The sequence below is a fragment of the Pseudomonas sp. Cab53 genome (assembly GCF_018325965.1).
GTDB lineage: Bacteria > Pseudomonadota > Gammaproteobacteria > Pseudomonadales > Pseudomonadaceae > Aquipseudomonas > Aquipseudomonas chlororaphis_E.
This window is the reverse complement of record NZ_AP021902.1, coordinates 892,844-1,008,186: the sequence shown is the minus strand read 5'-3', so window position 1 is coordinate 1,008,186 and position 115,343 is coordinate 892,844. Positions and strand designations below refer to the sequence as shown.

Annotated in this window: 88 protein-coding genes, 3 tRNA genes and 3 pseudogenes (2 of these 94 running past the window's edge); 31 read left to right on the top strand and 63 right to left on the bottom strand. The window is 62.1% G+C overall.

Features of this window, described 5'->3' with window-relative positions:
* From KI241_RS04235 to pmbA, 3 genes are all read right to left on the bottom strand, one after another.
* On the bottom strand, nt 1-469 hold the 5' end (the start) of the coding sequence (locus KI241_RS04235; RefSeq protein ID WP_042729889.1) for a class II fumarate hydratase. The gene continues 908 nt to the left of window position 1, outside the view; the window shows 469 of its 1,377 coding nt (coding positions 1-469); the start codon lies at nt 467-469; its stop codon lies beyond the left edge, outside the window.
* The gene (locus KI241_RS04230; protein ID WP_042729890.1) at nt 462-857 is read right to left on the bottom strand and encodes a hypothetical protein; all 396 of its coding nucleotides are present in this window, start codon (nt 855-857) and stop codon (nt 462-464) included. Before KI241_RS04230 ends, KI241_RS04235 begins: the two co-directional genes overlap by 8 nt.
* A gap of 129 nt (nt 858-986) precedes the next feature.
* Nucleotides 987-2,333 (bottom strand): metalloprotease PmbA, encoded by a 1,347-nt coding sequence (pmbA, locus tag KI241_RS04225; RefSeq protein ID WP_042729891.1) that lies wholly within the window; start codon nt 2,331-2,333, stop codon nt 987-989.
* A gap of 106 nt (nt 2,334-2,439) precedes the next feature.
* On the opposite strand from pmbA, the gene yjgA reads away from it, so the two are divergent.
* Nucleotides 2,440-2,964: a ribosome biogenesis factor YjgA gene (gene yjgA, locus KI241_RS04220; protein WP_042729892.1), complete on the top strand. Its 525-nt coding sequence runs from the start codon at nt 2,440-2,442 to the stop codon at nt 2,962-2,964.
* 167 nt (nt 2,965-3,131) lie between these two features.
* Here yjgA and tldD read toward each other — a convergent pair whose 3' ends face one another.
* From tldD to mreB, 8 genes are all read right to left on the bottom strand, one after another.
* Nucleotides 3,132-4,574 carry a metalloprotease TldD gene (gene tldD / locus KI241_RS04215; RefSeq protein ID WP_042730606.1) on the bottom strand — a complete coding sequence of 481 codons (1,443 nt, stop codon included), beginning with the start codon at nt 4,572-4,574 and terminating at the stop codon, nt 3,132-3,134.
* Between the two features lie 5 nt (nt 4,575-4,579).
* Nucleotides 4,580-5,443 carry a carbon-nitrogen hydrolase family protein gene (locus KI241_RS04210; RefSeq protein ID WP_042730607.1) on the bottom strand — a complete coding sequence of 288 codons (864 nt, stop codon included), beginning with the start codon at nt 5,441-5,443 and terminating at the stop codon, nt 4,580-4,582.
* Between the two features lie 140 nt (nt 5,444-5,583).
* Nucleotides 5,584-9,387, bottom strand: coding sequence for a YhdP family protein (locus tag KI241_RS04205; RefSeq protein WP_042730608.1), 3,804 nt, complete (start codon nt 9,385-9,387; stop codon nt 5,584-5,586).
* A 60-nt stretch (nt 9,388-9,447) separates the two neighbouring features.
* Nucleotides 9,448-10,905 (bottom strand): ribonuclease G, encoded by a 1,458-nt coding sequence (gene rng, locus KI241_RS04200; protein ID WP_042730609.1) that lies wholly within the window; start codon nt 10,903-10,905, stop codon nt 9,448-9,450.
* 45 nt (nt 10,906-10,950) lie between these two features.
* The gene (locus tag KI241_RS04195) at nt 10,951-11,550 is read right to left on the bottom strand and encodes a Maf family protein (RefSeq protein ID WP_042730610.1); all 600 of its coding nucleotides are present in this window, start codon (nt 11,548-11,550) and stop codon (nt 10,951-10,953) included.
* Nucleotides 11,551-11,670: 120 nt separating this feature from the next.
* On the bottom strand, nt 11,671-12,156 hold the full coding sequence (gene mreD / locus KI241_RS04190) for a rod shape-determining protein MreD (protein ID WP_042730611.1): 486 nt from the start codon (nt 12,154-12,156) through the stop codon (nt 11,671-11,673).
* Complete coding sequence (mreC, locus tag KI241_RS04185) at nt 12,153-13,298, bottom strand: rod shape-determining protein MreC (RefSeq protein WP_080922094.1); 1,146 nt, start codon at nt 13,296-13,298, stop codon at nt 12,153-12,155. The genes mreD and mreC overlap by 4 nt, the downstream gene beginning before the upstream one ends.
* Before the next feature lie 139 nt (nt 13,299-13,437).
* Nucleotides 13,438-14,475, bottom strand: coding sequence for a rod shape-determining protein MreB (gene mreB, locus KI241_RS04180; RefSeq protein ID WP_002555108.1), 1,038 nt, complete (start codon nt 14,473-14,475; stop codon nt 13,438-13,440).
* 237 nt (nt 14,476-14,712) lie between these two features.
* Between mreB and gatC the strand changes: the two genes are divergently transcribed.
* The 6 genes from gatC to KI241_RS04150 all read left to right on the top strand — a co-directional run bounded on the left by gatC (nt 14,713) and on the right by KI241_RS04150 (nt 20,113).
* Nucleotides 14,713-15,000 (top strand): Asp-tRNA(Asn)/Glu-tRNA(Gln) amidotransferase subunit GatC, encoded by a 288-nt coding sequence (gene gatC / locus KI241_RS04175; RefSeq protein ID WP_042730612.1) that lies wholly within the window; start codon nt 14,713-14,715, stop codon nt 14,998-15,000.
* A 16-nt stretch (nt 15,001-15,016) separates the two neighbouring features.
* Nucleotides 15,017-16,468, top strand: coding sequence for an Asp-tRNA(Asn)/Glu-tRNA(Gln) amidotransferase subunit GatA (gene gatA, locus KI241_RS04170; protein ID WP_042730613.1), 1,452 nt, complete (start codon nt 15,017-15,019; stop codon nt 16,466-16,468).
* 56 nt (nt 16,469-16,524) lie between these two features.
* On the top strand, nt 16,525-18,063 hold the full coding sequence (gene gatB / locus KI241_RS04165; protein WP_259697618.1) for an Asp-tRNA(Asn)/Glu-tRNA(Gln) amidotransferase subunit GatB: 1,539 nt from the start codon (nt 16,525-16,527) through the stop codon (nt 18,061-18,063).
* 184 nt (nt 18,064-18,247) lie between these two features.
* Nucleotides 18,248-18,625, top strand: coding sequence for a septal ring lytic transglycosylase RlpA family protein (locus KI241_RS04160; protein ID WP_042731712.1), 378 nt, complete (start codon nt 18,248-18,250; stop codon nt 18,623-18,625).
* A 49-nt stretch (nt 18,626-18,674) separates the two neighbouring features.
* Nucleotides 18,675-19,736: a calcium/sodium antiporter gene (locus KI241_RS04155; RefSeq protein ID WP_042731713.1), complete on the top strand. Its 1,062-nt coding sequence runs from the start codon at nt 18,675-18,677 to the stop codon at nt 19,734-19,736.
* On the top strand, nt 19,733-20,113 hold the full coding sequence (locus KI241_RS04150; RefSeq protein WP_042731714.1) for a carboxymuconolactone decarboxylase family protein: 381 nt from the start codon (nt 19,733-19,735) through the stop codon (nt 20,111-20,113). The genes KI241_RS04155 and KI241_RS04150 overlap by 4 nt, the downstream gene beginning before the upstream one ends.
* A gap of 144 nt (nt 20,114-20,257) precedes the next feature.
* On the opposite strand, the gene KI241_RS04145 is transcribed toward KI241_RS04150, so the two are convergent.
* From KI241_RS04145 to kdgD, 5 genes are all read right to left on the bottom strand, one after another.
* Nucleotides 20,258-21,199 (bottom strand): AEC family transporter, encoded by a 942-nt coding sequence (locus KI241_RS04145; RefSeq protein WP_042731715.1) that lies wholly within the window; start codon nt 21,197-21,199, stop codon nt 20,258-20,260.
* 314 nt (nt 21,200-21,513) lie between these two features.
* Nucleotides 21,514-23,067 (bottom strand): galactarate dehydratase, encoded by a 1,554-nt coding sequence (gene garD / locus KI241_RS04140; protein ID WP_042731716.1) that lies wholly within the window; start codon nt 23,065-23,067, stop codon nt 21,514-21,516.
* A 13-nt stretch (nt 23,068-23,080) separates the two neighbouring features.
* A complete protein-coding gene (locus tag KI241_RS04135) occupies nt 23,081-24,445 on the bottom strand; it encodes an MFS transporter (RefSeq protein ID WP_042731717.1) in 1,365 nt (454 codons plus the stop codon).
* Nucleotides 24,446-24,529: 84 nt separating this feature from the next.
* The gene (locus KI241_RS04130) at nt 24,530-25,975 is read right to left on the bottom strand and encodes an aldehyde dehydrogenase family protein (RefSeq protein WP_042731718.1); all 1,446 of its coding nucleotides are present in this window, start codon (nt 25,973-25,975) and stop codon (nt 24,530-24,532) included.
* Between the two features lie 67 nt (nt 25,976-26,042).
* On the bottom strand, nt 26,043-26,954 hold the full coding sequence (gene kdgD, locus KI241_RS04125; protein ID WP_042731719.1) for a 5-dehydro-4-deoxyglucarate dehydratase: 912 nt from the start codon (nt 26,952-26,954) through the stop codon (nt 26,043-26,045).
* 361 nt (nt 26,955-27,315) lie between these two features.
* Between kdgD and KI241_RS04120 the strand changes: the two genes are divergently transcribed.
* A complete protein-coding gene (locus tag KI241_RS04120; protein ID WP_212803416.1) occupies nt 27,316-27,714 on the top strand; it encodes a hypothetical protein in 399 nt (132 codons plus the stop codon).
* 174 nt (nt 27,715-27,888) lie between these two features.
* Here the strand turns inward: KI241_RS04120 and KI241_RS04115 are convergent, their stop codons facing one another.
* From KI241_RS04115 to KI241_RS04100, 4 genes are all read right to left on the bottom strand, one after another.
* Nucleotides 27,889-28,635 (bottom strand): FadR/GntR family transcriptional regulator, encoded by a 747-nt coding sequence (locus KI241_RS04115; RefSeq protein WP_172679703.1) that lies wholly within the window; start codon nt 28,633-28,635, stop codon nt 27,889-27,891.
* A 251-nt stretch (nt 28,636-28,886) separates the two neighbouring features.
* Nucleotides 28,887-30,614, bottom strand: coding sequence for an ABC transporter ATP-binding protein/permease (locus KI241_RS04110; protein ID WP_042732379.1), 1,728 nt, complete (start codon nt 30,612-30,614; stop codon nt 28,887-28,889).
* A gap of 98 nt (nt 30,615-30,712) precedes the next feature.
* Nucleotides 30,713-31,273 carry a response regulator transcription factor gene (locus KI241_RS04105; protein WP_042732380.1) on the bottom strand — a complete coding sequence of 187 codons (561 nt, stop codon included), beginning with the start codon at nt 31,271-31,273 and terminating at the stop codon, nt 30,713-30,715.
* Nucleotides 31,270-32,529, bottom strand: a complete 1,260-nt coding sequence (locus KI241_RS04100; protein ID WP_042732381.1) for an ATP-binding protein — start codon at nt 32,527-32,529, stop codon at nt 31,270-31,272. Before KI241_RS04100 ends, KI241_RS04105 begins: the two co-directional genes overlap by 4 nt.
* Nucleotides 32,530-32,878: 349 nt before the next feature.
* Here KI241_RS04100 and KI241_RS04095 point away from each other — a divergent pair, with 349 nt between their 5' ends.
* Nucleotides 32,879-33,595: an SIMPL domain-containing protein gene (locus tag KI241_RS04095; RefSeq protein ID WP_042732382.1), complete on the top strand. Its 717-nt coding sequence runs from the start codon at nt 32,879-32,881 to the stop codon at nt 33,593-33,595.
* Nucleotides 33,596-33,803: 208 nt separating this feature from the next.
* Here KI241_RS04095 and KI241_RS04090 read toward each other — a convergent pair whose 3' ends face one another.
* A complete protein-coding gene (locus tag KI241_RS04090; RefSeq protein ID WP_047738311.1) occupies nt 33,804-34,193 on the bottom strand; it encodes a DUF6124 family protein in 390 nt (129 codons plus the stop codon).
* A gap of 1,088 nt (nt 34,194-35,281) precedes the next feature.
* On the opposite strand from KI241_RS04090, the gene KI241_RS04085 reads away from it, so the two are divergent.
* The 9 genes from KI241_RS04085 (at nt 35,282) to KI241_RS04045 (ending at nt 47,968) form a co-directional block, all read left to right on the top strand.
* A complete protein-coding gene (locus tag KI241_RS04085) occupies nt 35,282-36,883 on the top strand; it encodes an ABC transporter substrate-binding protein (protein WP_123578236.1) in 1,602 nt (533 codons plus the stop codon).
* Nucleotides 36,884-37,138: 255 nt separating this feature from the next.
* Nucleotides 37,139-38,764, top strand: a complete 1,626-nt coding sequence (locus KI241_RS04080) for an ABC transporter substrate-binding protein (RefSeq protein WP_042732602.1) — start codon at nt 37,139-37,141, stop codon at nt 38,762-38,764.
* A 394-nt stretch (nt 38,765-39,158) separates the two neighbouring features.
* Nucleotides 39,159-40,745 carry an ABC transporter substrate-binding protein gene (locus KI241_RS04075; protein WP_053145583.1) on the top strand — a complete coding sequence of 529 codons (1,587 nt, stop codon included), beginning with the start codon at nt 39,159-39,161 and terminating at the stop codon, nt 40,743-40,745.
* A 173-nt stretch (nt 40,746-40,918) separates the two neighbouring features.
* Nucleotides 40,919-42,334, top strand: coding sequence for an OprD family porin (locus KI241_RS04070; RefSeq protein ID WP_047738316.1), 1,416 nt, complete (start codon nt 40,919-40,921; stop codon nt 42,332-42,334).
* 73 nt (nt 42,335-42,407) lie between these two features.
* A complete protein-coding gene (locus KI241_RS04065; protein WP_042732217.1) occupies nt 42,408-44,003 on the top strand; it encodes an ABC transporter substrate-binding protein in 1,596 nt (531 codons plus the stop codon).
* Nucleotides 44,004-44,076: 73 nt separating this feature from the next.
* A complete protein-coding gene (locus KI241_RS04060) occupies nt 44,077-45,087 on the top strand; it encodes an ABC transporter permease subunit (protein ID WP_030139822.1) in 1,011 nt (336 codons plus the stop codon).
* Nucleotides 45,088-45,097: 10 nt separating this feature from the next.
* Entirely contained in the window at nt 45,098-46,009 is a 912-nt protein-coding gene (locus KI241_RS04055) for an ABC transporter permease subunit (protein WP_042732218.1), read from the top strand.
* Between the two features lie 10 nt (nt 46,010-46,019).
* Nucleotides 46,020-46,988, top strand: a complete 969-nt coding sequence (locus tag KI241_RS04050; protein WP_042732219.1) for an ABC transporter ATP-binding protein — start codon at nt 46,020-46,022, stop codon at nt 46,986-46,988.
* On the top strand, nt 46,988-47,968 hold the full coding sequence (locus KI241_RS04045) for a peptide ABC transporter ATP-binding protein (protein ID WP_212803415.1): 981 nt from the start codon (nt 46,988-46,990) through the stop codon (nt 47,966-47,968). The genes KI241_RS04050 and KI241_RS04045 overlap by 1 nt, the downstream gene beginning before the upstream one ends.
* A gap of 132 nt (nt 47,969-48,100) precedes the next feature.
* Here KI241_RS04045 and KI241_RS04040 read toward each other — a convergent pair whose 3' ends face one another.
* From KI241_RS04040 to KI241_RS04030, 3 genes are all read right to left on the bottom strand, one after another.
* Complete coding sequence (locus tag KI241_RS04040; protein WP_042731847.1) at nt 48,101-48,346, bottom strand: hypothetical protein; 246 nt, start codon at nt 48,344-48,346, stop codon at nt 48,101-48,103.
* Nucleotides 48,347-48,752: 406 nt separating this feature from the next.
* A complete protein-coding gene (locus KI241_RS04035) occupies nt 48,753-49,838 on the bottom strand; it encodes an RHS repeat-associated core domain-containing protein (RefSeq protein WP_237614181.1) in 1,086 nt (361 codons plus the stop codon).
* Between the two features lie 260 nt (nt 49,839-50,098).
* Nucleotides 50,099-51,682 (bottom strand): peptide chain release factor 3, encoded by a 1,584-nt coding sequence (locus KI241_RS04030; RefSeq protein ID WP_042731846.1) that lies wholly within the window; start codon nt 51,680-51,682, stop codon nt 50,099-50,101.
* A 355-nt stretch (nt 51,683-52,037) separates the two neighbouring features.
* Between KI241_RS04030 and KI241_RS04025 the strand changes: the two genes are divergently transcribed.
* Genes KI241_RS04025 through KI241_RS04010 form a run of 4 tightly spaced genes read left to right on the top strand, consistent with a single transcriptional unit; the run spans nt 52,038 to nt 55,464 of the window.
* On the top strand, nt 52,038-52,727 hold the full coding sequence (locus tag KI241_RS04025) for an ABC transporter permease (RefSeq protein ID WP_185057636.1): 690 nt from the start codon (nt 52,038-52,040) through the stop codon (nt 52,725-52,727).
* 23 nt (nt 52,728-52,750) lie between these two features.
* On the top strand, nt 52,751-53,644 hold the full coding sequence (locus tag KI241_RS04020) for a glycine betaine ABC transporter substrate-binding protein (protein ID WP_042731844.1): 894 nt from the start codon (nt 52,751-52,753) through the stop codon (nt 53,642-53,644).
* Nucleotides 53,645-53,656: 12 nt separating this feature from the next.
* Nucleotides 53,657-54,310 carry an ABC transporter permease gene (locus tag KI241_RS04015; protein WP_042731843.1) on the top strand — a complete coding sequence of 218 codons (654 nt, stop codon included), beginning with the start codon at nt 53,657-53,659 and terminating at the stop codon, nt 54,308-54,310.
* A complete protein-coding gene (locus KI241_RS04010; RefSeq protein ID WP_212803414.1) occupies nt 54,307-55,464 on the top strand; it encodes an ABC transporter ATP-binding protein in 1,158 nt (385 codons plus the stop codon). The genes KI241_RS04015 and KI241_RS04010 overlap by 4 nt, the downstream gene beginning before the upstream one ends.
* 3 nt (nt 55,465-55,467) lie before the next feature.
* On the opposite strand, the gene KI241_RS04005 is transcribed toward KI241_RS04010, so the two are convergent.
* Nucleotides 55,468-56,985 carry a hypothetical protein gene (locus tag KI241_RS04005; RefSeq protein WP_212803413.1) on the bottom strand — a complete coding sequence of 506 codons (1,518 nt, stop codon included), beginning with the start codon at nt 56,983-56,985 and terminating at the stop codon, nt 55,468-55,470.
* A gap of 138 nt (nt 56,986-57,123) precedes the next feature.
* Nucleotides 57,124-58,563 carry a DUF2599 domain-containing protein gene (locus tag KI241_RS04000; protein ID WP_212803412.1) on the bottom strand — a complete coding sequence of 480 codons (1,440 nt, stop codon included), beginning with the start codon at nt 58,561-58,563 and terminating at the stop codon, nt 57,124-57,126.
* Nucleotides 58,564-59,290: 727 nt separating this feature from the next.
* Here KI241_RS04000 and KI241_RS03995 point away from each other — a divergent pair.
* On the top strand, nt 59,291-60,454 hold the full coding sequence (locus tag KI241_RS03995) for a type III PLP-dependent enzyme (RefSeq protein WP_042732281.1): 1,164 nt from the start codon (nt 59,291-59,293) through the stop codon (nt 60,452-60,454).
* A 48-nt stretch (nt 60,455-60,502) separates the two neighbouring features.
* Here the strand turns inward: KI241_RS03995 and KI241_RS03990 are convergent, their stop codons facing one another.
* The 4 genes from KI241_RS03990 to KI241_RS03975 all read right to left on the bottom strand — a co-directional run bounded on the left by KI241_RS03990 (nt 60,503) and on the right by KI241_RS03975 (nt 65,371).
* Nucleotides 60,503-61,414, bottom strand: coding sequence for a hypothetical protein (locus KI241_RS03990; RefSeq protein ID WP_212803411.1), 912 nt, complete (start codon nt 61,412-61,414; stop codon nt 60,503-60,505).
* Between the two features lie 21 nt (nt 61,415-61,435).
* Nucleotides 61,436-63,706 carry an alpha-xenorhabdolysin family binary toxin subunit A gene (locus KI241_RS03985; protein ID WP_212803410.1) on the bottom strand — a complete coding sequence of 757 codons (2,271 nt, stop codon included), beginning with the start codon at nt 63,704-63,706 and terminating at the stop codon, nt 61,436-61,438.
* A gap of 216 nt (nt 63,707-63,922) precedes the next feature.
* Nucleotides 63,923-64,633, bottom strand: coding sequence for a tetratricopeptide repeat protein (locus KI241_RS03980; protein WP_042729977.1), 711 nt, complete (start codon nt 64,631-64,633; stop codon nt 63,923-63,925).
* Nucleotides 64,634-64,690: 57 nt separating this feature from the next.
* Complete coding sequence (locus tag KI241_RS03975) at nt 64,691-65,371, bottom strand: Fe2+-dependent dioxygenase (RefSeq protein ID WP_042729968.1); 681 nt, start codon at nt 65,369-65,371, stop codon at nt 64,691-64,693.
* Nucleotides 65,372-65,582: 211 nt separating this feature from the next.
* Between KI241_RS03975 and KI241_RS03970 the strand changes: the two genes are divergently transcribed.
* Both KI241_RS03970 and KI241_RS27950 read left to right on the top strand, forming a co-directional pair.
* Entirely contained in the window at nt 65,583-67,901 is a 2,319-nt protein-coding gene (locus KI241_RS03970) for a TonB-dependent siderophore receptor (RefSeq protein ID WP_212803409.1), read from the top strand.
* Between the two features lie 269 nt (nt 67,902-68,170).
* Nucleotides 68,171-70,695 (top strand): annotated as a pseudogene (locus tag KI241_RS27950) (sulfite reductase flavoprotein subunit alpha).
* A gap of 134 nt (nt 70,696-70,829) precedes the next feature.
* Here the strand turns inward: KI241_RS27950 and KI241_RS03960 are convergent.
* Nucleotides 70,830-72,371: an alkaline phosphatase D family protein gene (locus KI241_RS03960; protein WP_123578247.1), complete on the bottom strand. Its 1,542-nt coding sequence runs from the start codon at nt 72,369-72,371 to the stop codon at nt 70,830-70,832.
* A gap of 84 nt (nt 72,372-72,455) precedes the next feature.
* Between KI241_RS03960 and KI241_RS28035 the strand changes: the two are divergent.
* Nucleotides 72,456-72,545, top strand: a pseudogene (locus KI241_RS28035) (metal ABC transporter ATP-binding protein); the annotation flags it as partial.
* A gap of 26 nt (nt 72,546-72,571) precedes the next feature.
* On the opposite strand, the gene KI241_RS03955 reads toward KI241_RS28035, so the two are convergent.
* From KI241_RS03955 to ptsP, 3 genes are read right to left on the bottom strand one after another with little or no spacing between them, the layout of a single operon-like run.
* Complete coding sequence (locus KI241_RS03955; protein WP_042729971.1) at nt 72,572-74,314, bottom strand: PTS fructose-like transporter subunit IIB; 1,743 nt, start codon at nt 74,312-74,314, stop codon at nt 72,572-72,574.
* Between the two features lie 13 nt (nt 74,315-74,327).
* Nucleotides 74,328-75,269 (bottom strand): 1-phosphofructokinase, encoded by a 942-nt coding sequence (gene pfkB / locus KI241_RS03950; RefSeq protein WP_042729972.1) that lies wholly within the window; start codon nt 75,267-75,269, stop codon nt 74,328-74,330.
* On the bottom strand, nt 75,269-78,133 hold the full coding sequence (ptsP, locus tag KI241_RS03945) for a phosphoenolpyruvate--protein phosphotransferase (RefSeq protein WP_212803408.1): 2,865 nt from the start codon (nt 78,131-78,133) through the stop codon (nt 75,269-75,271). The genes pfkB and ptsP overlap by 1 nt, the downstream gene beginning before the upstream one ends.
* 288 nt (nt 78,134-78,421) lie before the next feature.
* On the opposite strand from ptsP, the gene cra reads away from it, so the two are divergent.
* Both cra and KI241_RS03935 read left to right on the top strand, forming a co-directional pair.
* Nucleotides 78,422-79,417, top strand: a complete 996-nt coding sequence (gene cra / locus KI241_RS03940) for a catabolite repressor/activator (protein WP_042729974.1) — start codon at nt 78,422-78,424, stop codon at nt 79,415-79,417.
* Between the two features lie 3 nt (nt 79,418-79,420).
* Nucleotides 79,421-80,196 (top strand): annotated as a pseudogene (locus tag KI241_RS03935) (TatD family hydrolase).
* Nucleotides 80,197-80,291: 95 nt separating this feature from the next.
* Here KI241_RS03935 and KI241_RS03930 read toward each other — a convergent pair.
* The 5 genes from KI241_RS03930 to KI241_RS03910 all read right to left on the bottom strand — a co-directional run bounded on the left by KI241_RS03930 (nt 80,292) and on the right by KI241_RS03910 (nt 87,937).
* Nucleotides 80,292-81,446, bottom strand: coding sequence for an integrase core domain-containing protein (locus tag KI241_RS03930; RefSeq protein ID WP_244868261.1), 1,155 nt, complete (start codon nt 81,444-81,446; stop codon nt 80,292-80,294).
* Nucleotides 81,447-81,966: 520 nt separating this feature from the next.
* The gene (locus KI241_RS03925) at nt 81,967-83,997 is read right to left on the bottom strand and encodes a methyl-accepting chemotaxis protein (protein ID WP_212803406.1); all 2,031 of its coding nucleotides are present in this window, start codon (nt 83,995-83,997) and stop codon (nt 81,967-81,969) included.
* 274 nt (nt 83,998-84,271) lie between these two features.
* The gene (gene ampE / locus KI241_RS03920) at nt 84,272-85,108 is read right to left on the bottom strand and encodes a regulatory signaling modulator protein AmpE (RefSeq protein WP_123578253.1); all 837 of its coding nucleotides are present in this window, start codon (nt 85,106-85,108) and stop codon (nt 84,272-84,274) included.
* Entirely contained in the window at nt 85,105-85,665 is a 561-nt protein-coding gene (gene ampD, locus KI241_RS03915) for a 1,6-anhydro-N-acetylmuramyl-L-alanine amidase AmpD (RefSeq protein WP_212803405.1), read from the bottom strand. The genes ampE and ampD overlap by 4 nt, the downstream gene beginning before the upstream one ends.
* Nucleotides 85,666-85,729: 64 nt before the next feature.
* Nucleotides 85,730-87,937: a DUF1631 domain-containing protein gene (locus KI241_RS03910; protein WP_212803404.1), complete on the bottom strand. Its 2,208-nt coding sequence runs from the start codon at nt 87,935-87,937 to the stop codon at nt 85,730-85,732.
* 269 nt (nt 87,938-88,206) lie between these two features.
* Between KI241_RS03910 and nadC the strand changes: the two genes are divergently transcribed.
* Complete coding sequence (gene nadC / locus KI241_RS03905) at nt 88,207-89,055, top strand: carboxylating nicotinate-nucleotide diphosphorylase (RefSeq protein ID WP_047738356.1); 849 nt, start codon at nt 88,207-88,209, stop codon at nt 89,053-89,055.
* Nucleotides 89,056-89,123: 68 nt separating this feature from the next.
* Here nadC and KI241_RS03900 read toward each other — a convergent pair whose 3' ends face one another.
* Complete coding sequence (locus KI241_RS03900; protein ID WP_042728710.1) at nt 89,124-89,429, bottom strand: DUF6388 family protein; 306 nt, start codon at nt 89,427-89,429, stop codon at nt 89,124-89,126.
* 299 nt (nt 89,430-89,728) lie between these two features.
* On the opposite strand from KI241_RS03900, the gene KI241_RS03895 reads away from it, so the two are divergent.
* Nucleotides 89,729-90,274, top strand: a complete 546-nt coding sequence (locus KI241_RS03895; protein ID WP_212803403.1) for a hypothetical protein — start codon at nt 89,729-89,731, stop codon at nt 90,272-90,274.
* A gap of 12 nt (nt 90,275-90,286) precedes the next feature.
* Here KI241_RS03895 and KI241_RS03890 read toward each other — a convergent pair.
* The 16 genes from KI241_RS03890 to rlmE form a co-directional block, all read right to left on the bottom strand.
* Nucleotides 90,287-90,359: transfer RNA gene (locus tag KI241_RS03890), tRNA-Thr, on the bottom strand.
* 125 nt (nt 90,360-90,484) lie between these two features.
* On the bottom strand, nt 90,485-92,590 hold the full coding sequence (pnp, locus tag KI241_RS03885) for a polyribonucleotide nucleotidyltransferase (RefSeq protein WP_042728708.1): 2,106 nt from the start codon (nt 92,588-92,590) through the stop codon (nt 90,485-90,487).
* Nucleotides 92,591-92,765: 175 nt separating this feature from the next.
* A complete protein-coding gene (gene rpsO / locus KI241_RS03880; RefSeq protein WP_039592311.1) occupies nt 92,766-93,035 on the bottom strand; it encodes a 30S ribosomal protein S15 in 270 nt (89 codons plus the stop codon).
* 142 nt (nt 93,036-93,177) lie between these two features.
* Nucleotides 93,178-94,095: a tRNA pseudouridine(55) synthase TruB gene (gene truB, locus KI241_RS03875; RefSeq protein WP_024779941.1), complete on the bottom strand. Its 918-nt coding sequence runs from the start codon at nt 94,093-94,095 to the stop codon at nt 93,178-93,180.
* Between the two features lie 3 nt (nt 94,096-94,098).
* Complete coding sequence (rbfA, locus tag KI241_RS03870; protein WP_042728707.1) at nt 94,099-94,494, bottom strand: 30S ribosome-binding factor RbfA; 396 nt, start codon at nt 94,492-94,494, stop codon at nt 94,099-94,101.
* 158 nt (nt 94,495-94,652) lie between these two features.
* Nucleotides 94,653-97,181 carry a translation initiation factor IF-2 gene (infB, locus tag KI241_RS03865; RefSeq protein ID WP_042728706.1) on the bottom strand — a complete coding sequence of 843 codons (2,529 nt, stop codon included), beginning with the start codon at nt 97,179-97,181 and terminating at the stop codon, nt 94,653-94,655.
* A 26-nt stretch (nt 97,182-97,207) separates the two neighbouring features.
* Complete coding sequence (gene nusA, locus KI241_RS03860; RefSeq protein ID WP_042728705.1) at nt 97,208-98,689, bottom strand: transcription termination factor NusA; 1,482 nt, start codon at nt 98,687-98,689, stop codon at nt 97,208-97,210.
* Between the two features lie 59 nt (nt 98,690-98,748).
* Nucleotides 98,749-99,207: a ribosome maturation factor RimP gene (gene rimP / locus KI241_RS03855; RefSeq protein WP_042728716.1), complete on the bottom strand. Its 459-nt coding sequence runs from the start codon at nt 99,205-99,207 to the stop codon at nt 98,749-98,751.
* A gap of 140 nt (nt 99,208-99,347) precedes the next feature.
* Nucleotides 99,348-99,424: transfer RNA gene (locus KI241_RS03850), tRNA-Met, on the bottom strand.
* Nucleotides 99,425-99,521: 97 nt separating this feature from the next.
* Nucleotides 99,522-99,607, bottom strand: a tRNA-Leu gene (locus KI241_RS03845).
* A 21-nt stretch (nt 99,608-99,628) separates the two neighbouring features.
* Nucleotides 99,629-100,012: a preprotein translocase subunit SecG gene (secG, locus tag KI241_RS03840; protein WP_080964337.1), complete on the bottom strand. Its 384-nt coding sequence runs from the start codon at nt 100,010-100,012 to the stop codon at nt 99,629-99,631.
* A gap of 4 nt (nt 100,013-100,016) precedes the next feature.
* Nucleotides 100,017-100,772, bottom strand: coding sequence for a triose-phosphate isomerase (gene tpiA / locus KI241_RS03835; RefSeq protein ID WP_042728703.1), 756 nt, complete (start codon nt 100,770-100,772; stop codon nt 100,017-100,019).
* A gap of 66 nt (nt 100,773-100,838) precedes the next feature.
* Complete coding sequence (gene glmM / locus KI241_RS03830) at nt 100,839-102,176, bottom strand: phosphoglucosamine mutase (RefSeq protein WP_042728702.1); 1,338 nt, start codon at nt 102,174-102,176, stop codon at nt 100,839-100,841.
* Between the two features lie 16 nt (nt 102,177-102,192).
* Complete coding sequence (folP, locus tag KI241_RS03825) at nt 102,193-103,044, bottom strand: dihydropteroate synthase (protein ID WP_053145625.1); 852 nt, start codon at nt 103,042-103,044, stop codon at nt 102,193-102,195.
* An 8-nt stretch (nt 103,045-103,052) separates the two neighbouring features.
* Nucleotides 103,053-104,963, bottom strand: a complete 1,911-nt coding sequence (gene ftsH, locus KI241_RS03820) for an ATP-dependent zinc metalloprotease FtsH (RefSeq protein ID WP_047738366.1) — start codon at nt 104,961-104,963, stop codon at nt 103,053-103,055.
* Between the two features lie 191 nt (nt 104,964-105,154).
* The gene (rlmE, locus tag KI241_RS03815) at nt 105,155-105,805 is read right to left on the bottom strand and encodes a 23S rRNA (uridine(2552)-2'-O)-methyltransferase RlmE (RefSeq protein ID WP_039592319.1); all 651 of its coding nucleotides are present in this window, start codon (nt 105,803-105,805) and stop codon (nt 105,155-105,157) included.
* Nucleotides 105,806-105,912: 107 nt separating this feature from the next.
* Between rlmE and KI241_RS03810 the strand changes: the two genes are divergently transcribed.
* The gene (locus tag KI241_RS03810) at nt 105,913-106,221 is read left to right on the top strand and encodes a YhbY family RNA-binding protein (RefSeq protein WP_003177852.1); all 309 of its coding nucleotides are present in this window, start codon (nt 105,913-105,915) and stop codon (nt 106,219-106,221) included.
* Nucleotides 106,222-106,230: 9 nt separating this feature from the next.
* On the opposite strand, the gene KI241_RS03805 is transcribed toward KI241_RS03810, so the two are convergent.
* From KI241_RS03805 to dnaK, 7 genes are all read right to left on the bottom strand, one after another.
* Nucleotides 106,231-106,635 (bottom strand): hypothetical protein, encoded by a 405-nt coding sequence (locus KI241_RS03805; RefSeq protein ID WP_042728699.1) that lies wholly within the window; start codon nt 106,633-106,635, stop codon nt 106,231-106,233.
* A 28-nt stretch (nt 106,636-106,663) separates the two neighbouring features.
* The gene (greA, locus tag KI241_RS03800; protein ID WP_042728715.1) at nt 106,664-107,140 is read right to left on the bottom strand and encodes a transcription elongation factor GreA; all 477 of its coding nucleotides are present in this window, start codon (nt 107,138-107,140) and stop codon (nt 106,664-106,666) included.
* Between the two features lie 2 nt (nt 107,141-107,142).
* Nucleotides 107,143-110,364: a carbamoyl-phosphate synthase large subunit gene (gene carB, locus KI241_RS03795; protein WP_042728698.1), complete on the bottom strand. Its 3,222-nt coding sequence runs from the start codon at nt 110,362-110,364 to the stop codon at nt 107,143-107,145.
* A gap of 105 nt (nt 110,365-110,469) precedes the next feature.
* Nucleotides 110,470-111,606 carry a glutamine-hydrolyzing carbamoyl-phosphate synthase small subunit gene (gene carA / locus KI241_RS03790; protein ID WP_042728697.1) on the bottom strand — a complete coding sequence of 379 codons (1,137 nt, stop codon included), beginning with the start codon at nt 111,604-111,606 and terminating at the stop codon, nt 110,470-110,472.
* 255 nt (nt 111,607-111,861) lie between these two features.
* Nucleotides 111,862-112,668 (bottom strand): 4-hydroxy-tetrahydrodipicolinate reductase, encoded by an 807-nt coding sequence (dapB, locus tag KI241_RS03785; protein WP_042728696.1) that lies wholly within the window; start codon nt 112,666-112,668, stop codon nt 111,862-111,864.
* Nucleotides 112,669-112,677: 9 nt separating this feature from the next.
* On the bottom strand, nt 112,678-113,802 hold the full coding sequence (gene dnaJ / locus KI241_RS03780) for a molecular chaperone DnaJ (RefSeq protein WP_042728695.1): 1,125 nt from the start codon (nt 113,800-113,802) through the stop codon (nt 112,678-112,680).
* Nucleotides 113,803-114,170: 368 nt separating this feature from the next.
* Nucleotides 114,171-115,343, bottom strand: the 3' portion of a protein-coding gene (gene dnaK, locus KI241_RS03775; RefSeq protein ID WP_256207084.1) for a molecular chaperone DnaK. It continues 780 nt past the right edge of the window; the window shows 1,173 of its 1,953 coding nt (coding positions 781-1,953); its start codon lies off the right edge, out of view; it ends in the stop codon at nt 114,171-114,173.

Here is a 115,343-nt window from a genome sequence, read left to right as displayed (position 1 = left end):
CCGGCAGCAATTGTTCGTGCAGGGCCAGCGCGGCGCTGACATGAATGCTGGTGGGAATGATGTCGTTGCTGCTCTGGCCGCAATTGACGTGGTCGTTGGGGTTGATCGGCTCGCCCAGCAACCGGCTGGCGAGGGTAGCGAGCACTTCGTTGGCGTTCATGTTGGAGCTGGTGCCGGAGCCGGTCTGGAAGATGTCCACCGGGAAATGCGCCATAAAGTCGTCTTCGAGCAAACCCTGGGCGGCCTCCACGATCGCCTTGCCCTGGGCCGCGCTGATCTGCCCCAGCTCGACATTGGCCCGGGCGGCGGCGGCCTTGGCCAGGATCAGCGCGCGAATGAATTGCGCGGGCATACGCTGGCCGCTGATGGGGAAGTTATCCACCGCACGCTGGGTTTGCGCACCGTAGAGGGCCGCCTCCGGGACCTGAAGCTCGCCCATGCTGTCGCGTTCGATACGGGTATTACTCATCGGAAGATCCTTGCACCAGTTCAATAAGAGGGATCGACGGCTCCAGGGCGCAGGTCGCCAGCGCCCAGGCATGCGCCTGCCAACGCTTCAGGCGGCAGCCGCACAGGGATTGTCGTTCGAGGTCACGCAGGGGGCGCCACGCCTGGTCGAGGCAGAGGGTTCGCCAGTGCCAGGGCAACGCGACATCCGAAGCGGTGTCGAGCAGCAGGCGGAATGCGGTTTCGCCAATCATCCACGGCGAAGTGACGGTGCAGCAGGCCAGGTAACGACCTTCGGCCAGGTAGTGCTCGATGAGCCGCGGCTCGTCCGGGTCCATTGCGCAACGGATCTGGCGACTCATCCAGCGCCAGCTTTCGAGGTAGGGTGGCTCGTGCAGTGCAGAACTCATGACCGGGCTCATTCGGAAAATGAGATTCATTATTAAATGATAATCAAACTCAACACAAGAGAAGTCCACGGACATAAAAAAAGCGCGTCCCCCCGTCAGGGAGAACGCGCCTTTTCATTGCGTTGGCGATCAGCTGCCCGCCACCATCATTCGTTCGATCAGCACCGAACCGGTGCGGATATTACTGCGCAGCTCCAAATCATTACCCACGGCGACAATCTGCTTGAACATGTCACGCAGGTTGCCGGCAATGGTCACCTCCTGGACCGGGAACTGGATCTCGCCGTTCTCGACCCAGAAACCCGCCGCGCCGCGCGAGTAATCACCGGTCACCATGTTCAGGCCATGGCCCATCAGTTCGGTCACCAGCAAGCCGCGGCCCATCCGCCGCAGCAACGCCGCCTGGTCTTCCTCGCCATGGGTCACGAACAGGTTGTGCACGCCACCCGCGTTGGCGGTGCTTGGCATGCCGAGCTTGCGGCCCGAATAGGTGCCGAGGATGTAGGACACCAGTTCACCGTTCTCCACGAACGGCTTGGCATAGGTCGCCAGGCCATCGCCGTCGAACGCGGAACTGCCCATGGCCTGCATCAGGTGTGGGCGTTCATCGATGGTCATCCATTCCGGGAACAGTTTCTGGCCCAGGGCGCCCTCGAGGAACGACGACTTGCGGTACAGGTTGCCGCCGGACACCGCCGACAGGAAGCTGCCGAACAGCCCACCGGCCAGCTCGGCGGAAAACAGCACCGGCACTTCGCAGGTGGGGACCGGCCGTGCGCCGAGACGGCTGGCCGCCCGCTGCGCGGCTTTCTGGCCGATGCTCAGCGGGTCCGCCAGCAATGTGCCTTGGCGGTTCACGTCGTACCAGTAATCGCGCTGCATCTGGCCGTTCGCCTCGGCGATCATGACGCAACTGAGGCTGTGGCGCGTCGAAGCATAGCCGCCGATGAAGCCGTGGCTGTTGCCATAGACCCGGCACCCCTGGTGGGTATTGAGCGTCGTGCCGTCGGCATTCTTGATTCGCGCGTCGGCATCGAACGCCGCCGCTTCGCAGCGCAGCGCCTGCTCGATGGCTTGTTCGGGCGTGATGTCCCAGGCGTGGAACAGGTCAAAGTCGCGCGCCTCCTTGCACATCAGCGCGGCGTCGGCCAGCCCCGAGGCTTCGTCTTCGGACGTGTGCTTGGCAATCGCCAGTGCAGCGGCGACGGTTTCGCGAATGGCGTCCGGGCCGCTGGCCGAGGTGCTGGCCGAACCCTTGCGCTGGCCGACGTACAACGTGATGCCAAAACCCTGGTCGCGATTGAACTCGACGGTTTCTACCTCGCGCTGGCGTACCGACGTCGACAAGCCCTGCTCCAGCGACACCGCCACTTCACACGCGCTGGCACCCTGGCGCTTGGCCTCGGCGAGGATCTGCTCGACCTGCTCCTGCAGTGCCGGCAATGCTTGCGGGCCGACGCTCTGAACTGCACTCATTGGTTTTCTCCATCAAATTCGGCTTTCGGTTAGGCCTTCGAGCGACCGGGCCGGACAAGCGGCCCCGACTGGTTATCATGGCGGCGTTTCTTTGCGGACTGCCACCATGGTTGATTCTTACGACGACGCCCTCTACGGGGGCGAAAAAAGCAAATCCCAGGTCAAACGCGAGCTGCATGCTCTGGTTGACCTCGGCGAGCGCCTGACAACACTCAAGCCTGACTTGCTGGCCAAACTGCCCCTGACCGACGCCTTGCGCCGGGCCCTGGCCGATGCGCCCAAGCACACCGCGAACATCGCGCGTAAACGGCACCTGCAATTCATCGGCAAACTGATGCGCGACCAGGACACTGACGCCATCCTGGTGCTGCTCGATCAACTCGATGCTTCCACCCGGCAATACAACGAACGTTTCCACAACCTGGAGCGCTGGCGCGATCGCTTGATCGCAGGCGACGACGGCACCCTGGAAAAATTCGTCATCGACTACCCGGAGGCCGATCGCCAGCAACTGCGCTCCCTGATCCGTCAGGCCCAGCACGAGGTGGCGCAGAACAAGCCGCCGGCCTCGAGCCGTAAAATCTTCAAGTACATCCGTGAGCTGGACGAGACCCAACGCGGTTTGCGCTGATCGCTCACGCCCACTCCCCTTTGGGAGTTGCCTTTGTTGTGGCGAGGGAGCTTGCTCCCGCTCGGTCGGTACGACGCCTCGGGCGTAGCGACCGCATTGGGGCTACTGCGTAGCCCAACGGGAGCAAGCTCCCTCGCCACAATGAGTTACACGAGCCTTGGCGCATTTCACGCACCGGTGCCACCCACGGTGATCGCATCGATCTTCAGCGTCGGCTGGCCAACGCCCACCGGCACCGATTGCCCATCCTTGCCGCACGTCCCCACGCCGCTGTCCAGCGACAGGTCGTTACCGACCATCGACACCTTGCTCATCGCCTCCGGCCCGTTGCCGATCAGGGTCGCGCCCTTGACCGGCGCGGTGATCTTGCCGTCTTCGATCAGGTACGCCTCGCTGGTGGAGAACACGAACTTGCCGCTGGTGATGTCCACCTGGCCACCGCCGAGGTTGGCGCAGTAGATGCCTTTTTTCACCGAAGCGATGATTTCCGCCGGATCGCTCTGGCCGCCCAGCATGTAGGTGTTGGTCATGCGCGGCATCGGCAGGTGCGCGTAGGACTCGCGGCGACCGTTGCCGGTACGGGCGACGCCCATCAGGCGGGCATTGAGCTTGTCTTGCATGTACCCCTTGAGCACGCCGTTTTCGATCAGCGTGGTGCACTCGGTCGGGGTGCCTTCGTCGTCGACGCTCAGGGACCCGCGACGTCCGGCAAGGGTGCCGTCATCGACAATGGTGCAGAGTGTCGAGGCGACCTTTTCGCCCATGCGACCGCTGTAGGCCGAACTGCCTTTGCGGTTGAAGTCGCCTTCCAGGCCGTGGCCCACCGCTTCGTGCAGCAGCACGCCGGACCAACCGGAGCCCAGCACCACCGGCAGGGTTCCCGCCGGGGCCGCAATGGCCTCCAGGTTGACCAGTGCCTGGCGCAGCGCCTCGCGGGCATAGCCCATGGCGCGGTCCTCGTTGAGGAAGTAACGATAGTCGGTGCGCCCGCCACCGCCATGGCCGCCCCGCTCGCGGCGGCCGTTCTGCTCGACGATCACGCTGACGTTGAAACGCACCAGCGGCCGCACGTCCGCCGCCAGGCCGCCGTCGGTGGAGGCCACCAGGATCCGCTCCCAAACCCCGGCCATGCTCACCGACACCTGTTGGATGCGTGGATCGAGGGCGCGGGTGGCAACGTCGATGCGCTTGAGCAACTCGACCTTTTCGGCGCGCGTCATGACTTCCAGCGGGTTGTCCGGTGCGTACAGCTGCGCCACGTCCTGGCTGCTGAAGGCCTGGACCGTGCCGTTCTGCCCTGCCCGGGAAATCGACCGGGCGGCACGGGCCGCAGCGCCCAAGGCCTCGAGGGTGATGGCATTGCTGTAGGCAAAACCGGTCTTTTCCCCGGACTGGGCACGCACGCCCACGCCCTGGTCAAGGTTGAAGCTGCCTTCCTTGACGATGCCGTCTTCCAGCGACCAGGACTCGGAAATCTGGCCCTGGAAATACAGGTCGGCCGCATCGATGCCCGGGCCGGCCAGATCGCCCAGCACGCCTTGCAGGCTTTCGAGGGTCACGCCACCGGGGGCTAGAAGGTGTTCACTGACTGAGGACAACAACCCGCTCATATGTTCTACGCCTTGAATTCGTCGTCTTGGACAGGCCGCTGTCGAGCGCCCTGCGAGAAAAAGCGCCGATGGCTGGCCACCGGCATGCGCGCCCGGATGGACGCCTGTTCGCTGCTGTCGCGCTCGGCCACCAGCACGGCCTCGCCTTGATCCTGTTGCGCCAGCACGCGCCCCCACGGGTCGACAATCGCGGCATGGCCAAAGGTTTCCCGGGGCCCAGGGTGCACGCCGCCCTGGGCGGCCGCCAGCACATAGCACTGGGTCTCGATGGCCCGGGCGCGAATCAGCACCTCCCAATGGGCCTCGCCCGTCACCGCGGTAAACGCCGAGGGCGCCGTGATCAGCTCGGCCCCGGCCGCCCGCAGCTCGCTGTAAAGCTCCGGGAAGCGCAAGTCGTAGCAGACCGTCAATCCCACCCGGCCCACCGGGGTATCGGCGACCACCACCTGGCCGCCATAAGCATAGTCGTCAGACTCACGGTAGCGACCGCGATTGTCCGCCACGTCCACATCGAACAGGTGCAGCTTGTCATAGCGCGCCACGATCTCACCCTGATCGTCGACCAGCAACGAACAGGCGTGGGCCTTGGCCTCGGGCCGGCCCGCCGGCGGCAACGGCAACGTGCCTGCGACAATCCATAACCTGAGGTCGCGGGCGACCTGTTTCAACCAGGGCAGGATCGGCCCCTGACCAATGGCCTCGGCACGGCCGATGTCGGCCACGTCCCGCCGCCCCATGGCCGCGAAATTCTCGGGCAGCACCGCCAGCCTTGCGCCACTGGCAGCTGCCTGCTCCAACAGCACATGGGCCCGCGCCAGATTGGCGAGCACGTCGCTCTGGCTGACCATTTGAATCACGGCGATTGGCATGGTGCTTTCCTCATTGTCTGCATCCTTCCCCCTGTGGGAGCGGGCTTGCTCGCGAAAGCGGTGTGCCTGTCACATCAATGTTGATTGTGCCGGCGCTTTCGCGAGCGAGCCCGCTCCCACAGGGGTTATCGCATCGTCTGTCAGAACGGCTTGTCGAACGTGATCTTCGGCTCTTTCCACGGCCCCTTGACGTCGTATCTTACGCTGGCGAAACGGGCCACGCGGTCACCGATCAACTTGTCGATCAGGAACAGCGCCCCACCCACCGCCGGTGCGCCCACGATCAGCGCGGCGATCGGCAGGTTGTTGGTCACCGGCAGGGTCACCAGCAGCTTGGCATCGACCCGGTCAGCCACCATGTCCAACGTGCCGTTGAGCTCCAGGTTGCTTGACGGTCCTGTCAGGGTAATCGGCTCGCGGGTCACGTAGACGCCATCGCTCGCCACCAGCAGGCCCTTGACCCGATCGTAGCTCAGGCCCTTGCCGAACAGGTCGGAGAAGTCCAGGCGCAGGCGTCGACCGATGGAGTTGAAGTTCAACAGGCCAAAAACCCGCAACGCCTGGGCACTGCCTTCGACTTCGACGAACTGCCCTTTGCTCAGTGACGCATCGAGGCTACCGGAAAAGCGCTTGGTGGCGACCCACGCCGGCGAACCGGGCCAGCGGCCATCCACATCCAGGTGGAACTCCTGGCTGGTCACGCTCGGCGCAAAGCCCCAACCCTTGAGCACATCGGCCAGGTTCTTGCCGCTGATGCGCCCCTTGTACCAACTGTTGGTGGCACCGGGCACGCCTTCCCAGCCGCCGCTGCCATTCAAGACCATGCCCCGCAGGCCCATGTCCAGGTTGTTCAGGGAAATGCCCTTGGCGGTCGGGCGCACTTTCAGCGACCAGGCGCCGATGAGGTCAGGGCCCTGGAACAGCTGGTCGATGGCGATATCCATGGCCGGGACCTTGGTCGGATCGACCGAGGCCAGCGGATCCGGGGCGTTCTCATCCGCCTGGACCGTCGGGTCCACCGGCGGCAAGCGAACATAATCCATCGCGATGCCAATCGGCGCCCCCTTGGCATCCGGGAGCGTGACATTGCCCTTGGCCTGTTGGCTGGCGAGGCGCAAGCCCCAGGCGTCCGGCTTGCGGTCGAGTTGCACCGAGGCCTGGTCCAGGGTGGTGCCCATCGCCGTCAGCTTGCCGACGTTCAGGTCGACGCTGTTGAGCAGTTGCTTGGCGCTGCCGCCCGGGTCTTGTCCAGCGTATCGGGTCACCAGCTCCTGCCAGGGACTGACATCCAGCTCCGACAGCGTCCCGCGCAGGCGCAGGCCCTTGGCGCCCGGCAACACCGCGTCGCCCGTGCCCAGCAGCAATTCACCGCGACCGTCGGCCAGTTTCCCGCTTGGCGCGGCGTAAGCGAAACGGGCCAGGTCGCCATAGGTTGCCCAATAACGCCGCTCCGGCCCTTGCAGGGTCATGCGAAACGACGTATCGCGCCCGACATCGGCCGCCATGCCGAAAGGTGCCGGCAGGTCCACCGCCACGCCCTTGAGGTTGGAATTGACCGACAACTGGCTGTCGGCGCCGTCGAGGACCACCTGCAACTGGTAAGGCACCACGCCGGATACCGGCAACGGTTGGGTGACATCCAGCCAACTGGCAAGCTTCTTGACCTCCACCTGGCCAGACGCCGTGACCCGGGTATTGAGTTCGCCGGCACGGCCCTCGGCAAAGATCTGTGCCGTCACGGGCCGGTCGAACGCCCGGGCACTGATGCCCTTGCCACTCAGGCCCTTGTTGCTGTCGAAGCGGAAATCACCCTTGAGCTGGGTCAGCTCCAGCGCCGGCTCGCTGAGCTTGAGCCGGGCCTTGTCGGTGGCGAAGTCCACCAGGATCTTCGGCTGTTCGCCCTTGACCAGCGGGATGTCGAGTTTCACGCTGCCTTGCAGATCGCCCTCGCCTTCCCACCCGGCGAACGTCTCGGCCGTGCCGATTGGCGCCGTCTGGAGAATCTTCAGTCCGTCCCCCAACCCGCCAGTGAACCCGCCGTCCAGCAACAGGTGGGAGCTCTGCCCACTGGGAACGTGGGGAATGTTCACCGAGACATCCTTGACCTGGGTGTCGAGCAATTGCCCCTGGCTGGCATAGACGCGTACGCCGCTGTCCTCGACGAAGACATCACCGCTGACCTTGCTGACCGACGGCCAGCCCGGCTGGAATGCCAGCTCGGCATCATGCACCTTGAAGAACAGGCTGATGCTGCGCGCCGCGTCCTCGGCACCGTGGTTCAGCGAGCCTTGGTACTGGAAGAACCCCTGGTCCACCGCGCCCTTGACGATGGCGGTACGCAGCCATTCATCCAGTGCCGGGCTGAGGACGGCAGGCAAGTACTTGCCGGTGTAGCGGCCGTCACCGTCCACCAGGCCGACCCGCAGGTCCATGTAGTCTTCCTGGCTGTGGTCGAAGTGCAGGCGGATCAGGAAATCGCCGGCAATCCGGCCCTCCTCGCCCAGTACCTTCAGGTACGGCGCGATCAGGGTGAAGCCTTGCTTGTCCAGCTTCCAGGTCAACCGGGCATTGGCTTGCAGGTATTGCCAGGGCTTGGCGAAGATCGGGTCCAGGTGCAGGGAAAAATCCTTGCTGTCCATGCGCAGCTCGCCGCCGCCCAGGTCGCCGCTGAGGCTGCCCGAGACGTTTCGCGCGGCCGGAGCACCGTGGTAGGCATCAAAGCCGACGGTGTCGAGGTTGGTGGCAAAGCTGATCTTCTGGTCGCCGGTGTTCTGCGGCCGGTAGTCCAGCAGCACGTTACGCAGGCTGCCGGTCACCTTGAGCCGGTCGATGACCGTGGCGACGCCTTCGGGCAATGGCGCCAGGGCATTGAGCAACGGGGTCAGCGGGGTCAGGTCGAGGCGATCGGCCTGCACATGCCAGCGCTCTTCAGCCTGTCCGGTGGCGTTGCTCTGCTGCAATTGCAGGCGCGACTCCCAACGGGTCTCGCCCAGGTTCATCGCCAGGGAATCGAACGTCGCGGTGAACCCTTGGTCGCCGCGCTGGAAATACCCGTTGAGGGCCAGGTTGTGGATCTGCACCGGCTTGCGCTCGGCATAGCCGCCCTGCAGTTGCGGCGCGTTCAGGCGCATGGCCGCGCTCTGCACGGTGCCGGCGCCCCAACTGAGCCAGAATTCGCCGCCGGCCTGGAGCCGGGCGACATTCCATTGCCCGGTCAGGCGCTTGGGCAACCACTTGGACCAGTCACTCTGCGGCAGGCTCAGGTAGGCGTCGGCCGCGCCATTCTTCCAATCGCTGGCGCGGATCCGGGTGCGCAGGTTGATTGCCACGGGTTGGCCGTCGGGCAGGGTCAGGCGTGCGTCGAGCCGCTGGCGCGTCGCGCCCGTGCGCAGGCTCAGGCCGACGTAGGTCAAGGTCAGGGGGGATTGTTCGAGGGGTTGCAGGGTGACCTGGCTGTCGAGCAGCGACAGCTTGGCCACCACCTGCATGCGCTCCAGCAATTGCTGCGGGTCGAGAGGCTGGTCGTCCTGCACCGGCAGGCCTTCCAGGGCCCATTTGCCGTCGGCGCCTTCCTTGAGGCTGATCTTCAGGCCGCTGAGCTCCAGGTGAGCAAGACGCACCTGGCGCGCCATCAGGCTCGCCCACAGGTCTGGCACCGCACGCACTTGATCCAGGTGCAGGGCATTGGGCCCCTCGCCGACCACCACATCGCGCGCGGCCAGGATCGGCGCCAGTGCGCTCCAGCTACCGTCGAGGCTGCCGATGTGCACGGGCAGGCCCAGGGCCTGGCCGGCCCGGTCCTCGACCTCGGCACGGTACTCGGCCACCAGCGGCACCAGCTCGCGCCCCAGGCTGACGTACAACGCCACCAGCACCAGCAGCAATGCACACAGGCCCAGCCCCCAGCGGGTCAGCGCAGCCAAAAAGCGTATCAGACGCTCCATGTCAGTGGCCTCCCCGGCAAAAAATGATCAAAACGGCGGACTCTCCGCTTCCCGAGCCCTTCAGAGCAGCACCACGTCGTATTGTTCCTGGGAATACATGGTTTCGACCTGAAAACGTATCGTGCGTCCGATAAAAGCCTCCAACTCGGCGACATTGCCCGATTCTTCATCGAGCAGGCGATCCACCACTTTCTGGTTCGCCAACACTCTATAGCCGGTGGCCTGGTAGGCGCGCGCCTCCCGGAGGATTTCCCGGAAGATTTCGTAACACACGGTTTCCGGGGTCTTCAGCTTGCCCCGGCCCTGGCAACTGCTGCACGGCTCGCACAGCACCTGCTCAAGGCTTTCACGGGTGCGCTTGCGCGTCATCTGCACCAGGCCCAACTCGGTGATGCCGATGATGTTGGTCTTGGCGTGATCGCGCTCAAGTTGTTTTTCCAGGGTCCGCAGCACCTGGCGCTGATGCTCTTCATCTTCCATGTCGATGAAGTCGATGATGATGATCCCGCCCAGGTTGCGCAGGCGCAGTTGTCGGGCGATGGCGGTGGCGGCCTCCAGGTTGGTCTTGAAGATGGTCTCTTCGAGATTGCGATGGCCGACGAACGCTCCGGTGTTGACGTCGATGGTGCTCATGGCCTCGGCCGGGTCCACCACCAGGTAACCGCCGGACTTGAGCGGGACCTTGCGCTCCAGGGCCTTCTGGATTTCATCCTCGACGCCGTACAGGTCGAAGATTGGCCGCTCGCCGGGGTAATGTTCGAGGCGGTCGGCAATTTCCGGCATCAGCTCGGCGACGAACTGCGTGGTTTTCTGGAAGGTTTCCCGGGAGTCGATGCGGATTTTCTCGATCTTCGGGCTGACCAGGTCGCGCAGGGTACGCAGCGCCAGGCCCAAATCCTCGTAGATCACGCTGGGGGTGGCGATGGTCTTGATCTGCGCGGCGATCTGGTCCCAGAGCCTGCGCAGGTAGCGGATGTCCATGAGGATCTCATCGGCACCGGCCCCCTCGGCGGCGGTGCGCAGGATGAAGCCACCGGCCTCCTTGATGCCTTCCTTTTCCACGCAGTCGCTGACCACCTGCTTGAGGCGTTCGCGCTCGGCTTCGTCTTCGATCTTCAGGGAAATGCCGACGTGGGCCGTGCGTGGCATGTACACCAGGTAGCGCGACGGAATCGACAACTGCGTGGTCAGGCGTGCGCCCTTGGAACCGATGGGGTCCTTGGTGACCTGCACCACCAGGCTCTGGCCTTCGTGGACCAATGCGCTGATGGTCTCCACGGCCGGCCCCTCGCGCATGGAAATTTCCGATGCGTGGATGAATGCCGCGCGGTCCAGGCCGATGTCGACGAATGCCGCCTGCATGCCCGGCAACACCCTTACCACCTTGCCTTTGTAGATATTGCCAACGATGCCGCGCTTTTGCGTGCGTTCGACGTGAACCTCTTGCAACACACCGTTTTCAACCACCGCCACGCGCGATTCCATCGGCGTGATGTTGATCAGGATCTCTTCACTCATGGCAGGGTCTCGTTCAGGCATGTTCACGTTTATGGCCGCATCAAGTCAGACGACGCCCAAGGGGCGCTCCAGGGTTTGCCAACAGGGTATGCCGAAATCACCCAGCAGTTGCGCGGTTTCGCACAGCGGCAAGCCAACCACCGCAGAATAGCTGCCCTCCAGCCCGGCGACGAACACCGCCCCCAAGCCCTGGATGCCGTAGCCGCCCGCCTTGTCCCGGGGCTCACCGCTGGCCCAGTAGGCCGCCGCTTCCGGTTCTGTGATGGGACGAAACCGCACCCGACTGCGGACCACCCGGGACTCGCATCGCTGGTCGTCGAGCACGGCAATGGCGGTCAGCACTTCATGATCGCGTCCGGACAGGCTCATGAGCATCGCCTGGGCATCGGCTTGATCCCGCGGCTTGCCGAGAATCTGTCCGTCCAGCACCACCGCCGTGTCGGCGCCCAACACGCAGCCGTCCGCGCCGCTGCGCCGTCCGGCTTCGGCCTTGCCGCGCGCCAGGCGCTCGACATAGGCGGCCGGGGTTTCGTGATCCAGGGGCGTTTCATCGATGTCCGCGCTGATGGCGGTAAAGGGCACGCCGATCTGTGTGAGCAATTCACGCCGACGTGGCGAGCCTGAGGCGAGGTAAAGCGGTTTCATCAAGACATCTCCCTCTCAAAGCACGGCCATCCGAACACAAACAGCTTTTTGTGGCGAGGGCGCTTGCTCCCTCGCGACAGGGATGTAACTCATCAGAAAAAGTGTAGATATCTGACCGAATCAGTTGATCTTGAAACGCAGGCGCAGGCCACGCAAACCGAAGCTGACCCACGGCCAGAGCAGCGCGCTGACCAGGGCTGGCAACACCAGCGCCAGGGTCGGCTGACGATTGCCGGTCAAGGCGCTGAGCCATAGCTGGACCAACTGCGCCAGGCCGAAGATCACCAGGATCACCAGGCACTGCTGCCACATGGGAAACATCCGCAGGCGCTGTTGCAGGGACAGGACCAGAAAGGTGATCAAGGTCAGGATCAACGCGTTCTGCCCCAGCAGGGTGCCGTAAAGCACATCTTCGGCCAGGCCCAGGCACCAGGCAGTGACCATGCCGACCTTGTGCGGCAAGGCCAGCGCCCAGAAGGCCAGTAGCAGGGCCAGCCACAGCGGTCGCAGGATTTCCATGAACTGCGGCAGTGGCGAAACGCTGAGCAACAGGCCGATGGCAAAGGTCAGCCAGACCATCCAGCCGTTACCGGATTTACTGCTCATTCTTCTCGTGCTCCCCTGGTGGCGGGCGCAGTGGCCGGCGTGGAGGTGGCAGGCTTGGGCGCGGGCCGGGCGTGCTGCGTCGCCGGCGCATGGCTGGTCGAACGGCTGCCGTTAGCGGCAGGCGCCGTGGCCGGGGCCGCTGGGGTCACCGGCGTCGTGGCCGGCGCAGGGGCCGCCGGGGTGGTCGGGGCGGTCGCTGGCTTGGGCACGGTAGCCGGGACAGCCGCCGGCGCCTGGGTGCCTGGCGTGGCCGAGTCCCCGCCCTGCCGGTCCTGGGCTTCCTGGGCCACCGCGGCATCGTTGGCGCGCTCTTCCGGGGTGCGATTGTCGCTGAACACCAGCAGCAGGTAGCGGCTGCGGTTCAGCGCGGCAGTCGGCACCGCGCGGACGATGGCGAACGGCTGGCCGGAATCGTGGATGACTTCCTTGACGGTCGCCACCGGATAACCGGCTGGGAAACGCTGGCCGAGACCGGAGCTGACCAGCAGGTCGCCTTCCTTGATGTCGGCGGTATCAGCCACGTGCCGCAGTTCCAAGCGTTCCGGGTTGCCGGTGCCACTGGCAATCGCGCGCAGACCGTTGCGGTTGACCTGTACCGGAATGCTGTGGGTGGTGTCAGTGAGCAACAGCACCCGGGCCGTATAAGGCATCAGTTCCACCACCTGGCCCATCAGGCCGCGGGCGTCGAGCACCGGCTGGCCGAGGAACACACCGTCGCGTTCGCCCTTGTTGATGAGGATACGGTGGGTAAAGGGGTTGGGGTCCATGCCGATCAGCTCGGCCACTTCGACCTTCTCGTTCACCAGCGCAGAGGAGTTGAGCAACTCGCGCAGCCGCACGTTCTGCTCGGTGAGGGCCGCAAGCTTCTGCATGCGCCCCTGCAACAGCAGGTTCTCGGTCTTGAGTTTTTCGTTTTCGGCGACCAGTTCGGTGCGGCTGCCAAACTGGCTGGCCACACCCTGCCACAAGCGCTGTGGCAGGTCGGTGATCCAGTAGGACTCCATCAACACCAGCGACATCTGGCTGCGCACAGGCTTGAGCAGCGTGAAGCGGGCATCGACCACCATCAGCGCGACCGACAGCACGGCCAGCACCAGCAGGCGTACGCCCAATGAGGGGCCTTTGGCGAAAAGCGGTTTAATAGGCCGCTCCTCCCAGGCAAATGTTTTCTTTATTCATACGGCATCAGACCGGCCTGGATACGAATGGCAGAAGATAAACGCCAACGGGCAGCACTGCAAAGTGCTGCCCGGGCGCGAACAACATGCACCACCGCCAGGCTTATTCGCTGGAGAGCAGGTCCATGGTGTGCTTGTCCATCATTTCCAAAGCACGGCCACCGCCGCGAGCCACGCAGGTCAGCGGGTCTTCGGCAACGATTACCGGCAAGCCGGTTTCCTGGGCCAGCAGTTTGTCGAGGTCACGCAACAGCGCGCCACCACCGGTCAGCACCAGGCCGCGCTCGGCGATGTCCGATGCCAACTCCGGCGGCGACTGCTCCAGGGCGCTTTTCACCGCCTGGACGATCGTCGCCAGGGACTCTTGCAGCGCTTCCAGGACTTCGTTGGAATTCAAGGTGAAGGCACGTGGCACGCCTTCGGCCAGGTTACGGCCGCGAACGTCGACTTCACGCACTTCGCCGCCCGGGTAGGCCGTACCGATTTCCTGCTTGATGCGCTCAGCGGTGGATTCGCCGATCAGGCTGCCGTAGTTGCGACGTACGTAGGTGATGATCGCTTCGTCGAAACGGTCGCCGCCCACACGCACGGACTCGGCGTAGACCACGCCATTGAGGGAGATCAGCGCGATCTCGGTGGTACCGCCACCGATGTCGACGACCATCGAACCGCGGGCTTCTTCCACCGGCAGGCCGGCACCGATGGCAGCGGCCATCGGCTCTTCGATCAGGAACACTTCGCGGGCACCGGCACCCAGGGCCGATTCACGGATGGCCCGACGCTCCACCTGGGTGGACTTGCACGGCACGCAGATCAGCACGCGAGGGCTGGGCTGCAGGAAACTGTTTTCGTGAACTTTGTTGATGAAATATTGCAGCATCTTTTCGCAGACGCTGAAGTCGGCGATCACGCCGTCCTTCATCGGGCGAATGGCAGCTATGTTGCCCGGTGTACGGCCCAGCATGCGCTTGGCTTCCGTACCGACAGCCACGACACTTTTCTGGTTGCCGTGGGTACGGATGGCCACGACCGAGGGTTCATTCAGGACGATACCGCGCTCGCGCACGTAAATAAGGGTGTTGGCAGTGCCCAGGTCAATGGAAAGATCGCTGGAAAACATGCCACGCAGTTTCTTGAACATGGGAAAGGGACCCTAGGCAACGCGTGGGTAAAAAAGTGCGGCAAACTCTAACAACGACAGGGATTTTGGGCAAGGCGCCAATATGTTAAATTGGCCGCTTTTCTGTGCACCAAACCCTACAATCGCGGCCAATGCCCTGTTGTGATACAGGGCACTGGACCGTAGAAATGCGGTAGTGTTCCGACAATCTAACACACGGACCGACTGCGTCCGTTCTGTTTTCCACTGGAGAATCCCATGGCGCTTGAACGCTCCGACGTGGAAAAAATCGCTCATCTGGCCTGCCTGGGCCTCAATGAAGCCGATCTTCCACACATCACTTCTGCCCTGAACAGCATTCTGGGGTTGGTCGACGAGATGCAGGCGGTCAATACCGACGGTATCGAGCCGCTGGCCCACCCACTGGAAGCCAGCCAGCGCCTGCGCGCCGACGTCGTGACCGAATCCGATCATCGCGAGGCCTACCAGTCCATCGCACCAGCGGTCGAAAACGGCCTGTACCTGGTTCCGAAAGTCATCGACTAAAGGGAAAGAGCCTCTCATGCATCACATGACCCTGGCCGAGATCGCCCGCGGACTCGCCGACAAGCAGTTTTCCTCCGAAGAGCTGACCAAAGTCCTGCTGGCGCGCATCGCCCAACTCGACCCGCAGCTCAACAGTTTCATCAGCCTCACCGAAGAACTGGCCCTGAACCAGGCCGCCGCCGCCGACGCCCGGCGCGCCAAAGGCGAGAGCGGCGCGCTGCTGGGCGCACCGATCGCCCACAAGGACCTGTTCTGCACCCAAGGCATCCGCACCAGTTGCGGCTCGAAGATGCTCGACAACTTCAAGGCCCCGTACGATGCCACCGTGGTCGCCAAGCTGGCCGCCGCCGGCGCCGTGACCCTGGGCAAGACCAACATGGACGAGTTCGCCATGGGCTCGGCCAACGAGTCGAGCTACTACGGCGCGGTGAAAAACCCGTGGAACCTGGCACACGTGCCGGGCGGTTCGTCCGGCGGCTCCGCTGCCGCCGTGGCCGCGCGCCTGCTGCCGGCCGCCACGGCCACCGACACCGGTGGTTCGATTCGCCAGCCCGCGGCCTTCACCAACCTCACCGGCCTGAAGCCGACCTATGGCCGGGTGTCGCGCTGGGGCATGATTGCCTACGCGTCGAGCCTCGACCAGGGTGGCCCGCTGGCCCGCACCGCCGAAGACTGCGCGATCCTGCTGCAAGGCATGGCCGGCTTCGACCCGAACGACTCCACCAGCATCGATGAACCGGTGCCGGACTACAGCGCCAACCTCAACGGCTCCCTGCAAGGCCTGCGCATCGGCGTGCCGAAGGAGTACTTCAGCGCCGGCCTCGACCCACGCATTGCCGAGCGGGTCCACGACAGCGTCAAGACGCTGGAAAAACTCGGCGCGGTCGTCAAGCAGATCAGCCTGCCGAACATGCAGCATGCGATTCCTGCCTACTACGTGATCGCGCCAGCGGAAGCCTCGTCGAACCTGTCGCGTTTCGACGGCGTGCGCTTCGGCCATCGCTGCGAGAACCCGGAAAACCTGATGGACCTGTACAAGCGCTCCCGGGGCGAAGGCTTCGGTGTCGAGGTGCAGCGTCGGATCATGGTCGGGGCCTACGCCCTGTCTGCCGGCTACTACGATGCCTACTACCTCAAGGCGCAGAAGATCCGTCGGCTGGTGAAGAACGACTTCATGGCCGCCTTCAACGAGGTCGACGTCATCCTCGGCCCAACCACGCCGAACCCGGCCTGGAAACTCGGCGCCAAAGACAGCGACCCGGTGGCCGCCTACCTGGAAGACGTCTACACCATCACCGCCAACCTCGCCGGTTTGCCGGGCCTGTCCATGCCGGCCGGCTTCGTCGATGGCCTGCCGGTGGGCGTACAGTTGCTCGCGCCGTATTTCCAGGAAGGCCGCCTGTTGAACGTTGCCCACCAGTATCAGTTACACACTGACTGGCACACCCGCACCCCTCAGGGGTTTTGAAACTGCTGCGCTCGGTAATGCTGCGTTGAAAACTGGTTCGAAATGCTCATTGACTACTGTCAACTCCGCTTTCTCACCAGTTTTCGCCTTGCCTTACCTTCGCTCGCGACGTTTCAAAATCCCCTGATAAGACTTCTGAGGAGAAACACATGCAATGGGAAGTCGTGATCGGGCTGGAGATTCATACCCAGCTCACCACCCGGTCGAAAATCTTTTCCGGCAGCGCTACCACTTTCGGTTCCGAGCCCAACACCCAGGCCAGCCTGGTGGACCTGGGCATGCCCGGCGTGCTGCCGGTGCTCAACGCCGAAGCGGTGCGCATGGCGGTAATGTTCGGCCTGGCGATTGACGCCGAGATCGGCCAGCACAACGTGTTCGCCCGCAAGAACTACTTCTATCCGGACCTGCCCAAGGGCTACCAGATCAGCCAGATGGAACTGCCGATCGTGGGCAAGGGCCACCTGGACATCGCCCTGGAAGACGGCACGGTCAAGCGCGTCGGCATCACCCGGGCGCACCTGGAAGAAGACGCCGGCAAGAGCCTGCACGAAGAATTCAACGGCGCCACCGGCATCGACCTGAACCGCGCCGGCACGCCGCTTCTGGAGATCGTTTCCGAACCGGACATGCGCAGCGCCAAGGAAGCCGTGGCCTACGTCAAGGCGATCCACGCGCTGGTACGTTACCTGGGCATCTGCGACGGCAACATGGCCGAAGGTTCGCTGCGCTGCGACTGCAACGTGTCGATCCGTCCCAAGGGCCAGGCCGAGTTCGGCACCCGCTGCGAGATCAAGAACGTCAACTCGTTCCGCTTCATCGAGAAGGCGATCAACAGCGAGATCCAGCGCCAGATCGAACTGATCGAGGACGGCGGCAAGGTCATCCAGCAGACCCGCCTGTACGACCCGAACAAGGACGAAACCCGTCCGATGCGCAGCAAGGAAGAAGCCAACGACTACCGTTACTTCCCCGACCCGGACCTGCTGCCGGTGGTCATCGAGGACACCTTCCTCAATGACGTGCGCGCCACCCTGCCGGAACTGCCACCGCAAAAACGCGAGCGTTTCCAGGCGCAGTTCGGGCTGTCGAGCTACGACGCCAACGTCCTGGCCACCAGCCGCGAACAGGCCGACTACTTCGAGAAAGTCGTGAGTATCGGCGGCGACGCCAAACTGGCGGCCAACTGGGTGATGGTCGAGCTGGGCAGCCTGCTGAACAAGCAGGGCCTGGAGATCGACGAGTCGCCGGTGTCGGCCGAGCAACTGGGCGGCATGCTGTTGCGGATCAAGGACAACACCATTTCCGGCAAGATCGCCAAGATGGTGTTCGAGGCCATGGCCAATGGTGAGGGCAGCGCCGACGAGATCATCGACAAGCGCGGCTTGAAACAGGTCACCGACACCGGGGCGATCAGCGCCGTGCTCGATGAAATGCTCGCAGCCAACGCCGAGCAGGTCGAACAGTACCGCGCGGCAGACGAAGCCAAGCGCGGCAAGATGTTCGGCTTCTTCGTCGGCCAGGCCATGAAAGCCTCCAAGGGCAAGGCCAACCCGCAACAGGTCAACGAATTGCTCAAAAGCAAGCTCGAGGGCTGAGTGCGATGGAGCCAGTCCGCAAGTCTGGCTCATTCCCCTGTGGCGAGGGAGCTTGCTCCCGCTGGGGCGCGCAGCGCCCCCCGGCTTTCTGTTGCCAGAGTCGGGGGGCTGCTGCGCAGCCCAGCGGGAGCAAGCTCCCTCGCCACAATAAATTTACAACCACACTGATGTGGAAAACCTTTCGATGAAGCGTCTCCTCGGCGCCTGCGCCCTGCTGTCCCTGCTGGCCGGTTGCGCCAGCCAGAGCGGGACAGTTGATCCACACGGCTACGACCAGACTGGCGTCGCTTCTTATTACGGTGCCAGGCACCACGGCAAACGCACCGCCAGCGGCGAGCGTTTCGACCAGCACGGCCTGACCGCCGCCCATCGCCAGTTGCCGTTCGGCACACGGGTGAAAATCACCAACCTGGGCAACAATGACAGCGTCGTGGTCCGCATCAACGACCGTGGCCCGTATACTCGGGGGCGCTTGATCGACGTGTCTCGCGAAGCAGCCGAGCAACTGGGCATGTTACGCACCGGCACCGCGCGGGTACGCGTGCAAGCCCTCGACGACTGATAGACGGAGCCCGGCCATTTCCCTACTCGCCGCTTTATCGCTGCTCAGCCTGATCGAACTGTTCGGCGGCCTGCTGTTGCTGATTGTCGGCGCCGAGTTGCTGGTGCGCGCCGCCGTCGGCGTGGCGGCACGCTTGCAGGTGCGCCCGCTGATCATCGGCCTGACCGTTGTTGCCCTGGGCAGCAGCGCGCCACAGATGGCCGTGAGCCTGCAAGCGACCTTGGCGCAAAACGCCGACATCGCCGTGGGCAGCGTGATCGGCAGCAGCATCTTCAACATCCTCGTCACCCTGGGGCTGTCGGCGCTGATCATGCCGTTGCGCGTCTCGCGCCAACTGGTGCGCCTGGACATCCCGTTGATGATCGGCGCCAGCCTGCTGGTGTTCGTGCTGGCCTTGAACGAAGAACTGACCCGCCTGGACGGGACATTGTTGCTGGCGGCCCTGGCGGTGTACCTCGGCCTACTGCTGCGCCAGTCACGGCACTCCATGCGCCCCCACGCGGCGAGCGTCGACGCGGCGCAGGTGTCCTGGCCCAGGAGCCTGACGATGATCGTGCTCGGCTTGGCGATGCTGATCTACGCCGGGCACCTGCTGCTGGGCGCGGCAGTGACGGTGGCGACGGACCTGGGCTTGTCGGAACGCATCATCGGCCTGACCATCGTCGCCGTCGGCACCTCGCTGCCGGAACTCGCCACCTCGCTGATCGCGGCCCTGCGCGGCCAGCGCGACATTGCGGTGGGCAACGTGATCGGCAGCAACCTGTTCAACCTGCTGGGGGTGCTGGGGGTGACCGCCCTCGTCGCGCCCACGCCGCTTTCGGTTTCGCCGAACGCCCTGGACTTCGACCTGCCGGTGATGCTGGGCGTGGCGGTGCTGTGCCTGCCGGTGTTCTATTCCGGGTACCGGGTCACCCGCGCCGAAGGCCTGCTGCTGCTGGGCCTGTACCTGGTCTATGGGCTGCACGTGGTGTCATTCACCACCGGCATGCCCCTGGCCGGCCGACTGGAACGGCTGATGCTGTTCTATGTGCTGCCCACCTTGCTCGCGTTCTTGCTGTTCACTTTCGTGCGCGCCTGGCGCCGCCAACACCACAAGAGGGATTTGCCATGACCGACACTCCGAAGACCGGCCTCGACATGCGTCGCCAGGTCATGGGCGACGCGTTCGTCGACCGCGCCTTGGGCAACGCCACCGACTTCACCCAGCCGTTGCAGGACTTCGTCAACGAACACGCCTGGGGCAGCGTCTGGCGTCGCGAAGGCCTGCCGCTGAAAACCCGCAGCCTGATCACACTCGCCGCCCTCACCGCCCTCAAGTGCCCACAGGAATTGAAAGGCCACGTGCGCGGCGCGCTGAACAATGGCTGCACGGTGGAAGAGATCCGCGAGGCACTGCTGCATTGCGCGGTGTATGCCGGCGTGCCGGCGGCGATCGATGCGTTTCGGGCAGCGCAGGAAGTGATCGAGGCGTATCAGAAGCCGGAGTAAAGCGCGGGATTTTCCGTGAATGGACCGGCCTCTTCGCGGGCAAGCCCGCTCCCACATTCGACCGCATTCCTTCTGAAGAAGCCCGATCACTGTGGGAGCGGGCTTGCCCGCGAAGAGGCTCCAGAGAACACCAGAAGCCCAAGCCTAGATCCACCCACCCCACTGCAACACAAAAATCCCGATGTTGGTGGTGATCGCCGCCATCAAGGTGGTGATGACGATGATCGCCGCCGCCAGTTCATGGTTGCCATCGGCGGCACGGGCCATGACGAAGCTCGCGGCGGCGGTGGGGCTGCCGAAGTAGAGGAACAGGATCCCCAGCTCCGCGCCGCGAAAGCCCCAGACCCAGGCGCCCAGGGTGGTCAGCAGCGGCAGGCCAACCATCTTCACCAGGCTCGAACTCATGGCCATCTTGCCGCTCTTGCGCAGTGCTGCCAGCGACAGCGTGCCACCGATGCAGATCAGCGCCAGGGGCAAGGTCATCTGCGCCAGGTATTTGCCTGATGTCTCGAGCCAGTTCGGCAGGCCGATCTGCCAATAGGCGAACGGCGCGGCGACGATCACGCTGATGATCAGCGGGTTGCTGAACACGCTTTTGCAGATACTCCACGGGTCCGACTTGATCACCGGGCTGTAGACCGCCAGCACGATGGTCGATAGGGTGTTGTAGAACAGGATCACCAGCGCGGCGAGAATCGCCCCCAGGGAAATCCCGTAGTCGCCATACATGCTTGCTGCCAGCGCCAGGCCGATCACCCCGTTGTTGCCGCGAAACGCGCCCTGGGTGTAGATGCCGCGGTCTTCCCGCGGGCACCGCCAGATCGCCCAACCCCAGGCCATGGCGAAACTCACCAGGGTGGCGACGGAAAAGTAGATCAGCAGATCAGGTTGCAACGCGGCGTGCAGGTCGGCATGGAGGATGCCAAGGAACAACAGCGCCGGCATGGTGACGTTGAACACCAGGGACGAGGCGATGTGGATGAAGTTGTCGTTGATCCAGTCGATGCGCTTGAGCACCACCCCCAGAAACAGCATGGCAAACACCGGCGCGGTGATGTTCAGGGTTTCGAGGAAAATTGCCAGCATGCCGGGGACCTTTCGAGGGGGGTGTCGTTAGGTGGCTAATGATAAGCCACTCGCGGCACTGGCGTCTGGAGATTCCTGTGGGAGCGGGCTTGCTCGCGAAGACGCCGGCACATCCAACATCGATGCAAGCTTAACCACCGCCTTCGCGAGCAAGCTCGCTCCCACACTCGATCGTGGATGGTCACAGCGTTTGTGTCCGCCACCAAAACCCTGTGGGAGCGAGCTTGCTCGCGAAAGCGTTAGTTCAGTCGACACCATGTCGCATGTACTGCCGTCTTCGCGGGCAAGCCCGCCCCTACATGATGAACGCCGGCTCAGGTAATCGGCGCAGGGTTGAACAGGGTGATGTCGTTGAACAGTTTGTGCTGTTCTGCCCAGGTCTTTTTCTTGCCGCTGGCCACGTCCAGGTAGTAGTGGAACAGCTCCCAACCCAGCTCCTCGATCGAGGCACGACCGGTGGCGATGCGCCCGGCGTCGATGTCGATCAGGTCCGGCCAGCGCTGGGCCAGCTCGGTGCGGGTCGAGACCTTCACCACCGGCGCCATTGCCAGGCCGTACGGGGTGCCACGGCCGGTGGTGAACACGTGCAGGTTCATCCCCGCCGCCAGTTGCAGCGTACCGCAGACAAAGTCACTGGCCGGTGTGGCGCAGAAGATCAGGCCTTTTTGCTTGAACCGCTCGCCCGGGCCGAGCACGCCGTTGATCGCGCTGCTGCCGGACTTGACGATCGAGCCCAGGGATTTTTCGACAATGTTCGACAACCCGCCCTTCTTGTTGCCCGGCGTGGTGTTGGCGCTGCGGTCCGCCTCGCCCTTGGCCAGGTAACGGTCGTACCAGTCCATTTCCCGCACCAGTTCCTGGGCGACTTCCCGGGTTTGCGCCCGGGAGGTCAGCAGGTAGATCGCATCGCGCACTTCGGTGACTTCGGAAAACATCACCGTCGCCCCGGCGCGCAGCAACAGGTCCGAGGCATAGCCCAGGGCCGGGTTGGCGGTGATGCCGGAAAACGCATCGCTGCCACCGCACTGCATGCCCAGGATCAACTCCGACGCCGGCACGGTTTCGCGACGGCGCTGGTCGAGCTTCTTCAGGCGGGTTTCGGCCAGGTCCATGATCTGCTCGATCATTTCCGTGAAGCCGTGGCTGGCGTCCTGCAAGCGATACAACCACGGCTCGCTGAGGTCCACCGAGCTGTCGTTGTCGTGCATCACCTGCCCGGCCTGCAATTTCTCGCAGCCCAGGCTGATGACCAACGCCTCGCCCCCCAGGTTCGGGTTGCGCGCCAGGTTACGCACGGTGCGGATCGGGATGTACGCGTCGGTGGCGGTGATTGCCACGCCGCAGCCGTAGCTGTGGGTCAGCGCCACCACGTCGTCGACGTTCGGGTACTTGGGCAGCAACTCGTCCTTGATGCGCTTGACCGCGTGGTCCAGCACCCCGGTCACGCACTGCACCGTGGTGGTGATGCCCAGGATGTTGCGCGTGCCCACGGTACCGTCGGCGTTGCGATAGCCTTCGAAGGTATAGCCCTCGAGCGGTGCATCGGCCGCCGGCACGTCGGTGGACAGCGGCAGGCTGTCCAGCGGCGGCGCGGTGGGCATGCGCAGCTGGTCTTCCTTGACCCAGCTGCCACGGGGGATCGGTTGCAGCGCGTAGCCGATGACCTGGCCGTAGCGAATCACCTCGCCACCCTCAGGGATGTCCTGCAGGGTGACCTTGTGGCTCTGCGGCACGAAGTCCACGGTGACCAGGCCGTCCGGGAATTCGGTCCCGGCCGGTACGCCCTGGTCATTGACGACGATCACGACGTTGTCCCGCTCATGCAGGCGGATGTAACGTGGCGAATCGGCATGTTCAATCAATTGCATTGACGCCGCTCCTTCAGGATTTAGCTTCGGACAGACTGGAGACGTCGGCATCCTTGGCCGTAGGTTCCTTGAGTACGACGCGCTTGATCGGCCCGACGATGACCAGGTAGCTGAACACCGCCACCAGGGCATTGCAACCGACGAATACCAGCGCCCACTTGAACGAACCGGTGGCACTGATGATGTAGCCGATGACGATTGGCGTGGTGATCGAAGCCAGGTTGCCGAAGGTGTTGAACAAGCCACCACTGAGGCCGGCGATCTGTTTCGGCGAGGTGTCGGACACCACGGCCCAGCCCAGTGCGCCCACGCCTTTACCGAAGAATGCCAGGGCCATGAAGCCCACCACCATCCATTCGATCTCGACGTAGTTACAGGCCACGATGCTGCTGGACACCAGCAGGCCGGCGATGATCGGCGCCTTGCGGGCGAAGGTCAGCGAGTGGCCCTTGCGCAGCAGGTAGTCGGAGATCACCCCGCCCAGCACGCCGCCGATGAAACCACAGATTGCCGGCAAGGACGCGATGAAACCGGCCTTGAGGATGGTCATGCCACGTTCCTGCACCAGGTACACCGGGAACCAGGTCAGGAAGAAGTAGGTGATGCCGTTGATGCAGTATTGGCCCAGGTACACGCCGAGCATCATGCGGTTGGTGAGCAGTTGGCGGATGTAGTCCCACTTCGGACCGTCACCCTTGGCTTTCTTGCCCTTGTCCTGGTCCATGTCGACCATCGCGCCGTTGGCGGCGATGTGATTGAACTCGGCTTCGTTGATCATCGGGTGCTGGCGCGGGCTGTAGATCACCTTCAGCCAGATCAGCGAGAACACGATGCCGATGATGCCCATCACGATGAACACGTGCTGCCAGCCGAAGCGGTAGACGATCCAACCCATCAGCGGAGCGAACAACACGGTGGCGAAGTACTGCGCCGAGTTGAAGATCGCCGAGGCGGTGCCGCGTTCTGCGGTGGGGAACCAGGCGGCGACGATGCGGGCGTTGCCCGGGAAGGACGGCGCTTCGGCCAGCCCCACCAGAAAGCGCAGCATGAACAGGGCAACCACGGCCGTGGACATGCCGAATTCACCCACATAGCCTTGCAGCACGGTGAACAACGACCAGGTGAAAATACTCAGGGCGTAGATTTTTTTCGACCCGAACCGGTCGAGCAGCCAGCCGCCGGGAATCTGCCCGGCCACGTAGGCCCAGCCGAAGGCGGAGAAGATGTAACCGAGGGTGACGGCATCGATGCCGAGGTCTTTTTGCAGGCTGGAGCCTGCGATGGCGATGGTGGCACGGTCGGCGTAGTTGATCGTTGTCACCACAAACAGCATGAGCAGGATCAAATAGCGGACGTGTGTCGGCTTGGTCGCTTGCATGAAAAAGTACTCCCACTATTTATTTTTATGCGGGTCAGCAGATTGTACGGCCAGGCTGGATCACCAGCCCGGCCGGTGTTGCAGTTACGATCCGATGTAAGAGGTCTTCACCACTGTGTAGAACTCTTGCGCGTAGCGACCTTGCTCACGCGAACCATAGGACGAACCCTTACGCCCGCCGAACGGCACGTGGTAATCCACGCCGGCGGTCGGCAGGTTGACCATCACCATGCCCGCCTGGGAATGGCGCTTGAAGTGGTTGGCATACTTCAGCGACGTGGTGGCGATACCGGCCGACAGGCCGAACTCGGTGTCGTTGGCCATCGCCAGCGCCGCCTCGTAGTCCGCCACGCGCACGACGTTGGCCACCGGGCCGAAGATCTCTTCGCGGCTAATGCGCATCGACGCCTCGCTGTCGCTGAACAAGGTCGGCGCCAGGAAGTAGCCTTCGGTGTCGCACGTCACCAGGCCGCCACCGCTGACCAGCCGCGCACCTTCGCTCTGGCCGATGTCGATGTACTTCAAGTCCTGGTCGAGTTGAGCTTGGGAAACCACCGGGCCGATGTCGGTGCCGGCCTTCAACGCATGGCCGACCTTGATCGACTGCATGCGCTCGGCCATCGCCGCGACGAACTTGTCGTGGATACCGGCGGTGACGATCAGGCGGCTGGAAGCCGTGCAACGCTGGCCGGTGGAGTAGAACGCGCTCTGCACCGCCAGCTCGACGGCCTGCTTGAGGTCGGCGTCGTCGAGGATGATCTGCGGGTTCTTGCCGCCCATTTCCAACTGCACCTTGGCCTGGCGCGACACGCAGTTGACGGCGATCTGCCGCCCCACGCCCACGGAGCCGGTGAAGCTGATGCCATCGACTTTCGGGCTGTTGACCAGCACTTCACCGACGACGCGGCCGCTGCCCATCACCAGGTTGAACACGCCGGCCGGGAAACCGGCGCGGGAAATGATTTCCGCCAGGGCCCAGGCGCAACCCGGTACCAGTTCGGCGGGCTTGATCACCACGCAGTTGCCGTAGGCCAGGGCCGGGGCGATTTTCCACGCCGGGATGGCGATCGGGAAGTTCCACGGGGTGATCAGGCCGACCACACCCAGGGCTTCGCGGGTCACTTCGACGTTGACGCCCGGGCGCACCGACGGCACGTAGTCGCCGGACAGGCGCAGGCATTCACCGGCGAAGAATTTGAAAATGTTGCCGGCGCGGGTCACTTCGCCGATGGCTTCGGGCAGGGTCTTGCCCTCTTCGCGAGCCAGCAGTTGGCCGAGCTCTTCGCGGCGGGCGAGGATCTCGCTGCCGACTTTGTCCAGCGCATCGTGACGCGCCTGAATGCCCGAGGTCGACCAGGTCGGAAAGGCGGCGCGGGCCGCTTCGATGGCGGCGTTGACTTGCGCTGCGTCAGCCTTGGCGTATTCACCGATGACATCGGACAAATCGGACGGGTTGATGTTGGTGCAATAGTCGGCACCGGCTACCCACTGACCGTTGATGTAGTTATCGAAACGCTTTGCATCAGTCACGGATGCTCTCCTCACAAAAAGCCTTACGCAAAAAGCCGCTGATTGCTCAGCGGCTTTGTCGGGTCTGTTACTGCTTGCCTTGCTTGTCGATCAGCGCGGCCAGGGCTTCGTATTCTTCCGGCAGCAGGTCGGTCAGCGGCGTGCGCACAGGACCGGCGTCATAGCCAACGATCTTCGCGCCGGCCTTGACGATGCTCACGGCATAACCGGCCTTGCGGTTGCGGATGTCCAGGTATGGCAGGAAGAAGTCATCGATGATCTTGCCAACGGTGTCGTGATCGTCGCGGGCAATGGCGTGGTAGAAGTCCATCGCGGTTTTCGGGATGAAGTTGAACACCGCCGAGGAGTAGACCGGCACGCCCAGGGCCTTGTAGGCCGCGGCGTAGACTTCTGCGGTCGGCAGGCCGCCCAGGTAGCTGAAGCGATCGCCGAGGCGACGACGGATCGACACCATCAGTTCGATGTCGCCCAGGCCGTCCTTGTAGCCGATCAGGTTCGGGCAACGCTCGGCCAGTTGTTCCAGCTGGTTGGCGTTCAAGCGGCAGACGTTACGGTTGTAGACCACCACGCCGATCTTCACCGATTTGCACACGGCTTCAACGTGGGCGGCAACGCCGTCCTGGCTGGCTTCGGTCAGGTAGTGCGGCAGCAGCAACAGGCCCTTGGCACCCAGACGCTCGGCTTCTTGAGCGTATTCGATGGCCTGGCGGGTGGCACCGCCGACACCGGCCAGGATTGGCACGCTGGTCGCGCAGGTATCGACGGCGGTCTTGATGACTTGCGAATACTCGCTGGCGGCCAGGGAGAAGAATTCACCGGTGCCACCGGCTGCGAACAAGGCAGAGGCGCCGTACGGGGCCAGCCACTCGAGGCGCTTGATGTAGCTGTCGCGATTGAAATCGCCTTGGGCAGTGAAATCGGTGACCGGGAAAGACAGCAGGCCAGACGAGAGGATGGACTTCAGTTCTTGTGGATTCATTATTCGAACACCCTGGGACGCAATGTATGTATGAGAGAGTTAAGCTTCGGCCAGAAGTTGTAGGTCATCGTACAACTTAAATAACTTGCGTCAACTGCATTTCGTCATCGAAGGGTAAAAAAGGCCTGATGGACCGTTCGTCAGCACTGTCGACTCTGCCAGTAGGCGGCCTTTTGGGAAGCAGGCATAACCGGCAGGTGGCCGTGCCATACCCACGAACGCCCTGACATCTCGAAGGACCCTGCCGAACGGCCATTCGCAACCCGCAGTCCTGGCTCCTTCCTGTAGGTTTCACAATGGCTTTATTGCCGTGAGCCGCCCGTGCGCGATGGTCACGGCCGACCTCACCGGGAGCGACACCATGACGACGACATTCGAGAAACCCACGCTCAAGGATTTTCCAGCCGCCCCGGCCAGTGGGGAGGCGACGGTGAGCCTGTCGAAGGCGGGCAAGGCACTGACCGTGCAGATCCCGGACTCGGATATCTCACCCTACTCGTCCGTACACCTGACCCTGGGTGCGGCCTCCAAGCCGCCGGAATGGACGGGCAATCTCGAACCCATGATGGTCAACAAGACGCCCGAAACGCACCCGGATGACTTCGAGGTGGCGGAACTGCGCAAGGGCGTAACCCTGACGGTGCCCGGCGACACACTGAAGGCATTCAGCGGCCGATTGGTTGAACTGCACTACACGTTTACCTACGAGAGTGGCGGGGCCGATACGTCCAAGCCACTGAACGTGCGATTCAAGGCATAAAACCAACATCCAAATCACCACCGTCCCCTGTGGCGAGGGAGCTCGCTCCCGCTGGACTGCGCAGCAGACCCGCTCGGTGGGGCTGCGCCCCAAGCGGGAGCAAGCTCCCTCGCCACGGGAATTTGGGTTGTCTGGGGGATGGGGATACTTTCGGCCCCGGGGAGCCCTGCCCTTCTAGCCCTGGGCTTGCGCCTCTTCATGGGCTTGGCGCAGGCGCTCACGGCTGTTGGTCAGGTGCAGGCGCATGGCGGCGCGGGCGGCGTCGGAGTCCTGGCGGGCGATGGCTTCGTAGATTTCCTCGTGCTCGCGGCTCAGGCGGTCCATGTAGTGTTGCTGGTCGTCGTGGGCCAGGCGCGCCGAGTTCAGCCGGGTGCGCGGGATGATGCTGGTGCCCAGGTGGGTCATGATGTCGGTGAAGTAGCGGTTGCCGGTGGACAGGGCGATTTCCAGGTGGAAGGCGAAGTCCGAGGCCACCGCGTCGCTGGCATGAGCCGCGCTTTCCTTCAACGCGTCGAGGGCGGCGCGCATGGTCGCCAGTTGCTCGGCGCTGCGGCGTTGCGCGGCCAGGCCGGCGGATTCCACCTCCAGGCTGATGCGCAATTCCAGGACCGCCAGCACGTCACGCAAGGTGACCACCGTGGCCGGGTCGATACGAAAGCCGCTCGGGCTCGGCGTATCCAGCACGAAGGTGCCGATGCCATGGCGGGTTTCCACCTGGCCGGCGGCCTGCAACCGGGAAATCGCCTCGCGCACCACGGTGCGGCTGACACCATGGGCTTCCATGATCGCCGACTCGGTGGGCAATTTATCGCCACGCTTGAGCAGACCGTCGCGAATCTGCTCGGTCAGCACCGTCACCAGCTCCTGCGCCAGGCTGCGGCGCTTGCGGGGAAGGCGGGGTATGTCGATCGGGTTTTCCATGGGGCTCATGTCTCGGCAAGCGGCTGAATGCGCATCATGATAGCGCAACGTGGTTGTACGATCACCGTGTTCCCTGGCAGCCTCCTCAAAGAATGCCGCCATGCACCGTTGTGGCGAGGGGATTTATCCCCGCTGGGGCGCGAAGCGCCCCCCGTTCCAATTGTCTGACACACCGCGGTGGCAGGCTACAGGTCTGCTGCGCAGCCCAACGGGGATAAATCCCCTCGCCACAACAGTGTTCGGCACTGACATCAAGTGACGACAGTGCGCTCCATCAGTTGGCCATTTTCAATACGCACATGTCGCGGATGGAAACGTTTCAAACTGCTTCGATGCCCGACGCTGACGATGCTCAGCCCTGGTAACTGGTCGATCAACGCCTGGTACAGCGTTGCCTCGTCCTCTTCATCCATCGCCGACGTCGCTTCGTCCATGTACAGCCATTGCGGTGCGTACAGCAATGCACGGGCGAAGGCCAGGCGTTGCTGCTCGCCCGGGGACAGCATGCGTTGCCAGTGATCGCTTTCGTCCAGGCGCGCGATCAGGTGCGGCAAACGGCAGGTTTCCAGCACCTGTGCATAACGTTCGTCGGGGTAGACGTCGCCGGCCTGTGGATAACTCAAGACCTCACGCAGGCTGCCAATGGGCAGGTAAGGCTTTTGCGGCAGGAACAGGTAGCGCGCCGAAGGCAGCAGAATGTTGCCATGCCCGGCCGGCCACAGATGCCCCATCGCGCGGAACAAGGTGGATTTGCCACTGCCCGAACGACCGCTGAGCATCACCCGCTCACCCGGCGCCACCGTCATGTCGGCGTTGCTGAGCAGATGCCGACCGTCAGCCAGGTCCAGTCCCAGGTTGTGCACTTTCAGCACGTTGCCCTGGCTCTGCACATCGATAGCCGGTACGCGTTCCTCGTTGTCGCTCATGGCCTGGCGGAAACTCAGCAGACGATCGCAGGTGGCGCGCCACGCGGCGAGGTCGGCGTAGGCACTGATGAACCAGCTGAAATTCTCCTGCACGCTGCCGAAGGCCGAGTTGATCTGCATGAGCTCGCCCAGCTGGATCTTGCCGGCGAAATAGCGCGGTGCCGCGACGATGAACGGGAAGATGATCGCGATCTGGCCGTAGCCGGAGGTGAAGAAGGTCAAGCGCTTGGACACCCGCATGATGTCCCAGAAGTTGTGCCAGACCAGCCCGAAACGTCCGCTCAAGCGACGATTCTCATTCGGCTCGCCGTTGTACAACGCAATGCTCTCGGCGTTCTCGCGCACCCGCACCATGGAAAAACGCAGGTCGGCTTCGAAGCGTTGCTGGTTGTTGTTCAGGCCGATCAGCCGGCGACCGATCAGGTGCGTCAGCCAACTGCCCACCGCGGCATAGATCAGCGCGGCCCAGAACATATAGCCGGGGATGGTGTAGCCGAACACTTCGATGCTGCCCGACACGCCCCACAGGATGATCGAGAACGACACCAGGCTGACCACGGTACGCAGCAGCCCCAACCCCAGGCCCAGGGTATTGGTGGTGAAGCTGTTGAGGTCTTCGGAAATCCGCTGGTCGGGGTTGTCGGTATAGCCGCCCTGCTCCAGGCGGTAGTAATTCTTGTGGCTGAGCCAGCGGGCGAAATGCTGCTCGGTGAGCCAGGCCCGCCAGCGGATGGTGAGCATCTGCGTGAGGTACAAGCGGTACACCGCCCCGAGGATCGCCACCGCCGCGATGCCGCAGAAGTACAGGATCAATTGCCAGAACGCCGCACTGTTCTTCTCTTGCAGGGCGTTGTAGAAATCCTTGTACCAACTGTTGATCCACACCGAAATCGCCACGCTGAACAGCGACAGCGCGATGACGGCAATCAATAACGTCCAGGCCTTGCCCTTCTCCTCACTGCGCCAGTACGGCGTGGTCATTTGCCAGACACGGCGGAAAAACTGCCCGCGCACCGCGTCATTGACCGCGGAATATTCAGCGTTCTGATTCATGGTTAAGGCTCGATAGAAAAAAGAACAGACTCGGGCCGATCATAGTGCAACGGCCCGATTGACCGCGAGGGTGTGGACACCATCTGTTCAGCGCAGGTTCAGCGACGCACGGGGCGCTTCTGCAATTTGCGCTGCAAGGTCCGCCGGTGCATGCCCAGGGCGCGGGCGGTGGCGGAAATATTGCCTTCGTGCTCGGTCAGCACCCGCTGGATGTGCTCCCATTGCAGGCGATCGACCGACATGGGGTTTTCCGGTACCAGGGTGTCGAGGTCGGCATGTTCGGACAGCAGCGCCGCCAACACATCGTCAGCGTCCGCCGGCTTGCACAGGTAATTGCAGGCGCCGCGCTTGATGGCCTCGACCGCGGTGGCGATGCTCGAATAGCCGGTGAGGATCACCACGCGCATCTCCGGGTCCAGCTCCAGCAACTTGGGTAGCAGCACCAGGCCCGAATCGCCGTCCATCTTCAGGTCGAGGGCGGCGTAGTCCGGCAAGTCGGCCTGGGCGAGGGCCAGGCCTTCTTCGGCGGAACCGGCCGTGCTCACGCGAAAGCCGCGGCGGGACATGGCCCGTGCCATGACGCGGGTGAAGGTGGCGTCGTCATCGACCAGCAACAGGTGCGGCAGCTCTTCGCCGTCGACTTGGATCTCGTCACTCATGTTTCGTCTCCTCGGTCGGCATGGGGCAGGCGCAGCTCGGTGAGCGTGCCGCCGCTCTCATGGGGGTAGAGTTTCACCGAGCCGCCGGCGCGTGTCACGCTGGCTTTGCTCAAAAACAGGCCCAGGCCCAGGCCTTTGCCCTTGGTGGTGTAGAACGGTTTGCCGATCTGCTCGGCGATGGCCAGCGGCACGCCCGCGCCGTGGTCTCGAATGCTGATGGTCAAATCGAAGGCATTCCAGTCCAGGGTCACTTCCATGCCTTCGGGGCAGGCATCGGCGGCGTTGTTCAACAGGTTCAGCAGTGCCTGGGTCAGATCCGGCGGTGGCGCCATGCGCGGCACTGGCCCCTGGCCCAGACGTTGGAAGCGATAACTGGCTTCGGGGCGCATCAGGTGCCAGCGGTTCAAGGCTTCGTCGAGCCAATCGGTGACATCCTGCATGTCGATGGCCAACCGACGATTGGCCTCAGCGGCCCGCACCAGGTATTGCAGGGTTTCCTTGCAGAGCTTGACCTGGTCCTGCAGGACGCTGAGGTCGTCCTGCAGTGCGGGATCAGGGTGATCCTGCTGCATTTCCTTGAGCAGCACGCTCATGGTCGCCAACGGCGTGCCCAACTCGTGGGCGGCACCAGCGGCCTGAGTCGCCACGGCCAGCAACTGCTCGTCCCGCAGGCCCTCTTCACGACGAATGGCCCGCAGTTCTTCCTGGCGCCGCAACTCCTCGGCCATGCGCGCGGCAAAAAACGTGATGACCGCCGCGGCCAGGGCAAAGCTCAGCCACATGCCATAGATCTGCAGGTTTTCCCGGGCGATGGGGAAGGTTTCCAGGGGATAGAAGCGCACCAGCAGCAAGGTGTACAACGCCAGGGCGATGCCGGAAAGAATCAGCGAAAATCGCCATGGCAGCGTCACGGCGGCGATGGTCAACGGCACCAGGTAATAAGACACGAAAGGGTTGGTGGAGCCGCCGGAGAAGTACAACAGCGCGCTGTGGATGAACAGGTCGCCGGCCAGTTGCACGGCGTATTCCAGCTCGGTCACCGGCCACGAGGCACGCAAGCGAACCGCCGTCAGCGCACACAGCACCGAGGAGCAGACCAGCGTGATCGCCAGTTGCAGCCAGGGCAACGGCAGCAGGTCGAACCAGTAGGCGAGCCCCACCGAACCGGCCTGGGCAGCCAGGACCAGAATACGGATGAACGTCAGGCGCCAGAGATTCTGGCGAGAGGCAGAAGTCAGTTGCAAAGGGGCGAGCATGAGCTCTCCTGATGAGTGCTCCAGGTGAATCGCACGGAGTATAACCAACGCACGGGTTGCGCAGACAAGTGTGCGGCAAAGCGCCACAGCCTCTGAGTGCTACGCATCCCCGCTGGGCTGCGAAGCAGACCTAAAACAGGCCCCTGCGCTATGTCAGATGGACCGAGTTGCTGGTCTTGGGGTTGCTGCGCAACCCAACGGGGATAAATCCCCTCGCCACAAGGGTGCTTCATTGGCCTCATGCATCTGTATAGAAGTTGTAACTGTGCGAACCGGATCGCAGCAGCTAGAGTCTTATCGTTCACGCAGGCCCGGACCTCATCCCTGCGCATCATCCCAAGGAGCTTTCATGCACACGTTCAGTCGCCACGTCGCCCTGCTCGCCCTCAGCCTCGGCACGGTCGCCAGCCTGCCGGCCCTGGCCGCCGATGAGCTGCACTACAACCAGATCTCGCTGCGCGCCGAAGCCAGCCAGGAAGTGGCCCGCGACCTGATGATCGTCACCCTCTACACCGAGGAACAGAACACCGACCCGGCCAAGCTCGCCGCCGCCGTCAGCACCACGCTGAACAAAGCCATCGGCCAGGCCAAACAGGTCAAGGACATCACCCTGCGCCAGGGCAGCCGCAACAGCTACCCGATCTACGACAACAAGGGCGGGAAGATCACCGGCTGGCGTGAGCGCGCCGAACTGCGCCTGGAAAGCGCCGACTTCGCCGCCCTGTCCAAACTCACCGGCGAGTTGCTCACCGACATGAAGATGGGCGGCATGGACTTCGCCATCTCCACCGCCACCCGCCAAAGCAGCGAAGACGCCCTGCTCAAGGACGCCGTCAACGCCTTCAAGGCCCGCGCCCAACTGGCCACCGAGGCCCTGGGCGGCAAGGGCTACAAAATCGTCAGCCTGAACCTCAACAGCAACGGTTATCCACAACCCTACCTGCGCGCGCCGATGATGATGAAAGGCGCCTCCATGGACGCGGAATCCGTGACGCCTGAGGTGGAAGCGGGCACCAGCCAGGTGAGCATGACGGCGGATGGGGCGATTGAGGTTTTGATGCAGTGATGCAGGACTGACAGAGATATCCAGCCCAGTGACACACTTTGTGGCGAGGGGATTTATCCCCGCTGGGCTGTGTAGCAGACCCAAAGGCAGCGACCTCAATTAATCTGACACACCGAGGTATCAGGTTGGGGGCTGCTGCGCAGCCCAGCGGGGATAAATCCCCTCGCCACAGGATAGTGCCCGCACTTTATCAGGTGACACTTCCTTGCTACGCCTCGACCGGCCGGGCCGGCGCCTCAAGCTGGTCCAGCGCCTTGTCCACCAGCAACTGGCACAACTCCACCAACTGCTGAATCCCCAACGCCACACTGCGCCGCGTGCCGTCCACTTCGAAGGCCAGGTCCTCGGCCATGGCCTTGACCGAGGCCAACGTTTCGCTGGTGCTGGCCAGCAGCGTATCGGTGTCGGCCTTGGCGGTGACCGAGAACAGGCTGTCGATGCGCGAGTCGGAGGGGGCGTCCCCTGAGGGTTCTGGATTGAGGTAATGGTTCAGTGCACGCTCGGCGGCGGCGCGGTCTTTGAGGAGGTCTTCGAGGGCGTCGAAGCCGCAAAGGGGTGTGGTTTTATTGAGGGGTGGGTCGGGAACTGACTTATCCATGTGCTCGTACCTATTTAGTGATGAGGGCCATCACTCGCCGTTTCTCACTCGGCAAAGTGGTGGCAGCTATGTGCAGGGTGAGAAATCCGAGAATAGGTACTCGGCCAGACCGAGGTCTGCCCGCACACAGCCGCCATAACGCATCTACCGGCAGCGGATAAGCTGGCGGCAATTATATGCAGGTCTGAACGCTGTATGCCTATTAGTCGGGTTTCTCACGCCCGGTCGCTGATTAGGCAGCGACAAGCAAAAGGTTAGAGACCCCACTTCCGACGGACAACCTTAAAAACTCGTGGGACGTTTCGTTGTAGGACAGGCGATCCGTCCGACATCCCAGAGTGATCCCTACTCGCCCAGACACACCTCAACCCGTGGCGAGGGAGCTTGCTCCCGCTAGGCTGCGAAGCAGACCCGAACCGGACACTTCGCGGAGAAGGCCTTTAGGATCCGGCCCGCTAAAAAATCCCCATGCACTCAATCAGACCGCCATCGCGAGCAAGCTCGCTCCCACAATGGATCGGGTTACAACCGCAGAGGATTGGTCGGCTGTCAGGCCGTCTTCGCGAGCAAGCCCGCTCCCACAGGATTCAGGTACAACCGGAAAAGTCAGGCCGCCTCGCTTTTGCTTTGGCTTTTGATCTGGACGCCCCATTAACCACAAGGGCCGAACGCAGGCATTGCGTAGTGGGCAACCCGGCATGGATGCCGGGTTAGCCGCGCTGGGTCATGGATGACCCTTCGCGGCGGGCCCACGGAGCAATGCCGGAGTGAGGGAACACCGAGCGTAAGCGAGGTGCCCAGTGGTGGGGCAAGAGCGTTTTGCTTACTTTTGCGCTCTATCAAAAGTAAGCCGCCGTCAGGGCGGAACCCTAAGCCGCCGTTACCACAGCAATGGATATGTACACAAAAATCCCGGCCGACTGCCAGGCCGCCATCGCGAGCAAGCTCGCTCCCACAATAGAAGCGGAGCACCGCCCAAATCCCGGGCCTATACCCAAACCCACCAGTCCCCCACACTTTTGGCTATTTCCCCCACCCCGCCCCAACCGCTACCCTTCGGAAAATCGTCATCACCGCCAAGGGATTTCATGGACCGGACTACCTTCAAACCACTTCTACTCACCCTCGCCCTGATCAGCGGCGCGCCCATGGCCCAGGCCGCCACCACCCTGGTCTACTGCTCCGAAGCCAGTCCCGCCGGGTTCGATCCCAGCCAATACACCAGCGGCACCGACTTCGATGCCTCGGCCGAAACCGTCTTCAACCGCCTCACCCAATTCAAGCGCGGCGGCACCGAAGTCGAGCCAGGGCTGGCGACAAGCTGGGACGTCTCCACCGACGGCCTGGCCTACACCTTTCACCTGCGTAACGGCGTGAAATTCCACACCACCGACTATTTCACCCCCACCCGCGACTTCAACGCCGACGACGTGCTGTTCACCTTCCAACGCCTGCTCGACCCCCAGCACCCGTTCCGCCAGGCCTACCCCACCGAGTCGCCGTACTTCACCGACATGGGCCTGAACACCACGATCAAAAGCGTCGAGAAAGTCGACGAACACACCGTGCGCTTCAACCTGAACAACGTCGATGCCGCCTTCGTACAGAACCTGGCGATGAGCTTCGCCTCCGTGCAGTCCGCCGAATACGCCGCGCAGTTGCTCAAGGAAGGCAAGGCCGGCGACCTCAACCAGAAGCCCGTCGGCACCGGCCCGTTCGTGTTCAAGCGCTACCAGAAGGATTCGCAGATCCGCTACGCCGCCAATACAGCGTACTGGAAGCCCGAGGACGTGAAGCTCGACAACCTGATCTTCTCGATCACCCCCGACGCCGCCGTGCGCCTGCAGAAGCTCAAGAAGAACGAGTGCCAGGTCAGCGGCTATCCACGCCCGGCCGACATCGAGGTGATGGAGCAGGACCCGAACCTGCAGGTGCTCAAGCAACCGGGTTTCAACCTCGGTTTCCTGGCCTACAACGTGACCCACCCGCCCCTGGACCAGCTCAAGGTCCGCCAGGCCCTGGACATGGCCATCGACAAGCCGGCGATCATCAAGGCCGTGTACCAGAGCGCCGGCCAACTGGCGCAGAACGCCCTGCCGCCGGCGCAATGGTCGTTCGACCCGAGCATCCAGGATGCGCCCCACGACGTGACTAAAGCCCGGGCGCTCCTTAAGGAAGCCGGGGTTGCGCCGGGTACTACCATCAATTTGTGGGCGATGACGGTGCAGCGCGCGTCCAACCCCAATGCACGGATGTCGGCACAGATGATCCAGCAGGATTGGGCCAAGATCGGGATCAAGGCGAACATCGTCAGCTACGAATGGGGCGAGTACATCAAGCGTGCAAAAAATGGCGAACATGACGCAATGATCTACGGCTGGACCGGCGACAACGGCGACCCGGACAACTGGCTGGGCGTGCTCTACAGCTGCGCGGCGGTCAAGGGCAGCAACTACGCCAAGTGGTGCGACCCCACTTATGACCGGTTGATCCAGCAGGCCAAGGTCTCCACCGACCGCCAGCAACGCATCGACCTGTACCGCCAGGCGCAGAAGATCCTCAAGCAACAGGTGCCGATCACACCCATCGCCAACTCCACGGTCTTCCAGCCAATAAACAGGAAAGTGGTGGATTTCAAACTCAGTCCATTTGGGCTTACACCCTTCTACGGCGTGGGTTTGACGAAGTGATACCCGCCCCAAACCGGTGCGAAACGGCGTCGCGACGCACCGGCGAGGGGCGCGTTTGACGCCAAAAAAACGCCCGCAAACGGTCAACTGCGTCAGAAGTTACACGAATGCGACATTAAGGTACGTTCGTGCCACTGTTTCAGACTTGCGACCGCTCTGGATCTTGCATTGGGTATGGGGCCTGCATAAGTATCCGCAGGACGACTCACGAGGTCGCCCTCTAATCCAAAAATGACAACAAATCATGAGGCCAACATGCTTAAACACGCGGTCATTCCGTTTTTAGTCGGCGCAAGCCTATTAGCCAGCGCACCCTTCGCCCAAGCCGCGACTAACCTGGTGTTCTGCTCCGAAGGGAGCCCAGCCGGTTTTGACCCTGGTCAGTACACCACCGGAACCGACTTCGACGCCTCTGCTGAAACCATGTTCAACCGCCTGACCCAGTTCGAGCGCGGCGGCACCGCCGTGATTCCTGGCCTGGCGACCAAGTGGGATATTTCCGAAGACGGCCTGACCTACACCTTCCACCTGCGTGAAGGCGTCAAGTTCCATACCACCCCGTACTTCAAGCCGACTCGCGAATTCAACGCCGACGACGTGTTGTTCACCTTCAACCGGATGATCAACAAGGACGACCCGTTCCGTAAGGCGTACCCGACCGAATTCCCGTACTTCACCGACATGGGGATGGACACCAACATCACCCAGATCGATAAAGTCGACGACCACACCGTCAAGTTCACCCTCAAGGATGTCGACGCCGCGTTCATCCAGAACATGGCCATGAGCTTCGCCTCGATCCAGTCCGCCGAGTACGCCGCGCAGCTGCTCAAGGAAGGCAAGGCCAGCGACATCAACCAGAAACCGGTCGGCACTGGTCCGTTCGTGTTCAAGAGCTACCAGAAAGACTCCAACATCCGCTACACCGGCAACAAGGACTACTGGAAGCCTGAAGATGTGAAGATCGACAACCTGATCTTCGCCATCACCACCGACCCATCGGTGCGTATCCAGAAGCTGAAGAAGAACGAGTGCCAGGTCACCCTCTTCCCACGCCCTGCCGACCTCAAGGCCCTGAAAGACGACAAGGCCCTGAAGATGCCCGACCAGGCCGGCTTCAACCTTGGCTACATCGCCTATAACGTGATGGACAAGATCAAGGGCAGCAACGAGCCGAACGTGCTCGCTGACCTGAAGGTCCGCCAGGCACTGGACATGGCGGTCAACAAGCCACAGATCATCGACTCGGTCTACCAGGGCGCCGGCCAGCTGGCGGTCAACGCCATGCCACCGACCCAGTGGTCCTACGACACCACTATCAAGGACGCCAAGTACGACCCTGAGAAAGCCAAGGCGCTGCTCAAGGAAGCCGGCGTCAAGGAAGGCACCAACATCACCCTGTGGGCGATGCCGGTCCAGCGTCCGTACAACCCGAACGCCAAGCTGATGGCCGAGATGCTGCAGTCCGACTGGAAGAAGATCGGCCTGAACGTCAACATCGTCAGCTACGAATGGGGCGAGTACATCAAGCGTTCCAAGGGCGGCGAGAACCAGGCGATGATCATCGGCTGGAGCGGTGACAACGGTGACCCGGACAACTGGCTCAACGTGCTGTTCGGCTGCGACTCGCTGGCCGGCAACAACTTCTCCAAATGGTGCGACAAGAAATTCGACGGTCTGGTCAAGGAAGCCAAGCGCACCACCGACCAGGCCAAGCGCACCGAACTGTACAAACAGGCACAACACGTCCTCAAGGATGCCGTGCCGATGACACCTATCGCTCACTCGACGGTGTATCAACCCATGCGCGCCAACGTGCAGGACTTCAAGATCAGCCCCTTTGGCTTGAATTCCTTCTACGGCGTCAGCGTCAGCAAATAAAGCGATCTGTGGCGAGGGAGCTTGCTCCCGCTGGGCCGGCCCGACGCTTCGGGCGTAACGGCCCCTTTTTAAAAGCGCAATGGCGGTGCACCCGCAACGTCATTGCGAGCGGAGCCAGCGCCCACGCCACACCGCTTTATGCCGAGACCCGGGAAATCGCCTACATCCAAAAGCACTGCGTACCACAGCAGATGGTTTAGGACGTGTCGCCTTTTCCCACAAGTCTTTCAGGCATTACGCATTTACCAACACGTCCACGACTCCTACCGTCGGGGCTGGTCGGCTTGCGGATCCTGCGGCATTGCATCGCAATGGAATGAGCTCAGTGCTCCGGCTACGTCCCTGGAAGGACACCGGTCCACTGATAAACACCCCGAACGAGAGAGGGAGCGTCATGCGCCATACCTTGGTTTTATCCGCATTGCTGGCCGCGACATCCGCGGCGCAGGCCGCCGAAGGCAGCCTGGTGTTCTGTTCCGAAGGCAGCCCTGCCGGTTTCGACACCGCGCAGTACACCACCGCCACCGATAACGATGCCGCCGAACCGTTGTACAACCGCCTGGCCGAGTTTGAAAAAGGCGCGACCAACGTCGTACCGGGCCTTGCGACCCGATGGGATATTTCCGAAGACGGCCTGACGTACACCTTCCACCTGCGCGAAGGCGTGAAGTTCCATACCACCGACTACTTCACCCCGACCCGGGACTTCAACGCCGACGACGTGTTGTTTACCTTCAACCGCATGCTCGACCCGCAGCACCCGTTCCGCAAGGCCTACCCCACCGAGTTCCCGTACTTCAACGGCATGAGCCTGAACAAGAACATCGCCAAGGTCGAGAAAACCGGGCCGTTGACCGTGGTCATGACGCTCAACAGCGTGGACGCCGCGTTCATCCAGAACATCGCCATGAGTTTTGCCGCGATCCTGTCGGCCGAGTACGCCGACCAGTTGCTCAAGAGCGGCAAGCCGAGCGACATCAATCAGAAACCGATCGGCACCGGGCCGTTCGAGTTCAAGAGCTACCAGAAAGATTCCAACATCCGCTACGTCGCCAACACGCAATACTGGGCGCCGGAGCGGGTCAAGTTGAAGAACCTGATCTTCTCCATCAACACCGACCCTTCGGTGCGGGTGCAGAAGCTCAAGGCCAACGAGTGCCAGGTCACCCTGCATCCGCGCCCGGCCGATGTACCGGCGCTGAAGAACGACCCCAAGCTGCAACTGATCGAGAAGCCCGGCTTCAACCTCGGCTATATCGCCTACAACACCCGCCACAAACCGTTCGACCAGGTCGAAGTGCGGCGGGCACTGGACATGGCGGTGAACAAGCAAGGCATCCTCAATGCCGTGTACCAGGGTGCGGGGCAACTGGCGGTCAACGCCATGCCGCCGACCCAATGGTCCTACGACGACACCATCAAGGACGCCGCCTACGACCCGGAAAAAGCCAAGGAGTTGCTCAAGGCCGCCGGGGTCAAGGAAGGCACCGAGATCACCCTCTGGGCCATGCCCGTGCAACGCCCCTACAACCCCAACGCCAAGCTGATGGCCGAGATGCTCCAGGCCGACTGGGCGAAGATCGGCCTGAAGGTGAAGATCGTCAGCTACGAATGGGGCGAGTACATCAAGCGCACCAAGAACGGCGAGCACGACGTCAGCCTGATCGGCTGGACCGGCGACAACGGTGACCCGGACAACTGGCTGGGCACGCTGTACAGCTGCGACGCCATTGGCGGCAACAACTACTCCATGTGGTGTGACCAGGATTACGACAAGTTGATCAAGCAGGCCAAGGTCGTCACCGACCGTGACCAGCGCACCGTGCTCTACAAACAGGCCCAGCAGTTGCTCAAGCAGCAAGTGCCGATCACCCCTGTTGCCCACTCGACGGTCAACCAGCCGCTGAGTGCCAAAGTCGAAGGGTTCAAGGTCAGCCCCTTCGGTCGCAACGTGTTCTCGGGCGTCAGCCTGAACCCATAACCGATTAGCCATGCCACGAGGGCCCCCATGGGGGCTCTCGCGCAGGCGTCTTGCCTGAATTCGTCGATTTGGCGTCATGCAAACGTTTGCTAGGCATGAATGAGCTGTAAACCCAAGCCGTATCACCAAAAAAGACCGGCATAAATAAAGAAAGAAAAAAAGGAGCTTCACCCATGAAATTGAGCAGCACCGCGTTACTGGCCCTGGCCATCAGCAGCGTGACCGCGACGGCGTATGCCGAGTCGCAAAGCCAGGCGGTCACCCCGGTGACCCTCAAGACCAGCAGTGAACAAAGCGAAGCCAAGGGGTTCATCGATGGGCAATCAGTGACCGGGTCGACCCGTAACTGGTACGCCAACGAGCAATTCAAGCGGGGCGCGAAACTCACCTATCGCAAGAACGGCGAAGCCCGTGAAACCGACCGCCGTATCAACTGGTTGCAAGGCACCATCATCAAGTACAACTCGGGCTTCACCGAAGGCACCGTCGGTTTCAGCACCGAACTGGCCGCCTACAACGCCATCGCCCTGGACCAGGATCGCAAGGACCTGGCCTCCAACAATGGCGGCGCACCGACCACCCGTCCGGGCGCTGGCAACAACCGTACCCTGACCCGCGAAGGCGGCGACGCCGTCGGCCAGTGGAGCAAACTGGGCCTGGCCAACGTCAAGGCCCGCGTGTCGAACACCACCCTGACCGCCGGCCGCCAGAACTTCAGCAGCCCGATGGTCGACGTGATCGGCAACCGTGCCCTGCCCTCCAGCTTCCAGGGCGTGAGCCTGCACAGCGAGGAGTTCGAGAACCTCGGCTTCGACATCGCCACCTTCGACCGCAACTCGCCACGTACCGAAGAGAGCCTGCGCAAGTTCCGCTCCGAATACGGCGACAGCAGCGTTGAAACCGATCACGTCAACACCGCCGGTATCACCTACCAGCCTCTGGCCAGCCTGAAGACCAGCCTCTGGGCGACCCAGGCCGAAGACATGTGGAACCAGTACTACTTCGGCGCCACCCATGAACTGGGCGACAGCTCGGTGCTGAGCCTGACCACCGGCCTGAACTACTACAAGACCGTGGACTCGGGCAAAAGCAAACTGGGCGATATCGACAACGACACCTACTCCCTGTCGTTCGGCCTGACCCACCAGGCCCATAGCCTGACGTTCTCGTACCAGGAAGTGAACGGCAACGAGTACTTCGACTACCTGCATGAAACCAACGGCATCTACCTGGCCAACTCCCTGCTGTCGGACTTCAACGGCCCGAACGAGAAGTCCTTCCAGATCGCCTATGGCCTGAACATGGCTGAATACGGCGTGCCAGGCCTGAAGTTCAACATCTACCAGGCCCGCGGCTGGGGCATCGACGGCACCCACTACAACAGCACCGGCTACAGCGATGTGAAAGCGATGGACGGCGAGCACCACTACGAATACGGCGTCGGTGCTTCCTACGCCGTACAGAGTGGCCCGCTCAAGGCCACCGCGATCCGGGCGACCTACACTGCACACCGGGCCAGCGAAAACCAGGCCGACGGCAGCCTCAACGAGTTCCGCCTGGTGACCACCATCCCGTTCAACATTCTCTAACGCTCCACCGGGCGGTCGACTCACGAGGTCGGCCGCCCGGCTTTTGCCATTAACCGATTGCAGAGGATTGACGATGAACATGATTCCCCTACGTGCAGCCATCGCCGCTGCGCTGCTGAGCGTCGCCGTTGGCGCCACGGCCAAGCCCCTGGTGGTGTGCACAGAAGCCAGCCCGGAAGGCTTCGACATGGTCCAGTACACGACTGCAGTCACTGCCGATGCCGTGGCAGAAACCATTTTCAACCGCCTGGCCGACTTCAAGCCCGGCACCACCGAAGTGATTCCGGCCCTGGCCGAATCCTGGGACATCAGTGACGATGGCCTGACGTACACGTTCCATCTGCGCAAAGGCGTCAAGTTCCACACCACCGAATACTTCAAGCCGACCCGCGACATGAACGCCGACGACGTGGTCTGGAGCTTCCAGCGCCAGCTGGACCCGAATCACCCATGGCACAAACTGTCGAGCGTGGGCTTCCCCTACTTTGAAAGCATGGGCTTCAAAGAGCTGCTCAAAAGCGTCGAGAAAGTCGACGAACACACGGTCAAGTTCACCCTGACCCGCCGCGAAGCGCCGTTCCTGGCCGACATCGCCATGGCCTTCTCCTCGATCTACCCGGCCGAATACGCCGACCAGTTGCTCAAGGCCGGCAAGGCCGGCGACCTCAACAGCAAGCCGATTGGCACCGGGCCGTTCGTCTTCCAGCGCTACAACAAGGACGCCCAGGTGCGCTTCAAGGCCAACCCGGACTACTTCCGCGGCAAGCCGCCGGCCGATGCCCTGGTGCTGGCCATCGCCACCGACAACAACGTGCGCATGCAAAAGCTCAAGACCAATGAGTGCCAGGTCGCGCTGTACCCCAAACCCGATGACATCCCGAACATCAAGAAAGACCCGAACCTGAAGGTCACCGAGCTGGACGCGATGACCGTGTCCTACGTCGCCATGAACACCAGCCACAAGTACATGAGCGACGTGCGGGTGCGCCAGGCCATCGACCTGGCCTTCGACAAGGAAGCCTACGTCAATGCGCTGTTCGGCAAGGGCAACGCCACCGTGGCGGTCAACCCGTACCCGCCGACGCTGCTGGGCTTCAACCACGACCTGAAGAACCCGCCACGGGACCTGGACAAGGCCCGCCAGTTGCTCAAGGACGCCGGCGTACCGGAAGGCACCGTGTTCACCCTGTTCACCCGCAACGGTGGCGGCCCGACCAACCCCAACCCGATGCTCGGCGCGCAGATGATGCAGGCGGACCTGGCGAAGGTCGGGATCAAGGTCGACATTCGCGTGATGGAATGGGGCGAAATGCTCAAGCGCGCCAAAAATGGCGAGCACGACATGGTGTCCGCCGGATGGGCGGGCGACAACGGCGACCCGGATAACTTCCTGACGCCTATGCTCAGTTGCGAGGCGGCCAAGAACGGCGAAAACTATGCACGCTGGTGCAACGAGAAATTCCAGGCACTGATCGATCAGGCCCGCGCCTCGGTGAACCCTGAGGAGCGCATCAAGCTCTATGAACAGGCCCAGGTGATTTTCAACCAGGACCTGCCATGGATCAGCATGGCCCACACCCGGATGTTCACGGCAATGCGCAACAACGTAGAGGGCTATGTGATTAGCCCGCTCACCACCAACAACTTCGCCACCACCCAGGTGAAGTAGATAAGAAAACGCCCGGCATCGCTTACCAAGCGGCGCCGGGCACGCCTAACCGGCTGATGAGGTACACCTTAAGATGTTTAGTTTTATTGCCCGCCGACTGGGATTACTGATCCCCACGTTCTTCGGCATCACCCTGCTGACCTTCGCGTTGATTCGCATGATCCCCGGCGACCCCGTGGAAGTGATGATGGGCGAACGTCGGGTCGATCCCGAAATGCATGCTCAGGCAATGGAACGCCTTGGCCTCAACAAGCCGCTGTATGCCCAGTACCTGGACTACATCGGCAAATTGGCCCACGGCGACCTCGGCGAATCGCTGCGCACCCGTGAAAGCGTATGGACCGAGTTCAGCTCCCTGTTTCCCGCGACCCTGGAACTGTCCATGGCCGCCCTGTTGTTCGCCGGTATCCTGGGCCTGCTGGCCGGGGTGATCGCGGCACTCAAGCGAGGGTCCCTGTTCGACCACGGGGTGATGGGCATCTCCCTGGCGGGTTATTCGATGCCGATCTTCTGGTGGGGCCTGATCCTGATCATGTTCTTCTCGGTGAGCCTGGGCTGGACCCCGGTGTCGGGCCGGATCGACCTGCTCTACGACATCGAGCCCAAAACCGGCTTCATGCTGATCGACACCCTGCTCGCCGATGAGCCGGGCGCCTTCCTCGATGCCCTGCACCACCTGATCCTGCCGGCCATCGTGCTGGGCACCATCCCGCTGGCGGTGATCGCCCGCATGACTCGCTCTTCGATGCTTGAAGTGCTGCGCGAGGACTACATCCGCACCGCCAAGGCCAAAGGCCTGTCGCCGTCGCGGGTGGTGTTCGTGCATGGCCTGCGCAACGCACTGATCCCGGTGCTGACCGTGGTCGGCCTGCAAGTCGGCACCCTGCTGGCCGGTGCGGTGCTGACCGAAACGATCTTCTCCTGGCCGGGTATCGGCAAGTGGCTGATCGAAGCCATCGGCGCCCGGGATTATCCCGTGGTGCAGAACGGCATCCTGTTAATCGCCTGCCTGGTGATTCTGGTCAACTTCGTCGTGGACATCCTCTACGGCTTTGCCAACCCACGCATCCGTCACCAGCGCTGAGATCAAATCCATGAGTACTCCAACTCCTTCGGTAGCAGTCGATCAAAGCCTGCTGTACCCGTCCCCGTACAAAGAATTCTGGCAGGCGTTTTCCCGTAACAAGGGCGCCGTGGCCGGGCTGCTGTTCATGATCCTGATCGTGTTCTGTGCGATCTTCGCGCCCTGGGTCGCACCCCATGACCCGAGCGAGCAGTACCGCGACTTCCTGCTGACGCCGCCGGCCTGGCTCGAAGGCGGCCAGATGCAGTTCCTGCTCGGCACCGACGAACTGGGCCGCGACCTGCTCTCGCGCCTGATCCAGGGCTCGCGCCTGTCGCTGCTGATCGGCTTGTCGTCGGTGGTGATGTCGCTGATCCCGGGCATCCTGCTGGGGCTGTTCGCCGGGTTCTTCCCGCGCATCCTCGGCCCGACCATCATGCGCCTGATGGACATCATGCTGGCCCTGCCTTCGCTGCTGCTGGCCGTGGCGATCGTCGCCATCCTCGGCCCAGGCCTGATCAACACCGTGATCGCCATCGCCATCGTATCGCTGCCGTCCTACGTGCGCCTGACCCGCGCAGCGGTGATGGGTGAACTGAACCGCGACTACGTGACCGCTGCCCGCCTGGCCGGTGCCGGCCTGCCGCGCCTGATGTTCATCACCGTGCTGCCCAACTGCATGGCGCCGCTGATCGTGCAGGCGACCTTGAGCTTTTCCTCGGCGATCCTCGACGCCGCCGCCCTGGGCTTCCTCGGCCTCGGCGTCCAGCCGCCGACCCCGGAGTGGGGCACCATGCTGGCCTCGGCCCGCGACTACATCGAACGCGCCTGGTGGGTGGTGAGCCTGCCTGGCCTGACCATTTTGCTCAGCGTGCTGGCAATCAACCTGATGGGCGACGGGCTGCGCGATGCGCTGGACCCGAAACTCAAGAATGCCGCCTGAGGAGATTCCCATGTCACTGTTAGAAATCAAGAATCTCAACGTCCGCTTCGGCGACGCCACGGCCGTGCCGGTGGTCGACGGCCTGGACCTGAGCGTGGAAAAAGGCGAAGTGCTGGCGATCGTCGGCGAGTCGGGCTCGGGTAAATCCGTGACCATGATGGCGCTGATGGGCCTGATCGAGCACCCCGGCATCGTCACCGCCGACGCGCTGAACTTCGACGGCAAGAACATGCTCAAGCTGAGCGCTCGCCAGCGTCGGCAGATCGTCGGCAAGGACCTGGCAATGGTCTTCCAGGACCCGATGACCGCGCTCAACCCCAGCTACACCGTGGGCTTCCAGATCGAAGAAGTGCTGCGCCTGCACCTGAAAATGTCCGGCAAGGCTGCCCGCAAGCGTGCCATCGAGTTGCTGGAAAAAGTCGAGATCCCCGGCGCCGCCAGCCGCATGGACGCCTACCCTCATCAGTTGTCCGGTGGCATGAGCCAACGCGTGGCAATCGCCATGGCCATTGCCGGCGAGCCAAAGCTGCTGATCGCCGACGAACCGACCACCGCCCTGGACGTGACCATCCAGGCGCAGATCATGGACCTGCTGCTGGCCCTGCAAAAAGAGCAGGACATGGGCCTGGTGCTGATCACCCACGACCTCGCCGTGGTGGCCGAGACCGCCCAGCGCGTGTGCGTGATGTACGCCGGCCAGGCCGTGGAAGTGGGCAAGGTGCCGGAGCTGTTCGACATCCCGGCACACCCCTACAGCGAAGCATTGCTGGCGGCGATTCCCGAGCACAGCATGGGCGCCGAGCGGCTGGCGACATTGCCAGGCATCGTTCCCGGCCGCTACGACCGCCCGCAAGGCTGCCTGCTGTCGCCGCGCTGCCCCTACGTGCAGGAAAACTGCCGCCAACAACGCCCGGCCCTTGACCCGAAAACCGCCAGCCTCGCCCGCTGCTTCTACCCGTTGAACCAGGAGGTGGCGTGATGGCCGTCGTACTTACCGCCCGTGACCTGACCCGTCATTACGAAGTGTCCCGTGGCATGTTCAAGGGCCATGCGACCGTGCGCGCCCTCAACGGTGTGTCGTTCGAACTCGAGGCCGGCAAGACCCTGGCCGTGGTGGGCGAATCCGGTTGCGGCAAATCCACCCTCGCCCGGGCCCTGACGTTGATCGAGGAGCCCTCCTCGGGCTCCCTGAAGATCGCTGGCCAGGAAGTGGCCGGCGCCAACAAGGCCGAGCGCAAGCAGTTGCGCAAAGACGTGCAGATGGTGTTCCAGAGCCCGTACGCATCGCTCAACCCACGGCAGAAAGTCGGCGACCAACTGGCCGAGCCGCTGCTCATCAACACCAGCTTGTCGGCCATCGAGCGTCGGGAAAAAGTCCAGGCCATGATGAAGCAGGTGGGTCTGCGCCCCGAGCACTACCAGCGCTACCCGCACATGTTCTCCGGCGGCCAGCGCCAGCGTATCGCCCTGGCCCGCGCCATGATGCTGCAACCCAAGGTGCTGGTGGCGGACGAACCGACCTCGGCGCTGGACGTCTCGATCCAGGCCCAGGTGCTGAACCTGTTCATGGACCTGCAGCAGGAATTCAACACCGCCTACGTGTTCATCTCCCACAACCTGGCGGTGGTCCAGCACGTGGCCGATGACGTGATGGTGATGTACCTCGGTCGTCCGGTGGAAATGGGGCCCAACGAAAACATTTACAGCCGCCCGCTGCACCCGTACACCCAGGCGCTGCTGTCGGCCACCCCGACCATCCACCCGGACCCGAACAAGCCCAAGATCAAGATCGTCGGCGAACTGCCCAACCCGCTCAACCCACCGCCCGGCTGCGCGTTCCACAAACGCTGCCCGTATGCCACCGAGCGCTGCAAGACCGAAGAACCGGCCCTGCGTCCGCTCGATAACCGGCTGGTGGCGTGTCACTACGCCGAGCAGTTCCTCTACGGCGCGGCGTAACGATCAGCTCGCGTCTGCTGTGGCGAGGGGATTTATCCCCGCTGGGCTGCGAAGCAGTCCTGTTTTTTTGGGACTGCTGCGCAGTCCAGCGGGGGTAAATCCCCTCGCCACAATTTTTCTGAACGGTGAAAGCTACGTCTGGCTGTCACCCTCGTCGCCTTCATCACCGTCGTCAGTGTCCGGCTGGTCGATGGTCGAATCGTCATCGTCCTGATCGCCGGGCTCCTGGGTCGCGGCCAGCATCATGTCGCCCTGGCCAACCTGCCCGTTCCAGGCGTGTTGTTCGTGCTGGTCGCACTCCGCCCAAGCCGCCGACGAACCGAGGGACAACATCACCAACACCTTCAACAAAAACATCATGCGCAGCAGTGTGTTCATAGCCGATTCCTTCTTTCGCGGATGGAGCCAGGGCCTGACGGCTCAAGAAAATCCAATGCTGAACAGACCGGTTCACCCATTAGGACGCTCAGAGATGGCCAGAAATGCCGTCGATGGGCAGATTGGTTTCGAATAACACTTATCTCGTCCAGTTATGACCCCTGCCCCTTGTGGCCCCTTGTGAGAGCGGGCTTGCTCGCGAAAGCGGTCTATCCGCCAACATCCCTCTTGAATGACACACCGCCTTCGCGAGCAAGCTCGCTCCCACAGGGGCCCCAGCCTGGCACACGGGATCAAGTAGGAGGCGGCTTGCTCCCACAGAGACTTACGCGGCTGGTGCATCGAGTGACAACAAAAAACCCGCTTCCTGGTGTCCCGGAGAATTTGCAAACTCAGGAAGTCAATTTCAGAGATCCCCTAAAAGCCGCACGTTGCGCTCATGCATTTCTCTTATACGGCTTAGCTGATCGGTTACACGTGTATGTCTAGCAAACGCGGCATTTTCTTCGGGAGTAAAATAATTGTCGTGATTAAGCCTACCTCCACGTGATCTAAACGCACTTTCGGCGCGGGCAATATCCCCCTCAGCTACTGCTAATTCCCACTGAAGCCTCTCAACTTCCGGATCAGACTTCATCCTGTTGCTTACTTCTGTTCTTCTTGCAGCAGCGGCGGCTGACCTTCGTTGATTGGCCGCCTGTTTTGCCAAAACTTTTTGGTCCCTGGCGATCATTTTTGCGTTATGAGTGTTGGCCAGTTCAATGATATTTTCTTGCGTAAACCCGGCTCTTCTAGGGAAACGGCCTATACGCTCAAAGGGAGCGCTGACAGATGACCTTGCATAAATTTTGAACTGGGTCCCGGAGGTCTTCACTCGGGCATACCTACCAACGTTCTGCATCGTCGGACTCTGCCGTCCAGCAAGATTAGCTATACCCTTGAAGAGCGACATCCAGGAATGCCCAGACGGATCCGTCCTATTAACAGGATCGCCCGCACAATACGCATAGGCATTGATACCTCCTTCGCCAAACGGGCTTCGATTGTCCGGGCTATTAAAGCGCATCAGCACCGTATTAAAAGCACGGTAACCATTACCCAACAAATAGAAACCGCTACTTTTATCGGGACGCTCTCCATTAAAACCCAATACCCGCTGCGTGGATTTTTCGACAGGGCTGTGGCCAAACGCGGTGTATGCCGTCGTTTCTGGCACTGCCTCGTTCGCCCTTAGGTTGAGAAGGGGCGAGCGTTTGTCATCATGGGCGATCAACATAGTTTCCTGAGCGCCCTCCTTCGTGGTCTGTTGGGCGAGGACAGCGCTTTCGGCTTCAAATACCGTACGTACGGTATCGCCCGCTAGTTCAGTAGCGACACGGTCGCCGCGGTAAAATATCTGGACACGCGTATCGACCGAGTTTTTGGTGTGTGTGTGCCGGTCAAGCGGGTCATAGCTATAGATAACCTGAACACTTTCTTCTTTTGCAGACATGGCAATCACCGCCACAATGAGTCTTGTCGGGATATATAGCTTAGTTCCCTGCCTTCAGCCACTAGCAGAACTGTTAGGTTCTGTACGAAACTCACTGAAATTCTGACACCAAAAAATGCATCGCCACCCATGCCAGAGGTGTCCAACAGCGAAAAGTCAGCACGCTTCTTGTTGCCGGATGACTGAGGGTTAAAACAACTTTTTAGCCCCACAAAAAACCCGCGGCTTTCGCGGCGGGTTTTCGGTCTGACACTTGACGCTTAGTGGTGCTCGCGCGTCGCTCGGAATTTCACATCCGGCCAGCGCTCTTCCATCAACGCCAGGTTGACCCGGGTCGGCGCCAGGTAGGTCAGGTGGCCACCGCCGTCCAGCGCGAGGTTTTCCACAGCCTTGTTGGAGAACTCCTCGAGCTTTTTCTTATCGCTGCAATCCACCCAGCGGGCGGAATAGACGGTGATCGGCTCGTAGGAGCACTCGACCTTGTATTCCTCCTTCAGGCGGCTGGCGACGACGTCGAACTGCAGCACGCCGACCGCGCCGAGGATGATGTCGTTGCTGCGCTCCGGGAAGAACACCTGGGTGGCGCCTTCTTCGGCCAGTTGCTGAAGCCCCTGGCGCAGTTGCTTGGACTTGAGCGGGTCTTTCAGGCGTACGCGGCGGAACAGTTCCGGGGCGAAGTGCGGGATGCCGGTGAAGCCCAGGGCTTCGCCTTCGGTGAAGGTGTCGCCGATCTGAATGGTGCCGTGGTTGTGCAAGCCGATGATGTCACCGGCGAAGGCCTCTTCCAGTTGCTCGCGCTCCGAGGAGAAGAAGGTCAGGGCGTCGCCGATGCGCACGTCCTTGCCGGTGCGCACGTGGCGCATCTTCATGCCTTTTTCGTACTTGCCGGAGCAAATGCGCATGAACGCGATGCGGTCGCGGTGCTTGGGGTCCATGTTCGCCTGGATCTTGAACACGAAGCCTGTGAACTTCTCTTCCACCGGCTCGACGGTGCGCTCGTTGGCGACCCGTGCCAGCGGGCGCGGGGCCCAGTCGACCACGGCGTCGAGGACATGGTCGACCCCGAAGTTGCCCAGGGCGGTGCCGAAGAACACCGGCGTCATCTGGCCGTCGATGAATGCCTGCTGGTCGAACTCGTGGCAGGCGCCCTGCACCAGCTCCAGTTGCTCGATGAAGCGCTCGTACTCGTCGCCCAGGTGGGCGCGGGCCTCGTCGGAGTCGAGCTTCTCGATGATCCGGGTTTCGGTGCGCTCATGCCCGTGGCCGGCGGTGTAGACGATGATGTAGTCGCCCGCCAGGTGGTACACGCCCTTGAAATCGCGGTAGCAGCCGATCGGCCAGGTGATGGGCGCGGCCTTGATCTTGAGAACCGCTTCGATCTCGTCGAGCAGTTCGATCGGGTCGCGGATGTCACGATCGAGTTTGTTGATGAAGCTGACGATCGGCGTGTCCCGCAGGCGGCAGACGTCCATCAGCGCGATGGTCCGTGGCTCGACGCCCTTACCGCCGTCGAGGACCATCAGCGCCGAGTCCACGGCCGTCAGGGTGCGGTAGGTGTCTTCGGAGAAGTCTTCGTGGCCTGGGGTGTCGAGCAGGTTGATCATGTGATCGCGATACGGGAACTGCATGACCGACGTGGTAATGGAGATACCCCGTTGTTTTTCCATTTCCATCCAGTCGGAGGTGGCATGGCGGTCGGATTTGCGCGACTTCACCGTGCCGGCGACCGCAATCGCCTTGCCCATCAGCAAAAGTTTTTCGGTGATGGTGGTCTTACCGGCATCGGGGTGGGAAATAATGGCGAAAGTGCGGCGTTTCGCGACTTCGGCGGCCTGTTTGGTCATGGGAAATCGCCTGGCTGGTGACAAAAAAGGGCGGCGATTATAGCTCAACTTGTGCCAGGAACCGAACCGTTGAGCGCATCCCTGTGGGCCCGATCTTTCCCGACCTGGGAACCTTTTGCCCGGCGCAGACGTCCACCCCCTGCGACAGCTTTTCGTCAGGGCCTGGAAAATCAGCAAGTTAGCCTGACGAAGCTGCGCCCATGGCTCCCGTGACATGCCGCTGGCCGGCATCGACAAGAGCTGCTCCCCGCGAACGCTTTCCCGGCCGCCAATGAAGGTACGCCGCCCGGGAACGCGTGCGCCGACTGAAAGACAAAGGAGTCCGCCTGTGGCTATCCGCTATGGCAAAGGGCTGATGGGAGGTGCGGTCGTCGTCGCCCTCCTGGCCCTGTTGGTCCACTGGATCGGCATCGATACGATCCAGCACTACCGCGACGATTTGCTGTTCTACCTGCAAGCCCACCTGATGCTGGTACTTGCTTCCATGTTCGCGGCTTTGATCGTGGGCATCCCCGCCGGCATCGCCCTCAGCCGCCCTGGCATGGTCGGGCGCGCCGAACGCTTCATGCAAGTGTTCAACATCGGCAACACCGTTCCGCCCCTGGCCGTGCTGGCCATCGCCCTGGGTATCCTCGGCATCGGCAGCGGGCCGGCGATCTTCGCCCTGTTCCTCGCCTCGCTGCTGCCCATCGTGCGCAACACCTATGAAGGCCTGAAGAACGTCCAGGGCTCCCTCAAGGAAGCCGCTGTCGGCATCGGCATGACCCCACGCCAGGTGCTGTGGAAGGTCGAGTTGCCCAATGCCGTGCCCATCATCGTCGGCGGCGTGCGCGTGGCCCTGGCGATCAACGTCGGGACCGCCCCATTGGCGTTCCTGATCGGTGCCAACAGCCTCGGCAGCCTGATCTTCCCCGGCATCGCCTTGAACAACCAGCCGCAGTTGTTGCTCGGCGCGGCCTGCACCGCCCTGCTGGCGCTGCTGCTCGACGGCCTGGTGACACTGGCCAGCCGACTCTGGCTGGAGCGCGGTTTGCGTGCGTCCTGAAGCCGCTGGATAAAGGAATCATCATGAAGAAGTTGAGCTTGATACTGGGCTGCGCCCTGCTGCTGGCCGGGTTCGCCCAAGCGGCGGAAAAACCGGTGATCCGCCTTGGCGCGCGCGTGTTCACCGAACAGACGCTGTTGGCGGAAATCACCGCGCAATACCTGCGCAGCAAAGGCTACGACGCGCAGATCACCGGCGGCCTGGGCAGCAACCTGGCCCGCAGCGCCCATGAAACCGGACAACTGGACCTGCTCTGGGAGTACACCGGTGTGTCGCTGGTGGCCTACAACCACGTCACGGAAAAACTCGACAGCGCCCAGTCCTACGCCCGGGTAAAAGAACTCGACGCGAAAAAAGGCCTGGCCTGGCTGGCACCGTCGAAGTTCAGCAACACCTACGCCCTGGCCCTGCCGGAAAAAATCGCTCGCCAGTACCCGCAGATCAACAACATCAGCCAGTTGAACACGGTGTTGCAGGCCGAATCGCAGGAGAACCACCTGGTGGCGCTGGACACCGAGTTCGCCAACCGCTCCGATGGCCTGGCAGGCATGGTCGAGCAGTACAGCATGAACCTGACCCGCAAGAACATCCGCCAGATGGACGCCGGGCTGGTCTACACCGCCCTGCGCAATGGCCAGGTGTTCGCCGGCCTGGTGTACACCACTGACGGGCGGCTGAACGCGTTCAAGCTGAAGTTGCTCGAAGACGACAAGCACTACTTCCCCGACTACACCGCCGCGCCGGTGGTGCGCCAGGCATTCCTCGACGCCCACCCGCAACTGGCCGAGCAACTCAAGCCCCTGGCGGCGCTGTTCGACGACGAAACCATGCGCCAGCTCAACGCCCGGGTCGACGTCGACCACCAAAGCCCTTCCACCGTTGCCGCCGATTTCCTGCGCCAGCACCCCATCCCCTGAGGAGGAAAAGCCATGGAACTGTTGAACGCCTTTTCCCATCTCGATTGGCAGCAAGTGATGCACCTGACCTGGCAGCACGTCACGCTGGTGGGCATCGCCGTGAGCCTGGCGATTTTCATCGGTGTGCCCCTGGGCATTTTCATGACCCGCTTCCCGGCGCTGGCCGGTCCGTTGCAAGCCAGCGCGACGGTGCTGCTGACGATCCCGTCGATTGCACTGTTCGGCCTGTTGTTGCCGTTTTACTCCAAGTTCGGCCAGGGCCTGGGGCCGATGCCGGCGATCACCGCCGTCTTCCTGTATTCCCTGTTGCCGATCATGCGCAACACCTACTTGGCCCTCACGGGTGTCGAACCGGGCATCCGTGAAGCCGCCCGCGGCATCGGCATGACCTTCGGCCAGCGCCTGCGCATGGTCGAGTTACCCATCGCCGTGCCGGTGATCCTGGCTGGCGTGCGCACCGCCGTGGTCATGAACATCGGCGTCATGACCATCGCCGCCACCATCGGTGCCGGTGGCCTGGGCGTGCTCATCCTCGCTTCCATCAGCCGCAGCGACATGTCGATGCTGATCGTCGGCGCCGTGCTGGTCAGCCTCCTGGCCATCTTCGCCGACCTGCTCCTGCAATGGCTGCAACGCTCGCTGACTCCAAAAGGACTCCTCAAATGATCGAACTTCAAAACCTCAGCAAAACCTTCAAGAGCAACGGCAAGGATGTGAAGGCCGTGGACTCGGTGAACCTGACCGTCAATGAAGGCGAGATCTGCGTGTTCCTCGGGCCATCGGGGTGTGGCAAGAGCACCACGCTGAAGATGATCAACCGCCTGATCCCGCCCACCTCGGGCAAGGTGCTGATCAACGGCGAAGACACCACCGGGCTCGACGAGGTGACCCTGCGCCGCAACATCGGCTATGTGATCCAGCAGATCGGCCTGTTCCCGAACATGACCATCGAGGAAAACATCATGGTGGTGCCCAAGCTGCTCGGCTGGGACAAGCAGAAATGCCACGACCGTGCCCGCGAGCTGATGAGCATGATCAAGCTCGAACCCAAGCAGTACCTGCACCGCTACCCACGGGAACTGTCGGGCGGCCAGCAACAGCGGATCGGCGTGATCCGCGCCCTGGCGGCCGATGCGCCGTTGCTACTGATGGACGAGCCCTTCGGCGCGGTGGACCCGATCAACCGCGAGATGATCCAGAACGAGTTCTTCGAGATGCAACGGGCGCTGAACAAGACCGTGATCATGGTCAGCCACGACATCGACGAAGCCATCAAGCTGGGCGACAAGATCGCGATTTTCCGCGCCGGCAAGCTGATCCAGTGCGATCACCCGGACACGCTGCTGGCGCACCCGGCCGATGACTTTGTCAGCAACTTCGTTGGCCAGGACAGCACCCTCAAGCGACTGCTGCTGGTCAAGGCCGAGGACGCGGCCGACAACGCCCCGTCGGTGAGCCCGGAAACCCCGGTGGCCGAGGCGCTGGAATTGATGGACGAACATGACCGGCGCCACGTGGTGGTGACCTGCGCCCAGAACAAGGCGCTGGGCTATGTGCGCCGCCGTGACCTGCACCGCCAGACCGGTACTTGCGCACAGTTCCTGCGCGAGTTCAACGCCACGGCGGCCTACGACGAACACTTGCGGATCCTGCTGTCGCGTATGTACGAGTTCAACCGCTCGTGGCTGCCGGTGATGGACGCCGAACGGGTCTTCCTCGGCGAGGTGACCCAGGAATCCATCGCCGAATACCTGAGCTCCGGACGCTCGCGGGGCGGCAAGACCAGCATCGTGTCGCCGGCCGAAGTGGCAGCCGGCTGAGCGTTACAGCGAAACCCTGAGGACCCGGGAAAACAGCCACTGCGGGCTCAGGTTGGTGAAGACCGAGTAGTTGATCAACACCGTTCTTCCTCGGTTTTGCGCCACCCAGGCCGGGTCGAGCACGAAGCGATTGGCCTGGCCGGCGGTGACGAGTTGGCTGCCCGTATCGAGGATGGTCTGTCCCATGGCCCGTACGCGTAGCGTCGAGCCCACTGGGGCGGGTGAATAGATGATCACCGTGCCGGCCGAGTAACCGGGCGCTGGAAGGTCCAGGGCCTGGGGATCAACGGCCAGGTACAACACGGCGGACGTCTGGGTTTCGCCGACGCCACCTTTCTTGACGGTGTAGCTCACCGGCACCGTCAGCCCGACGCTGTCGACCACTTCGGGACGGGGAATCAACACCTGCTTGTCGGCAGGCAGGTCACCATAACGCACCGGCGGGCTGCTGTACGGCACCCGCCCTCGCCACTGCACGCTTACCGTATCGGCAGCCCCCAGGCCACTGAGCGGCAATTGCACGGCGAGGTAATCGTCCCGGTAGATATTCTTGATACTCAAGCGCTCGCCCGTGGCTGAACTGTAGGCCTTGGGCACGCCGGGCGCGCCCCACGCGGTGGCCGGCACCACCGGGTTGATCGCCTGGTCGGCACTGACGTATTGAAAGCTGAAATGCTCCTTCGGACCGGGCGGCAGTGTCACCCGGACAATGGGGACGACCAGCCCCTGGGTCCGTTCGAAGTATTTCTTCTGGTCGGTCCTGGCGGCCTCCAGATCGTTGGAGCCCGAGATCCAGAAAAACGCCTGGATGGGCAACGGGGTCGGATTTTTTTCCGGCCACGCCTCGATTCGAAGTTCGTTGTGGTTCTTGAAGTTGAAATCGGCGCCACCGGCCTCGAGTTCAACGTCCTTTCGCACTTGCAAGCCGGCATTGAAGTTGGCGGTGGCTTGCTCATTCAACCCATCGTTGACCATCCACGCACAACTGGCGGGGTTACCGTAGGCCACCTTGCGAAAATGCGCCAACCAGGCTTTGGCGGTGAAAATATTCTGTTCATTGCAGGGCTTGCTCTGTGGGTAGACGAACTGCGTGATGCTGTCCCGGCAACCGTAGGCCCCTGGCTTGCTGCGGTAGAGGGTGGCGCCGTCGTAAGGGAAATAACAGATGACCGAAGGCTTGGCCTTACCCGGCGGCGTCTGGAGGATGGGGTAAAAGATATAGCCATGCTTGGCGTCGTTAGTGCCCCAGGGCGCTGCGCCGAACCGGGCATCGGCGCGCAGGTAGGAAAACGAAACGGCCCCGGTCGTCCTGGAAAACTCGCTATGGTCCCAAGGGTCGAAGTTGCCCGCGTAGGTCGTGCGTGCCACCACCCCCGAGCATAGAAAGGCCGGTGCCGTCGGCGAACCGCAGTTGAGCGCCGTATCGTAGTAACGGCGGGTCAAGTCGGCGGCCGTCTCTTCGCCCGATTGCAGGGCCGCGCCCGTGAGCGTTTCAGCAAGGGACTGCAATGAGATAATCATGCAACCCGTCAAAACGAACAGCTTTACCGATTTTTTGCGGCTGAGATTCGCCATGCTCGTCACCTGGAAGGCCGGTCATCACCCAGGCCGGGCCGTCTGCCCCTCACAGAGGCGGGTCAGACAGCCTGGCCCCTGCGTTCAATGCGGATTACATCTGTTGTCACCCGGCAACTTCATGATCACGTCATGGGGCACGTAGGGACGGGCGGGCTCAAGGCTCCAGGTGGGCTTGTTCTCGGCGATGTCCGGAGAGTCGAGGTGGCAGGCCAGTTGGCGGCGCATGCTGCTGCCCATGTTGTCGAAATTCCAATCCTTGCGATTCGGATCGAGCGCTGCGGCCTTGATCGCCAACTCGGCCAACACCACATTGGTTTTCCCGACACCGGCTTTTCTGCCACACGCCGTGGGCGTGATCTTAAGCGAGGAGATCGTTCCCAGCACCGGTTCTACATAGTTGTTATCCCACTCGAGTTTTTCGATGTAGTTATCACAAGAACGGCTGTCCGCGGGGGCGGGTATCTGTTGATCGACCGGATAGTAGGCAAACTTCGCGTCTTCGCCGATAGAACGAGGAAATTGAACCTTGATGATCGGCTTCCAGGCATTACCCTGCTCCACCCAACGGCGTTGGTCATCATGGGCGAAGTCGCGGGCGGTGAACGCCCGGGTCGTTCTGTCGATGTAATCCACGCCACTTTCATAAATGAACGCGGCGATGGGAAGTTCCAGGCGCGTGGCTTTTGCTGAATCGCTGTCACTGGCGACAGGCGCGTCGAACTTCTTGCGGTCCTGGCTGCTCCAGTCCCTGTTCCAGTACTTGTTATCCGGCCAGGTTTCGATCCGCAACTCGGACTGGGTGTTTATCGCATCGCCCTGCTCCTCCGGGTCCTTGGCCAGCACCTTGCGAGCCTCGACAAAGGTGTTGAATGCGTCGGCCTTGTTATAGCTGCCGAAGTAATCCCGGGTCGTATCGAAACCGCATTGGAAGCGGTGGGCTTTCGTCACCTCGGGGTCCTGGGTCTGGCGATCGTAGTGTTCCATCCAGGCCTTGGGGTTGCTGATGCTCAGCTTCTGGCAGTAGTCCTCGACGACGCCCAGGGTATTGCCATTCTCCTGGTAATCACCGCAACCGTTGTTGTTCCGATAATTGGTCCAGGAGTCGATGACAAACGCGCAGAGCACCTTGATCTTGAACTGGGTCTTGTCGTCCACGAAATCATTGGGCGTCAGCGCAAAGCCGTTGTAGCGGAGCATTCCCAGCCCGTTGAACTCAACGTCCTTCCTCAAGTAGGAAACCGATGTGCCACCGGCCGAAAGACCGCTTCCGCCGGCTTCAACACTGTGTGAAAACGGACTGGCATCCCAGGGCAAGTAACTTTGTTTACTGGCGATCCCGCGAAGTATCAGACCTGAACAATCGGACGCCAACCTGCCGCTGCCACAATCGCGAGCAGTCAAGCGATACCAGTACTCCATCAACTTCGCCGTGTCCGTTCCCGGGTCGGCCTGTGACAAGCCGCAACTGGTGAAGAGTCCGATCATTAAAGAAGCGTTCAAGATGACCCGATACTTGCGCATGTCCCTCTCCTGGAGTTCTCTACATCGCAAAATCCGCAGTGATTCAAGGCACAATTCAATACGCCGCGCGCCGGATATAAGCCGGTATCCGCAGCATTAAAATCATGAAGAACGACTGTCTGGATTTGAGTATTCGGTAATCTTGGGCGAGCGCCTACTGTCAGAAGTGACAGTCAATCGAGGTTAATTAAACGTTTTCCTCATAACAGGCGGGTCATTGATCAACAAATGAGCTACGCCTGTCCCTGTAGCCAGGAGCCTGCTCCCGCTCGGTTGCGTAATGACCACCTTTTGGGGCCGCTATGCACCTCAGCGCGAGTAAGCGCGCTCGCCCCACACAGACCCCAAACCTCGAACCTGTATCGCAGCGAGCGCCGTCATTGACCGATCCAGGGGAACATCAATCTGTCATGCAGGTCGGTTACATCAGGAGCTGTCGCCGCCCGCACGACGGATGTGTGCAAAAACGCGACATTTTTAGTTGATCTCAGGCCCCTCACGCCCTAAAGTTCGCGCCGAACGTCCATGCTGGAAACGATCCATCCGGCTCAAGTACTGACGACGAGACAGCAAGGCCAAGGGCATCCCGCAGCCCATGGCCTTTTTGCTTTCGGCGGCAATGCCTTGGGAAGTAGGCGAACCAAAGTGGGGATACGGAGGACGTTCACGAAGGCTACCCGGCCTTCACACCCATTGATCCTGATGTTTGCCAGTAGGAGTCCCAAGTATGTCGATCCAGGTCGAAGATTATTTCGCGCGCGAAACTTTCCAGAAGATGAAAGCGTTCGCCGACAAGCAGGAAACCCCGTTCGTGGTGATCGACACCGCGATGATTGCCCAGGCCTACGACGACTTGCGCGCCGGTTTCGAGTTCGCCAAGGTCTACTACGCCGTGAAGGCCAACCCGGCGGTGGAAATCATCGACCTGCTCAAGGAAAAAGGCTCGAACTTCGACATCGCCTCGATCTATGAGCTGGACAAGGTCCTGAGCCGCGGCGTCACGCCAGACCAGATCAGCTACGGCAACACCATCAAGAAATCCAAGGACATCCGCTACTTCTACGAGAAGGGCGTGCGCCTGTATGCCACCGACTCCGAAGCCGACCTGCGCAACATCGCCAAGGCCGCGCCGGGCTCGAAAGTCTATGTGCGCATCCTCACCGAAGGCTCGACCACGGCTGATTGGCCGCTGTCGCGCAAATTCGGCTGCCAGACCGACATGGCCATGGACCTGCTGATCCTGGCCCGCGACCTGGGCCTGGTGCCCTACGGCATTTCGTTCCACGTCGGCTCGCAACAGCGCGACATCAGCGTCTGGGACGCCGCGATCGCCAAGGTCAAGGTCATCTTCGAGCGTCTCAAGGAAGAAGACGGCATCGTGCTCAAGCTGATCAACATGGGCGGTGGCTTCCCGGCCAACTACATCACCCGCACCAACAGCCTGGAAACCTACGCCGAAGAAATCATTCGCTTCCTCAAGGAAGACTTCGGCGACGACCTGCCGGAAATCATCCTGGAACCGGGCCGTTCGTTGATTGCCAACGCCGGCATCCTGGTCAGCGAAGTGGTGCTGGTGGCGCGTAAATCGCGCACCGCCGTCGAGCGTTGGGTGTACACCGACGTGGGCAAGTTCTCCGGCCTGATCGAAACCATGGACGAAGCCATCAAGTTCCCGATCTGGACCGAGAAGAAAGGCGAAATGGAAGAAGTGGTCATCGCTGGCCCGACCTGCGACAGCGCCGACATCATGTACGAGAACTACAAGTATGGCTTGCCGCTGAACCTGGCCATCGGTGATCGCCTGTACTGGCTGTCGACCGGTGCCTACACCACCAGCTACAGCGCGGTGGAATTCAATGGCTTCCCGCCGCTGAAATCCTTCTACGTATAAATCGACGCCCGTCAGAACGTTCCCACGCACCTGCGTGGGAACGGTCAATCACCCCGCCTCCACTCGCAACGGCATCGCTCGCAAGGCGTGGGCCATCGCCCTCAATTGCGCCAGCGGATAGGCCAACTGAGCGAACGAAGCCCTTGCCCGGCGCAGACTCTGCTGTCGATCATGGGTTTGCAGTTCGAGCTTCACCTGGGTCAGGAAATACCCCAGGCGATGGCACAGGTCGGCAATGTTGTTCGCCGCCGACGTCGAACGCACATAGAGCCCGTTCAAGGCCCTCAGGTGTGCTTGCGCCAATGCCTTGCGCTGCGCCTGGGAATGCTGCGCACCCGCATCGTACTGCATGCCGGGCAGGCTGATCCGCCCCAAGGCGTAGTAGACCTCGATCTTGGGCACCGGCCCATGACAGGCACAGAGCCTGAGCGTCAACGAATCGATGAAACGCACGAACAGACTGTGGATGGTCTGTGAGACGCTCACAATCAACGCCTTGAGGCGAGCACCCGCGGCCGCACATTCATCCAGCCGCCGACAGAGGTTGTCGATCAGCTGCATGACGCTGGCGGTGCGATTGCTCCCCTGTGCACCGACGTTGACCGGCGAGAAGCGCGACGGGTCGAGGTCGCCGAGCAACGGGGGATCGGTCACCAGCATGGCATCCCGGGCCACCTGCTCGAACTCTGCCACGAAGGTGGCGGTTTTCTCGACCAGCCGATGCACCATGAAACCCAACGACGGGACCACACAGACAATCGCGTTCCAACGGTTTTCATTGTCCGTCGCGGCGCGGGTCAGTGCCTGCGCATCGGGGGGCGTCAGCAACACATGCCCCGAGCGACGATACAGATCGGATAACTGCTCGATTTCCGCCAGGCTGCACGGCAGGTCGCTCAGGAAACCGATGTATTCGCCCAACGCCGAGAAGTGTTTCTCGTCCAACAGAAAATCGACCATGATCCCTCCCCGCCGTGGGCGTCATCCATGCAGCGCCAAGGGCAAGGCCAGCGGCGCCAGGAATGCCATGAACCGCTGCGCCTGGTGGATCAGGTCGAGGCTGCGCTGCTCTTGCGCCAGGTAGGCATTGGCCTCGATCAACCGGGCGAACGAGCGGTAAGCCGCGACCACGCCCTGGTATTGGCCCACATAACGCTGGCGCTGATCGTCGATGCCATGAATGACCCGGATGAACTGGACCTTGCCCTTCAGGGCGTTGAGCTGGCTGTGGAGCTTGTCGATATCGGCGTCCAGCGCCTGGATTTTCCCGGCCAACTGGTCGCGTGCGCGCACCAGGTCGAGGAAGCGAACCCCTTCGCCGACCTGCACCAGGGTCTTCTTGAGCTGCTCGATCGCCTGCATGACCAACTGCACTTCCGGTGGCGCGATACCGAGTTTCGTCATGTGCTCCAGGGTCAGCACCAGGTCGTTGCCAATCGCTTCGATACCACCCGTCTTGAGCAGGCCGATGGCGTCGCTGGCCAGGCCACGGGCCTTTTGACGCTCGGCCCGCTCGTCTTCCAGACGTTTGAGGCCAGCCTCGACGCGGTGTTGTTCGCGTTCCATGTCTTCGACGAAGCCCAAGCTCAGGCGTCGGTCGAACACGTCGCGGATGGTCGACAACTGATCGCTGAGCTGCCGGGTGGACTGCGTCACGCAGCGACTCATCTGCGCCAGCTCCCCGGCGCGGTCCGCCTCGATGTCCTGGACATCCTGCTCGTCCAAGGCGCTTGCCAGCTCCTTGTCCAGCGCCTGCAAGCGACGCACCCGGCCTTCGAGGGCCATCCGGGTGCTCAGCGCCACCTCTTTGAGCACATCGCTGCTGTTGTCCACGCCGAGCACCAGGGCATCGAACCGCTGGTGCAGTTGCGGCAGGTAATTCCAGCGAATGAACAGCACGCGGGATTGAATGGCGCCGTCCCTCATGAGCCGGTTGCTGTCGGCCAGGATGCCGGTATCGACCGTCGGGTAATCGGTGCTCGGCAGCATGGCAAACGCGGCGCGTGTCCTGATGCCATAGACACGCTCGTATTCCTCGTCGGCTTCCTTGAACACCGCGATCAGGGCATCCGCATCGTGCTCGATCTGCTTCCACGGCGAGGCCACTGCCCGGAAGGCCTGCATGAACAGGCGCAGCCTGAGGGCATCAGTGATCTTGGCCACCGCATCCTGGGAGGACTGGATGTAAAGGTGCATGACATTCCAGACGTGCATCAGGTTCTGCGTGGCGATGTCGGCGTCGATCGCCACCAGTTCAAGGCCTTGCAGGTCATGTTTGACCCGGCTCAGGGAACCCAGGGTCTGGTGTTTGCCCCGCAGCTCTTCAATGGCCGCTTCCTGCTCCTGGTACAGGCGGTTTCGTTCGGCGCGGATGTTTTCGGCCTCCACCCCCAGGTAAATGGCCAGCGCCAGGCCGATCAGGTTCATGCCCGTGGCCGCACCGAGGGACCGCTCCACGGCATTGGCGTATTCGGTATTTTTCTCTTCGATGCGCAAGGCCCGGTCATCGACCTGTCGCTTGAGCATCTCGACTTCGGCCGGCAACAACGTACTGCCGATCAAGCTGAGGCGTAGTTTGATCTCCGGCAGGATGTGCTGGCGCAAGTCATAGCCAAAGTAATCCAGTGCCAACTTGATGCTTTTAACGACCTTGAGATTATCCCCCACTTTCTTGTAGATCTGATCCAGGTAGTAACCGATGTCTTCCACCGTACCCGGCGGCAAGTCAATACCGGGAAACTTACCCCCCAGCTCCAACTCCAGTTGTTTTAGCTGTTCCAGGGTTTCAATATTATTTTTATCCAGTAACCGGGCGGCCCGGACATCGTCATAGACTTCCTCCATGGACCTTTCGTAAATGGCCATGCTGGCGGCAAACAACTTCAGTTGGCTGCCGGTCAGCATGATCGATTCACGCAGGGGCGACCAGCGGCGGGCGTGGGTACGGGTGGCGCGGAAGGTCTTGACGAAGTCGTCGACGCGCAGCCCCGCCCCGCCCCCGGCAGGATCACCGAAGTTCAGGTAATCCTTCACATCGGCCACGTGATAGGGCAGCGCCAGGGCAGCCGACTCATACTTTCTCAGGTCGATGATCTGTTTCTTGGTCAGCAACAGGCCCTTGCCACGGGACTCGCCTTCCTGGGTCGGTGCCGAGGCGTTGGACAGCGTCTTCGGCGCCAATTGCGCAAACAGGGTGATCTCTTCGGACGAAGCATCTTCAAGTGCCTCGCTCCACACAGCATGGGTATTCATAATTAATCCTTTAATTATCGATTGACCGACAACCATTAACTAAACGCTGCCGAACGAAGTACAAGTTACATACAGCCGCTCGGACACTAGTCGATCGAAGCAAATGAAGTCAAAGCGCGAAAACAATGCAAACATTAGCGGATACTACAAACCCGCCAACCGCTTATAGCAAGCGACGACATTCAAGTATGAATAGATAAATAACCCGTTCGGCTATTACGCAACGGCACCTTGATCCAATACCGCGATACGCGCCTGATAGGCCTCGACCAAAGGCTGCAACACCGGCATCTGTGCCCGGGCCAAGGTGTGCACCGCCACCCGCAGGAAATTGAGATTGCCGCCCTCCAGGGCGCGCCGCAGCCAGGCCAGTCCTTCGTCGACCCGGTGGCCGGCCAGCAACACGCAGCCATGGCTGAACTGCCCGCGAAAATCACCGCCTTCGGCTGAACGTCGATACCACTGGGCCGCGGCAACCGGGTCCGCTGGACAGGCACGCCCCTCTTCCAGGTAACGGCCCAGCAGGTTCATCGACTTCGCGTGCCCCTGTTCGGCGGCACGACGGTACAGACGCAGCGCCTGGCCTTGGTCCTCAGGTACACCACGCCCGGTCGCCAACAGGTTGGCGTAGTTGTACATCGCCCAGTCCAGGCCTGCCTCGGCGGCCTGGCGATAATGCCTGGCGGCGATCGACGCATCGGCGGTGCAGCCCCAGCCGTGTTCATGACAGCGCCCGAGCATGTTGCGCGCCATCAGGTGCCCGCGCCCGGCGGCAATACTGAACCAGCGCAGGGCCAGCGGCCCATCGCGGCTGATGCCCTGGCCGTCGAGCAGGATCTGCCCGAGCAGGGCCTGGGCTTCGAGCACCCCCTCACGGGCGGCGACCAGGATCGCCTGGGCGGCCCGCGCCGGGCTTTCGTCGAGCATGGTCGTGAGCGCATCAGTGTCGAGCACTTCCTGGCGGCGCAGACGAAAGTCCGTCACTTACACCTCGACCCAGCGGCGCAGCAGGTTGTGATAAGTGCCGGTCAGGCGAATCAACGAGGGGTGATCGGGCATGTCCTGGGTCAGTTGCTGGATCGCGCCGTCCATTTCAAACAGCAGCGCCCGCTGGCTGTCTTCGCGCACCAGGCTTTGGGTCCAGAAGAACGAGGCATAACGTGCGCCGCGAGTGACCGGGGTGACCTTGTGCAGGCTGGTGCCCGGGTACAGCACCATGTCCCCGGCCGGCAACTTGACCCGCTGGGTGCCATAGGTGTCCTGGATTTCCAGTTCGCCGCCGTCATAGTCCTGCGGATCGCTGAAGAACAACGTGGCCGACAGGTCGGTGCGCACCCGCTCGGCACTGCCCTTGGGCTGGCGCACCGCGTTGTCGATATGAAAATCGAAATTGCCGCCCGCCGTGTAGCAGTTCACCAGGGGCGGGAACACCTTGTGCGGCAGCGCGGCCGACATGAACAACGGGTTTTTCCACAGCCGGTCCAGCATCGCGGCACCGATCTCCTTGGCCAGCGGATGGCCCTCGGGCAACTGCAGGTTGTGCTTGGCCTTGGCCGACTGGAAACCCGCCGTGACCTTGCCGTCCGCCCACTCGGCCTGCTCCAGCGCCTCGCGGATGCGCTGCACTTCTTCAGGAGAAAACACGCCGGGAATGTGCAGCAACATGGCATTTGGACCTGTGGATAAAATGGGGCGCCAATGGTAGTGATTCTTATTGGCTGTGCACAACCCCCGTCGATGTCGCACCTGGGAGCACCCGTAAAGGCAAATTGTAAAGAATGTAAATTCCTCTCAAATAGCAATATTTCGCAATTGATACAAAACCCTGTTTACCCTATATTCCGCGGCCTCGAATCCTTGGGGGAAGGAATTTTTCATGTCGCGTCAACCCACACCATCACCGGTCAACTCACCTCGCCTGTTGGCGTCGGCCATCGGCGTCGCCCTCAGTGCAACGTCCGCGACGCACGTGGCCCAGGCCTCGCAGGACACCGATGAGAACGCTCCGCGCAACGCCATCGCCCTGGACGCCACCCGCATCACCGGCCAGGGCCTGGACGCGACGTCCTATCAGGTCGAAAAAGCCTCTTCCCCGAAATACACCGCGCCGCTGGTGGACACGCCACGCTCGGTCACCGTCATCCCGCAGCAGGTGCTCAAGGACACGGGGGCACTGAACATGCAGGACGCGTTGCGCACCGTGCCCGGCATCACCTTCGGTGCCGGTGAAGGGGGCAACCCTCAGGGCGACCGTCCGTTCATCCGCGGTTTCGATGCCCAGGGCGACACCTACCTCGACGGCGTGCGCGACACCGGTTCGCAGAGCCGCGAGATCTTCGCCGTGGAATCGATTGAAGTGAGCAAGGGCCCGAACTCCGCCGTCGGCGGGCGCGGTGCCGCAGGCGGAACAATCAATCTGGTCAGCAAGAAAGCGCACCTGGGCGACAGCCTCGACGGCGGCTTCACCTGGGGCTCGGACCAGACCCAGCGCTACACCCTGGACGGCAACTATCAGTTCAGCGACACCGCCGCCGGCCGTCTCAACCTGATGAGCCATGAAAGCAATGTCGCCGGCCGCGACAAGGTCGACTACGACCGCTGGGGCATCGCGCCATCGCTGGCGTTCGGCCTGGGCACCGATACCCGGGTCAACCTCGATTACTACCACCTGGAAAGCAATGACCTGCCAGACTCGGGCATCCCCTACACCGTACCGGCCTCGGGCCGCACGGCCGACCGCACCAAGGCCAACCCGGACAAGCCCAACGACGGCGGCGACAGCAGCAACTTCTACGGCCTCACCGACCGGGACTTTCGCAAGACCCGCACCGACACGGCCACCTTCGCCATCGAGCACGATTTGAGCGACGCGCTGACGCTCAAGAACACCCTGCGCCACGGTTCGAGCATGCAGGACTACATCCTGACCCAGCCTGACGACAGCAAGGGCAACGTCAACAACGGCACGGTCTGGCGCCGGGCCAATAGCCGCGTGAGCAACGTCGACACCACCACCAACCAGACCGACCTGTTCGGTGACGTCTACGTCGCCGGCTTCAAGAACAGTTTCTCCACCGGGATCGAGCTGAGCCGCGAGAAAGGTGAAAAGTCTTCCTACACCGTCAACACCGACACGGTGCCGGGGACCACGGCAGCGAACACCAACTGCACGCCGTCGATGGTCGGCGCGTCGAGCGGCTACAACTGCACTTCGCTCTCCAACCCGAATCCCAATGACCCGTGGAACGGCACGATTGCACGCAACTACGCCGGCACCGACACCACCAGCGTCACCCGCGCGCTCTATGTGTTCGATACCCTGGAGCTGTCGCCGCAATGGCTGGTGAACATGGGCTTGCGCTACGACCATTTCGACACGAAGTACAAGACCTACAACGCCGCTGGCACCACCACGTCCAAGGGCGATGACACCAGCGAGTTCATCACCGGCCAGTTCGGCCTGGTCTGGAAACCGGCGGACAACGGCAGTCTCTACGCCTCGTACGCCACATCGGCCACACCGCCAGGCAACATGGTCGGCGAAGGCACCGAAGGCAACCCGTTGGGCGGCACGCCGGACCGCAGCGGCAACCTGCTGGCCAGCGACATGGAACCGGAAACCACCAAGAACTACGAGATCGGCACCAAGTGGGACCTGCTCGACGCCCGCCTCTCGCTGACCGCGGCGATCTTCCGCACGGAGAAAGACAACGCCCGGGTCCAGGTCGACACCACCACGTACGAGAACGCCGGCAAGACCCGCGTCGACGGCCTCGAACTGTCGGCCAGCGGCAAGATCACCGATAAGTGGCAGGTCTTCGCCGGCTACAGCTACCTGGACAGCAAGCAAGTCGATGGCGGGCCGATGAGCACCACCGACGGCAACGAACTGCCGAACACGCCGAAGAACAGCGCCAGCATCTGGACCACCTACGCGCTCACCTCGAAGCTGACCATTGGCGGCGGCGCGTTCTATGTCGACGACGTGTTCGGCAGCGTGGCGAATACTACCCAGGTCGACGCCTACGTGCGCTACGACGCGATGGCCAACTACAAGGTCAACAAGCACCTGGACCTGCAGCTCAACGTGCAGAACCTGACCGACGAAACCTACTACGACAAGGCGTTCTCGACCCACTTCGCCAACCAGGCGGCCGGGCGCACCGCGTTGCTGAGTACCAACTTCCACTTCTGATTGGAGCCAGGAGCCCGGCTCAATGGTCAGCCTGAGGAGCTGTGGGAGCGGGCTTGCTCGCGAAGACGGCGGGTCAGTCGACGAACAGGTTGCCTGACACTGCGCCTTCGCGAGCAAGCCCGCTCCCACAAGATGACCATTCGCTCCACGCATAAAAGCCCCACTCATCCGCATGAGTGGGGCTTTTATGCGTGTTTATGAATGGTTCTCGATAACACACGGCATAATGCGCGCCGTGATGAACAGTAATGAATGAACGAGGCGGCGACGTGTTGAAGAAAACCCTGTTCCAGTTGCACTGGTTTTTCGGCATCAGTGCCGGGCTGGTCCTGGCGTTGATGGGCATCACCGGGGCGATGGTGTCGTTCCAGGACGAGATCCTGCGGGCGTTGAACCCCCAGGTGCTGACGGTCGAGAAACAACCGGCTGGCGTGCTGCCCCCCGCCGAGTTGGTGGAACAGATCGAAGCCGCGTCCGGCAAGACCGTCGCCATGCTCTGGGTCGAGACCGACAACGGCAGCGCCGCGCGGGTGATCTTCACCGCGCCGCCCGGGGAAAAGCGCGGAGCCATGCGCTATTTCAACCCCTACACCGCCCAGTTCATGGGTGACGTGGTAGGCCAGGATTTTTTCGGCCTGATGCTCAAGTTGCACCGCGTGTTGACCCTCGACGAAGTGGGCCGGCAAATCACCGGCGCCTGCACGTTGATCCTGGTGTTCTTCTGCCTGTCGGGCTTGTACCTGCGCTGGCCACGCCAATGGCGCAACTGGCGCGCCTGGCTGACCCTCGACTGGGCCAAGAAGGGTCGCAGCTTCAATTGGGACCTGCACTCGGTGGCCGGTACCTGGTGTCTGCTGTTCTATCTGCTGGCGGCCCTGACCGGGCTGACCTGGTCCTACGACTGGTACAACAAAGGCGTGACCCGCCTGCTCTCCGATGCCCCCAGGAAGAACGCGCGCGCAATCGCGGCCCGGCGCCTGAGGGCCCGCCGCCGGTGGCCGACTACCGCGCCATTTGGAGCAGCATCTACAGCGCGGCCGGCCCGGACTTGTCCGCCTACAACGTGCGCATGCCGCCCGTGGCCGGGCAACCGGCCACGGTGTTCTACCTGCTGAAGAACTCGCCCCACGACCGGGCCCTGAACCAGCTCATGCTCGACCCGGCCACCGGCGCCATCAGCCGGCACAGCCGCTACAGCGACAAGAGCTTCAAGGCGCAATTGCTCACCAGCGTCTATGCGTTGCATGTCGGCAGCTATTTCGGCCTGGTCGGGCGGATTCTGGTGACGGTCGCCGCCCTGGCCATGCCGCTGTTCTTCATCACTGGCTGGTTGTTGTACCTGGACCGGCGCCGCAAGCAGCGCCAGGTCCGGCAGGCTCGCCAGGAACTGGTTACCCAGCCGGGCGCCGGGCCGGCCTGGCTGATCGGCTTCGCCAGCCAGAGCGGCTTCGCCGAGCAGTTGGCCTGGCAGACCGCCGGCCAGCTCCAGGCCGCCGGGTTACCGGTCAAGGTCCAGGCTCTGGCCGGGGTCAGCGAGCAGGACCTGAGCAACGCCACCCACGCGCTGTTCGTCGTCAGCACGTTCGGCGACGGCGAAGGGCCGGACAGTGCCCGCGGTTTCGAACGCAAGGTACTGGGCCGCGCCCTGAGCCTGGAACGCCTGCAGTACTCGGTGCTGGGCCTGGGCGATCGCCAGTATGAACACTTCTGCGGGTTCGCCCGGCGCCTGCACACCTGGCTGTCGGCCCATGGCGGAAGGACGCTGTTCGCCCCGGTGGAAGTCGACAGCGGCGACCCGTACGCCCTGCGCCACTGGCAGCAACAGTTGGCCGACTTGACCGGCCAGGCGCCCGCCGACACCTGGCAAGCGCCCGCCTTCGAGCCATGGACGCTGAGCCAACGCACCCTGCTCAACCCCGACAGCAGCGGCGCAGGCGTGTACCTGCTGGGCCTCACGGCGCCCGGCCCGAGCAGTTGGCTGGCCGGTGACCTGGTGCACGTGCTGCCGCGCAATGACCCGTGGGCCATCGAGCACTTCCTCGACGGCCTCGGCATCGCCGGCCACGCCCGCGTCCAGCTCGATGGTTTGACCCAGACGCTCGAACAGGCCCTGGCCACCCGCCAACTGCCGGAAAACCGCGCCCACCTGGTGGGCCTGCACGCCCAGGCACTGGTGGATGCCCTGGCACCGCTGGCGATGCGTGAGTACTCCATCGCCTCGATCCCGGCCGACGGCGTGCTGGAGCTGATCGTGCGCCAGGAGCGTCACGCCGACGGCAGCCTGGGCATCGGTTCCGGCTGGCTCACTGAACATGCGCCGCTGGGCAGCGCCATCAGCCTGCGGGTACACCGCAACAGCAGCTTCCACCTGCCGCCCCAGGGCGTGCCGATGATCCTGCTCGGCAACGGCACCGGCCTGTCCGGCCTGCGCAGCCTGCTCAAGGCCCGCGTCGCCGAAGGCATGCAGCGCAACTGGCTGCTGTTTGGCGAGCGCCAGCGCGAACATGATTTCCACTGCCGCGATGAGTTGCAGGAATGGGTCACCTCAGGCGACCTGGAACACCTGGACCTGGCGTTCTCCCGGGACCAGGCCGAGAAAATCTACGTCCAGGACCGGTTGCGCGAATCCACCGCACGGCTCAAGCAATGGCTGGCCGACGGCGCGGTGATCTACGTCTGCGGCAGCTTGCAAGGCATGGCATCGGGCGTGGACCAGGTGCTCAACGAGGCGCTGGGACGTGAGGCCGTGGAGCAACTGATCGAACAGGGACGCTATCGGCGGGACGTCTACTGACCGCCCAGGCAACACGATCCCCTGTGGGAGCGGGCTTGCTCGCGAATGCGTCGTGTCAGTCATGCATCTATCAACTGACACACCGCTTTCGCGAGCAAGCCCGCTCCCACAGGGGAATCCCGGTCAGCCTTGGGTCAAACCGGCTCCAACTTCTTCTCGAACACCGCCACCCCTTCAAGATCCCGCAACACCACGCTCATCGCCCCGCTCTGTCCGTCGATGTTCACCTCGCCAAAGAACTGGTAGCCGGCAAACGGCGAGGCGTTTTGGGCAGGCGGCGCCTTCTGGAACACCACTTCGGGGCCGAAGGTCTTGTCCAGGGCGTTGGGGCCGAAGCTGCCGGCGTTCAACGGCCCGGCGACGAATTCCCAGAACGGCTCGAAATCCTGGAACGCCGCCTGTTCCGGGTGATAGTGATGGGCCGCGCAATAATGGACATCGGCGGTGAGCCAGACGTAGTTGCGCACCTGATGCTTGCGCAGGTAGCCGAGCAGTTCGGCGATTTCCACTTCCCGGCCCTGGGCCTGCCCCGGGTCACCGTTGGCCACCGCTTCCCAGCGCGGCACGCCGGGGCTGACCTCGCCATCGGGCACGCCGAGGCCGATGGGCATGTCGGCGGCGATGACCTTCCATTGGGCCCTGGATTGCTTCAATTCGCGCTTGAGCCAATTCAACTGCTCGCGCCCGAGGAACGGCTTGGCCGCGCCGAGGTTGGCGTCGTTGGCTTCGCGGTAGCTGCGCATGTCGAGCACGAACACATCCAGCATCGGCCCGTAGCCGAGCTTGCGATAGATCCGCCCACCGTTATCGGCCTTCTGCAGGCGCATCGGCGCGTACTCCAGCCAGGCCTGCCGCGCACGCCCCACCAGGCTGTGGATATCCTTGGTCTGGTAGCGCTCGTCCAGTTGCTTGCCGGGCGACCAGTTGTTGACCACTTCGTGGTCGTCCCACTGCCAGATCTGCGGCACCTCGGCGTTGAAGCGCCGCACGTTTTCATCCATCAGGTTGTAGCGGTAGTTGCCGCGATATTCATCCAGGGTCTCGGCGACCTTGCTCTTGGCTTCGGTGGTGAGATTGCGCCAGACGCGGCCACCTTCGGTGGTGATTTGCGCCGGCACCGGACCGTCGGCGTAGATGGTGTCGCCGCTGTGGATGAAGAAGTCCGGCAGGCGCAGGCGCATGGCTTCGTAGATGCGCATGCCGCCGATGTCGGGGTTGATGCCAAAGCCCTGGCCGACGGTGTCGCCGCTCCAGACAAAGCGAATGTTGCGTTTGAACTGCGGCGCGCTGCGCAGATGGCCGAACCAGGGCTCGCTGGCGACGCCGCTCTGGGCATCTTCAAAGCGCACCCGGTAGAAAATCGCCTGGTCGGGCGGCAAGCCGGTGAGCTCGACCCGAGCGGTGAAGTCGCTGCGGCGGTCGGCCAATGGCGAAACCACCCGCCGCGGATTACGAAATTGGCTGCGGGTGTCCCACTCCACCACCATCCGCGCCGGGCGGTCGCTGCGGCTCCAGATCATCGCCCGATCGCCCTGCAAATCGCCAGACTGCACACCGTCGGTCAGCACCGGGCGATCCTTGACCGAAGCCATCACCACCGGCGCCAACCCCGGCAACAATAATCCTGCGCCCACGGCCTGTATCACACGACGCCGGTCCCGGTCGAATTCGCTCATGGTGTTCTCCCTTGAATTAGGGAGACTTAAGCATGGGTGTGTTAATCGGGTGTGACAGGTTTTATAAACACGCCATAACCCCCTGTGGGAGCGAGCTTGCTCGCGATGGCAGAGTGTCAGATGACATCATCGTCAACTGACACACCGCTATCGCGAGCAAGCTCGCTCCCACAGGGGGGGTTCAGTCTTCTGGAACGTAATCAGGCCTTGGCCGGCTCCAACGCCATCTCCACCGCCTCCGGCCGCTTGAGCAGCGCATACGCCACCCCGGTCACCAGGCTCCCCGCCACGATCGCCAGCAAATACAACAGCGCATGGTTGATGGCGTTGGGGATCAGCATCACGAACAGCCCTCCGTGGGGCGCCATGAGCTTGCAGCCGAAGTACATCGACAGCGCACCGGTCAACGCACCACCGGCGATGCTGGCCGGGATCACCCGCAGCGGGTCCTTGGCGGCGAACGGGATCGCACCTTCGGAGATGAAGCACAGCCCCAATACCAGCGCCGCCTTGCCGGCCTCGCGCTCGGTCTGGGCGAACTTGCGGCGGGCGATGAAGGTGGCGATGCCCAGGCCAATCGGCGGCACCATCCCGGCGGCCATGGTCGCGGCCATCGGCGCATAGCTTTGCGATGCCAGCAGGCCCACCGAGAACGCATAGGCGGCCTTGTTGATCGGTCCGCCGAGATCGATGCACATCATCGCGCCCAGCAGCACGCCCAACAGAATGGCGTTGGTGGTGCCCATGCTGTCGAGGAAATGGGTCAAGCCTTCGAGCATGCCCGCCACCGGTTTGCCGACCACGTAAATCATCACCAGGCCGGTGAACAGGCTCGCCAGCAGCGGGATGATCAGGATCGGCTTGAGCGCTTCCAGGCTCTGGGGCAAGCGTGCGTAGCGATTGATCGCCTGGGCCGCATAACCGGCCAGGAAACCGGCGATGATCCCGCCAATGAAGCCGGCGCCTAGGGTACTCGCCAGCATCCCGCCGATCATTCCTGGCGCGAGGCCCGGACGGTCGGCGATGGAATAGGCGATGTAGCCAGCCAGCAACGGCACCATCAATTTGAAGGCGGTATCGCCACCAATCTGCATCAGGGCGGCGGCCAGCGTGCCGGGTTCCTTGAAGGCCGTGATGCCGAACACGAACGACAACGCAATCAACAAACCACCCGCCACCACCATCGGCAGCATGAACGACACGCCGGTCAGCAAGTGTTTGTAGACCCCGGTCTTCTCCGACTTGGCCGGGCCGGCGGCGCTGCTCGAAACACTTTCCTGGCGGCCTTCAACCAAGGCCTTGTTCAGCGTGGCTTCAGCCTGTTTCAGGGCAATGCCAGTGCCGCAACGGTAGATTTTCTTGCCGGCGAAACGCTCGGTGGCGACTTCAATGTCAGTGGCCAGCAGCACCACATCGGCCTCGGCAATGGCTTCGGCGCTCAGCGGATTGCGCGCGCCCACCGAGCCCTGGGTTTCCACTTGCAGGTCATAACCGAGCTTCTTCGCGGCCTGCTGCAATGCCTCGGCGGCCATGAAAGTGTGGGCAACGCCCGTCGGGCACGCGGTAATGGCGACCAGGCGCGGCGCCCGTTCGGCCGAAGCGCCCGGCGCCTCTTCCGCCACCTGCGACTCGACCAACACCTGGGCTTCTTCGGCGCCGCGCCGTAATAGCGAATCGACGTCTTGCAGGGCCTGGGCCGGGGTACTGCGGAACAGGCGCTTGCCGACGAACCGCGACAGGTCCACCGGTCCGGTGGCCACCAGCAAGACCCATTCGGCCGCTTCGAGGGTTGCCGCCGACAATTGGCGCTCCGGATGAGCCGCGTCATGCACCTCGACGCTGGTGCTCCACCCTTGGCGCTGCGCCGCCGCATCCAGCAGGCGGGCGCACAACACACTGGTGACCATGCCGTTCGGGCAGGCCGTCACAATGGCTAATTTCATCTCGCGAACCCTCTTATTGTTCTGTCAGGGGGCGCACGCGCACACCCTGTTCAAGCGACGCCAGCAGCGCGGTGTCGCGAATGCCGAAACCGATCTGCGTGACCGCCATGGCCGCGATGGCGGTGGCGGTGCGCAGGGTCTGCTCCGGGGCTTGCGCACCCAGCAGGCCGTGCAGCATGCCGGCCAGCAGCGAGTCCCCGGCGCCCACCGTGCTGGCGACGCTGACCTTGGGCGGCGTGGCATGCAGGGCCGAGCCGACGCTGAACCAGTTCACGCCATCGGCACCGTGGGAAATCACCACATGGTCGATGCCCTGGGCATGCAGGCGCTGCGCCGCTTGCGCCTGGGCCCGCTCACTCACCACCTCGCACCCCAGCGCATCGGCCAGTTCCTCGGTGTTCGGTTTGATCAGCCACGGCCCCGCCGCCAGCGCAACGCGCAAGGCCTCGCCACTGGTGTCGAGTGCGACGTTCAGGCCGAGTTCCTTCAAACGTGTGATCAAGGCCTGCAACCACTGCGGGCTGACGCCGCGGGGCAAGCTGCCCGCCACCACCACCGCGTCGTGGCCGGGGGCGATGTGTTCCAGCCGATCGAGCAACGCTTGCTGCGCGGCGACGTCGACCACAGGTCCGGGACCGTTCAGGTCGGTGATGCGTCCGTCCTGTTCGGCCAACTTGATGTTGCTGCGGGTTTCACCCGGCACGCGAATAAAGGCGTCGGCAAAACCGCGCTGGGTGAACAGCGTCTCGAACGCCTGGGCATTGTCCTGGCCGAGAAAGCCGCTGACCGTCAGCGTGTGGCCGAGATCGGCCAGCACCTGGGCCACGTTCACGCCCTTGCCGGCGGCATGGGTGTGCATGCCGTCGCTGCGGTTGACCTGGCCCGGTTCCAGGCGCGCCAGTTCCACCGTGAGGTCGAGCGCCGGGTTGAGGGTCAGGGTAAGAATCTTCGCCATTACAGCGCCTCCACTAATGCGCGCACGTCATCGGCGCTGCCCACGGCCAATGCCTCCTGGGCCAGGGTTTGAACGTGCGCAAGGCTCAGCTCGCGCACACGTGCCTTGACCTCGGCGATGCTGCGGGCCGAAACGCTCAACTCGTCCACGCCCAGGCCCACCAGCACCGGCACCGCCAGCGGATCAGCCGCCAGCTCGCCGCACACGCCGACCCACTTGCCCTGGGCATGGGCGGCGCGCACGGTGATGTCGATCAGTTGCAGCACCGCCGGGTGCAAGCCATCGGCCTGGGCCGACAAGGTCGGGTGACCACGGTCGATGGCCAGGGTGTATTGGGTCAGGTCGTTGGTGCCGACGCTGAAGAAGTCGACCTCCTTGGCGAGCACCGGCGCCAGCAATGCGGCGGACGGGACTTCGATCATGATCCCCAGTTGCAGGTCCGCCACCGGGATTTCCTGGCGCAGGCGTTCGGTCATGGCCCGGGCCTGGCGCCATTCGTCGACGCTGCCCACCATCGGGAACATGATCCGCAACGGACGATCGTCGGCCGAGCGCAGCAAGGCCCGCAGTTGCGCTTCCATGACCTGCGGGCGCTGCAAGGTCAGGCGAATGCCGCGCACGCCGAGGAACGGGTTTTCTTCTTTCGCGATCGGCCAGTACGACAGTGGTTTGTCGCCGCCGACATCAAGGGTGCGCACCACCAGCGGCCGGCCGGCCAGGCCATCGAGGACCTTGCGGTACTCGGCTTCCTGGGTCGCTTCGTCCGGCGCCTGGGTGTGGGCCATAAAGATCAGTTCGGTGCGCAACAGCCCGATGCCTTCGGCGCCCTGCTCCACCGCGCTGCCGACACCGGCGCTTTCACCAATGTTGGCGAACACTTCCACGGCGTGGCCATCGCGGGTCAACGCCGGCTGGTGACGCTGCTCGGCGGCCAGCTTGAGGCGCTGCTCGCGGGTGTCGCGTTCCTCCTTGGCCCGTTGCAGGGTGGCGGCGTCGGGCTCCACGTGCAGGCGACCGCGCTGGCCGTCGAGCAACAACGAGGTGCCCGGCGCCAGCAACAACACCGCCTCACCGGCCCCCACCAACGCGGGAATGCCCAAGGCGCGGGCGACGATGGCGCTGTGGGCCGTGGCGCCGCCGCGGGCGGTCAGGATCCCCGCCACCCGGTTCGGGTCCAGGCGCGCCACGTCGGATGGGCCGACTTCGTCCATCACCAGGATGTAGGGTTGCTCGGGTTCGTTCGGGGTTTCGACGCCACACAACTGCGCCAACACACGGCGGCCCACGTCGCGCAGGTCGGCGGCGCGCTCGGCGAGCAAGGCGTCCTGCAAGGCTTCCTGTTCTTTCGCGGCGGCTTCGATCACGCCCATCCAGGCGGCTTGCGCACTCTCGCCCAACTTCAAGCGGGTGTCGACTTCGTCCGTCAGCTCCGGGTCGTCGAGCATTTCCTGGTGGGTGATGAAGATCTCGCGAATGGCCTTGGCCTTGGCGCGCTCGATCAACCCCTCGATGTCGCGGCGCACCTGGCCCAGTGCGTTTTGCAGGCGCTCACGCTCGATGGCCGCCGATTCACCGCGCAGCGGATAATCGATGGCTTGCAGCACCTGGATGTGGGCCGGGCCGATGGCAATACCCGGCGCCGCCGGCACGGCCTGGATCAGGCTGCCGGCTTCGGGCGCCAGCACCACGGTCGCGACGTCGGCCATCGGGCTTTGCTCGGGCGTCGTTGCGGGCGGCAGCGGCTCGACCTCCTCGCCCAGGCCTTCCTCGACGGCCGCCAGCAAGGCCGGCAACGCATCGGCGGCAATGCTTGGCTCGGCCACGAACTCCAGGACCTGGCCGCGCCGGGCCCCCAGGCTCAACAACTTGCTCAGGCTCTTGACCGACACGGCGCTGTCCTGGCCGTCGGCGATGCGCACGCGGATTTCGCCGTCGAAGCTTTTCGCCAACTGGGCGAGGATCTTCGCCGGGCGCGCGTGCAAGCCGTGGGCATTGGCCAGGCCGATGCGTGCGCTGGGCCAGTCGGCAGGCAGTTCACCGCCGAGCACTTCCAGCACCTTGCGGCTGCTGGTGGCGCGACCCAATTCGTGACCACGACCTTCGATCAGCAGCGCGCAGAGCCGCTCCAGCAAGCTCTGATGGGCCTCGCCGAGACTGGCGAGGCAGAACAGGCCGCTCAACGGCTGGCCCAGGTAACGGATGGGCTTGTCCGGAGTCACGAAGGCCAGGCCCGGACGCTTGACCGTCTGCTCGCTGTGCAACCACCACAGGCCATCGCCCAGGGGCAGCGCCTCGACCTGTTGCAGCACACCGGCGAAGCCATTGCTCACGCAATCGGCCTGGCGCAACAGACGAGCGCCGCGCCATACCAGCTCTTCGAAATCGTCGGCCGACACGCCCAGGCCGATCATCTGCGCGTCCAGGGCCAGTTCCTGCGGCGCGCCTTGCAGCAGCTTCAGCAACGCTTCGGCAGACCCGGCCCGGCGCAAGGCCTGGCCCAGGTCCGTCTCGCCAAGGGCGCGGGTCAGCAATTGCAGGAGGCGCAGGTGCTCGTCGGACTTGGCCGCGATGCCGATGGCCAGGTAGACAATCTGCCCGTCGCCCCAGTCCACGCCTTCGGGAAATTGCAGCAGGCGCACGCCGGTGGAGTAGACCAGGTCGCGGGTTTGCGGAGTGCCGTGGGGAATGGCGATACCTTGGCCAAGAAAGGTCGAGCCCTGGGCTTCGCGAGCCTGCAAGCCGGCGAGGTAGCCGTCAGCCACCAGGCCATCGGCCACCAGTTTGTCAGCGAGCAATTGCAACGCAGCGTCTTTATCCACGGCTGTCTGCGCCATGGATATCTGCTCTAGAGTGAGCTCGAGCATGCCTTCTCCTTTTTGGCGTCCGGTCGGCGCCAGGTATTGTTTTGAAAGAATCAGCTTAGCGTTGCAGGACAGCTTTTGGCGGTATCGCGGCAGTGCGGCCAAAAAATCCTGCTAGCCTTGAAAATACGCTTGCTGAAACGTTTAATCTAGAAAGATTGGCACGTTACTCGATAATCTCTCATCCTTGAAGTGCAACTTGTCGTCAGCCATCGGCAGTGACCTTCGGCACGAATCGGGTAGGATGGCCCTCATTGTCGGGTCAAACCCGGAAAAACAAGGAAAAACCGGTTGAAACTCAGTGATATCGCCCAGTTGGCCGGTGTGTCCGTGACCACCGCCAGCTATGTCATCAACGGCAAGGCCGAGCAGCAACGCATCAGCAACGCGACCGTCGAGCGGGTGCGTGCGGTGGTCGAAGAACACGGCTTCACGCCAAACCCCCAGGCCGCCGGGCTGCGCAGCCGGCATACCCGCACGCTGGGCTTCATCCTGCCTGATCTGGAAAACCCCAGTTACGCACGCATCGCCAAGTTGCTGGAACAAGGCGCCCGGGCACGGGGCTACCAGTTGCTGATCGCCAGTTCCGACGACGCACCCGACAGTGAACGGCAATTGTTGCAGCTGTTCCGCGCCCGGCGCTGCGATGCGCTGATCGTCGCCAGCTGCCTGCCGGCCGGCGACGACAGCTACCAGCAGTTGCAGGCCAAGGGCATCCCGATCATCGCCATCGACCGGGTGATGGAGCCGACGCAGTTCTGCTCGGTCATCAGCGACGACCGCCAGGCCAGCCTGCACCTGACCCGCAGTTTGCTGGAAACGAACCCTCGGCAGATCGCCCTGATCAGCGCTCGCCCCGAACTGAGCATCAGCCAGGAACGGACCGCGGGTTTTCGCGATGCACTGGCCGGCTTCGAGGGCCAGGTGCTGATCGAACATGGCGAGTCTTTCAGCCGTGAATGCGGGCGCCAGTTGATGGATGAAATGCTCGCCCGCCTGGGCCACTTGCCCGACGCGCTGATCACCACGTCCTACGTGCTGCTGCAAGGGGTGTTCGACGCCCTGCATGATTTCCCGTTGAAGTCGCGTCCGCTGCGCCTGGGCACGTTCGGCGATACGCAGTTGCTGGACTTCCTGCCGCTGCCGGTCAACGCCATGTCCCAGCAGCACCAGTTGATCGCCGAAAAAGCCCTGGAGTTGGCACTGGCGGCCATCGAGAACAACGACTACCAACCTGGCGTGCAGGCCATTGCACGGACGTTCAAGCAGCGCATTCATCAGGGCTGAGGCATGCAGCTGATCGACACCCATACCCACCTCGACTTCCCCGACTTCGACGCCGACCGCCCGGCACTGCTCGCCGAAAGCCGCGCCCTGGGCGTGCGGCAAATGGTGGTGCTGGGGTGTATCGGGACAACTGGCAGCGGGTCTGGGACCTGGTGCAGAGCGACCCCGACCTGCACGCCGCACTGGGCCTGCACCCGGTGTACCTCGAACAGCACGGGGCCGAGGATGTCATGCACTTGCGCGACTGGCTGGCCCGCCTCGCCGGGCATCGACAATTGTGTGCGGTGGGCGAAATCGGCCTGGACTACTACCTTCAGGACCTGGACCGCGAGCGCCAGCAGGCGCTGTTCGAAGCGCAACTGAACCTGGCGGCAACCTTCGGACTGCCGGCGCTGATCCACGTACGGCGCAGCCACGCCGCCGTGATCGCCACGCTCAAGCGCCTGGCCAACCCACGGGCGGGGATCATCCACGCCTTCGCCGGCAGCCTCGAAGAGGCCCGCGAATACATCAAGCTCGGCTTCAAGCTCGGCTTGGGCGGCGCCGCAACCTGGCCCCAGGCCCTGCGCATGCATCGGGTACTGGCCCAACTGCCGCTGGAAGCGGTCGTACTGGAAACCGATTCCCCCGACATGGCCCCGGCCATGTACCCCGGCCAACGCAACACCCCGGCACACCTGCCGGCCATCTGCCAAGCCCTGGCCGAAATCATGGCAGTGCCCCCCGAACAACTGGCCAAGGCCAGCACGGCCAACGCCCGAGAATTGTTCGGCTGGTGAACTGAGCGGCTCGTTGCCATAGGGGAATTGTGTACTGCTGGGAGAGATTGGTCGGTTGCCAGGCCGCTTTCGCGGTGTAGAAACGGACACATCCTTTACAATTGAAACCGGGGACATCGTTTACGTTTCTGTTGGCTTGAAAGGCGGCTTTCGCCGCTTTTCAGCCTACCTAAAAGGTAGCTGCAGAGGTAAATATCCCACACATCATCGTCCACTTCTTTGAGTCCTAGCGCCTCACCGGCCAGAGATTCGCTGACGAAAATCATCTTGCCTTTCCATTTCATCGACCCGTTCTGCCTAACCATACGGATCGTCATGTCCGCCGCGTAATCCGCCTCAGGCACGCGCCCATCGTACTGCCGCTTTGATGGCTCATAGAGGTCCGCAGGAACTTTCATCTCTAGGGCCTTGTGAGGTCGCACGTAATTGAATTCCTGTCGAAACTGTTCGAATGCCAGCTGTTGCTCCACCAGGTTACGTTCAGGTGCATGAAGCAAAGCAGCCTTGAGTGTTCGATGCATGCGTTCGTGACGGCCATTCTGGTCAGGCCGCCCCGGCTGGATTCGCTCCGGATGAATCCCTAAACGTATCCACCACGCGGCCAGACTGGATATGCGTGAAATGCCGGTAGAGGCAAAAGGAGAGCCGTTATCTGTGCGGATTACGTCAGGTAAACCGTACTCCCGAAACGCCCAGTCAAATCCTTCGCGGGCACCGGCAACGCTGCCTTGTGCTCTGCACAGCAATAGAAATCGGCTGACGTGATCGGTAATGGTCAGAGGGTAACAACGTTGGCCGTTCTGAAGCGCGAAGTCGCCTTTGAAGTCTGCGGCCCATGTCTGATTAGGCCCAGTGGCGTCACGCAGCGGATTTTTTCCTGCTGGCGGTCGATTGAGGAAACGGCGCTTTTGCACCAGACCTGCTCGCTTAAGCCACTCGCCTGCCGTGCTGACTGTGGGCCAAGACAGGTCTGGATGGTCGATCTTAAGGTTATGCACCAACTTCTCAGGCCCCCAGCTGTGATGCTCGCGCTTGTACGCGATCAGCAGCTCAAGCACCTCGTCGCTGATTTTGAAAGGGCTCGTATGCGGGCGCCGTGACAGCTCCTTTAGCCCATCAATGCCGTGCGCCTCGTAGCGTGCAAACCATTTGTCCAAAGTGGGTCGGCTGAGCCCGTAGTGACGGGCCAGCTCGCTCTTGGAGTAGCTGCCTTGCAGCCAGTCGCCTATGAGTTTGATTCGTTGATCCATCGGGGACTCTCGATTCCAGGGCATGGTCAGGCACCTCCTGACCGTATTTATGCACCTGTAAACGATGTCTCCGGTTTAAAACGTAAAGGATGTCCCCGGTTTCTACCCGGGCAAGCCCGCTCCCACAGGGGATTGAGGTATAGCCGCGAGAGTTAGGCCGCCTCGCGCAGGCTTTTGATCCTGCTTTTGATCTTGGGCCCCATTAACCACAAGGGCCGAACGCAGGCATTGCGTAGTGGGCATCCCGGCATGGAGGCCGGGATAGCCGCGCTGGGCCATGGAGGGCCCTTCGCGGCGGGCCCACGGAGCAATGCCTGCGTTCGGGCACACCGAGCCTAGGCGAGGTGCCCAGTGGTGGGGCCAAGCCTTTTTTGCTTACTTTTTTTGGCGTCTGAAAAAAAGTAAGCCGCCGTAAGGGCGGAACCCTAAGCAGCCGTTACCGCAGCAACGGATATGTACTCAGTCAACAACACCCACATCACAAGACCGTCATCGCGAGCCGGCTCACCCCCACAACCACCTACACCCGAAACGCATTGATCAACTGCTTGAGCTGCACCACCTGCGCAGACAACTCACGACTGGCATCTTCCGTCTGGTGCGCCCCTTCAGCGGTACGCTCACCCGCGCGATTGATCTCGACAATGTTCTGGTCGATGTCATGGGCCACCGCCGTCTGTTGCTCCACGGCCGCGGCGATCTGTTGGTTCTGGTCGACGATCATGCCAACCGCTCCGAGGATATTCTCCAAGGCCTGCTGGACCTTTTCCGACTGACCGACCGTGCCGTTGGCCATCTCATGGCTGGTGCCCATCGCCTTCACCGCCGCCCCCACGCCACCATGCAGGCGGGTGATCATCGCTTCGATTTCCTCGGTCGATTGCTGGGTCCGCTTGGCCAGGGTCCGCACTTCATCGGCCACCACCGCAAAACCCCGGCCCTGTTCACCGGCCCGGGCCGCCTCGATGGCGGCGTTGAGCGCCAGCAGGTTGGTCTGCTCGGCAATGCTCTTGATGACATCCAGAACCCGGCTGATGGCCTGGCTGTCGGTCGCCAGTTGATTGATCACCTGCACCGACTGATCGATCTCGCTGGCCAACCGGGCAATGCTGCCCTGCTGGGATTCCACCAGGCCGCGGCCGCTCAGGGTTTCATCGTTGACGCTGTGGGCGCTGCTGACCGCTGCCGCGGCACTGCGGGCCACTTCCTGGGCCGTGGCCGACATCTGGTTCATCGCCGTCGCGACCAGTTCGATCTGGCTGCGTTGTCCGGCAACAGCCTGGTTGCTCTGGGCCGACACCGTTTCCACCTGCCCGGCCTGGCGCTCGACTTCCGCGACGGTACGCCCGACCTGTTCGATCAAGTCATGGATTTTCGCCACGGTGCCGTTGAACACCTCGCCCAACTCACCCAGCTCGTCCTTGCTGCGGGCGACGAAATTGACCGTCATGTCCCCGGCAGCCACCTTGTCCATCATCAGGCCCAAGTGTTGAAGGGTGGTGCGGGTCGAGGCGTAGAAACCGGCGTACAGGTAGAAGATCAGCAGGAACACCGCGGCCAATGCCACGGCTTGCAACACCATGTGGCTGCGGTTCTGCTCCAGGCGATGCTGCAACTGGACCCCGAGAAAGTCCTGGGTCGCCTCATTCAGCCGGTACGTCTGCGCCATCAGGCCGCTGATCTGCTCGTAGAACGCCGGCCACGGCGCATCGAGGGTATCGGCCATCACCACCTGTTCTTCGATCAGCTCACTGGCCTTCTTGAGGCTGGCCTTGCTGCCGTTGGCCTGTTCGGCCAGAGCTTGCCCGGCCGCCTGGCTGGCGCCCAGGGTGTCCTGCAGTTTCACCTCGTATTCGCCCTGGAGCTTTTCGATCTGCGCCAGCAATTCATCGAAGCGGGTACTGGAGGCCGAATTGAGAAACCCCAACCCCAGCGACGAAGCCCCCAGCGCCCGGCCTTCGCCGAGGAGCTGGGTGACTTTCGGGGTCATGCCGACGATCAATTCGCTGAGCTGGCGAATGTCGCTCTGGTTGTCGCGGCTCAACCCCGCCTGGCTGGCAATGATCTGGCTGAACGTCTGCGCACTGTTGAGCAGCTTGCCGATCAGCGCACTCTTGCTCTGCAAGGAGCTTTCCGCCTGCTGGGCCTTGAATGCGGCAATCATTTCGTCGCGCTTAGCATCGAAGGCGTTGACCTGCTCGGGCTCGACCGCCATCGCGGTCATGCCTTGCAGCCGCGCGAGGACCTGTTGTTCGAGGGTGCCGATCTTCGCCTCCACGTCGCCGGCCTTGCCGGACTGCCCGAGGCTGGCGTTGATCTGCACCAGGTTGTTCAGGGTTTCCAGGTCTCGGCGCAGGGCCAGGCTGCTGGCCAACAGGTCGAGGCTTTGCAGCTCCACCTGGGTGCCCTGGAACTCCCGATAGGAATCGCGTACCAGAAAAAAGTTGGTCACCAGCATCGGCACCAGGAACAACACACTGATCAGGCTGAACTTCATGCCGAAGCTCAGGCGGTTCATCAGCGCGACAGCGGGCCAGAGCAAACTCTTCACAAGGAAGCCTCCCGGGAATGTTCTTATTGTTATGGCTGGCGCACAGAGACAGCAGAAAGCCACCATTCGGGGCGCTGTCCCTATATAGCCTAAATCGGCGGGGAGATTTGTAACTTAAGGTTAACGAGTCACAGGGGACGCTGAGCACTGTGACTAGGACGCTTGTTCCCGCTCGGGCGCCAGGCGGACGCCGTCTTTGGGGAGGTGCTTCGCACCTCAGCGGGAGCAAGCTTCCTCGCCGCGAAAATCATGCACCCCACATCATTTACACAGGTCAGGCCAGCACCGTCCACAACGCGAACCCGGCATACCAGAGCACTGCCGCGCGCAGCAGCAATTCCCAGAGCCGATCCAGGCTGTTGATGCCGTCCGGCCCGGCCATGGGCTTAGGGATCTCGCCGGCCACCAGGCCGACCTTGTCGATCAGGTCCGCGGCGCTGATGTTCCAGTTCAACAGTTCGTGCAACATCACCCGGCTGACCGCGACGAAGTTGCCCACCAGGGCGAAGCTCGCCGCGAGCAGGCGCACCGGCACCCAATCGAAGGCGTGGCGCAGTTGCCCGGCACGCTCGGCGACGCCGGCGTTGTGACTGTGTTCGGCGGCCAGTGCCAGCAGGCGGTAGCTGAGCGCCGCGACCGGGCCCAGCAAGAAGTACCAGAAGATCACCGCGAAAAAGCTCTGGTAGGCCTGCCACAGCAGATGCCCCTGGACCCGCTCCAGCAGTTGTTCACCGTCGTCGGCTTCAATGTCCAGGTCTCGCTTGGCCACATGGGTGGCCGCTTGCAGATCCTCGCGACGCCAGGCATCGCGAAACGGCCCGAGGTCGGCCAGCAGATCGCCGCGCCCCAGGCTGTAGATCACCACCAGCAAGTGCACCGGCAGCGCCAGCAAGCCATAGGCCACCGGCTCCAGCACCCACAGCAGCAATGCCAGCAACGCCACCGGCAGCAGCACCATCACGACCAACACCAACCACGGCCGATTGACCCAGCGCGGCCTTGCCTCAAGCTTGTTCAGCTCTTGCAGCCAACCGCCATCGCGCTGGACCCGCTGACGCAGGGCCGAGAACTTCTCGATCCACACCGCCAGCAGCAACACCAGAAAACTCATTGTCCTTCCCCTTCTGTCAGGGCCGCACGATAGCGCGCCCAGTCAAATGCCGGTCCCGGATCGGTCTTGCGTCCCGGGGCAATGTCGCTATGTCCGCAGATGCGTTGCACCGTGATCGCACTGAAAGCCGCTTGCAACTGCCGGGTCAACGCCACCAGGGCCGCGTACTGCGCGTCGGTAAAGGGCAGATCATCGGTGCCCTCCAACTCGATGCCCAGGGAAAAATCATTACAGGTCTCTCGCCCCTCGAAGCACGAGACGCCCGCATGCCACGCCCGGTCCAGGCAAGAGACAAACTGGGTGACGGCGCCGTCACGTTCGATCAAAAAATGTGCAGAAACCCGCAGGTCGGCGATACCGGCAAAGTAAGGGTGCTCCGTGACATCCAGGCGATTCTGGAAGAATTGCTGCACCTTGCCCGTCGCGAATTGGGCCGGTGGCAAGCTGATGTTGTGGATCACCAACAGGGAGATCTCGCCCTCGGGGCGCGCATTGAAGTTGGGCGAAGGGCAATGACGCACGCCCTTGCACCAACCGCTCGCGGAGTCCAACTGCATACAGGTTCCTTCGAAGACGACGGTGGATGCCGTCAGTATGCCGTGATCGGCCCGCGCTGCGCGATCACTTGCCGCGATTGAGCTGGCGCAGGTTGCCTAGCACCGATTCCAGCGCCCGGTCGAACAACAACGTGTCGTCCAACAGGCGCGCCGCCCCCCGACGAAACTCCAGGGCCAGGCTGGTGCGGCTGTGCTCCAGCACCTTGAGGCCGGTGCGGTTGACGAAGATGTACTGGCCGGTGGCCTCGATGATCGCCGCCAGCTTGCAGCGCAGGGTGTTGTCATCCTCTTCCTGGAACTCGACCCAGTTGCCCAGGCGCAGTTGATCGACTTGGATCAGCCCCACGTCATCGGCTGGCAAGCGCACCGCCGCGCTGTCTCCCGTGCCTTTATGGGCGGTGCGCAAGACGATTTTCTCCACCACCTCGACCATGACCGGCGAATCCGCCGACGAAGCCTGCGTCTGCGCTTGCCCCATCCGCTCAAGGGCCTGGACGTGCAAGACCTCCAGTTCGCTGAAAAACTCGCTGGTGGCAAACGGGTCGAACGCCGAGCGACTCAGCCCCTCGCGCAAAGCCTTGAGCAACTCCGGTACCACCGCCAGCAAACGCAGGCCGGCATCGGGTTCGTCGTGGGGTTGGACACTCCAGATCAACCGCTCCAGGGTCAGGACGTCGGCCTGCCACTCGGCCGAATACTTGCCATGCTTGAAACAAGTCAGCAGGAGCACCTGGCTCCAGGCCTGCAGGACGAACTCCACCACGGCCTGGGGCAAGACTTTGCCCAGCATCACCTGGTTCAGCGCGCCCTCGACCCGCAAGCGTGCCAGCTCGGCCTTGGCGCGTCCTTCCTCGGCATCGCGGATGCGCTGTTCGAGCAGCTCGCTGCGGCGGCGCTCGTCACTGGTGAAGGCGAGGAAATCGGCGAGCAGTTCGGAAAAGATCGCCGGGTCATCGACGTAATCGTTCAACAGGCGTTGCACCACCTGCTCGATACGCAGGTAGAGCGCGTCGCGCTGATGATCGTCGCAATCGCCCCAGCCCATGGCCGCGGCGGCAATTTCGTTGAGCAACCGCCGGGCAGGATGGTTGCCGCGGCTGAAGAAACTCTTGTCCTGCACCGCGACCTTGAGCATCGGGATCTGCAGGCGGCCGATCAGGGCCTTGAAGGAATCCGGCAGGTTGTGGTCGTCGAGGATGAACTCGAACATCATCGAGATCAGGTTGATGACGTCTTCATCCGCGTCTTCGACCACCCGGGACTTGCCGCTGCGGACACTGACCCGCGTCAGCAACTGCTCCAGCTGGCTGCGCAGGTCGAATTCGTCCTGGACGGTGGGCGCGTACTGCTGCAAATGGGACAGCAGTCGCAGCAGGTCGCGAGTGGAGATCGGCTGGGCCGGCGCGCTGGCTTCCAGGGTCGGCGCCACGCTGCCGCGCACCTGCATCAACAGCTTCTGCAACGCCGCGAACACCTCCTGCACACTGTCATCGACCTCGGCCGACCTGGGCTTGGCCATCGCATCGGCCTTGGGCCGTGGGGGCTCGTCGAGACGATCCGACGCGCGCCGTGACGGCGCGGCCTTGAGCTCCGGCAGGATACCGGTGGCCGCCAGCAACTGGTTGGCTTCGGCGTAGAGCGGGTCGCACTCGCTGAGCACATAGCGTTCGAAAAGCTTGAGCAGGATCAGCTTGACCTTGATCCCCACGCCCAGGTTGCGCCCGGCTTGCAGGAAGTTCTCACACAGCAGCGCGGGGCTCAGGGGGTTTTGCGGGTTGCCCAGCGGCCGGGCCAGCAACGCACTGAGCCGGGCGGTCAATTGTTCGAGCGCCGGGCCATCACGCTTGAGCACCCGGGTGACCATGGCCTCGACGGCCAGGTGTCGCTCCAATTCGTCTTGAGAAAGCTGGGGCGAGGCGCTGCAAGCCTGGATGGGCGCGAGGGTGGCCTGGGTGACGTCGTATTGGGCAAGGCTGACGAAGGCCTCGAAGAACTGCTCGATGAATTCACGTTCGATGCTTTTGCGCTTCAGGCGCAGGTCGCGCATGGCTTCGAAGAACAGGTTCTGCTCGATGTCGTCGCGTGCCCGGTCGGCCATTTCAAACAGGGTGTCGTCGGCGTTATCGAACAGCCCTTGCAGGCCCACGCGCAACTGCTGCGCGGCCTTGTCGCGAACCTGAAGCAGAATCACCGGCAGGCGCGGGAGCGGCGAACGATTCGCCTGATCGGCAGATACCTTGTGTAAAGGCACTACATTCCCGTCATTGTGCATCCTGGCCTCCTGGAACGGTGGTCTTCGGCTGGCGACGTCAAAGACATGACGTCAATCGAAAGGCGGATTATCGACCAAAAGAACGGTGTCGCACCAGAGGGTGCTGTGATCCCGCTCGAAATACCGCGCATCAAGTGACCCGAGAAATGCGTAAACGTTGCGAAGACGCGACCAAATGCAGGTTTGATTAGGCGCAGTCGCCTGCCAGCGCCTTGGGTTCGTTCATGGCCTGGCCCTATAATCGGACCACTTTGTTTGTGGAGCCTGTTATGCCGAATCTACGTCTCGCCGATCTGACCGTTGAAATCGAAGCCAATGTGCGCCGTGCGTTGCTCGAAGACATCGGCAGCGGCGACATCACCGCGCAACTGATCCCCGCCGAACGCCTGGCCAAGGCCACCATCATCACCCGCGACGCCGCCGTCATCAGCGGCACGGCCTGGGTCGATGCCGTGTTCCGGCAACTGGACCCGCGCGTCGCGGTGCATTGGCAGGTGCGCGACGGCGACCGGGTGAGCCCCGACCAGGCGCTGTTCCACCTCGAAGGCCCGGCGCGCTCGCTGCTGACCGGCGAGCGCAGCGCGCTGAACTTCCTGCAGATGCTCTCGGGCGTCGCCACGCGGGCCCGCTACCTGGCCGATTTTGTCGCCGACACCCAGGTCAAGCTGCTGGACACCCGCAAAACCCTGCCCGGGCTGCGCCTGGCGCAGAAGTACGCAGTCACCTGCGGCGGCTGCCACAACCACCGCATCGGCTTGTACGACGCCTTCCTGATCAAGGAAAACCACATCGCCGCCTGCGGCGGGATCGCACAGGCCATTGCGGCCGCCCACAAGATCGCCCCGGGCAAACCGGTGGAGGTCGAAGTGGAAAGCCTGGCGGAATTGAAGGAAGCGCTGGCGGCCAATGCCGACATCATTATGCTCGACGAACTGAGCCTGGACGACATGCGTGAAGCCGTGCGCCTGAACGGCGGCAAGGCGAAGCTGGAGGCCAGCGGCGGGATCAACGAAAGCACATTGCGCCCGATTGCCGAGACCGGGGTGGACTACATCTCGATCGGAGCGATGACCAAGGATGTGAAGGCTGTGGACCTGTCGATGCGGCTCAGTCTCTGAGCAGCTTCAAGCCGCAAGCTACAAGCTGCAAGCTGTTCCGTGCTTGGCTTGTAGCTTGTTGCTTGTTGCTAAACGACTAGATTATTCATCTCGCAGTACTCATCCCACTCCACTCCCAACACCTCGGCCGCCTCCTTGTGCAATGCAAGGCGCTGCGCCTCGAATTCTTCAGGTGTGCTGGTGTACTTGAGCGTCAACTCCCAAGGTTGCAGCCCCTGGGCTTCGGCCTCGTCCTCGAACGCCCATTGGAGCTGGTCTTTCTGCTCGTCAGCGCTCAGGTTCTTGATTTCTTCCAGTAACTGAGGCGTGTCCAGGGCGTATTTGCGCAGTGCTTCTTCGTGTCTGGCTTCTTGCGTCAGTTCTTTAGCGGTCATGTCGTTCTCGTTGATCGGAGGAATGGAGGATGGATCTGGATCATCAAGGATCTCTCTGCCGCAGAAAACCGTTAGAAGCCCGGTTTACCTGGCCTTCAGAACCATTCGGGGATCATCTGAAAACTGCTGGGCGATCTTCGTGCCGGGACGAATATAGGACGTTTTGCCGACGATTTACACGGCTCTTTACATCTGCCCTACAAAACATAGGCCATAAACGCGGAGATAAGCTGGGAACAACCATCAGAATTTCCAGTCATAGCGATGTGCCATGTCGGCACCTCACAAGGAACCCAGTGATGCGCAGCTTTTGCATTTTGCCTTCATTTCACGTCGGCGTTGCCACCCTGTTGCTCGGCAATATGATCCTGGCAGGCACAGCCCAAGCAGCTGTCGAAACCGACTCTGGTTACACATTGCCCTCCGATACCATTCCAGCCCTGCGCAGCTCATTCAACAAGGACTTGCTCTTCAAGACCAATATCAGCGTCGGCGTTCTGGAAGAACTGCCAAAAAATGTAAAGGCCAACACCACTGAACTGGAGGAGCAGAAACGCACCCTCACCGAGCAAGCCCGCCAGATTGAAGAACTCAAGCGCAGCGGTGGCTCGAGCTCCAGTTCGAGCAACAAGGAAATCGAAGAACTCAAGCGTACCGTCAAGGAACAGGAGCAAGACCTGCGCGACCTTGGCAAGCAGGTGGAAGACCTCAAGCGCAACAGCGGTTCCAGTTCGAACTCGAACAGCAGTGAAATCTCGACGCTTAAACGGGAGTTGAGTGATCAGGATCGGGAAATGGACCAGCTCAAACGCACGGTCGAGGATCTGAGCAGGAAGGTGAAGTAGCGAGGGTAATCGTGCCCGAGACAGGAATCGAACCTGCGACCTTCGCGTTACGAGTGCGCTGCTCTACCGACTGAGCTACACGGGCGGTGGCTAAACCTAGCATCGTCCCCTGTAGCCAGGCAACCGGCGCCGGAAGATTTTTCGACCCACAGCAAAACGCCCCGAACCAGTCGGGGCGTTTGCTTGTTCAGCGGTCAGGCGTGGGGGTGATTAAACGCCCGATGCCTTGGCTGCTGCGACGTCCTTGATGGACAGCTTGATACGGCCGCGGTTGTCCACGTCCAGCACCAGCACTTCCACTTCCTGGCCTTCCTTGAGGATGTCGGTCACTTTCTCGACGCGAGCATCGCTCAGCATGGAGATGTGAACCAGACCGTCCTTGCCCGGCAGGATGTTGACGAAGGCGCCGAAGTCGACGATGCGCTCGACCTTGCCGACGTAGATCTTGCCGATCTCGGCTTCTGCGGTAATGCCCAGGACGCGCTGGCGAGCTGCTTCTGCCGCTTCCTTGGTTTCGCCGAAGATCTTGATCGAACCGTCGTCTTCGATGTCGATCGAAGCCTTGGTTTCTTCGCAGATCGCACGAATGGTCGCGCCGCCTTTACCGATAACATCACGGATTTTGTCGGTGTCGATCTTCATCGCGATCATGGTCGGAGCGTTTTCCGACAGCTCGGTACGGGACTGACCGATGATCTGGTTCATCTGACCGAGGATGTTCAGGCGAGCTTCCAGGGCCTGGCCCAGGGCGATCTCCATGATTTCTTCGGTGATGCCCTTGATCTTGATGTCCATCTGCAGTGCGGTGACGCCTTTGGCGGTACCGGCCACTTTGAAGTCCATGTCGCCCAGGTGGTCTTCGTCACCCAGGATGTCGGTCAGGACGGCAAACTTCTCGCCTTCTTTAACCAGACCCATGGCGATACCGGCAACCGGTGCCTTCATCGGCACACCGGCGTCCATCAGGGCCAGGGAAGCGCCGCAGACCGAAGCCATCGAGCTCGAACCGTTGGACTCGGTGATTTCCGATACCACGCGAATGGTGTACGGGAACACGTCGGCAGCCGGCAGCATGGCCTGGACCGAACGACGCGCCAGGCGACCGTGACCGATTTCGCGGCGACCGGCGCCACCCATGCGACCACACTCGCCGACCGAGAACGGTGGGAAGTTGTAGTGCAGCATGAACGGGTCTTTCTTTTCGCCTTCCAGGGTGTCCAGCAGTTGCGCGTCACGGGCGGTACCCAGTGTTGCAACGACCAGGGCCTGGGTTTCGCCACGGGTGAACAGCGCCGAACCGTGGGTCTTTGGCAGCACGCCGACTTCGATGTTCAGCGGACGTACGGTGCGGGTGTCGCGACCGTCGATACGCGGCTTGCCGTTGACGATGTTTTCGCGAACGGTGCGGTATTCGATCTCACCGAAAGCGGCTTTGACTTCAGCGGCGGACGGCTGGCCTTCTTCACCGGACAGCTTGGCGACGACCTGGTCCTTCAGCTCGCCCAGGCGCGCGTAGCGGTCAGCCTTGACGGTGATGGTGTAGGCCTGGGAGATCGCATCGCCGAATTCGGCACGGATCGCGCCCAGCAGCTCGGTGGCTTCGGCTTGCGGAGCCCAGCTCCAGGTTGGCTTGGCGGCTTCGGCGGCCAGTTCCTTGACGGCGTTGATCACCACCTGGAACTCGTCGTGGGCGAACAGGACAGCGCCCAGCATCTGGTCTTCGGTCAGTTCCTTGGCTTCGGATTCAACCATCAGCACGGCTTCGGAAGTACCGGCAACGACCATGTCCAGGCTCGAAGCCTGCAGTTGCTCGTAGGTTGGGTTCAGCAGATAGCCGGTGCTTTCGTGGAACGCCACGCGGGCAGCGCCGATCGGGCCATCGAAAGGAATGCCGGAGATGGCCAGGGCAGCCGAGGTACCGATCATCGCAGCGATATCCGGATCGGTCTTCTTGCTGGTGGACACGACGGTGCAGACAACCTGCACTTCGTTCATGAAGCCTTCTGGGAACAGCGGACGGATCGGGCGGTCGATCAGTCGGGAAGTCAGGGTTTCTTTCTCGGAAGGACGGCCTTCGCGCTTGAAGAAACCGCCAGGGATCTTACCGGCAGCGTAAGTCTTTTCCTGGTAGTGGACAGACAGAGGGAAGAAGCCCTTGCCTGGATCGGCTTGCTTGGCACCGACAACGGTCACCAATACGCTGACGTCGTCGTCAACGGTGACCAGCACTGCGCCGGAGGCCTGACGGGCGATACGGCCAGTCTCGAGGGTAACGGTCGACTGACCGAACTGGAATTTCTTGATTACCGGGTTCACGGTGTCCTACCTTCTTTGTGGCTCTTGGGGAACTTGTCTTCTTGCGAAATTCTTGGGCAGCGCGGGGAATCGGCCCAACCACTGTCCAGATAAAACTTGAGGCTGGAAGCCTGCCCATTGCCGACGCAAGGCGCGGGCAACCGACAGACAACCAACCTCATAGCGCAATCGCTGATTAGCGACGCAGGCCCAGGCGGCCGATCAAGGTGCTGTAACGATTAACGTCTTTGCCCTTGAGGTAGTCCAGCAGCTTACGACGCTGGTTTACCATGCGGATCAGACCACGACGGGAGTGGTGGTCTTTACCGTTGGCCTTGAAGTGACCTTGCAGTTTGTTGATGTTGGCGGTCAGCAGTGCAACTTGCACTTCTGGCGAACCAGTATCACCAACAGCCTGCTGGTAGTCGGTCACGATCTGAGCTTTTTCTTCAACGCTGAGTGCCATGTGGCTTTCCTCTTGTGAGGTACCGTTTCCAGGGAAACCGTACCAACAGGCCAGGGACAAATCCCTGTATCTATAAATGAGTCGTGACCGTGCCTGTTAACAGCCACACTCGCCCGCCTGCTGTTACCCAGGCGGGTTCCGGTCATTCCGACCGAATCAATCGACGCGGCGCAATGCGCCCGTCTTCGCTCACTTCACCGATACCGATGAAGCGACCGTTGTGATCCTGTACCCGGACCATGCCGAACTTCGGCGCATCCGGGGCACGTACTGGCTGGCCGTTGAGCCAGTAGAACGCACTGTGTTCCGAGAACTGCAGCAGCGGCCAATCCAGCAGACCGCTGTCCGATGGCATCAGGAAGCGGTCGACCGCTTCGTTGCCGCCTTCGGCATGCACGGCCTCGAGCTCTTCCAGCGTGACCGTCTGGGCCAGCGTGAAAGGACCGGCCTGGGTCCGCCGAAGCTCTGCCACGTACGCACCACAGCCCAATTGCTCGCCAATATCCTCGACCAGCGTGCGGATATAGGTGCCTTTGCTGCAATCCACGGCCAGCCGCGCAGTATTACCGTCGAAGGCCAGCAATTCCAAGCGCGCAATAGTAACAGAACGCGGTTCGCGCTCCACTACTTCGCCTGCACGGGCCAGTTTGTACAACGGTTGCCCATCACGCTTCAAGGCGGAGTACATCGGCGGTATCTGACTGATTTGCCCACGAAAACCTGGCAGCACAGCTTCGATATCAGCCTGACCAACGGTCACCGGACGCTCGCGCAGAACCTCACCTTCGGCATCCGCGGTGGTGGTGGTCTTGCCCAATTGCGCCAGAGTTTCATAACCCTTGTCGGAATCGAGCAGGTACTGGGAGAACTTGGTCGCCTCGCCAAAGCACAGCGGCAGCACGCCGGTGGCCAGTGGGTCGAGGCTGCCGGTGTGCCCGGCCTTCTCGGCGTTGAGCAACCAGCGAACCTTCTGCAGTGCCGCATTGGAGGTAAACCCCAGCGGCTTGTCGAGCAGGATGATGCCGCTGACGTTGCGGCGGATACGTTTGACCTGGGCCACCGATTACTCCTTGGAGTCTTCGGGTTCAGCCGCGTGCTGGCTGTCTTCAGCCACCGCGCGTTCGATCAGCGCCGACAGGTGCGCGCCCCGCACGACGCTTTCGTCGTAGTGGAAGTGCAACTGTGGAACGCTGCGCAGCTTCATTTCACGGGCCAACTGCATGCGCAGGAAACCAGCGGCGGAGTTGAGCACCTTGATGCTCTGGGCGATTTCCTCGGCACCGTCCTGGCCCATCACGGTAATGAAAATCTTCGCATGACCGACGTCACGGCTGACTTCCACTGCGGTAATGGTGACCAGGCCGACACGCGGGTCCTTGACTTCGCGGCGGATCAACTGGGCCAGCTCGCGCTGCATCTGATCGCCGATTCGTTGGGTACGGCTGTATTCTTTTGCCATGTCTTGTTACCTGTTACTGCCCTACGGGAAACCCGCAAGGTCTGAAAGCGGCAAACGCCCGGCCTGGCGAAAGCCAGACCGGGCGTTGCGTTTAGAGTCCGCCAGCGCGGCAGCGCATGTTCATGCGGCTGCCCGTTGCGGCTCTTGAAGTACGCGAGTCAGAGGCTGCGAGCAACCTGGACCTTCTCGAAGACTTCGATCTTGTCGCCGACCTTGACGTCGTTGTAGCTCTTGACGCCAATACCGCACTCCATGCCGGCACGGACTTCGGAAGCGTCATCCTTGAAGCGACGCAGCGATTCCAGCTCGCCTTCGAAGATCACGATGTCTTCACGCAGTACACGGATCGGACGGTTACGGTGAACGACACCCTCGATCACCATGCAACCGGCGATGGCACCAAACTTCGGCGAACGGAACACGTCGCGAACTTCGGCCACGCCCAGGATGTTCTCCCGCACGTCGCTGCCCAGCATACCGGTCAGGGCTTTCTTGACGTCTTCGATGATGTCGTAGATCACGTTGTAGTAACGCATATCCAGACCTTCCTGCTCGACGATCTTGCGCGCGCCGGCATCGGCACGCACGTTGAAGCCGAACAGTACCGCGTTGGAAGCCAGGGCCAGGTTGGCATCGGACTCGGTGATACCACCGACACCGCCGCCGACCACGCGCACTTGCACTTCGTCGTTGCCCAGGCCGTTGAGAGCGCCTTGCAAGGCTTCCAGGGAACCACGGACGTCGGATTTGAGGACGATGTTGAGCGTCTTCTTCTCTTCCTGGCCCATGTTCTCGAAGATGTTTTCCAGCTTGCCGGCATGTGCGCGAGCCAGTTTGACTTCGCGGAACTTGCCTTGACGGAACAGCGCGACTTCACGGGCCTTCTTCTCGTCAGCCACAACGCTCATCTCGTCGCCAGCGTCCGGGGTGCCGTCCAGGCCGAGGATCTCGACCGGGATAGCCGGACCGGCTTCCTTGATGGGCTTGCCGTTCTCGTCGAGCATGGCGCGCACGCGGCCATAGTTCGAACCAACCAGCACCATGTCGCCCTGACGCAGCGTACCGTCCTGAACCAGGACCGTCGCCACCGGACCGCGGCCCTTGTCCAGGCGCGATTCAACTACCACACCACGGCCAGGGGCCGATGGAGTGGCGGTCAGTTCGAGCACTTCGGCCTGCAGCAATACCGCTTCGAGCAATTCGTCGACGCCGGTACCCATCTTCGCCGAAACCGGTACGAACGGGGTGTCGCCGCCCCACTCTTCGGAGGTCACGCCGTGAGCCGACAATTCGCTACGGATGCGATCCAGGTCAGCACCCGGCTTGTCGATCTTGTTCACCGCAACCACCAGCGGTACGCCAGCAGCCTGGGCATGCTGAACGGCTTCGATGGTTTGCGGCATCACGCCGTCGTCCGCCGCGACCACCAGGATCACGATGTCGGTCGCCTTGGCACCACGGGCACGCATTGCGGTAAACGCGGCGTGACCCGGGGTGTCGAGGAAGGTGACCATGCCGCGTTCGGTTTCAACGTGGTACGCACCGATGTGCTGGGTGATGCCGCCGGCTTCGCCCGCAGCTACCTTGGCACGACGGATGTAGTCGAGCAGCGAGGTCTTACCGTGGTCAACGTGACCCATGACAGTCACGACCGGCGCACGTGGAACCGCTTCACCTTCGAACTTCAGGGACTCGGCCAGGGAATCTTCCAGGGCGGTGTCGCTGACCAGGGTCACTTTGTGGCCCAGTTCTTCAGCAACCAGCTGGGCAGTTTCCTGGTCCAGTACCTGGTTGATGGTGGCCGGGGTACCCAGCTTGAACATGAACTTGATGATTTCAGCAGCCTTGACCGACATCTGCTGGGCCAGGTCGCCCACGGTGATGGTCTCGCCGATCTTCACTTCACGCACGACAGGGCCGGTCGGGCTCTGGAAACCGTGGGCGTTGCGTTTCTTCAGCTTGGCCTTGCCGCGACCGCCGCGACGGAAGCCATCGCTTTCTTCGTCGGTGGTACGTGGCGCAACACGAGGTGCCGGCGCCTTTTCCTTGACCGAGGCACGGTGAGGCGCGTTCTTGCGCTCGCCATCACCACCGCCACCGCCACGACGGTTGTCGTCGGCACGTGGTTTGTCGGGACGACGCTGTTCGTCGCGCTTGCGGGTATCGGCCGCAGGTGCTGGAGCAGGCGCAACGACCGGCGCGCTTTCACGCACAGGTTCGGCCGCCGGGGCAGGTGCCGCAACGGCTTCGACCGGCTCCGGTTGCGCAGCAGCAGGCTGGCGACGCGCTTCTTCTTCGGCGCGACGCTTGGCTTCTTCTTCAGCCTTCTGGCGGGCAGCATTTTCTACTGCGCGACGTTCTTCCAGCTCGCGCTTGCGCTCGGCTTCGATTTCTTCCGGGCTACGCTGTACGAAGACTTTCTTCTTGCGTACTTCGACACTGATGCTTTTGCTACCGGCAACACGCAGGGTGCTGGTGGTCTTACGCTGCAGAGTGATCTTGCGTGGTTCTTCCACTTTAGCCTTGTGACTGCTCTTCAAGTGAGTCAGCAGGGATTGCTTCTCACTGTCGGTCACATGTTCCTCGGCGGCGGTGTGCGGCAGACCTGCCTCACGCATCTGCTGCAACAGGCGCTCTACCGGTGTTTTGACCTCATCGGCCAGTTGTTTCACCGTGACTTGCGTCATGCACTTCTCTCCTCAGGCCGCGCCTATTACTCGAACCAGTGGGCTCGGGCGGCCATGATCAACTTGCCGGCACGATCATCGTCAATGCCGTCGATGTCGAGCAGGTCGTCAATAGACTGCTCGGCCAGGTCTTCGCGGGTAATTACGCCGCGCACCGCCAGTTCCATCGCCAAATCCTTGTCCATGCCCTCAAGCGAGAGCAGGTCTTCGGCCGGATGGGCGTCTGCCAGCTTTTCCTCAGTAGCGATGGCTTTGGTCAACAAGCGATCCTTGGCCCGAGCGCGAAGCTCGTTGACGATTTCCTCGTCAAAGCCGTCGATGTTGAGCATCTCCTCCACCGGTACGTAGGCAATCTCTTCCAGGCTGGTAAAGCCTTCATCCACCAGCACCTGTGCCAGCTCTTCATCGACTTCAAGCTCTTCGATGAAGTTGCGCAGGATGTCGCCGGTTTCAGCTTGCTGCTTAGCCTGGATGTCCGATTCGGTCATCACGTTCAGGGTCCAGCCAGTCAACTGGCTCGCCAGACGCACGTTCTGACCGCCGCGACCAATGGCCTGAGCCAGATTGTCTGCGCCAACGGCGATGTCCATGGCATGGGCATCTTCGTCGACGATAATTGCCGCCACTTCAGCAGGCGACATGGCATTGATCACGAACTGAGCCGGGTTATCGTCCCACAGGACGATGTCCACACGCTCGCCGCCCAACTCGCCGGATACGGCCTGGACACGCGAACCGCGCATGCCGATGCAGGCGCCTTGCGGGTCGATGCGCTTGTCCTTGGAGCGGACCGCGATCTTGGCGCGCGAACCCGGATCACGGGAGGCGGCCATGACTTCGATCAGGCCTTCGGCAATTTCCGGCACTTCGATGCGGAACAACTCGATCAGCATTTCCGGCGCTGTACGCGACAGGATCAACTGCGGGCCGCGGTTCTCGGTGCGGATTTCCTTGAGCAGCGCACGCAGGCGCACGCCGACACGGAAAGTTTCGCGGGAAATAATGTCTTCACGGGCCAGCAACGCTTCGGCGTTGTTGCCCAGGTCGACGATCACGTTGTCGCGGGTAACTTTTTTCACGGTGCCGGAGATGATTTCCCCGAGGCGCTCGCGGTAAGCGTCGACCACCTGTGCACGCTCGGCCTCGCGAACCTTTTGCACGATGACCTGCTTGGCGGTCTGTGCAGCAATGCGGCCGAACTCGATGGACTCGATCTTCTCTTCGACGACATCACCGACCTTGGCACCCGGATGCGTTTGCGCAACCTTGCTCGGCCAGGTTTCGATAGCGGGATCGTCCAGGTCGGCTTCCTCGACGACCGTCCAGCGACGGAATGTCTCGTAGGCACCCGTGTGGCGATTGATCTCCACACGCAAATCAACTTCGTCTTCAAACCGCTTCTTGGTAGCAGTGGCCAGGGCCAGCTCCAGCGCTTCAAAAATCACGTTAGCCGGTACGCCCTTTTCATTGGATACCGACTCAACAACCAGCAGTACTTCTTTGCTCATCGTACGCCTCGCCTTTCGCAAGCCATTGGATCCGCGGGATCCGCAGTATCTGGCACGTATCAGTCAAAACTGGGAATAATGTTGGCCTTGTCGATCATATCGATCGGCAACAGGAACTCATGGTCATCTACCTGCACCACGACATCCTGTTCTTCTATACCGCGCAGAAGGCCTTGGAAGTTGCGTCGACCTTCGAAAGGCGAACGCAGCCTGATCTTCACTTGTTCACCGGCAAACGAAGCAAACTGTTCAAGGGTGAACAGCGGGCGTTCCATGCCAGGCGAGGAAACTTCAAGGGTATATTCGGAGGCGATTGGATCTTCAACATCCAGTACACCGCTGATCTGACGGCTGACGATGGCGCAATCGTCCACCAACACGCCGCCTTCCTTATCGATATAAACGCGCAACAGTGAGTGGCGACCTTGAGCCGAAAACTCAATACCCCAGCATTCATAGCCAAGGGCCACGACCACCGGGGCCAACAAGGCCTGCAACTGTTCTAGCTTGCTCGACACCTGAACCCCCTCGTGCATGTTTGTGCATGCTGTGCAAATAAAAAAAAATGGGCGAATCGCCCATCCCTGAAACGCCGTCAAGCAACGGCGCTATAAAGTGTCCAGCTAACAAAAAGCCCCTTGGAAGGGGCCTCTGAAACTGGTTGCGGGAGCCGGATTTGAACCGACGACCTTCGGGTTATGAGCCCGACGAGCTACCAGACTGCTCCATCCCGCGACAAAGCTGGGGCGGAAGTATACGACCGATCCATTACAGGGTCAATGTAACCCTTCCACCTACAAGAAAGCCCGCAATTGCGGGCTCTCCTGATAATTGGTACCGAGAAGGGGACTCGAACCCCTACACCCTATGGGCACAACCACCTCAAGGTTGCGTGTCTACCAATTCCACCACCTCGGCAATACAGCGTTTGAAACCTTCTTACTTCTGCTCTTGAGCTGGAGGCACGTCAGTCGCCGGATTGGCCGACTTTTGCTCTTGAAGCACCGGGACATCATCAGAAGCCGGTTGTTGCTTAGGTGTCTCCAGTACCGCTGGGTTTGGCAAACCTACTTGAGTCAGCTCATGAGCTTTCTCTTTAGCAAAGTAACCTAACCCCAAGCTGGTCATGAAGAAACCGGCGGCAAGTATAGCAGTAAACTTACTAAGAAAGGTAGAGGAACCTTGGCTTCCGAACACAGTATTTGAAGCACCTGCACCGAAAGACGCGCCAGCATCCGCACCTTTACCCTGCTGCAGCAATACGAGGGCTACTACACCCAGTGCACCCAGCAGATGAAAAACGACTACGACTGTTTCCAGCATTTTTTCAGTTTCCCGCGGCGCGACAGATCGCACCGAACTCATCTGCATTCAGGGACGCTCCACCAATGAGCCCCCCATCGATATCCGGCATGCCGAACAGTTCGACCGCATTGGCCGCCTTCACGCTGCCGCCGTATAGAAGTCGCGCACCTCGCGCCACTTCAGAATTCTCTGCCGCCAACTGCGCGCGGATGGCTGCGTGCACATCCTGCGCCTGTTGCGGCGAAGCCGTCAGTCCGGTGCCAATGGCCCAGACCGGCTCGTAAGCGATGACTGCCTTTGCAAAGGCGCCGACACCCAGGTCTTCGATGATGCTGCCCAGCTGACGCCCGACAACTTCAAGGGTCTTGCCGGCTTCACGCTGCTCGAGGGTTTCCCCTACACACAACACCGGAGTCAGACCACACGCCTGGGCCGCTGCAAACTTGCGAATCAGGGTCTTGTCCTGCTCGCCCATGATCAGGCGACGCTCGGAGTGTCCGACCAGGACCAGGGTACAACCTGCATCCACCAGCTGACTCGGCGCAACCTCACCGGTCAACGCACCTTGCATGGATTCCACCGCAGAGTTCTGCGCGCCGACCGAAATCGACTTGCCTTTCAAGCCATCAATCACTTGATTGATATACAAGCAAGGCGGGAATACCGCGACGTCAACACCGCTTGGCAAGGCCAGATGACGAAGGCCATTGATCAGCTCAGCGACGCTGGCGCGGGTACCGTGCATCTTCCAGTTACCAGCTACCATAGGGCGACGCATGCTGTACCTCGTCGGTCAAAGTGGGCGCAGATGTTACCCAACCGATTCATGGCTGGCAAGCCGAATTCAGGCAGAAACTTCAGTAACCAGTTTTGCCAGCTCTTCGGCATAGCCTCGAACCTGTGCTTCGTCCTCGCCCTCGACCATCACACGCACCAAAGGCTCTGTACCGGACTTGCGCAGCAACACCCGCCCACGCCCCGCCATCGCCTGTGTCACGCGCTCGCTGGCCTGCTTGACCGTCGCGTGCTCGATCGGATTGGCGCCGCCACCGAAACGCACGTTGATCAGCACCTGCGGACACTTGCGCAACGCCTGGCGCGACTGTGCGAGCCCTTCATCCCGCGCCTTGAGTGCCATCAGCACCTGCAAGGCCGCGATGATCGCATCACCGGTGGTGGTGTGGTCGAAGCACACGATGTGCCCGGAATTCTCGCCACCGATCACCCAGTTGCGTTCCAGCAGCTCCGAGATCACATAACGATCGCCCACGTTGGCCCGCACGAACGGGATATCCAGGTCCGCCAGCGCCAGTTCGAGGCCGAGATTGCTCATTAATGTACCGACGACGCCGCCCTGCAGCTTGCCGCGCCCGTGCAGGTCGCGGGCGATGATGAACAACAACTCGTCACCATCGACCACCGTACCGGTGTGATCGACCATCAGTACCCGGTCACCATCGCCGTCGAAGGCGATACCGAGATCAGCCTGCTCGGCCAGCACCGCAGCCTGCAACGCCTCGGTATGGGTGGAACCACAGTTGTGGTTGATGTTCAGGCCATTGGGCTGGGCGGAAAGCACCACCACTTCAGCACCCAACTCTCGGAATACACTCGGCGCGACTTTATAGGTGGCCCCGTGAGCGCAGTCGACGACGATTTTCAGGCCGGCAAAACTGGTGCCGGTCGGCACACTGCCTTTACAGAATTCGATGTAGCGACCCGATGCGTCGTTGATCCGCGACACCTTGCCGATCTTGCTCGACTCAACCACCGTCATCGGTGTGTCCAGCAGTTCTTCGATCATCAGCTCGATGTCATCCGGCAACTTGGTGCCCTGGCCGGAGAAGAACTTGATGCCGTTATCGTCATGCGGGTTGTGCGAAGCACTGATCACGATCCCGGCCTGCGCCTGGAACGTACGCGTCAGGTAGGCGATGGCTGGCGTCGGCATCGGCCCCAGCAGCATCACATCGGCACCCGCCGAGGTCAGGCCAGCTTCGAGCGCCGATTCGAACATGTAGCCGGAAATACGCGTGTCCTTGCCAACCAACACCTTGCAGGCGCCCATCTTGCGGAACGCCATGCCGGCAGCCCAGCCGAGCTTGAGCATGAAATCCGGAGTAATCGGATATTCGCCGACCCGACCACGAATACCGTCGGTGCCAAAATATTTTTTGCTCATAAGTGCTCCGTCATTCTTATTCGGCTGAATCCACAGCTGCGATCATCCGTACAACATCCATCGTTTCGGCCACGTCATGGACGCGCAATATCCGCGCGCCCTTGGTCAGGGCCAAGGCAGCCAGTGCAAGACCGCCATACAGGCGCTCTCCCACCGGACGCCCCAATGCATTGCCTATCATGCTCTTTCGTGAAACCCCAACCAACAGGGGCCGCCCGAGCGCGTGCAATGCCTGCATATGCTTGAACAGGCTCAGATTGTGATCCAGTGTCTTGGCAAAGCCAAACCCGGGATCAAGGATGATTTTCTCGGCAGGGATGCCCACGGCGGCGCATTGGCTCATGCGCTGGGCCAGGAACTCACTCACCTCGCGGGTCACATCATCATAATGCGGGTCGTTCTGCATGGTGCCGGGCTCGCCGAGCATATGCATCAGGCAAACCGGCAGGCCGGTGGCCGCCGCCGCATCCAGGGCGCCATCGCGCTGCAGCGACCGCACATCGTTGATCAGGCCAGCGCCCAACCGCGCCGTCTCACGCATGACCGCCGGCGTGGACGTATCGACCGAGATAATGACATCGAGCTCACGGTGGATGCGCTCGACAATCGGCGCCACTCGTTCCAGCTCCTCGGTAGGCGAGACAGCCCGCGCACCCGGCCGGGTCGATTCGCCGCCCACATCGATCAGCGTGGCGCCCGCAAGCACCATGGCCTCGGCATGGCGCAACGCAGCATCGAGCTGGCTGAATCGCCCACCATCGGAAAAGGAATCAGGGGTGACATTGAGGATGCCCATGACATGCGCCTGGGCCAAATCAAGAACCCGGTTGCCGCAAGGCAACCGGGTCGAGGACTGAACAGAAGTCATTTCACGCCTTATACATCAGCAGCCGGACCGCCAATCGGTGTTTCCGGACGCTCGCCCTGGACCGCCGGCGGCGTACCGGAAGTACCGGTGCCTCCCGACCAGTCTCGTGGCTCACGAGGCACGCGCCCCGCCATGATGTCATCGATCTGCTCGGCATCGATGGTTTCGTACTTCATCAGTGCATCGGCCATGGCGTCGAGCTTGTCACGGTTGTCCGTGAGAATCTGCTTGGCGGTGCCGTAGCACTGATCGATGATGCTGCGCACTTCGGAGTCGATCAGCTTGGCCGTCTCGCCGGAAAAGCTTGCATGCTGGCCACTGCCACCACGACCGAGGAACACTTCGCCCTCTTCTTCAGCGTACATCAGCGGCCCCAGCTTCTCGGACAGACCCCACTTGGTCACCATGTTCCGGGCAATCTGGCTGGCACGCATGATGTCGTTGGAGGCGCCAGTGGTCACACCGTCAAAGCCCAATGTCATCTCTTCGGCGATACGACCGCCGTACAGCGAACAGATCTGGCTGATCAGCGCCCGCTTGGACAGGCTGTAACGATCTTCTTCCGGCAGGAACATGGTCACGCCCAGGGCACGACCACGGGGAATGATCGAGACCTTGTAGACCGGGTCATGCTCGGGCACCACACGACCGACGATGGCGTGACCCGCCTCGTGGTAGGCCGTGTTCTGCTTTTCCTTCTCGGACATGACCATGGATTTGCGCTCTGCGCCCATCATGATCTTGTCCTTGGCCAGTTCGAATTCCTTCATTTCCACCAGGCGCTTGCCGGAACGAGCGGCAAACAGCGAGGCCTCGTTGACCAGGTTGGCCAGGTCGGCACCGGAGAAGCCAGGCGTACCACGGGCGATGACGGCCGGAGCGACGTCGTCACCCATCGGCACCTTGCGCATATGGACCTTGAGAATCTGCTCACGACCACGAATGTCCGGCAACCCCACCACGACCTGACGGTCGAAGCGACCTGGACGCAACAGCGCAGGGTCCAGCACGTCGGGACGGTTGGTGGCGGCAATCACGATGATGCCATCGTTCATTTCGAAACCGTCCATCTCCACCAGCAACTGGTTGAGGGTCTGTTCGCGCTCGTCGTGACCGCCGCCCATGCCGGCGCCACGATGGCGACCGACCGCGTCGATTTCGTCGATGAAGATGATGCACGGCGCATGCTTCTTGGCCTGCTCGAACATGTCACGGACACGGCTTGCACCGACACCCACGAACATTTCCACGAAGTCGGAACCGGAAATCGTGAAGAACGGCACCTTGGCCTCGCCGGCAATCGCCTTGGCCAGCAGGGTCTTACCGGTACCTGGCGGGCCCACCATCAGCACGCCACGCGGGATACGGCCGCCCAGGCGTTGGAACTTGCCCGGGTCGCGCAGGAATTCGACCAGCTCGCCAACCTCTTCCTTGGCTTCGTCGCAACCGGCAACGTCGGCCAGGGTGGTTTTCACCTGGTCTTCGGACAGCAGCCGGGCCTTGCTCTTGCCGAAGCTCATCGGCCCGCCCTTGCCACCGCCACCGCCCTGCATCTGGCGCATGAAGAACATGAACACGGCGATGATCACCAGGATCGGGAAGCTGGCGACCAGCAGCTGGGTCCAGATGCTTTGCTGTTCAGGCTGCTTGCCTTCGACCACGACATGGTTGTCCACCAGGTCGCCGATCAAGCCATTGTCCTGGATCGCCGGACGAATGGTCTTGAAGCTGTCGCCGTCGGTGCGCTTGCCGGTAATCACATAGCCATCAACGGCTACGCGCTCGACCTTGCCATCCTTGACCTGCTGGATGAAGTCGGAATAGTTGAGGGTCTGCGGCTCGTTAGGGCTGGAGAAGTTGTTCATCACGGTCACAAGGACAGCGGCGATGATCAACCACAGGATCAGATTCTTTGCCATATCGTTCAATTAACTACCCTCTGAAGCAAGCTCCGCTACTGGCGCGCGCTTCGCATGATATTCACCGGCCTAACTTACTACATTACCTACGACTCTGGCAGGCGCCGTCTGTAACCCTTTGTGAAACTTTGACCGCATCATTTTCGTTACGCGGCGTTTTCAACGCGAGACAAAAAAATCTATCGCCCCAGTCAGAGACGCTCATCGCTGGCAGCGCCTTCGATACCGCGAAACCCCCGCGCCAGCAGGTACTGCTCGCGCGAACGGTCACGGGACGACAATGGTTTGCGCATTTGCACCTTGTCGAACAACTTGCGTATGCCCTTGTGGTATTCGTCGAAGCCTTCACCCTGGAAGACCTTGATCAAAAAATCACCACCCGGACGCAGAACCCGCCCGGCAAGATCCAGGGCCAGCTCGCTGAGGAACATTGCACGAGGCATGTCGACAGCCGCCAATCCACTCATATTGGGGGCCATATCGGAAATCACAAGGTCAACCTCGGTATTTCCGACGGCCTCCAGGATTTTTGCCAATACGGCGTCTTCGGTAAAATCGCCCTGAATGAAGGTCACGTCAGGGATGCCGTCCATTTCCAGGATGTCGGAGGCGATCAACCGCCCCTGGCCACCAATCAGACGACTGGTCACCTGGGACCAGCCGCCCGGCGCCGCGCCGAGGTCGATCACGGTCATGCCGGGACGGATCAGGCGATCCTTTTCCTGGATCTCCAGCAATTTATAGCTGGCACGAGAGCGATAGCCGTCCTTTTGCGCCATTTTGACGTACGGATCGTTGAAATGCTCTTTGAGCCAGTTCTGGCTAGTCTTGGAACGGGCCACGGGCCACCTCTAAAAATAAAACGGGTCGTGATTAAGTGGGCGGTCCCGGACTCGCTCGGGTAAACTGGCCGCCGCTTTTTTACAAGATCAGACGCAGGGGTCAGATTATGCCGCTCACTCAAGAGCAGAAGAAACAATACAAATCCATTGGCCACCATCTGAAACCGGTTTTGACTGTGGCTGACAACGGTTTGACTGAAGGTGTACTCGCCGAGCTGGAACGCGCACTGGGTGATCATGAGCTGATCAAGATCAAGCTCAATATCCTCGACCGCGAAGCCCGCCTGGCTGCCGTTGCTGAACTGTGCAAGACCGGCAAGGCCGACCTGGTGCAGGTCATCGGCAAGATGGCACTGATTTATCGCAAGAACTTCAGCGTCAACAAGCAACTGTCGAACGTTCACCGCTTCAAGTGATGCCAAGGCTCAAGGGTGTGCTTCGCGCACCCTGCCGCTCCACCCGGGAACCGGTTGCAGCACCAGCACCAAACCGGAAAACCCCAGCACCAGGTAACTGAAGACCTGCCACTGGCTTGCATCCGGCCAGCCAAGCCGCACGGCAAAGAACATCCCGCACGCGTACAAGGCCATGAGCAGCAATTGCCCACGAATGTCGCGCCATAGGCTGGCAAGGCCCTCGGCCTGAACCAGCACCAAAGCCTGAACCGTCACGCACACTGCACAAAAACCCACCAGCAGTGCCGTCAGCATACTCGCGATTTCATCGATGAGCAGCGGTGCCAGGCCGATTCGGCCCAGCACCGGCAGCAAACCGATGTGCAACAACCACACGCCGCCCACCCACAACATCTGGGCAAGCTGCCAGATCATGGCGCCGGCACGTAGCGGGCGCCTTCGCTCAGACGTGACGGACTTCGACAATCTCATACTCGATGACACCGCCAGGTGTCTTCACCGCCACCACATCGCCCTCTTCCTTGGCAATCAAGGCGCGGGCAATAGGCGAACCGACAGAGATCTTGCCGAGTTTGATGTCAGCCTCATCCTCACCCACGATCTGGTAGGTAACGCTTTCATCCGTCTCGACGTTGGCGATTTCCACGGTGGTGCCGAAGATCACCTTGCCGGTGTGAGGAATGGTCGTGACGTCGATGATCACCGCATTTTGCAGGCGACCCTCGATATCGCGAACCCGCGCCTCGACCATGCCCTGCTCTTCACGGGCGGCATGGTACTCGGCGTTTTCCTTCAGATCCCCCAGCTCACGCGCTTCACCAATGGCCTGACTCAAGCGCGGGCGCTCGACCTTGGTCAGGTGAGCGTGTTCTTCTTCCAGGGCCTTGGCGCCCTGAACGGTCATCGGGTACTTGGTTATGCTCATGCCTTCAATCCTGCATGTAGATCCTGCAAGCGGCGCACGGTCTTCTCGGGACCGAACTTGAGCGCTTCGCAGATCGCTTCGCCCGCAGCAATGGTCGTGGTGCAGTAGATCTTGTGCTGCAGGGCGTTGCGACGAATGGAGTAGGAATCGGCGATCGACTGGCGACCCTCGGTGGTGTTGATGATCAGCGTGACTTCGTCATTCTTGATCATGTCGACCACGTGCGGACGGCCCTCGGTCACCTTGTTCACGCGGCGCACTTTCAGGCCTGCCGCCTCGATCAGCTTGGCAGTACCGGCAGTGGCGACCACTTCGAAGCCCAAGTTGATCAGATCACGGGCCACGCCTGCAACCAGTGGCTTGTCGTCATCACGCACGCTGATGAACGCCGTACCACCGGTCGGCAGCACTTCGCTGGCGCCCATCTGGGCCTTGGCGAAGGCTTCGCCGAAGGTGTCACCGACGCCCATCACTTCACCGGTGGATTTCATTTCCGGGCCGAGGATCGGGTCGACACCTGGGAACTTGGCGAACGGGAACACCGCCTCTTTCACGCTGTAGAAATTCGGGATGATTTCCTTGGTGAAGCCCAGTTCCTTCAGGGTTTTGCCAGCCATGACGCGCGCGGCGATCATGGCCAGGGAAACACCGATGCACTTGGAGACGAACGGCACGGTACGCGAAGCGCGCGGGTTGACCTCGATGACGTAGATGTCTTCGCCCTGAAGCGCCAACTGCACGTTCATCAAGCCGACAACACCCAGTTCCAGGGCCATTTTCTTGACCTGCTCGCGCATCTCGTCCTGGATGTGGGCCGGCAGCGAGTAAGGCGGCAGCGAGCACGCGGAGTCACCGGAGTGAACACCGGCCTGCTCGATGTGCTGCATGATCGCGCCAATCACCACGTCCTTGCCGTCGCAGACCGCATCCACGTCCATTTCGATGGCGCAGTTGAGGAAGTGGTCCAGCAGCACCGGGCTATCGTTGGACACCTGGACCGCTTCGCGCAGGTAGCGCTTGAGTTCTTCTTCCTGGTAGACGATTTCCATCGCACGGCCGCCCAATACGTAGGACGGACGCACCACCAGCGGGTAGCCGATCTTGGCGGCGGCACGAATCGCTTCGTCTTCGCTGCGCACGGTGGCGTTTGGCGGCTGGCGCAGGTTCAGGCGCTCGACCATCTGCTGGAAGCGCTCACGGTCTTCGGCGCGGTCGATCGCGTCCGGGCTGGTGCCGATGATCGGTACGCCGGCGGCTTCCAGGGCACGCGCCAGTTTCAGCGGGGTCTGGCCGCCGTACTGGACGATGACGCCCTTGGGCTTCTCGACGCGGACGATTTCCAGCACGTCTTCCAGGGTCACTGGCTCGAAGTACAGGCGGTCGGAGGTGTCGTAGTCGGTGGAGACGGTTTCCGGGTTGCAGTTGACCATGATGGTCTCGTACCCGTCATCGCGCAGGGCCAGTGCAGCGTGCACGCAGCAGTAGTCGAACTCGATGCCCTGGCCGATCCGGTTAGGGCCACCGCCCAGGATCATGATCTTGTCGCGGGTCGAAGGCGCGGCTTCGCACTCTTCTTCGTACGTGGAGTACAGGTACGCGGTATCGGTGGCGAACTCGGCCGCGCAGGTGTCGACGCGCTTGTAGACCGGGAAAACTTCCAGCTTGTGGCGATGGGCGCGCAGGCTCTTCTCGGTCACGCCGAGCAGCTTGGCCAGGCGCTGGTCCGAGAAGCCCTTGCGCTTGAGGCGGAACATCATGTCGCGGTCGATGCTGGACATGCCCAGGGTCTTGACCTTTTCTTCGTCCTTGATCAGGTCTTCGATCTGCACCAGGAACCAAGGGTCGATCATGTTCATGCCGAAGATCTGCTCGACGGTCATGCCGGCACGGAAGGCATCGGCCACGTACCAGATGCGCTCGGCGCCTGGCACGGTCAGCTCGCGCTTGAGCTCGCTCATGCTGTCCGGATGGCTCAGGTCCAGCTTCGGATCGAGGCCGCAGACACCGACTTCCAGGCCGCGAAGGGCTTTCTGCAGGGACTCCTGGAAGGTCCGGCCAATCGCCATGACTTCACCGACCGACTTCATCTGGGTGGTCAGGCGGGCATCGGCCTTGGCGAACTTCTCGAAGGCAAAGCGCGGCAGCTTGGTGACGACGTAGTCGATGGACGGCTCGAAGGACGCCGGGGTCTTGCCGCCGGTGATGTCGTTCGACAGTTCGTCGAGGGTGTAGCCCACGGCCAGCTTGGCCGCGACCTTGGCGATCGGGAAACCCGTGGCTTTCGAGGCCAGGGCCGACGAGCGGGATACCCGCGGGTTCATTTCGATGACCACCATGCGACCGGTGTCCGGGCAGATACCGAACTGGACGTTGGAGCCGCCGGTTTCCACGCCGATCTCACGCAGCACCGCCAGGGAGGCGTTACGCAGGATCTGGTATTCCTTGTCCGTCAGGGTCTGGGCCGGCGCGACGGTGATCGAGTCACCGGTGTGCACGCCCATCGGGTCGAAGTTCTCGATGGAGCAGACGATGATGCAGTTGTCCTTTTTGTCGCGGACCACTTCCATCTCGTACTCTTTCCAGCCGATCAGCGATTCGTCGATCAGCAGTTCCTTGGTCGGCGACAAGTCCAGGCCACGGGCGCAGATTTCTTCGAACTCTTCGCGGTTGTAGGCGATACCGCCACCGGTGCCGCCCATGGTGAAGGACGGACGGATGATGCAAGGGAAGCCGAGCTTCTCGAGGACCGCGTTGGCCTCTTCCATGCTGTGGGCGATGCCCGAGCGAGGGCACTCCAGGCCGATGGCCTTCATTGCCTTGTCGAAGCGCGAACGGTCTTCGGCCTTGTCGATGGTGTCGGCGTTGGCACCGATCATTTCCACACCGAATTTTTCCAGGACGCCTTCGCGCTCCAGGTCCAGGGCGCAGTTCAGCGCGGTCTGGCCACCCATGGTCGGCAACAGGGCGTCAGGACGCTCTTTCTCGATGATCTTGGCGACGGTCTGCCATTTGATCGGCTCGATGTAGGTGGCGTCGGCCATGGCCGGGTCGGTCATGATGGTGGCCGGGTTGGAGTTCACCAGGATGACGCGGTAGCCCTCTTCGCGCAGGGCCTTGCAGGCCTGGGCGCCGGAGTAGTCGAACTCGCAGGCCTGGCCGATCACGATCGGGCCAGCGCCGAGAATCAGGATGCTTTTTATGTCTGTACGTTTTGGCATGGGTTTGTCACTCAAATCCGCAGGTCAGTCGGCTAGGCCGTCGAACAATCTTTGAAGCGCCCAAGGGGGCCGCCGCGCTCGGGGCCGCCCTCAGGCTTCGCGCGGTCAGCGTCGCTTGGCCATCTCGTTGATGAAGCGATCGAACAGCGGAGCCACGTCGTTCGGGCCCGGGCTCGCTTCAGGGTGGCCCTGGAAGCTGAACGCGCTCTTGTCGGTACGCTCGATACCTTGCAGCGTGCCGTCGAACAGCGACTTGTGAATCGCCCGCACGTTGGCCGGCAGGGTCGCTTCGTCCACGGCGAAACCGTGGTTCTGGCTGGTGATCATGACGACACCGGTATCCAGGTCCTGCACCGGGTGGTTGGCACCGTGGTGGCCATGACCCATCTTCACGGTCTTGGCGCCCGAGGCGAGGGCCAGCAGTTGATGGCCCAGGCAGATGCCGAATACCGGGATTTCGGTTTCCAGCACTTGCCGGATCGCCTGGATCGCGTAGTCGCAAGGCTCGGGGTCGCCCGGGCCGTTGGACAGGAACACGCCGTCGGGCTTGAGGGCCAGGACGTCGGCGGCCGGGGTTTGTGCCGGCACCACGGTCACGCGGCAACCGCGCTCGACCAGCATGCGCAGGATGTTCAGCTTGACGCCGTAGTCGTAGGCCACCACGTGATACGGCAGCTCGGACGCTTCGATCGTTGGGTGGCTGTCGGTCTTCAGGCTCCAGACCGAGGAACGCCACTCGTACTGCGTCTTGGTGCTGACGACTTTCGCCAGGTCCATGCCCTTGAGGCCCGGGAACCCTTGGGCGGCAGCGATGGCGGCTTCTTCGGAGATATTGTCGCCGGCCATGATGCAGCCGTTTTGCGCGCCCTTCTCCCGCAGGATACGGGTCAGACGGCGAGTGTCGATACCGGCGATCGCCACGACGTTGTTGGCTTTCAGGTAATCGGACAGGGACATCGTGTTACGCCAGTTGCTCGCTACCAGCGGCAGGTCACGGATGACCAGGCCGGCGGACCAGACACGATCGGACTCGGCATCTTCCGGCGTGGTACCGGTGTTGCCGATGTGCGGGTAAGTCAGGGTAACGATTTGCTGGGCGTAGGAAGGATCGGTAAGAATTTCCTGATAGCCGGTCATTGCGGTGTTAAACACCACCTCACCAACGGTCTGACCGTCGGCTCCAATGGCTTCGCCGCGAAAAATGCTGCCATCAGCAAGGGCGAGTATGGCTGGCTTAGTCAAGAAGACCTCCCGTAAATAAAGCCTGAAAGGGCGATCGCAGGTTGTAAAAAAGCGGAGTGACGTATGGACACGTCACCCCGCTTCTTCACTGAATTATTCTGCGCGCTTTTAGTGGACACACTAAAGCTGTAGCTTACAGAAAAAGGCTTTTTTGGTCCACCGCTAATGAGCCTTAAAGGCAGGGGAATGCGACAGGCCGTCGCGAAGCGGTGCAAAACGGGGCTCAGTATAACGTGAACCCCGCTTTCTTTGGCATCAACGCAGGTCGAGAACGTCCTGCATATCGTACAAACCAGGCTCGCGGCCATCCAGCCACAGTGCGGCACGTACGGCGCCCTTGGCAAAGGTCATCCGGCTCGAAGCCTTGTGGGTGATTTCCAGGCGCTCGCCCTCGGTGGCGAACAGCACCGTGTGATCACCCACCACATCGCCACCGCGCACCGTGGCAAAACCGATGGTGTCGCGCTGGCGAGCGCCGGTATGCCCCTCGCGTCCGTACACGGCCACCTGTTGCAGGTCGCGCCCCAGCGCATCAGCAATCACCTCACCCATGCGCAAGGCCGTTCCCGAAGGCGCGTCGATCTTGTGCCGGTGATGCGCCTCGATGATTTCGATATCCGCATCGTCACCCAGGACCCGGGCTGCCATGTCCAGCAGCTTGAGCGACAGGTTCACGCCCACGCTGAAGTTCGCCGCGAACACGATCGCAATGTCCTTGCCCGCCTCGGCCAGCAACTGCTTTTGCGCAGCGTCCAGCCCGGTGGTGCCGATCACCATGGCCTTGCCGTGCTTACGGCAGATGGCCAGGTTCTTCAGCATCACGTCTGGCAGCGTGAAGTCGATCAGCACATCGAACTCGTCGAGCACCTTTTCCAGGCCGCCAGACATCGGCACGCCAATGCGCCCAAGCGAAGCCAACTCACCCGCGTCCGCGCCCACCAGCGTGCTGTCGGGCCGCACGATGGCCGCCGTCAGGCCGGAGAGCGGCGAGCGCTGCTGCACCGCTTCGACCAACGCCTTGCCCATGCGCCCCGCAGCGCCCATCACAGCTATACGTCGCATGCGACCTCCTTACAGATCGCCGAAGAAGCGCTTCACGCCTTCGAACCAACCGGTGGTTTTCGGGGAGTGGCTGTTGTCACCCTCCAGCGAACTGCGGAACTCCTCCAGCAACTCACGCTGGCGCCGACTCAGGTTGACCGGCGTCTCCACCGCGACGCGGCACATCAGGTCGCCAGCGCCACCGCCGCGCACGGGCGCAACACCTTTGCCGCGGATCCGGAATTGCTTGCCGGTTTGCGTACCCTCGGGAATCTTCAACTTGACGCGACCGTCGAGGGTCGGGATCTCGAGCTCGCCACCCAAGGCCGCATCGACGAAGCTGATAGGCACTTCGCAGAACAGATGCTTGCCGTCGCGCTGGAAGATCGCGTGCTCGCGCACATTGATCACCACGTACAGGTCGCCGGTCGGGCCGCCCTGGGCACCCGCCTCGCCTTCGCCGGACAGACGAATGCGGTCACCGGTATCGACACCGGCCGGCACCTTGACCGACAGCGTCTTGTACTCTTCGACACGCCCTTCGCCGTGGCAGGAGTCGCACGGATCGGAAATGATCTTGCCCTGGCCATGGCAGCGCGGGCAGGTCTGCTGCACCGAGAAGAAGCCCTGTTGCATGCGAACCTGGCCGATGCCACCGCAGGTCGGGCACGTGACGGGCGAGGAACCCTTCTTGGCACCCGAGCCGTCGCACGGCTTGCAATTGACCAGCGTCGGCACGCGGATGTTGACGGTGGTACCGCGCACCGCTTCTTCCAGGTTCAGCTCCAGGGTGTAGCGCAGATCGCTGCCACGCTGGGCGCCGCCACGGGCACCGCCGCGACCGCCACCAAAGAAGTCACTGAACACGTCACCGAAAATGTCGGAGAAGTTCTGGCCGCCAAACCCGGCACCGCCGCCCCCCATGCTCGGGTCGACACCAGCATGACCATACTGGTCGTAGGCCGCGCGCTTGCTGGAGTCGGACAGGACTTCGTAAGCCTCGTTGGCTTCCTTGAACAGTTCCTCGGACGCCTTGTCATCGGGATTACGATCCGGGTGGTGCTTCATCGCCAGACGACGATAGGCCTTTTTCAGCTCTGCCTCGCTGGCCCCCCGCTCAACACCCAATACTTCGTAATAGTCACGCTTTGCCATTAGTCTTTGCACTCTTATAGGACGTTCGGCAAACCTCTCCTGAACCTTGCCAAACTCGTTGAGCCCTCCCCGCAAAGGCCCAGGCCCAACCACGTCGATTCAACGATCCTGGTCTCAGGCTCTGCATGAAAAGCGCCTGCGCAACCCTTCATGCAAACCCACATCTTTCAGCCAGGGAACCGGCCAAAACGCGGTGTCACTTGCCCGGAAAGCAGGAGCATTCCCGTTCACACCGCCAGCGTCCGAGCACTGTCGCACGCTGTAAAAATTCATTGGCTCCAGACACGCCAACGCGGGAGCAAGCCCCCGCGCGGCGACATCCTACCAGCCACCGCACAAATGCAGTCAACCGGCCGACCAACAAGCGATTACTTGTGGTCTTTCACTTCTTCGAACTCGGCGTCCACGACGTCGTCGGCTTTTTCGGCCGATTCGCCCTGTGCCGCCGCGCCCTCGGCAGGTTGAGCCTGCTCGGCGTACATCTTCTGGGCCACTGGCGCGGAGACCTTGGACAGCTCTTCGATCTTCGCTTCGATGGCTGCCTTGTCGTCGCCTTTCACAGCGGCTTCCAGGGCAACCACGGCGGCTTCGATCGCAGTCTTCTCTTCCGCAGTCACTTTGTCACCGGCGTCAGCGATCATCTTGCGAGTCGAGTGCACCAGGGCATCACCCTGGTTACGGGCGCTGGCCAGCTCTTCGAACTTGCGGTCTTCCTCGGCGTTGACTTCAGCATCGCGAACCATCTGCTGAATTTCTTCCTCGGACAGGCCGGAGTTGGCCTTGATCACGATCGACTGGGTCTTGCCGGTGGCCTTGTCTTTCGCGCCGACGTGCAGGATGCCGTTGGCGTCGATGTCGAAGGTCACTTCGATTTGTGGCACGCCACGTGGTGCTGGTGGAATCTCGGCCAGGTCGAACTTGCCCAGGGACTTGTTCTGGGCGGCTTGCTTGCGCTCACCTTGCAGCACGTGAATGGTCACGGCGCTCTGGTTGTCGTCGGCCGTCGAGAACACCTGGGATTTCTTGGTAGGAATCGTGGTGTTCTTCTCGATCAGCGCAGTCATCACGCCACCCATGGTTTCGATACCCAGGGTCAGCGGGCTGACGTCAAGCAGCAGGACGTCCTTCACGTCACCGGCCAGAACGGCGCCCTGGATCGCAGCACCCATGGCAACGGCTTCGTCCGGGTTCACGTCTTTACGTGCTTCTTTGCCGAAGAAATCGGTCACCAGCTTCTGGACCAGTGGCATACGGGTCTGACCGCCCACCAGGATCACGTCGTTGATCGAACCGACGTCGATACCGGCATCTTTCATGGCGATGCGGCAAGGTTCGATGGTGCGTTGAACCAGGTCTTCCACCAGCGCTTCGAGCTTGGCGCGGGAGATCTTCACGTTCAAGTGCTTAGGACCGGTGGCATCTGCGGTGATGTACGGCAGGTTCACGTCGGTCGACTGGCTCGAGGACAGTTCGATCTTGGCTTTTTCAGCGGCTTCTTTCAGACGCTGCATCGCCAGCGGGTCACCCTTGAGGTTCATGCC

What these genes read in the sequence shown, in the direction of transcription:
- KI241_RS04150 (WP_042731714.1), top strand. Translation starts at nt 19,733, where the DNA reads ATGACCGACACTCCGAAGACCGGCCTCGACATGCGTCGCCAGGTCATG.
- KI241_RS04085 (WP_123578236.1), top strand. Translation starts at nt 35,282, where the DNA reads ATGGACCGGACTACCTTCAAACCACTTCTACTCACCCTCGCCCTGATC.
- rpsO (WP_039592311.1), bottom strand. Translation starts at nt 93,035, where the DNA reads ATGGCACTCAGCGTTGAAGAAAAAGCTCAGATCGTGACCGACTACCAG.
- ftsH (WP_047738366.1), bottom strand. Translation starts at nt 104,963, where the DNA reads ATGGCAAAGAATCTGATCCTGTGGTTGATCATCGCCGCTGTCCTTGTG.
- KI241_RS04010 (WP_212803414.1), top strand. Translation starts at nt 54,307, where the DNA reads ATGATCGAACTTCAAAACCTCAGCAAAACCTTCAAGAGCAACGGCAAG.
- KI241_RS03805 (WP_042728699.1), bottom strand. Translation starts at nt 106,635, where the DNA reads ATGATCTGGCAGCTTGCCCAGATGTTGTGGGTGGGCGGCGTGTGGTTG.
- KI241_RS03960 (WP_123578247.1), bottom strand. Translation starts at nt 72,371, where the DNA reads ATGAGCGAATTCGACCGGGACCGGCGTCGTGTGATACAGGCCGTGGGC.
- KI241_RS03970 (WP_212803409.1), top strand. Translation starts at nt 65,583, where the DNA reads ATGTCGCGTCAACCCACACCATCACCGGTCAACTCACCTCGCCTGTTG.
- mreB (WP_002555108.1), bottom strand. Translation starts at nt 14,475, where the DNA reads ATGTTCAAGAAACTGCGTGGCATGTTTTCCAGCGATCTTTCCATTGAC.
- KI241_RS04075 (WP_053145583.1), top strand. Translation starts at nt 39,159, where the DNA reads ATGCGCCATACCTTGGTTTTATCCGCATTGCTGGCCGCGACATCCGCG.
- KI241_RS04095 (WP_042732382.1), top strand. Translation starts at nt 32,879, where the DNA reads ATGCACACGTTCAGTCGCCACGTCGCCCTGCTCGCCCTCAGCCTCGGC.
- pmbA (WP_042729891.1), bottom strand. Translation starts at nt 2,333, where the DNA reads ATGAGTGCAGTTCAGAGCGTCGGCCCGCAAGCATTGCCGGCACTGCAG.
- KI241_RS04030 (WP_042731846.1), bottom strand. Translation starts at nt 51,682, where the DNA reads ATGACCAAACAGGCCGCCGAAGTCGCGAAACGCCGCACTTTCGCCATT.
- KI241_RS04145 (WP_042731715.1), bottom strand. Translation starts at nt 21,199, where the DNA reads ATGCTGGCAATTTTCCTCGAAACCCTGAACATCACCGCGCCGGTGTTT.
- KI241_RS04195 (WP_042730610.1), bottom strand. Translation starts at nt 11,550, where the DNA reads ATGAAACCGCTTTACCTCGCCTCAGGCTCGCCACGTCGGCGTGAATTG.
- ampE (WP_123578253.1), bottom strand. Translation starts at nt 85,108, where the DNA reads ATGAGTTTTCTGGTGTTGCTGCTGGCGGTGTGGATCGAGAAGTTCTCG.
- pfkB (WP_042729972.1), bottom strand. Translation starts at nt 75,269, where the DNA reads ATGGCGAAGATTCTTACCCTGACCCTCAACCCGGCGCTCGACCTCACG.
- garD (WP_042731716.1), bottom strand. Translation starts at nt 23,067, where the DNA reads ATGCAATTGATTGAACATGCCGATTCGCCACGTTACATCCGCCTGCAT.
- KI241_RS04005 (WP_212803413.1), bottom strand. Translation starts at nt 56,985, where the DNA reads ATGATTATCTCATTGCAGTCCCTTGCTGAAACGCTCACGGGCGCGGCC.
- KI241_RS04110 (WP_042732379.1), bottom strand. Translation starts at nt 30,614, where the DNA reads ATGAATCAGAACGCTGAATATTCCGCGGTCAATGACGCGGTGCGCGGG.
- KI241_RS04160 (WP_042731712.1), top strand. Translation starts at nt 18,248, where the DNA reads ATGAAGCGTCTCCTCGGCGCCTGCGCCCTGCTGTCCCTGCTGGCCGGT.
- glmM (WP_042728702.1), bottom strand. Translation starts at nt 102,176, where the DNA reads ATGAGCAAAAAATATTTTGGCACCGACGGTATTCGTGGTCGGGTCGGC.
- dapB (WP_042728696.1), bottom strand. Translation starts at nt 112,668, where the DNA reads ATGCGACGTATAGCTGTGATGGGCGCTGCGGGGCGCATGGGCAAGGCG.
- KI241_RS04090 (WP_047738311.1), bottom strand. Translation starts at nt 34,193, where the DNA reads ATGGATAAGTCAGTTCCCGACCCACCCCTCAATAAAACCACACCCCTT.
- KI241_RS04210 (WP_042730607.1), bottom strand. Translation starts at nt 5,443, where the DNA reads ATGCCAATCGCCGTGATTCAAATGGTCAGCCAGAGCGACGTGCTCGCC.
- KI241_RS04065 (WP_042732217.1), top strand. Translation starts at nt 42,408, where the DNA reads ATGAACATGATTCCCCTACGTGCAGCCATCGCCGCTGCGCTGCTGAGC.
- KI241_RS04025 (WP_185057636.1), top strand. Translation starts at nt 52,038, where the DNA reads ATGGGAGGTGCGGTCGTCGTCGCCCTCCTGGCCCTGTTGGTCCACTGG.
- KI241_RS03930 (WP_244868261.1), bottom strand. Translation starts at nt 81,446, where the DNA reads ATGGATCAACGAATCAAACTCATAGGCGACTGGCTGCAAGGCAGCTAC.
- KI241_RS04105 (WP_042732380.1), bottom strand. Translation starts at nt 31,273, where the DNA reads ATGAGTGACGAGATCCAAGTCGACGGCGAAGAGCTGCCGCACCTGTTG.
- secG (WP_080964337.1), bottom strand. Translation starts at nt 100,012, where the DNA reads ATGCTGGAAACAGTCGTAGTCGTTTTTCATCTGCTGGGTGCACTGGGT.
- tpiA (WP_042728703.1), bottom strand. Translation starts at nt 100,772, where the DNA reads ATGCGTCGCCCTATGGTAGCTGGTAACTGGAAGATGCACGGTACCCGC.
- ampD (WP_212803405.1), bottom strand. Translation starts at nt 85,665, where the DNA reads ATGCAGTTGGACTCCGCGAGCGGTTGGTGCAAGGGCGTGCGTCATTGC.
- KI241_RS04060 (WP_030139822.1), top strand. Translation starts at nt 44,077, where the DNA reads ATGTTTAGTTTTATTGCCCGCCGACTGGGATTACTGATCCCCACGTTC.
- KI241_RS04040 (WP_042731847.1), bottom strand. Translation starts at nt 48,346, where the DNA reads ATGAACACACTGCTGCGCATGATGTTTTTGTTGAAGGTGTTGGTGATG.
- KI241_RS04070 (WP_047738316.1), top strand. Translation starts at nt 40,919, where the DNA reads ATGAAATTGAGCAGCACCGCGTTACTGGCCCTGGCCATCAGCAGCGTG.
- KI241_RS03810 (WP_003177852.1), top strand. Translation starts at nt 105,913, where the DNA reads ATGCCGCTCACTCAAGAGCAGAAGAAACAATACAAATCCATTGGCCAC.
- rng (WP_042730609.1), bottom strand. Translation starts at nt 10,905, where the DNA reads ATGAGTGAAGAGATCCTGATCAACATCACGCCGATGGAATCGCGCGTG.
- folP (WP_053145625.1), bottom strand. Translation starts at nt 103,044, where the DNA reads ATGACTTCTGTTCAGTCCTCGACCCGGTTGCCTTGCGGCAACCGGGTT.
- KI241_RS04115 (WP_172679703.1), bottom strand. Translation starts at nt 28,635, where the DNA reads ATGGAAAACCCGATCGACATACCCCGCCTTCCCCGCAAGCGCCGCAGC.
- gatA (WP_042730613.1), top strand. Translation starts at nt 15,017, where the DNA reads ATGCATCACATGACCCTGGCCGAGATCGCCCGCGGACTCGCCGACAAG.
- nadC (WP_047738356.1), top strand. Translation starts at nt 88,207, where the DNA reads ATGCCGAATCTACGTCTCGCCGATCTGACCGTTGAAATCGAAGCCAAT.
- KI241_RS03995 (WP_042732281.1), top strand. Translation starts at nt 59,291, where the DNA reads ATGTCGATCCAGGTCGAAGATTATTTCGCGCGCGAAACTTTCCAGAAG.
- KI241_RS03975 (WP_042729968.1), bottom strand. Translation starts at nt 65,371, where the DNA reads ATGTTGCTGCACATTCCCGGCGTGTTTTCTCCTGAAGAAGTGCAGCGC.
- KI241_RS04035 (WP_237614181.1), bottom strand. Translation starts at nt 49,838, where the DNA reads ATGTCTGCAAAAGAAGAAAGTGTTCAGGTTATCTATAGCTATGACCCG.
- KI241_RS04120 (WP_212803416.1), top strand. Translation starts at nt 27,316, where the DNA reads ATGACGACGACATTCGAGAAACCCACGCTCAAGGATTTTCCAGCCGCC.
- KI241_RS04050 (WP_042732219.1), top strand. Translation starts at nt 46,020, where the DNA reads ATGTCACTGTTAGAAATCAAGAATCTCAACGTCCGCTTCGGCGACGCC.
- KI241_RS04020 (WP_042731844.1), top strand. Translation starts at nt 52,751, where the DNA reads ATGAAGAAGTTGAGCTTGATACTGGGCTGCGCCCTGCTGCTGGCCGGG.
- kdgD (WP_042731719.1), bottom strand. Translation starts at nt 26,954, where the DNA reads ATGAATCCACAAGAACTGAAGTCCATCCTCTCGTCTGGCCTGCTGTCT.
- KI241_RS04080 (WP_042732602.1), top strand. Translation starts at nt 37,139, where the DNA reads ATGCTTAAACACGCGGTCATTCCGTTTTTAGTCGGCGCAAGCCTATTA.
- ptsP (WP_212803408.1), bottom strand. Translation starts at nt 78,133, where the DNA reads ATGCTCGAGCTCACTCTAGAGCAGATATCCATGGCGCAGACAGCCGTG.
- mreD (WP_042730611.1), bottom strand. Translation starts at nt 12,156, where the DNA reads ATGAGCAGTAAATCCGGTAACGGCTGGATGGTCTGGCTGACCTTTGCC.
- infB (WP_042728706.1), bottom strand. Translation starts at nt 97,181, where the DNA reads ATGACGCAAGTCACGGTGAAACAACTGGCCGATGAGGTCAAAACACCG.
- KI241_RS03955 (WP_042729971.1), bottom strand. Translation starts at nt 74,314, where the DNA reads ATGAAATTAGCCATTGTGACGGCCTGCCCGAACGGCATGGTCACCAGT.
- KI241_RS04000 (WP_212803412.1), bottom strand. Translation starts at nt 58,563, where the DNA reads ATGCGCAAGTATCGGGTCATCTTGAACGCTTCTTTAATGATCGGACTC.
- yjgA (WP_042729892.1), top strand. Translation starts at nt 2,440, where the DNA reads ATGGTTGATTCTTACGACGACGCCCTCTACGGGGGCGAAAAAAGCAAA.
- KI241_RS04015 (WP_042731843.1), top strand. Translation starts at nt 53,657, where the DNA reads ATGGAACTGTTGAACGCCTTTTCCCATCTCGATTGGCAGCAAGTGATG.
- KI241_RS04230 (WP_042729890.1), bottom strand. Translation starts at nt 857, where the DNA reads ATGAGTTCTGCACTGCACGAGCCACCCTACCTCGAAAGCTGGCGCTGG.
- KI241_RS04045 (WP_212803415.1), top strand. Translation starts at nt 46,988, where the DNA reads ATGGCCGTCGTACTTACCGCCCGTGACCTGACCCGTCATTACGAAGTG.
- carB (WP_042728698.1), bottom strand. Translation starts at nt 110,364, where the DNA reads ATGCCAAAACGTACAGACATAAAAAGCATCCTGATTCTCGGCGCTGGC.
- KI241_RS03990 (WP_212803411.1), bottom strand. Translation starts at nt 61,414, where the DNA reads ATGGTCGATTTTCTGTTGGACGAGAAACACTTCTCGGCGTTGGGCGAA.
- gatC (WP_042730612.1), top strand. Translation starts at nt 14,713, where the DNA reads ATGGCGCTTGAACGCTCCGACGTGGAAAAAATCGCTCATCTGGCCTGC.
- KI241_RS03985 (WP_212803410.1), bottom strand. Translation starts at nt 63,706, where the DNA reads ATGAATACCCATGCTGTGTGGAGCGAGGCACTTGAAGATGCTTCGTCC.
- rbfA (WP_042728707.1), bottom strand. Translation starts at nt 94,494, where the DNA reads ATGGCAAAAGAATACAGCCGTACCCAACGAATCGGCGATCAGATGCAG.
- nusA (WP_042728705.1), bottom strand. Translation starts at nt 98,689, where the DNA reads ATGAGCAAAGAAGTACTGCTGGTTGTTGAGTCGGTATCCAATGAAAAG.
- KI241_RS03910 (WP_212803404.1), bottom strand. Translation starts at nt 87,937, where the DNA reads ATGCACAATGACGGGAATGTAGTGCCTTTACACAAGGTATCTGCCGAT.
- dnaJ (WP_042728695.1), bottom strand. Translation starts at nt 113,802, where the DNA reads ATGGCAAAGCGTGACTATTACGAAGTATTGGGTGTTGAGCGGGGGGCC.
- KI241_RS04100 (WP_042732381.1), bottom strand. Translation starts at nt 32,529, where the DNA reads ATGCTCGCCCCTTTGCAACTGACTTCTGCCTCTCGCCAGAATCTCTGG.
- KI241_RS03895 (WP_212803403.1), top strand. Translation starts at nt 89,729, where the DNA reads ATGCGCAGCTTTTGCATTTTGCCTTCATTTCACGTCGGCGTTGCCACC.
- KI241_RS04135 (WP_042731717.1), bottom strand. Translation starts at nt 24,445, where the DNA reads ATGCAAGCGACCAAGCCGACACACGTCCGCTATTTGATCCTGCTCATG.
- KI241_RS03900 (WP_042728710.1), bottom strand. Translation starts at nt 89,429, where the DNA reads ATGACCGCTAAAGAACTGACGCAAGAAGCCAGACACGAAGAAGCACTG.
- KI241_RS03980 (WP_042729977.1), bottom strand. Translation starts at nt 64,633, where the DNA reads ATGCTCGACGAAAGCCCGGCGCGGGCCGCCCAGGCGATCCTGGTCGCC.
- tldD (WP_042730606.1), bottom strand. Translation starts at nt 4,574, where the DNA reads ATGAGCGGGTTGTTGTCCTCAGTCAGTGAACACCTTCTAGCCCCCGGT.
- KI241_RS04205 (WP_042730608.1), bottom strand. Translation starts at nt 9,387, where the DNA reads ATGGAGCGTCTGATACGCTTTTTGGCTGCGCTGACCCGCTGGGGGCTG.
- KI241_RS04055 (WP_042732218.1), top strand. Translation starts at nt 45,098, where the DNA reads ATGAGTACTCCAACTCCTTCGGTAGCAGTCGATCAAAGCCTGCTGTAC.